The organism is Streptomyces sp. NPDC059989 (assembly GCF_042736975.1).
GTDB lineage: Bacteria > Actinomycetota > Actinomycetes > Streptomycetales > Streptomycetaceae > Streptomyces.
Map to the genome: position 1 here is coordinate 1 of NZ_JBHWUO010000032.1, position 91,928 is coordinate 91,928.

Here is a 91,928-nt window from a genome sequence, read left to right on the forward strand (position 1 = left end):
GCCCCCCCGGCGCCCCCGGGGCCCCCGCCCCGCGGGGGGCCGCCCCGCCGCTGGGCCCCCCCCCCAGACCCCGCGCCTCAAACGCCGGCGAGGCTGAAGTTGCCGCGCCCCCACCGGGAGTGAAGGGCTAGGCCTCGGCAGCGGCCGGGAGGGGGGTGGGCGCCGGGGTGGCGGCCGGGGCGGTCTCCGGGGCCCGGTCCGCGGCCGGGGCGGCCTTCGGGGCCCGGTCCGGGCCCGGGACCTCGGGCTCGCCCTCCGGGAGGTTCCGCATCAGGAGCCAGTAGCCGACCCCCGCGACCGTGCCCAGGAGGGCAGTCGTGCCCCACAGCCAGCCCGCGCCGAACCGGTCGATCACCGCGCCCGCCAGCAGCGGGGCCACCAAGGAGGCCACCGCCCACGACATCGTGTACATGCCCTGGTAGCGGCCGCGCCCGTGCAGCGGGGAGAGGCGGGCGACCAGGCCCATCTGGGTCGGCGAGTTGATGATCTCGGCCAGGGTCCAGACGCAGACGGTCAGGGCGAGCACCCCGATCGAGCCGCCGAAGGCCGTGAGCCCGAACCCGTACCCGGCCAGCAGCGCCGAGATCACCAGCAGCTTCTGCGGGTCGCGGTGCTCGATGAACCGGGTGACCGGGATCTGGAGCAGCACGATCAGGACCCCGTTCACCGCGATGACCAGGCCGTAGTCGCCGGTGGAGAAGCCCGCCGTGCCCATCGCCAGCGGGAGCCCGAACGACCCCTGCATGAAGATCAGCGAGATCAGGAACGACAGCCCGACCACACCCATGTACCGCCCGTCGCGCAGCACCGTGCCCAGGCTGACCTCCGCCTCGGCGGCCCGCTGCGCCGCGTCGCCCTTCTCGGGCCGGGACTCGGGCAGCTTCATGTACACGAGCACCGCGCAGACCAGCGTCAGCGCGGCCTCGCCCAGGAAGCCGGCCAGGTAGCTGTACTCGGCCACGAACCCGGCGACCGTCGCCGAGATGGCGAAGCCGAGGTTGATCGCCCAGTAGTTGAGCGCGAAGGCCCGGACCCGGTCCTCGGGGCGGACGATGTCCGCCATCATCGCCTGCACCGCGGGCCGCGAGGCGTTGGAGGTCATGCCGACCAGCAGCGCGACCGCCGCGATCGCCGCCGGGTGCTCCATGAAGCCCAGCAGCGCGACGGAGAAGGCGGTCGAGGCCTGCGCGGCCATCAGCGTGGGCCGGCGCCCGAGCCGGTCGGTCATCACCCCGGCGATCAGCGAGGAGATCACTCCGCCGAGCCCGTGGAGGGCGACCACAAGTCCCGCGAAGGAGGCCGAGTAGCCCCGGTCCACCGTCAGGTACAAGGTCATGAATGTGGCGACGAAGGCCCCGAGCCGGTTGACGAGCGTGCTCGTCCACAGCCACCAGAACTCGCGCGGCAGCCCCGACACGCTCTCCCGGGCGGCCCGTCTCAGACTGGCAACGGACATAAGGAATCCCCCCGGGAGCGTAAGTGTCTCTCTGGCTTCCCGCACATTACGAGCGACGGCCTTCCAGCGCCACTGAATTGACGTGCGCCGTCAATCGGCCGGGGTGTACACCGCGCGCGAGCGGTCCGGAGCGTCCATTAGGCTCGTACGCATGGCCGACGCACCGTACAAGCTGATCCTCCTCCGTCACGGCGAGAGCGAGTGGAACGCGAAGAACCTGTTCACCGGCTGGGTGGACGTCAACCTCAACGAGAAGGGCGAGAAGGAGGCGGTCCGCGGCGGTGAGCTGCTCAAGGACGCCGGCCTGCTCCCCGACGTCGTGCACACCTCGCTCCAGAAGCGCGCGATCCGCACCGCGCAGATGGCGCTCGAGGCCGCCGACCGCCACTGGATCCCGGTCCACCGCTCCTGGCGCCTGAACGAGCGCCACTACGGCGCCCTCCAGGGCAAGGACAAGGCCCAGACCCTCGCCGAGTTCGGCGAGGAGCAGTTCATGCTGTGGCGCCGCTCGTACGACACCCCGCCGCCGGCCCTCGAGGACGGTACGGAGTTCTCGCAGTCCGAGGACCCGCGCTACGCGTCGATCCCGCCGGAGCTGCGCCCGCGCACGGAGTGCCTCAAGGACGTCGTCGTCCGCATGCTCCCGTACTGGTACGACTCGATCGTCCCGGACCTCCTCGACGGCCACACCGTCCTGGTCGCCGCGCACGGCAACAGCCTCCGCGCCCTGGTCAAGCACCTGGACGGCATCTCCGACGCCGACATCGCGGGCCTGAACATCCCGACCGGCATCCCGCTCTCCTACGAGCTGGACGCCGACTTCAAGCCGCTCAACCCGGGCGGCACCTACCTCGACCCGGACGCCGCCGCGGCCGCCATCGAGGCCGTCAAGAACCAGGGCAAGAAGAAGTAACACCCCTGTACGAAGCAGCCCCCTACCTGCGGTTTCCCCGCCGGGTAGGGGGCTTTTTCCTGTCGGGGGCCCCGTCAAGTCACGTGTTTCCGTGGCCTGACGGGGAGGTCGTCTTCCCGCGTACTTGAGGGCCAGACAGACACAGGTCCGGCGGTGTCCGCCGTCGGGCCGCACACCTTCAAGGAGCAGTCATGACCCACGACCTTCACACCCCGGCCCCCTCCCGGTCCAAGCGGCGCGCCCTGCGCGTAGGGATGGCCCTCACCTCGGCCGCCTTCATCTCCGGGGCCATCGCGTTGCCGGCGTCCGCGGCGGCCACGACTCCCCACCATTCCCGGGTCACGAGCAGCAGCGCCGACGACCCCAACCGCCAGCCCGGGAGCAACCTGTGCAAGTCGGGCTACGTCTGGCGCGACAGCTACGAGGGCGACGGCCTGTGCGTCACGCCGGCGGAGCGCGACAAGGCGCATGCCGAGAACCCGAATCGCCAGCCGGGCAGCAACCACTGCAAGCCGGGCTACGTCTGGCGTGACGGTTTCGAGGGCGACGGCGTGTGTGTCACGACGGCGGAACGCGATGAGGCGCAAGCCGTGAACCCGCATCGCCTGCCGGGCAGCAACCACTGCAAGCCGGGCTACGTCTGGCGTGACATGTGGGATGGCGACGGCTACTGCGTCACGCCGGAGGAGCGGCAGTCCTGGAAGACACCGTGAACCCCGACCGCCGGCCGGGCCGCAACCAGTGCAAGCCGGGCTGAGCCCGGCGGGACGGCCTCGACGGCGACGCCCCTGTCAAGCCACGTCTTTCAGTGGCATGACGGGGGCGTCGCCCTCCTCCGTACTGGAGGTGTCAGACAGGCACAGGTCCGGCGGTGTCCGCCGTCGGGCCGCACACCTTCAAGGAGCAGTCATGACCCACGACCTTCACACCCCGGCCCCCTCCCGGTCCAAGCGGCGCGTCCTGCGCGTCGGGATGGCCCTCACCTCGGCGGCCTTCATCTCCGGGGCCATCGCGTTGCCGGCGTCCGCGGCGACCGCGAGTCCCCACCATTCCGCGGTCACGGGCTTCGGCTCCAAGGACCCCCATCGCCAGCGCGGCGGCGGGGTCTACGGGCTGCTGACGTGCAAGCCGGGCTACGTCTGGCGTGACAGCTACGAGGGGGACAGCCTGTGCGTCACGCCGGGAGAGCACGACAGGGTCAAGGCCCAGAACCCCAACCGCCAGCCCGGCGGCGGCGCCTATGGGCCGCTCACGTGCATGCCGGGCTATGTCTGGCGCGACAGCTTCGACGGCGACGGCCTGTGCGTCACGCCGGAAGAGCGCGCTGCGGCCAAGTACAAGAGCCAGAGCCAGGGCAAGAGCAACGGCAACAGCCAGGGCCGTCTGATCGACAACGGCCCTCACCTCAAGGGCATACCGGGGCTGTGATCCTTGCCCGAAGTGGCCCCCTACCTGCGGTTCCCCTGCCGGTAGGGGGCTTTGTCGTGCTGCGTCAAGTCACGTCTTCCGGTGGCATGACGGGGATGCCGCCGTCACGCCTACTGGTGACAGGAAATCGGCGGCCCCTTCCGTCGGCCGCACACCCAGAAGGAGAGCACTCATGTCCTACGACGTTCACGCCCGGTCCAAGCGGCGGATCCTGCGCCTCGGGATGGCCCTCACCTCGGCCGCGTTCGTCTCCGGAGCCGTCGCGCTCCCGGCCTCCGCGGCGACCGGGCCCCCGCCCCGGTCCCCGGTCGCGAGCGTCCGCGCCGACGATTCCAACCACGAGCCCGGGAGCAACACGTGCAAGCCGGGCTACGTCTGGCGTGACAGTTTCGAGGGCGACGACGCGTGCGTTTCGGTGGCGGAGCGTGATCTGGAGGCAGAACTGAACCCCAACCGCGCGCCCGGGACCAACCGGTGCAAGCCGGGCTTCGTCTGGCGTGACTCCTTCGAGGGGGATGCTCTGTGCGTCTACCCCGATCAGCGTGAAGCCGAGGGTCGCCAGGGCCCCAACCGCCAGCCCGGCGGCGGTGCCTGGGGGCCGCTCACGTGCAAGCCGGGTTACGTCTGGCGGGACAGCTACGTCGGCGACGCCCTGTGCGTCATACCGGAAGAGCGCGATCTGCTCAAGAGTTGGAAGAAGAAGTAGACCGCGGGAACGCGAAGGCCCCGGTCCGGGATGGGATGTCCCGGGCCGGGGCCCTTGCGCGCGTGCGTCGAGCCGGTGCGGGCGGGGTCAGCCGCCGCACTGGCAGGGGGCGCCGGACTGGCAGCCGCAGCCGCAGCCCGAGCCGCAGCCGCAGGCTGCGAGCAGCGGGAGGCGGAGGGGCTCCGGCCTCGGCGGCTGCTCCTGCTCCGGGGTGATGGGGACGGGGGAATCGGGCATGGTTCCTCCTCGCAGGCGGCGTACAGGGAGTCGTACTTGCCTTCGCCTCATTCATGCCCAGTGGCACCGGCGCGTCAACGGCGCATTGGGGCTCGGACCCGCAGGGGTCAGACGCCCTCGACCTGGGTCGGCTGCTGGAGCTCGTCCGCGTGCTCGCCCGTCACCAGGTAGACCACGCGCTTGGCGACCGACACCGCGTGGTCCGCGAAGCGCTCGTAGTAGCGGCCCAGCAGCGTCACGTCGACCGCCGTCTCGATGCCGTGCTTCCAGCGGTCGTCCATCAGGTGCTGGAACAGCGTGCGGTGCAGCTGGTCCATCTCGTCGTCGTCCTGCTCCAGCTGGAGCGCCAGGTCGACGTCCTTGGTGATGATGACCTCGGCGGCCTTCGCCATCAGGCGCTGCGCCAGCTGCCCCATCTCCAGGATCGTGGCGTGCAGGTCCCGCGGGACCGCCGTGTCCGGGAAGCGCAGCCGGGCGAGCTTCGCCACGTGCTGGGCCAGGTCGCCGCTGCGCTCCAGGTCGGCGCTCATGCGCAGCGAGGTGACCACGATGCGCAGGTCGGTGGCGACCGGCTGCTGGCGGGCCAGCAGGGCGATGGCGCGGGCCTCCAGGTCGTGCTGGAGGTCGTCGACCTTCTGGTCGGCGGCGATGACGCTCTCGGCGAGCTTCAGGTCGGCGTCGAGCATGGACGTGGTGGCCCGCCCGATCGCGGAACCGACGAGCCGGGCCATCTCGACCAGGCCTTCTCCGATCGAGTCCAGTTCCTCGTGGTACGCGTCGCGCATGTCTCGTGTCCCTCTCTCGACCTACTACTGCGGTACTGCCCGGGGGCGGGCCGGGGCGGCCATCGGCCCCACGTTGACACGGTGAGCCGCAAACGCGTCCGACTTCGACACCACAAGTGAATCAACCCCGTCGCCAGAGTGAACTCTGGGCGACGACTGTTCGAGGTGCCACCCGAACGGCTGTGGAAGTGTCGTCGGGCCTGCTTAACCTGGATGCATGGACGTGAACGCGGCGGTCGCCGCAGCTGCAGCGATTGCCGGTCTTTGCACCGGTGTAATCGCCATGCTGGCGTTCCGCTGGAGCGAGCGCGACCAAGCCCGCCCCACCCGGAGCTCCATGCGCCCCGACATCAATGCGGTGCTCCCGCCCGGCGTGGACACCGTCCTCTCCGTGCTCCGCTCCTCCGCGGTGGTGCTGGACGAAGGCGACGCGGTCGTCAAGGCCAGCTCCGCCGCCTACGCCCTCGGGCTCGTCCGCGGCGGCAAGCTCGCCGTGGAGCCCATGCTCCACATGGCCCGCGACACCCGCCGCGACGGGGAGATACGCCAGGTCGAGCTGGACCTGCCCCGGCGCGGCACGGGCCGCGGCGAGGCCCTCGCCGTCTCGGCGCGCGTGGCCCCGCTCGGCTCCCGCCTGGTGCTCCTCCTGGTCGAGGACCTCACCGAGGCCCGCCGCATCGAGGCCGTACGCCGCGACTTCGTGGCCAACGTGTCCCACGAGCTGAAGACCCCGGTCGGCGCGATCTCCCTGCTGTCCGAGGCCGTCATGGACGCCTCGGACGACCCCGAGGCGGTCAGCCGCTTCGCGGGCCGCATGCAGATCGAGTCCACCCGGCTCATCAACCTCGTGCAGGAGCTCATCGACCTCTCCCGGGTCCAGAACGACGACCCGCTGGAGGACGCCGAGCCCGTCCGCGTGGACACGCTGGTCGCGGAGGCCATAGACCGCTGCCGCCACACGGCGTCCTCCAAGCAGATCACCATGGCCGCGGGCGGCACCGCCGACCTGCGGGTATGGGGCAATCGCGGGCAGCTCGCCGCAGCCCTCGGAAATCTGGTCGAGAACGCCGTCAACTACAGCCCCGCCCGCACCCGCGTCGGCATAGCCGGGCGCAGGGTGGCGGCACCTGGGGGAGACTTGATCGAGATCGCCGTGACCGACCAGGGCATCGGCATCCCGGAAAAGGACCGCGAGCGCATCTTCGAGCGCTTCTACCGCGTGGACCCGGCCCGCTCCCGCGCCACGGGAGGCACCGGCCTGGGCCTTGCGATCGTGAAGCACGTGGCGGCCTCGCACGGCGGGGAGGTATCGGTATGGAGCTCCGAGGGTCAGGGCTCCACATTCACCCTGCGCCTCCCCGAAGCAGCCGCGCCGGCTCCGGCGACGGCCCCCGCACCCGCCGTAACCCAACCTGAAACTGCACCAGCCATTCCTGCCCCGGAGGTCCTTCCGTGACCCGAGTGCTCGTCGTCGAGGATGAGGAATCATTCAGCGACGCCCTGTCCTACATGCTCCGCAAGGAGGGCTTCGAAGTCGCCATCGCCGCGACGGGGCCCGACGGACTGGACGAGTTCGAGCGCAACGGCGCCGACCTCGTCCTCCTCGACCTGATGCTCCCCGGCCTGCCCGGCACGGAGGTCTGCCGGCAGCTGCGCGGCCGCTCCAACGTCCCCGTGATCATGGTGACCGCCAAGGACAGCGAGATCGACAAGGTCGTCGGGCTGGAGATAGGAGCCGATGACTACGTCACCAAGCCCTTCTCCTCGCGGGAGCTGGTCGCCCGCATCCGCGCGGTCCTGCGCCGCCGCGGCGAGCCGGAGGAGGTCACCCCGGCCGCCCTGGAGGCGGGCCCCGTACGGATGGACGTCGACCGCCACGTGGTCACCGTCGCCGGAGGGAAGGTGGACCTCCCGCTGAAGGAGTTCGACCTGCTGGAGATGCTGCTGCGCAACGCGGGCCGCGTGCTGACCCGTATGCAGCTCATCGACCGGGTCTGGGGCGCCGACTACGTCGGCGACACCAAGACCCTCGACGTCCACGTCAAGCGCCTGCGCGCCAAGATCGAGCCCGACCCGGGTGCGCCGCGCTACCTGGTCACGGTCCGGGGCCTCGGCTACAAGTTCGAGCCGTAGGCCTGCGGCCCGCCTGCGGTCCCACGGCCGGTCGGAGGCCGGCGCAGCGTCCCGAAGCCGGTGAGGCCCCCCGGGGCCTCGCCGTGCGAGGGGCGCACGCGGGAGGGGCCCGAGCCGTAAACCGCGATCGCTTCGCAGGTTCGTCGAAACGGGAAGGGCCCCGGCCGCTGGTGCGGCCGGGGCCCTTCCCGTTTGCGTACGTGCGTCAGTGGCCCGCGGCGTGCGAGGCGCTGCCCGACGGGCTTCCGGACGGGGTGCCCGAGGCCGCGCCGGTGGCGGCGCCCGACGGGGTGCCGGAGGGGGAGCCGGACGGGCTGCCCGACGGGGTCGCCGCGGGGCTGCCGGAGGCGGTGGCGCCGGCGGCCGGGGCCGCGGTCGGGCCGTAGCCCGCGTACATGCCGGTGGCCGGGACCACGAAGGCCTGCAGCGCGACGTCGCCCGTGCTGCTCAGCTGGAAGACGACGTCCTGCACGTCGCCGTCCTTGGCGGCCTCGGCGCCGCCCTCGACCACGGCGGAGGCGTTGCCCTTGCCGCCCAGCACGACGGAGCCGCCGGCCGGCACGGTGATCTTGCCCGCGCCCTCGGCCGCCTTCAGGGTGACCTTGGCCTTGCCGCCACCGAGGGTGATGCCGTCGAGGGTCTGCGCCTTGGTGCCGGAGTTGAAGACGGTCGCCGAGACGGCGGCCGGGCCCTTCTTCTCCTTGCCGCCCTGGGTGATCACCAGCGCGTTCTGGATCTTGATCTCGCCCTTGGTGACGGCGGCGTTGTCCGGCTTGATCTGGAGGGTCTGCGCGTCGTTGCCCGCACCGCATGCGGCCAGCGAGGCGATCGAGAACACGACGGCAGTGGCGGCGAGGGCGCCGCGTCGAAGGCTGCGGCTCACGGCGGCGGCAACTCCTTGGACGTACGGAACGGGCGGGGGGCACTCGGAACGGCCGAGGTAAAGCCGCTCTAAGGGTGTGTCAGCGCGCTTAGGTTACCGAGCCGCCGCCCTGCCCCCGCACCCGACCCTCCGCAGCGCGGCGGCCGCCCTCGGGGCCATCCCGCGATCTTGCATTCCGCGCGCCGTTCGCCGCGCCGATCATGCGGCGCTCGCATTCCGTCCGCCGCGCCTCCGGTGATCAATTTCCGGATTCCCCCGAACGCCGCTCCGTGATCAATTCCCGATTGGGCCGGAACCTGATCCGTACGGACGCCCGCCAGTCGAACGGAGTAGTTCGGTTTCCCGGCGCCGAACCCGGCAAAACGGGACGTACGTCACACTGTCGGGGGTGCCGGGCAGGTGTAGCGTGGCCCTTTCGCCTGGTCCGTACAGCGCCCCCGACCTGCGAATACCCCCTTCCGCAAGGCCTTCGCAGCACGTTCCCGTTGCTGTTGTCAAGCCCTGAGATGTGCTCTGACCTGCGAAAACGCCATTCATAACAGTCAGTTCTCGTGTTACCCTGGATAGCCACGGAAGGGGTACCTGTCACATGACGTTCAAGGTTGGCGACACCGTGGTCTATCCCCATCACGGGGCCGCGCTGATCGAGGCCATTGAGACTCGTCAGATCAAAGGCGTGGACAAGACCTACTTGGTGCTCAAGGTCGCTCAGGGCGACCTGACGGTTCGTGTGCCTGCGGACAATGCGGAGTTCGTCGGTGTTCGCGACGTAGTCGGCCAGGACGGGCTGGACCGGGTCTTCGAGGTGCTTCGTGCACCGTATGCCGAAGAGCCGACGAACTGGTCCCGGCGCTACAAGGCAAATCTGGAGAAGCTCGCTTCTGGCGATGTCATCAAGGTCGCCGAAGTGGTGCGTGACCTGTGGCGTCGTGAGCGTGAGCGCGGGCTTTCCGCGGGCGAGAAGCGCATGCTCGCGAAGGCGCGTCAGATCCTGGTGAGCGAGCTCGCGCTCGCCGAGAACACGAACGAGGACAAGGCCGAGGCCCTCCTCGACGAGGTGCTCGCGTCCTGACGCGAGTCTCCGTTCGGTTCGCGGGGTCCGGGGCGAAGCCCCGGAAAGGCACCGTACCGAAGTTCAGCAAAACAGTGTGTACACAGTTGTGCCGCGGTGCCCGATGACAAGGTCTCTCCTCCACGAGAGGCCTGTTGCCGGGCGCTGCGGCATGTCTGTTTTCCTCCATGCATCCCACTGGCGTGCCGGGTCCGGGCAGCCTGCTCGACCGGTCGTCACGGAAGGGGCGAGGGCGTCGCACCCGGCACCCTTCAGGCCATACCCATGTCGGCCGAAGTCACAAACCTGGCTCGGAGCTACTGATGTCTGACGAAACGCGCCCCCACCGGACCGCCGCGGTGATCCCGGCCGCCGGCCGCGGGGTACGCCTCGGCCCCGGCGCCCCCAAGGCCCTGCGGGCCATCGGCGGCACCCCCATGCTCATCCACGCCGTCCGCGCGATGGCCCGCTCCCGCGCGGTCTCCCTCGTGGTGGTCGTCGCGCCCTCCGACGGAGCCGCCGAGGTGCGCCTGCTCCTGAACGAGCACGCGCTGCCCGACCGCACCGAGATCCTGGTCGTCCCCGGCGGGGAGACCCGCCAGGAGTCCGTACGCGCCGGGCTGCAGGCCCTCCCCGCGGACGTCACCTCCGTACTCATCCACGACGCGGCCCGCCCCCTCGTCCCCGTGGACACCGTGGACTCCGTCGTCGAGGCCGTCCGCCGCGGCGCGCCCGCCGTGGTGCCCGCCCTGCCGCTGGCCGACACCGTCAAGGAGGTCGAGCCCGGCAGGCCCGGCGAGCCCGAGCCGGTCGTCGCCACCCCCGAGCGGGCCCGGCTGCGCGCCGTCCAGACCCCCCAGGGCTTCGACCTCGACACCCTCCTGCGCGCCCACGCGGAGATCGCCGTGGCCGGCGAGGGCGCCACCGACGACGCCGGCATGGTGGAGCGGCTCGGCGTCACCGTCGTGGTCGTCCCCGGCCACGAAGAGGCCTTCAAGGTCACCCGCCCCCTCGACCTGGTCCTCGCCGAGGCCGTACTTGCCCGCAGGAGGGCCACCGATGTCTACTAGCCGACCCGTGATCCCGCTCGTCGGCATCGGCACCGATGTGCACGCCTTCGAGACCGGCCGCGAGCTGTGGTGCGCCGGGCTGCTGTGGGAGGGGGAGGACGGCCTCGCCGGTCACTCGGACGGGGACGTCGCCGCGCACGCCGCCTGTGACGCGCTCTTCTCCGCCGCCGGCGTCGGCGACCTCGGCGCGCACTTCGGCACCTCCCGCCCCGAGTGGTCCGGCGCCGCCGGTGTCACCCTCCTGGCGGAGGCCGCCCGTATCGTCCGCGCCGAGGGCTTCGAGATCGGCAACATCGCCATCCAGGTGATCGGCGTACGCCCGAAGATCGGCAAGCGGCGCGAAGAGGCGCAGAAGGCGCTCGCCGCCGCCGCGGGCGCCCCCGTCTCCGTCTCCGGCACCACCACCGACGGCCTGGGCCTCACCGGCCGCGCCGAAGGGCTCGCCGCCATCGCCACGGCCCTCGTCTACCGGACGAATCCCGCGTAGGGAGACGTACGGAGACACTTCTTCCGCAACAAACAGTGCCCCGGGTCCCCAAAGGGTCGCGGGGCACTGCTACGGGCGCACTACCCTGGATGCCGTGACTATTCGCCTGTACGACACCAGCGCCCGGCAGATCCGCGACTTCACCCCGCTCACCGCGGGCTGTGTCTCGATCTACCTCTGTGGCGCCACGGTGCAGGCCGCCCCGCACATCGGGCACATCCGGTCGGGCCTCAACTTCGACATGATGCGCCGCTGGTTCGAGTACCGGGGCTACGAGGTCACCTTCATCCGCAACGTCACGGACATCGACGACAAGATCATCGCGAAGTCCGCCGAGCAGCGCCGCCCCTGGTGGTCCATCGGCTACGAGAACGAGCGCGCCTTCAACGACGGCTACAGCGCGCTCGGCTGCCTCCCGCCCACCTACGAGCCCCGCGCCACCGGCCACGTCACCGAGATGGTCGAGATGATGCGCGGGCTCATCGAGCGCGGCCACGCCTACGAGTCCGAGGGCAACGTCTACTTCGACGTGAAGTCGTACCCCGGCTACCTCGCGCTGTCCCGCCAGGAGCTCGACAACATCCGCCAGCCGGAGTCCACCGGCGAGACCGGCAAGCGCGACGCCCGCGACTTCGCCATGTGGAAGTCCGTCAAGCCCGGCGAGCCCTCCTGGGAGACCCCGTGGGGCCGCGGCCGTCCCGGCTGGCACCTGGAGTGCTCCGCGATGGCGCACAAGTACCTCGGCGAGGCCTTCGACATCCACGGCGGCGGGCTCGACCTGATCTTCCCGCACCACGAGAACGAGATCGCCCAGGCCAAGGCCTTCGGCGACGAGTTCGCGAACTACTGGGTCCACAACGCCTGGGTCACCATGTCCGGCGAGAAGATGTCGAAGTCCCTCGGGAACTCGGTCCTCGTCTCCGAGATGGTCAAGCAGTGGCGCCCGATCGTCCTGCGCTACTACCTCGGCACCCCGCACTACCGGTCGATGATCGAGTACAGCGAGGAGGCCCTGCGCGAGGCGGAGTCCGCCTTCGCCCGTATCGAGGGCTTCTACCAGCGCGTCATCGAGAAGGCCGGCGGGCCGGTCGAGCCCGCCGCCGAGGTGCCGCCGGCCTTCGCCGAGGCCATGGACGACGACCTCGGGGTCCCGCAGGCGCTCGCCATCGTCCACACCACCGTCCGCCAGGGCAACAGCGCGCTCGCCGCCGACGACAAGGACGCGGCCATCGCGCGCCTCTCCGAGGTGCGGGCCATGCTCGCCGTCCTCGGCCTGGACCCGCTCGACCCCCACTGGGCCGGCGAAGCGGACCGCGGCGAGGACCTCCACGGCGCCGTGGACACCCTCGTCCGCCTCGTCCTGGACCAGCGCGAGTCCGCCCGGGCCCGCAAGGACTGGGCGACCGCCGACGCCATCCGCGACCAGCTCCAGCAGTCCGGGCTGGTCATCGAGGACAGCCCGACCGGACCGCGCTGGACGCTCGGCCCCCGCTGAGCCCGGGCAGCTGAGCTTGGTGTGCTCCCCGGCGCTCCGGGCCGCACACTCTTCATACGTACATATCGCAGCATCAACGAAAACAGGTAGAAGTCATGGCCGGGAACAGCCAGCGCAGGAACCGCCGCACGTCCAACAAGAAGGGCGCGACGGTCGGCAGCGGTGGCCAGCGGCGCAAGGGCCTGGAGGGCAAGGGCCCCACGCCCAAGGCCGAGGACCGCAAGAAGCACAAGGCGAACCGCATCAGCAACGCCATGGCGCGCCAGGCCGCCAAGCGCCGCCCGGCCCCCCGCCGCGGCGGCCCCAAGGGCACCAGCGAGATGGTCGTCGGCCGCAACCCGGTCTTCGAGGCGCTGCGTGACGGAGTTCCGGCCACCACGCTCTACGTCCAGCAGTTCATCGACAACGACGAGCGGGTCCGCGAGGCCCTCAAGCTCGCCGCCGACCGCGGCAACATCAACCTGATGGAAGCCCCGCGCCCCGAGCTCGACCGCATGACCAACGGGCTCAACCACCAGGGCTTGGTCCTCCAGGTCCCGCCGTACGAGTACGCGCACCCCGAGGACCTCACCGCCGAGGCCTACGACAACGGCGACGACCCGCTGATCGTGGCCCTCGACGGCGTCACCGACCCGCGCAACCTCGGTGCCATCGTCCGCTCCGTCTCCGCCTTCGGCGGCCACGGCGTGGTCATCCCCGAGCGCCGCGCCGCCGGCATGACCGCCGGTGCCTGGAAGACCTCGGCCGGCACCGCCGCCCGCACCCCGGTCTCCCGCGTCACCAACCTGACCCGCGCCCTCCAGGACTACAAGAAGGCCGGCATCGCCATCGTCGGCCTCGCCGCCGAGGGCACGCACGAGGTGCAGGACCTGGAGGCGCTCGGCGGCCCGGTCGTCATCGTCGTCGGCTCCGAGGGCAAGGGCCTCGGCCGTCTCGTCGGCGAGAACTGCGACTACCTCGTCCGCATCCCGATGCCGGGCGGCGCCGAGTCCCTCAACGCCGGTGTGGCCGCCGGCGTCGTGCTCTACGAGGCGGCCCGCCGCCGCGCCGAGCGCGGCCGCATCTGATCCACGGGTCGGATCCGGTCCGCTCCACGGGATCGGCTTGATCCACTTGGCTCACGGAAAGTGACCCGTGAGCGTGTCACCCCGCCCGTTATGGGCGGGGTGGCTTGATCTTGACGGGTCTCGGACAGATCCCTGATGTCAAGGCAGTGTCCTAAACACTGATCACTCGGTTAGATGAGTGTGGACACCAGAACGTCAGGGTTCGACGACCAGCCCGCGCTGAGCATGGTCAAGGTGCCGTGCGATCCCGCACAGGTCATCGTCAACCACGCCAGCTTCCGCGTGCGGCTCGCACCGAGCCCGAGCGCGCGTTCCAAGCCCGCGAACGCCCCCGGGAGAGCCCCCGTCCTCGGCGGCGCCGTGGTCGCCGCCGCGGGCGCCACCCGGCGCCGCGCCCCGGTCGTCTGGAGCGGCAAGTCCGACGCCGGCGACGCCGCGGCCATGGGCGGACTGCTCCAGGCCGTACGGGAGGCCGGGCGCGGGCACGAGGAGTACGACGGCGGCGCCACCCAGGTCATCCCGCGCATCGACCTCGCCCACGACCTCGCCGACGACACCCTCGCCACGCCGACCGTCATCGGCCAGCGCAGCTACGGGGGCTACGCGGGCCACGGGGACCAGGACGAGACGCGCCCGCTGGCCGCCGTACGGGACCTGCCGTACGAGCAGCCGCCCGGCGCCGGGCCCGGCGGACCCGACTCCCGCCGCGCCGGGTCCGACTCGCGCGCACAGGCCTCCTACTACCCCGGCCGCCGGATGAACCTCGGCGTCGTGCTGCTCCCGCTGCGCGTCTTCCTCGGCTTCATCTCCATCTACGCCGGCATGGGCAAGCTGTGCGACCCCGTCTACTTCGACGGCGGCGAGCGCGGCTCCATGGTCACCTGGCTGCACACCCTCAACCCCTGGGCGCTGGCCGAGCCGCTGCGCGACTTCGCGCTCGCCCACCCGGTCGGGGCCGGCCTCAGCGTGGCCTTCCTCCAGGTCATCGTGGGCGTGCTGACGGTGTTCGGGCTGTGGCAGCGGTTCGCCGCCTGCTTTGGGGCCCTGCTGTCCGCCGCGCTGCTGATGACGGTGAGCTGGCGGACCGTCCCGGCCTACGACGCGCCCGACATCATCTACCTCGCCGCCTGGAGCCCGCTGATCATCGCGGGCGCCCCGGTGTACTCGCTGGACGGACGCCTCGCCGGCGAGGCCTGGCGGACCCTCGGGCCGCGCGCCGAGCTGTGGCGGCTGCGGCGGCGCGTCCTGCGCCGCGGGGCCGTCATGGCGACCGTCGTGTGCGGGCTCACCCTGCTCATCGGCTCCCTCCTCGGCGGGGCCGTCCGCTCCTCCACCGTCGTCACCGTCCCCGGACCGGGACAGGCCCCCAGCAACTACCTGCCGGGCCGGCCGCTCCCGCAGACCCCCGCCGGGCAGCAGCCCTCGCAGCAGCGCCAGCAGCCGTCCAAGGCGCCGCAGCCCTCCGCCACCGCCACCGAACCGGCCGCCAAGTCCGGCAAGGGCGCGAGCGGCGGCCCGACCCGCGGTACCGCCGGCACCGGCTCGGAGTCGCCCACCGCGACCAAGGGCACCACCGGCAGCCAGCAGACCCCGCGCAGTACGCCGCGGCAGTCCACCCCGCAGAAGCCGCCGACCTCCTCCTCCGGAGCCGGCAGCGGTGGCGGCACCACCCCGAGCAAGCAGCCCGGCCTGGTCGGGGGGCTCCTCGGCTGAGCCGGCCGAACGGCATCGAGGGAACCGAGGGGCCCGGCGCGCACGGCGTGCCGGGCCCCTCCTCGCGTGCCGGGCGCGCGAAGCACCGTACGAGAAGGAGCGGAGGGGGGAGGGCGCTGAGGACTCGCAGGGTTTGCAGGGCTCAGGGGGCCGTCTGGGCCGCCAACTCCCTTGCGGCCTCGGTCAGATCCTTCGCCGTGTCGATGGCCCGCCAGTAGGCCCCCTGGGGCAGCGGGAAGCCCGCCAGCCGCCGCTCGCGCGCCAGCCGGGGGAAGGTGGTGCGCTCGTGGTCCCCCAAGTCCGGGAGCAGCGCGGCGAATTCGGGCCCGAAGACGTACACGCCGGCATTGACCGGATACGGCGACGGCGGGGCCTCGATGAAGTCCAGCACCTGCCCGAACTCGTTGGTCTCCACGACCCCCCACGGGATCCGCGGGCGCGCCAGGGCGAGCGTGGCGACCGCACCGCGCTCGGTGTGGAAGGCGGCCATCTCGCGCAGCGAGAAGCGGGTCCAGATGTCGCCGTTCGTCGCGTACCAGGCGCGGTCGGGGTGCGGGAGGTGCCGCGCGGCGTACTTGAGGCCGCCGCCGCGCCCCAGGGGCTCCTCCTCGACCACGGTGGTCACGCGGAGCGGCAGCCGGGCCCCGGCCAGCCATTCCTGGAGCACGTCCGCGAGGTGGCCGCAGGAGACCACCGCGTCGGTGACCCCCTCGGAGGCCAGCCAGGCCAGCTGGTGCCCGATGATCGGCATCCCCGTCCCCGGGATCTCGACCATCGGCTTCGGACGGTCGTCCGTGTACGGCCGCAGCCGCGAACCCTGGCCGCCCGCCAGGACGACCGCCTGGGTGGGCGTGGTGGGGAACGCGGCTGCGGGAGGGGCGGATCGGGGGGTGTCCTTCATGGAGGCAGCGTAGGGACGCGGCGCGGGTCAGCCCATGGAGGCGACGCCGGTCGCGTACGAGGTGTCGCACACGGGGCGGGCGAAGGACTGGGCCTTCGTGGGGCCGTACGCGGTCACGGCGGCACGCCCCAGCGCCCGGGCGATGCCCACGCAGTGCTCGGCGAGCGACGGCCGCTTGTCCACCTCCTGCTGGAGGTGGGTGAGGACGTCACCCGGCTCCTCGCCCTGCTGGATCTCGCTCAGCAGCTTGTCGCGCAGCACGTCGTGCGCGGCGCGCGGCTTCGCGGGGAGGGAGACGTCCTCGGCGGAGGCGGTCAGGATCTGGGAGGAGGAAGTGTCCGCCCAGGGAACCATGGTGACCGCGAGGGTCCCGGACAGGACGAGGACGACGGGCAGGACCAGGGCGAGGGAACGGCCGATACGGCGGGCAGTGTGGGTCACGAGGGCGAGAGTAGCGCTCGGTGAAGATTTGGCGACATTTAGTCACCCTGTCGGGGGATGGTTCGACGTGGCTTTTCGAATTATGGGTTGACGGGTTGGGTCTGAATCGACCGGTCTGCCGGGGTTCGCGGAGACGGCGAAGGGGCGCCTCCGGCGGAGGCGCCCCTTCTCGTGCGTGCGGTGCGACTACGCGGACAGCCGCGCGCCGGAGGAGGTCGAGAACACGTGGATCTCGCCGGCCCGCGGCACCACGTGCAGGCTCGAACCCTTCTCGGGCACCTGGCGGCCGCCCACGCGGACGACGAGGTCCTGCGCGCCGTCGGCCTTGTCGGTGGAGCCGTAGACGTAGCCGTCGGCGCCGAGTTCCTCGACGACGTTCACGACGATGGTCAGGCCGCCGCTCTCCGCGATGTCGAAGTGCTCGGGGCGCACGCCGACCGTGACGGTGCGGTCGCCCGCGTCGGCCGCCGCGGACAGCGCCTCGCGCGAGACCGGGACGACGCTGTCGCCGAACTTCACACCGCCGTCGGTGATCGGGACCTCGACGAGGTTCATGGCGGGGGAGCCGATGAAGCCGGCGACGAAGAGGTTCGCCGGGCGGTCGTACATGTTGCGCGGGGTGTCGACCTGCTGGAGCAGACCGTCCTTGAGGACGGCCACGCGGTCGCCCATGGTCATGGCCTCGACCTGGTCGTGGGTGACGTAGACGGTCGTGATGCCCAGGTCGCGCTGGAGCGCCGCGATCTGCGTACGGGTGGAGACGCGGAGCTTGGCGTCGAGGTTCGACAGCGGCTCGTCCATGAGGAACACCTGCGGCTTGCGCACGATGGCGCGGCCCATGGCGACGCGCTGGCGCTGGCCGCCGGAGAGGGCCTTCGGCTTGCGGTCCAGGTACTGGGTCAGGTCCAGCATCTTGGCCGCGTCCTCCACCTTCTTGCGGATGGTGGCCTTGTCCTCGCCGGCGATCTTGAGCGCGAAGCCCATGTTGTCGGCGACGGACATGTGCGGGTAGAGCGCGTAGTTCTGGAACACCATCGCGATGTCCCGGTCCTTGGGCGGCAGGTGCGTGACGTCGCGGTCGCCGATGCGGATGGCGCCGCCGTTGACGTCCTCCAGGCCGGCGAGCATGCGCAGCGAGGTGGACTTGCCGCAGCCGGAGGGGCCGACGAGGACGAGGAACTCGCCGTCCTCGATCTCCAGCTCCAGCTGGTCGACGGCGGGCTTGTCGCCGCCCGGGTAGAGCCGCGTCGCCTTGTCGAAAGTGACAGAAGCCATGATGGTGAATCCCTTCTACCGGCAGGAACGTGCCGGACGATCCGAGTGGAAGGTCTAGTCCAGTTGACCGGACTTCGCTCGACGCTACCTGCCCGGACGGCTCCTGTCAGCACCCCGGGGGCCTCGGGCCGTCAACACCGTACGGGTGACGGCCGTTCGCATGGACTTCCGGAGGGTCCGAACCCGGGTGCGAGACCGCGTCGTGCTGAGGCGATACCTCTGGTGCGTCCTGGGGGCGCCTCCCGTGCGGTGGCGCCGGCCCGGCTTGGCACCGAGAGGGAGAAGCGAATGAAGAATCGTCTCGTAGTCATCGGATCTGCTGTTGCGGCCAGCGTCGGCCTGTGCATGGCGGTCGCACCGGCCGCCATGGCTCAGCCGCTGAAGGTGACAGTGGCCTGCGGTGACGTCGCGGCGCTCCTCACCGCGGTCGGCGACGCGAATGGCAACGCCGAAGGCGGCACGATCACGCTGGCCAAGGACTGCGCCTACCGCTTCGCGGACGACTTCGACGACTCGGGCACGGCCCTGCCGGCCATCACCGGGAAGGTCAAGATCATCGGGCACAACTCGACGCTGATCCGATCCGTCACCGAGGGCGTGTCGTACTTCCGGATCATTTCGGTGAACGAGGGCGGTGAACTCCTCCTGAAGGGGACCACCGTGACCGGCGGCCGCACCGACGGGTACGGCGGCGGCATCGGCAACGCGGGCACCCTGCGCCTGGAGGACAGCAAGGTCGCCGGCAACCTGGCGACCGGACAGGGCGGGGGCATCCACAACACGGGCGGCACCGTGACGCTCGTCGACAGCGACGTCCTGACCAATGTGGTCACCAACGCGAACGACACCGACGGGGACGGAGGCGGCATCAGCAACGACGCGGAGGGCACCCTCACGCTCAAGAAGAGCACCGTCGCCGGCAACGCGGCCGACGGGGACGGCGGCGGCATCGCGAACGCGGGCACGCTGAACGTCGAGCACGGCCTCGTCGTCAACAACGAGGCCCGCGACGGCAGCGGCGGGGGCATCTACAACCTCGGCACCGCGAAGCTCAAGTACACCAAGGTCGTCGAGAACTGGGCCGGTGTGGACGGCGGCGGCGTCCACAACGGCGAGGAGGCGACGCTGGATGTCCACGAGTCGGCCATCGCCGACAACCGGACGGGCAACGACGGCGGCGGCCTCAACAACGCGGGCACCGCGACGCTGAAGAAGACCAAGGTCGAGTCGAACCAGGCCGGCCACGACGGCGGCGGCATCAACAACGTGGCGGAGACGGCGGGTGGTGTCACGGAGCTGACGCTGGACCGCTCGACGGTCGCGGAGAACCGCGCCGCGGGCGTGGGCGGCGGCATCAACAACGGGGAGGGCGCCGTCGTGACCCTCACCAACAGCAAGATCGTCAAGAACCTGCCGACGAACTGCGCCGGTACGGTGCCCGGCTGCGCCTGACAGGTCCGCGGCGGTGCCCGCGGCCAATGTGATGGCTTGGGGAAGAGGGGCCTGTGTAGAGTGATGGCGGCCCTGCCTCCTTAGCTCAGCTGGCCAGAGCACCGCTCTTGTAAAGCGGGGGTCGTCGGTTCGAACCCGACAGGGGGCTCTGCTGGCGAAGGCCCCGGACCGCTCAGGTCCGGGGCCTTCCGCATGGCCTTTTCCTGCTCCTGCTAGGTCAGTGGCGGCCCGAGATGCGGTCGGCGAGGCGGGCCAGGGGCGCGGTCGTCGGGCGGTGGCCGGCGGCTTCGCGGCGGTCCGCCTCGCGGTAGGCGGCGTAGAGCGCCTGGACGCCCAGCCAGCGGAAGGGCTCCGGCTCCCAGCGGCGCACCCGGTGGCCCACCCAGGGGAGGTCGGTCAGCTCGGTGGAGTCGCCGAGGACCAGGTCGCGCAGGGTGCGGGCGGCGAGGTTGGCGGTGGCGACGCCCGAGCCGACGTAGCCGCCCGCCCAGCCGAGGCCCGTGGCGCGGTCCAGGGTGACGGTGGCGCACCAGTCGCGCGGGACGCCGAGGACGCCGGACCAGGCGTGGGTGATCTCCGTACCGGTGAGGGCGGGGAAGAAGGAGAACAGCAGCTCCCGCAGCGAGTCGATGGTGGCGGGCTGGGTGCGGCCGTCGTTGTCCGTGCGCGAGCCGAAGCGGTACGGCACCCCGCGGCCGCCGATCGCGATGCGGTCGTCGGCGGTGCGCTGGGCGTACATGTAGGCGTGGGCCATGTCGCCGAGGACCGCCGAGTCGGACCAGCCCAGTCGGTCCCAGGCCGAGGCGGGGAGCGGGGCCGTGACGATCATCGAGGAGTTCATGGGGAGCCACGCGCGCTTCTGGCCCTTGAGGGCGGCGGTGAACCCCTCGGTGCAGCGCAGGACGTGGGGGGCGCGGACCGTGCCGTAGGGGGTGACGGCCTTCCCGGCGGCGATCTCCGTGGCCGGGGTGGACTCGTGGATGACGACGCCGAGGCGTTCGCAGGCCGCGGCCAGGCCCTTGACCAGCTTCAGGGGGTGGATGCGGGCGCCGTGGGGGCTCCAGCTGGAGCCGACGGCGTCGGCGATGTCGATACGGGCGCGGGTGGCGGCGGCGTCGTGGAGCTCGCGGTCGCTCTCGCCGAAGGCGAGTTCGGCGGCGTGGAAGGCCTTGAGACGGGTGAGTTGGGCGGGGGTCCTGGCCACTTCGAGGACGCCGCCGCGGTGGATGTCGGCGTCGATGCCCTCCTTGGCGGCCGTGTCGATGACCTCGGTGACGGTGTCGTTCATGGCCCGCTGGAGGCGGCGGGCGGCCTCGGGGCCGTGGAGGCGGGCGTAGCGGTCGCGGCCGGCGATGCCGTTGTAGAGCCAGCCGCCGTTGCGGCCGGAGGCCCCGTAGCCGCAGAACTTCTGCTCCAGGACGGTGACGCGGAGGTCGGGGGCCGCCCGCTTGAGGTAGTAGGCGGTCCACAGGCCGGTGTAGCCGCCGCCCACGATGACGACATCGGCCGTGGCGTGGGCGGTGAGGGGTGCGCGCGGTGGCGTGGCCGGGGCGGAGCGGTCGGTCGCGTACCAGAAGGAAATGCCGCCGTTGATCGTCATGGGGGAGTTGGTACACCCGCTTCCGGAGGGGTGTCCAGGTGCGGGATGCCGGGTTTCGGGGTGCGAATCAAGGCCTTTTGGCTGATGCGGCGGGGGTGGGCGGTTCCTAGGGTGGGGCGGGGAATTTTGTTCTGGTTTCAGGTGAGAGGTGCGGATTCGTGGTGCGTGGGCGCAGGGCAGGGCGTGTGGTGGCGGCGGTTGCGGCGGCCGCGCTGCTGGGCGGGGCGGTGGCCGGCTGCGGCGGCGGCGACCAGGGGAGCGCGGCCGCCTCCGGCGCGGTGCGGACGAGCCCGATCGCGGACGTGCCGGCGAAGCTGCCCGCGAAGGTGGAGGGCGCGAAGGTCGTCGTCGGCAGTCCGGACGCGCCGCGCACCGCGCAGGTGCTGGTGGATCCGCGGTGCGGCTACTGCGCGCGGTTCGAGGAGACGGGCGGCGAGGCGCTGCTGAAGCTGGCGGCGGACGGGAAGGTGAAGGTCGAGTACCTGCTGGCCTCCTTCCTGGACCAGGGCGGGGCCAGCGGTTCGGTGAAGGCGGTGAACGCGCTGCGGGCCTCGGTGGACGCGGGGAGGTTCGCCGAGTACCAGGCGGCGGTCTTCGCCAGTCAGCCGAAGGGGAAGTTCACGGACGAGCTGCTGCTCGGGATCGCGGACAAGGTGCCGGGGCTGCGGGGGCCGGCCTTCGACGGGGCGGTCGCGGAGACGGCGTACAAGGGGTGGGTCGGCGACGCGGAGAAGGCCTTCGAGGCGACGGGGCAGCAGGGGACGCCCGCGGTGCTGGTGGACGGGCGGCCGGTGGGGGCCGAGGACGGGTCGCTGTTCGACGCGAAGGCCTTCACGGCGGCCCTGGCGGGGCTGGGGATCGGTACGGCGTAGTGCCGTGACCGGAAGGCGCAGGCCCTAGGGTCGGGCCATGGTCGACATCTCGGAGATCCCGGACGGGCTGGTGCGGGCGCAGCTCAGGTGGAACGGCGACGCGGGGCGGGAGTTCATCGCGGGGCTGCCCGCGCTGGCCGGGCGGTTCCTGGCGGAGTGGGAACTGCGGCGCACGGGGCCCGGGATGCACGGGGTGACGGCGCTGGTGCTGCCGGTGGAGCGGGCCGACGGGACCGCGGCCGTACTGAAACTGGCGCTGCCGGACGAGGAGAGCGCGGGGGAGCCGCTCGCGCTGCGCGCCTGGGACGGGGTGGGCAGCGTACGGCTGTTGGAGCACGACGCGGACACCGGCTCGCTGCTGCTGGAACGGCTGGACGAGGGGCGGCCCCTGTCGGCGCTCGCGGAGCGGGACGCGCGGCGGGCGGTCGGGGTGGTCGCGCGGCTGCTGGCGCGGCTGACGGCGGTGGCCGCGCCGGCCGGGCTGCGCGGGCTCGGGGAGATAGCCGCGGGGATGCTGGAGGACGTACCGGGGGCGGCGGGGCGGCTCGCCGACGCGGGGGAGCGGCGGCTGCTGCGGGACTGCGCGGGGGCGGTGGCGGAGGTCGCGGGGGAGCCGGGGGACCGGCTGCTGCACTGGGACCTGCACTACGACAACGTGCTGGCGGGCGGCCGGGAGCCGTGGCTGGCGATCGACCCGAAGCCGCTGGCCGGTGATCCGGGATTCGATCTGCTGCCGGCGATCGTGAACAACTTCCGGGCGCAGGACGTGCGGTGGCGCTTCGACCTGATGACGGAGGTGATGGGGCTGGACCGGGAGCGGGCGCGGGCCTGGTCGTTGGGGCGGGTGCTGCAGAACTGCCTGTGGGACGTGGCGGACGGGGAGGAGCGGCTGGACGAGGAGCAGGTGGCGGTCGCGGAGCTGCTGCTAGGGCGCTGACGGTGGTGTCGCCGGGGGCGTTTAGGGTGCCGGGATGATCCGTAGTGCTGAAATTGCCGATGTCCCCGTCATCCACGCGATGATCCGCGAGCTCGCGGAGTACGAGAAGGTGCCGCACGAGGCGCGCGCGACCGAACAGCAGCTGAGGGAAGCGCTGTTCGGGGAGCGGCCGGCGGTGTTCGCGCACATCGCGGAGACGGCGGACGGCGAGGTGGTCGGCTTCTCGGTGTGGTTCCTCTCCTTCTCGACGTGGCGCGGGGTGCACGGGATCTACCTGGAGGACCTGTACGTACGGCCCGGCGTGCGCGGGGGCGGCTACGGGAAGGCGCTGCTGGCGGAGCTGGCGCGGACGTGCGTGGAGCGGGGCTACGAGCGGCTGGAGTGGGCGGTGCTGAAGTGGAACGCGCCGACTATCGCGTTCTACGAGGCCTTGGGCGCGCGGCCGCAGGACGAGTGGTCGGTGTACCGGCTGACGGACGGGGCGCTGGCGCGGCTGGGGGCTTCTTAGGGTTCGAGGACGACCTTGCCCGTGGTGGCGCGGGATTCCAGGGCGTGGTGGGCCGCGGCCGCTTCGGACAGGGGGTAGCGCTGGACGGCTGGGCGGAGGCGGCCGGCGGCGGCTTCGGCCAGGGCGCGGGTCTCCAGGACGCGGAGGGGGTCGGGGGCGCCGACGCGCCGGAACATGGCGGGGCCGAGGACGCCCTCGGTGGTGATGCCGCGGGCGGTGAGCTCGGCGCGTTCGGTGTCGGTGAGCGTGAGGGGGCCGCCGGACCAGCCGAAGACGAGGTGGCGAGCGCCGGGGGCGAGCAGGCCGAGGGCGGTGCGGGCGGTGTCGCCGCCGACGGAGTCGAAGAGGACGGTGGCGCCGTCGGGGTAGCGGGCGCGTACGGCGTCGGCCCAGTCGGGGGCGGTGTAGTCGAGGGCCAGGTGGGCCCCGTTGGCGGCGGCCCGGGCGGTTTTGGCGGGGCCGCCGGCGAGCGCGATGACGGTGGCGCCGGCGTTGCGGGCGTACTGGACGAGCAGCGTGCCGATGCCGCCGGCGGCGGCGGGGACCAGGGCGACGGAATCCGGGCCGAGGTCGGCGAACTGGAGGATCCCGAGGGTGGTGCGGCCGGTGCCGATCATGGCGACGGCCTCGGCGGGATCGAGGCCGTCGGGGACCGGGTGCAGGCGGTCGGCGTCGGCGACGGCGTACTCGGCGTAGCCGCCGGGGGCGAAGCCGAGGTGGACGGTGACGCGGCGGCCGAGCCAGGCGGGGTCGGTGCCCGTGCCGAGGGCGTCGACGGTGCCGGCGACCTCGCGGCCCGGGACGGTCGGGAGCTCGGGGAGGGCGGGGGCGGGGCCCTGGATGCCCTCGCGTAGGGCGGTGTCGAGGAGGTGGACGCCGGCGGCGGCGACGGCGATGCGGACCTGGCCGGGGGCCGGTACGGGGATGGGGGCGCTCTCGTACGAGAGGTTCTCGGCGGGGCCGAAGGCGTGGAGGCGGATGGCGCGCATGGTGGTGGGCATGGTGGTGGGCATGGGGCCAGCGTGTGACCTCAAGCGGGGTTGAGGTCAAGGGTGCGGGGCGGGTGTGGTGGGAAGCGGCGCTGTCAGTGGGGTCGGTCACGATGGGTGCATGGCGCGCAAAGGGCAGCAGGAGCAGCAGGAGCAGCAGCGGAAGGTGAAGGCGGCGCGGCGGCCGGAGGTGCGGCTGCCGGAGCTGGTGGTGTGGCCGGGGGGCGAGCTGGAGCCGGACGGGGACTACGACGGGCTGGAGTTCGCGGACCTGGACTGGGCGGGGCAGGAGGGGGTCGGGGCCCGGTTCATGGACTGCGCGGTGCGGCGGTGCGTGCTGGACGAGACGGCGCTGGCGAAGGCGCGGTTCGTGGACTCGGTCCTGGACGGGGTCCGGGGGGTCGGGACGAACCTGTCGGGGACCCTGTTCCGGGACGTGGAGGTGGTGGACGCGCGGCTGGGCGGGGTCCAGTTGCACGGGGCCGTGCTGGAGCGGGTGGTGGTGCGGGGCGGCAAGATCGACTACCTGAACCTGCGGCAGGCGCGGCTCAAGGACGTGGTCTTCGAGGGGTGCGTGCTGGTGGAGCCGGACTTCGGGGGTGCGGTGCTGGAGCGGGTGGAGTTCCGGGACTGCGCGGTGCGGGGGGTGGACTTCAGCGGGGCGCGGATGACGGATGTGGATCTACGGGCGGCGGATGTGCTGGAGATCGCGCGGGGGGTGGATGCGTTGGCCGGGGCGGTGATCAGTCCGGCGCAGCTGTTCGATCTGGCGCCGGCCCTTGCCGGGCAGCTGGGGCTGAGGGTGATTCCGTAGCGGGCCGGTCCCCCTTCTGCGGGCCGCCTTCCGGGGCTCCGCCCCGCGCCCCGCGCCTCAATCGCCGGCGGGGCTGGAGATGGCCCCGGCCGAGTGCGCAGGTGCCGGTTCAAGATCGGGGCTCCGCCCCGTACCCCGCTCCTCAAACGCCGGAGGGGCTGGATTTCCGCGGTGCCGACCCGGACGCGGCGGCTACGCCGGGACGCGGGGGAAGCGGGACTGGAGCATCCAGATGGCCGGGTTGTCGGCGAGGCCGTCGTGCATGTCGACGAGGTCCGCGATGAGGTCGTGCAGGAAGTCGCGGGCCTCGCGGCGCAGGAGGCGGTGGCTGAAGGTCAGCGGGGCCTCCTCGGCCGGCATCCAGTCGGCCTCGACGTCGACCCAGCCGAAGCGGCGCTCGAAGAGCATCCGGTCCGTGGACTCGGTGAAGTCGAGCTCCGCGTACTGCCGGTTGGCGGAGCGGCTGCCGCGCGGGTCCTTGTCGAGCTGCTCGACGATGTCGCACAGGGCCCAGGCGAAGTCCAGTACGGGCACCCATCCCCAGGCTGTGGACACCTCGCGGTCGGCGTTGGTGTCGGCGAGGTAGACGTCCCCGCAGAAGAGGTCGTGGCGCAGGGTGTGGACGTCCGCCGAGCGGTAGTCGGTCTGCGGGGGGTCGGGGAAGCGCCGGGAGAGGGAGTAGCCGATGTCGAGCACGTACCCGATGGTGTCACGGGTGCGGGCCGGCGCCGACCCCGGTGGGAGCCGGCTGTGCTCGGGCTGCTGGGCTTCCGCCCCGGACCGCTCATCCGCCGGGCCATGAGCGTCGGTGCGGCGGCGCGAAGCCGGTGAGGCCCGCGTTATGAGGGCAGCAGCCGCTGTTCCTTGGCCACCGAGACCGCTCCCGCGCGGGTGTCGACGCCGAGTTTGTCGTAGATGCGGCCCAGGTGTGTCTTGACGGTGGCCTCGCTGATGAACAGCGCGCGGGCGATGTCGCGGTTGCCGAGGCCGCGGGCCAGCTGGCCGAGGATGTCCAGTTCGCGGTCGGTCAGGGTGGGGCGGGTGCCGCGCATGTGGGCCATGACGCGGCTGGCCACCGGCGGGGAGAGGGTCGTGCGGCCCTGGGCGGCGGAGTGGATCGCGGCGAAGAGCTCCTCGGGGCGTTCCGCCTTCAGGAGGTAGCCGGTGGCGCCCGCGCCGATGGCCCGCGTGATGTCCGCGTCCGTGTCGTACGTGGTGAGGACCAGGACGTGCGGGGGCCGGGGGAGGGCCGTGATGCGGCGGGTGGCTTCGACGCCGTCGATGCCCTCGCCCAGCTGGAGGTCCATCAGGACCACGTCGGGGTGGAGTTTGGCGGCGAGGGCCACCGCCTCCTCACCGCTGCCCGCCTCGCCGAGCACCTCGATGTCCGGCTCGCTGCCCAGCAGCGCGAGGAGGCCGGCGCGGACCACCACGTGGTCGTCGCAGAGCAGGATCGTCGTCATGGGGCCGGCTCCAAGGGGATGGCCGCGGAGAGGACCGTGCCCTCGCCCGGCGTGGATTCGATCGTCAGGGTGCCGCCCAGCTGGCGGATGCGGGCGCGCATCGCGGGCAGGCCGTGTCCGCGTTCCGCGGTGGCGGCGCGGGGCTCGGTGAAGCCGTGGCCGTCGTCGGCGATGTCCAGGACCACCTGGTCTCCCAGGAAGCTCAGGGTGAGTGCGGCCGTACGGGCGCCGGAGTGTTCGCGGATGTTGGCCAGCGCGCCCTGGGCTATGCGCAGCAGGGCGGACTGGACGCGGTCCGGGAGCGCGGCCGGGCTGCCTTCGAGGTGGAAGCGGACCTCGATGTCCGGGCCGGCGTCCAGGGTGCGCAGGGCGTCGGCGAGGCCGGCGCCGTCGGCGAGTTCGGCCGGGGCCAGGTCGTGGACGAGCCGGCGGGCCTCGGCGAGGCCGCGGGCGGCGATGCCGGTGGCGGTACGGACGTGCGCGCGGGCGGTGGCCGGGTCGGTGTCCCAGGTGCGGTCCGCCGCCTGGAGCAGCATCTGCTGGCTGGACAGGTTCTGCGCGAGGGTGTCGTGGATCTCCATGGACAGCCGCTGGCGCTCGGCGAGGGTGCCTTCGCGGCGTTCGGTGGCGGCCAGCTCGCGGCGGGTGCGGATCAGGTCGTCGATCAGCGCGCGCTGGGCCTGGGCCTGGCGCTCCATGTGGACGAAGACGGCGGTGGCGAGGGCGGCGACGGCGGGCGGGGCCAGGAGGAGGTTGGGGTCGAAGGAGGTGGCGAGCCGGAGCTGGGCGATGACGACGAAGACGGTGAGGAGGGCGACGAGGACGATCGCGGCGCGGGGGCGCAGCGTGCGCAGGGCGGTGAAGAAGAGCGGGACGGCGCACCAGGCGAAGCTGGGGGCCAGGACGACGAGGACCACCCAGGTGGCGACGACCAGGCCGAGCCAGACGAGGCGGCCGGGGGGTGGTGGGGTGGTGGCGGTCCTCGTGGCGGTCCCCGTGCCGGTCCCTGTGCCGGGGTGCTGGGTGGTGCCGGGTTGCTGGGTGGCGCCGACCGCGGGGCCGAGCACGTAGAGCAGGGCCAGGGCGATGCTGAGGGCGATGACCCAGGGGGTGCGGGGTTCGCCGGGGTGGCGCAGGAGGAAGCGGGCCACCGAGGCGCCGAGGAGGAGGAAGAACGCCGTGTGCATGACGGTGGCCAGGGTGCGGGTGTTCGGGTTCCGCGGCGGGGGTGGCTGCGGGGCGGGGCTCACGGGGTGCTCCTGGGGTGGGCGGCGTACGTCCATACTGCCGGTTGCCGGTTTGCCTGCGGCGCTCGGTGGGTTCGGGTGCGGCGCCGTTTCCTGGGGCTCCGCCCCGGACCCCGCGCCTCAAACGCCGGCTGGGCTGGATATGGCCCGGCCGAGTGCGCGGGTGCGGGTACGAGATCGGGGCTCCGCCCCGGACCCCGCGCCTCAAACGCCGGCGGGGCTGGATGTGGCTTGGCTGGATGTGGCCGGGCTGGATGTGGGCGGGAGGTAGGGGGGGGTGACCAGCAAATATGCCCGGAGGCGCGGCCCGCATCGGCCGATCGGATGACCCCCGGGTCAACCGGTGTGGTCGGTGGGTGGAGCCGGTACGGGGACGGGGTGGCGGGGGGATGCGGGACAGGCTTGGAGCAGTGAAGGAGCCGGGCCGGTCAGCGCCGCCGGCACCGGCACCGGACACCACCGCTCGTCCCCGTACTCGCACCGTCCCGCGTCGTCCTCAGGAGCAGAGATGAACACCCGCACCCGCGTTCTCACCGGTACCGCCCTCGCCCTCGCGCTCGGCGCCGGGACCTTCGGCGCCGTCAGCGCCAGCGCCAGCGCCGCCCCGGCCGCCGCGCCGGCCGCCGCCTCCGCCAAGAAGGACGGCGACAAGAACGACAAGAACTTCACCACCACGACCCACCTCACCATCGACGCCGCCTCCCGCGCCGCCCAGGCCGCGCTCGAGGCCGCGCAGAAGGAGAACCAGAAGGTGACGGTCGCGGTCGTGGACCGCAACGGCAACACCATCGTCACCCTGCGCGGCGACGGCGCGGGCCCGCAGTCCTACGAGTCGGCGCAGCGCAAGGCCTTCACCGCCGTGTCCTGGAACGCCCCGACCTCGGTGCTCGCGGGCCGCCTCGCCCAGGCCCCGAACCTGAAGGACATCCCCGGCACCCTTTTCCTCGGCGGTGCCGTCCCGGTGCAGGCCGACGGCGCCCCGGTCGCCGGCATCGGCGTGGCCGGCGCCCCGAGCGGCGACCTGGACGAGAAGTTCGCCAAGGCGGGCGCCGACGCGCTCGCCAAGTAGTCCCCGAGCCCGGTCCGCATAGGATCGGGCGCGTGGAACAACGCGCGTTCTCCCGCCTGGCCGTCTCTGCCACCGCCGCCCTGCTCGCCTTCACCACGGCGTGTACGGGCGGCACCGTGCAGGGGCGGCCCGGTGCGTCGGGGCTGCGCGATCCGTACTTCCCCAAGGCCGGCAACGGCGGTTACCAGGTCGACCATTACGCGCTGGACCTCGACTACGACCCCGCCGACGGGCAGCTGCACGGCACGGCCGTCATCACCGCCCGCGCCGAACAGGAGCTCAGCTCCTTCAACCTCGACCTCAGCGGCCTGAAGGTCGAGGGCGTGACCGTGCAGGGCGCCGGGGCCCGGTACAACCGGACCGGCAACGAGCTGACGGTGCGTCCGCCCGAGGACCTGGAGAAGGGCGAGGTCTTCACCGCGGAGATCGACTACTCCGGCCGGCCGAAGGCCCTCACGGACGCCGACGGCTCCAAGGAGGGCTGGATCACCACCGGGGACGGCGCGGTCGGCGTCGGCGAGCCGGTGGGTTCGATGACCTGGTTCCCCGGCAACCACCACCCCAGCGACAAGGCCTCGTACGACATCACGATCACCGTGCCCAAGGGGTACGAGGCCGTGTCCAACGGCGAGTTGCGTGCGCGGAGCGACGTCGAGGGCGGGCGGACGGAGTTCGCCTGGCGCAGCCCGGAGCCGATGGCGAGCTACCTGGCGACGGCCGCCATCGGGAAGTACAAGGTGACGACGGGGCGCACCCCGTCCGGGGTGCCCTGGTACACCGCGGTGTCGCCCGGGGAGGCGGCGGCGAGCGCGGCCCCGCTCGCGCGGCTGCCGGAGATGGTGGACTGGGGCAGCGGCCGCTTCGGCCCGTACCCCTTCGGTACGGCGGGTGCGATCGTGCTGCCCGCCGGGACCCTCGAATACGCGCTGGAGACGCAGACCAAACCCGTCTTCTCCGGGGCGCCGGGCGAGGAGGAGCTGGTCCTGCACGAGCTCGCCCACCAGTGGTTCGGCGACTCGGTGTCGCCGAAGTCCTGGAAGGACATGTGGCTCAACGAGGGCTTCGCCGTCTACGCCGAGTGGCTGTGGGCCGAGGACCACGGCGGCCCCACCGCCCAGCAGCACTTCGACGCCTTCCTGGCCGGCGACACCGAGGTGGACGACGCGGCCGACTCCGACTGGGACGCCTTCCCGCCGGCCGACCCGCCCGGCCCCGAGGACATCTCCGGGAATCCGGTGTACTACCGCGGCGCGATGGTGCTGCACCGCATCCGCCAGGAGGTCGGCGACGAGAAGTTCTTCGCCCTGCTGCGGGGCTGGGTCGCCGACCACCGGCACGGGAACGCGAGTACGGCCGACTTCACCGCCTACGCGCAGGAGAAGACCGGGCACGACCTGAAGAAGGTCTGGGACGTCTGGCTGTACGGCAAGGACCGGCCGCCCCGGCCGTAGCGCGACCCCGTGGCCCGGTCGTACCTCGGCCTCAGTCCAGCGGCTTGCGCAGCACCGTGCAGTCGCGGCCCAGTTCGCGGTCCTTGGCCTGGCGCAGCGGGGCGTAGCCCTGGGACTGCCAGAAGGCCAGGGCCTTGGGATTGTTGTCGAGTACGGCGATCCGCACCCCGGCGCGTCCGGCGGCCCTGAAGCGGTCCTCGACCAGGGCGGCCACGGCGCGGCCGTAGCCCTCTCGGTGTGCGGTGGCGTCGATGAGCAGCAGGCCGATCCACGGGTCCGGGTCCTCGGTGGCCGGGTCCGGATGACGGGCGAGGGTGGCGGCCATGCCGACGAGGCGGCCTGCGGAGCGGGCGAGGAGGACCTCGGCGCCGTCGTGGGCGAGTTCGTCGGCGAGGGAGGCCGCGACCTGTTCGACCGTGATGCGGCCCGGGTCGGGGAAGTCGCCGCTGAGTTCGAAGAACGCGTGGTTCGTCGCGTACAGGGCGGCGATCTCGGTCAGGACCGGGCCGGGCAGGGCTCCGTCCACGGGGACGAGCGGTTGGAGAATCACCTGCCGAACGGTAGCGAAGCCCCCTCTCAGGACGGTGAGAGGGGGCTTCACCCGCGGAATTTTCAGCCGCGGACGTCTCGGACGGCTCAGACGTTGACGCCGAAGTCCTGCGCGATGCCGGTGAGGCCGGAGGCGTAGCCCTGGCCGACCGCGCGGAACTTCCACTCGGCGCCGTTGCGGTAGAGCTCGCCGAAGACCATCGCGGTCTCGGTCGCCGCGTCCTCGGAGAGGTCGTAGCGGGCGATCTCGGCGCCGCCGGCCTGGTTCACGACGCGGATGTACGCGTTGCGGACCTGGCCGAAGTTCTGGCTGCGGGACTCGGCGTCGTAGATCGAGACCGGGAAGACGATCTTGTCCACGTCGGCCGGCAGGCCGGCGAGGTTGACGTTGATGGCCTCGTCGTCGCCGGCGCCCTCGCCGGTGCGGTTGTCACCGGTGTGGACGATGGTCTGGTCCGGGGTGGACTTGTTGTTGAAGAAGACGAAGTGGCCGTCGGAGACGACCTTGCCCGTCGGGTTCACGGCGATGGCCGAGGCGTCGAGGTCGAAGTCGACGCCGGTCGTCGTCCGGACGTCCCAGCCGAGGCCGACCGTGACGGCAGCGAGGCCCGGGGCCTCCTTCGTGAGCGAGACGTTGCCGCCCTTGGACAGGCTGACAGCCATGGGAATGTCCCTTTCCTCATCCAACATGCACGTACAGGCGGTCAAACTACCGCTGATCCCTATAACGCGACGAGGGGGCGGTCGGGTTCCCGTGGGCGAAATGCGGGTGACGGGGCGGGGTGCGGGGACGGATCATAGGGGGCATGCCTGGTCCCTATGTCATCCGCGGTTCTGTCGTGCTCCCCGAGGGCGAGCTCGCCTGGCGCTTTTCGCGGTCCTCGGGGCCGGGCGGGCAGCACGTGAACACCTCGGATTCGCGCGTGGAGCTTTTGTTCGACCTGGGGGCGACCAAGGCGCTGCCCGAGGTGTGGAAGGAGCGGGCGCTGGAGCGGTTGGCGTCCCGCCTGGTGGACGGGGTGGTGACGGTACGGGCCTCCGAGCACCGGTCGCAGTTCCGCAATCGGGAGATGGCGCTGGTCCGGCTGGCCTCGCTGCTGGCGGAGGCGACGGCTCCGCCGCCGAAGCCGCGCCGGGCGACGAAGATTCCGCGCGGGATCAATGAGCGGCGGCTGCGGGAGAAGAAGGCTCGGGCCGAGACCAAGCGGGGGCGCTCCGCGCGGGACTGGTAGGCACCGGGGGCTACGCCCCCAAGTGGCGGTAGCGGCCGCGGTAGTACGTCAGGGGTTGGGCGTCCGGGTGGGGTTGGGCGGCGGTCAGGACGCGGCCGATGACCAGGGTGTGGTCGCCCGCCTCGACGCGGTTCTCCGTACGGCACTCCAGGGTGGCCAGGGCGCCGGTCAGGAGGGGGGCTCCCGAGGCCTCGCCGCGTTCGTACGCGACGTCCGCGAAGAGCAGCCGGTCGCTGATCCGGCCCTTCATCGCGAAGCGGCCCGCGATCTGGAGCTGGTGTTCGGAGAGGACCGAGACCGCCCACAGCGGCTGCTCGGCCAGCAGGTCGTCCATCCGGGAGCCCTCGCGCAGGCTCACCAGGACCAGGGGCGGGTCCAGGGAGACGGACATGAAGGCGGTCGCCGTCATGCCGACGTCCTCGCCGCGCGGGCCGCCCGCCGTCAGCGGGGTCTCGTGTGCCGTGATCAGGCACACGCCCGCCGCCAGCCGGGACATGGCGGCCCTGAACTCGTCGTTGCTCACTCCCTCAGCATGGGGGTTCGGGTGGGGCGGGGTGGGTACGGGGGTCGTCTTCAGCACGTCGAAACGCTAATCTCGCCCTCCCGCGCGGCACATCGGGCCCTGGTCCGAGTCGCGTCCCCGCCCCTTGGCCTAGGCCCGGGCGTATCGTTTGCTGTCGGGAATGAGGGGGAGCGCTCCCAGTCGTCACCCGCCCCGTTGGACCCCGTTATTCATCTCATGTGACTTGAGTCACAGAGAGCAAGATTTGTTGACCCTGTGTACCTGCCGCACAGCTCACTGTGATTCAGTGGACGGGACACCGCAACGAAACGCCGATGACAAACCTGGAGTTGCTGTCGAGGTCTCGGGGAGAGCGAGCAATGGAGACCGAGTCGGAGCCGTACGTCCGTCTTGCGACCCTGCGGCAGCTGCACCGGGTGGTGGCCGAGCTCAACACGGCCAGGAGCCTGGCGGACACTCTGCAGACCGTCGTGGACGGCATCGTCGTGGGCCTCGGCTACGAACTCGCCTGTGTCAACCTCGTACGCCCGGACGGTGATCTCGTCGTCGCCGCCTTCGCCGGCGACCCCGCCGCCGAGGCCCTCATCACCGGCCGGGTCGGCTCCCGCACCTCCTGGGAACGCCGCCTGACGATGGGTGAGAACTGGGACGGGCTCCGCTTCATCCCGCACACCGAGGGCTGGGTCCTCATGGAGGACGACGTCCCCCAGTGGCACACCGAGGGCCCCGAACCGCGGTTCGAGGACGAGTGGCATCCCGAGGACCGGCTCTACGCGCCCATGTACGCGTCCGGCGGGGAACTTCTGGGTGTCATTTCGGTGGACAGACCCCGCAACGGGCGCCGGCCCGGCGCCTGGGGACGCGAGGCGCTCCAGATGTACGCCTTCCAGGCGGCGATTGCGATCAGCAACGCCAGGCTGCGCGCGAACATGCAGCGGGCCCTGGTCCGGCTGGAGCGCGAGCAGCAGGCGCTGCGTGCCAGTGAAGAGTCGTTCCGGCAGGCCTTCGAGTACGCGCCCAGCGGCATGGCCATCGCCGAGATGGGCGGGGACCAGCACGGACGGCTGCTGCGGACCAACGACGCGCTGTGCCGGCTGCTGGGCCGCCCGGCCTCCGTACTGCGCCGCTACTCCTTCTCCGACCTCGTCCACCCCGAGGACATCGGCACCCTGCTGCGCACCTCCGCCGAGGGCGGCCGCGCCGAGCTGCGCCTCGGCCGCCGCGACGGCACGTATGTATGGGTCTCGCTGCGCAACTCCGTGGTCGCCGACGCGGCCGACGGCCCCCGCTTCCTCCTCACGCACGTGGAGGACATCGAGGAGCGCAAGCGGCACGAGCTCCAGCTCGCCCACCGCGCCAGCCACGACTCGCTGACCGGCCTGCCCAACAGCGCCGAGCTGCGCTCGCGGCTCGGGGCGCGGCTGTGCCGCAGACCGCAGTCCGTGCGGGCCACCGCGGTGGAGGCCCTGGACGCGGCCTACGAGGGGCGTGAGGGCCACGTGGTCTACGACGGGTACGAGGTGCGGGTCGGGGCGGGTGGTGCCGGCGAGCACGGCTTTCAGCCCGACGGCCCCGACCGGCAGGCCGGGGCCGTACCGGGGGCCGGGGCCGTGCCCGGGTCCGACCCCTTCACCTTCCCCGGGGCGCAGACGGCCCGCACGGACGGCCCGTACGACCACCACGTGCACACCGTGGCGCCCGCGACCGACATCGACGACGGGACGAAGGGGCTCGCGGTCCTCTTCTGCGACCTCGACGGCTTCAAGTCGATCAACGACCGGTTCGGGCACCACACGGGCGACGCGGTCCTGATCGAGGTGGCCCGGCGGCTGACGACGGGCGTCAGGGACGGTGACACCGTCGCTCGGCTGGGTGGTGACGAGTTCGTCGTCCTTGCCGACGGACTGGGCGCCGCGGACGCCGCCGACCTCGCCGTCCGGCTGCGCAACGCGATCATCCCGCCGATCCGCGTGGACGGCCGTGCGGTCCGTGTCGGGGCCAGTTTCGGCATCGGCTGGGCCAGCTGCGGCATGTCGGCGGATGAGGTCCTGCGCTCCGCCGACCAGCGGATGTACATCGAGAAGAGATCCCGTTCCAAGGCGCACCGCCGGGCCGGCTGAGGCGATCGGCCGCTCGTGGGCGCACGTGTTCGGGGTAGGCTCCCGGGGGTCGAAAGGAGTGACCTGCGATGACGACGCCCGCGAACAACGGCCCGCACGGTGGGGCGAACAAGCCCGAGGACGACGATCCGTTCGGCTATCTCTACGCGGACGGCCAGGCGGCCGGTGCCGCCCCGCCCGCATCGGGCGGTGGATACGGCTACCCGGGCCCCGCGGCCGGTGGTCATCCCGGCACGCAGCCCGGTGTTCCGCGCACCTCCCACCACCAGGTGCGCACGGTCGGTGAGCGGACGTACGGCGGCCAGCGCGGTCAGGTGCCCGCGCAGCAGCCGCCCTACCAGGCCCAGTACCAGGCCCCCGAGGCGCTCCAGACGGGCGGCTACGGCGTTCCGCCGCAGCAGCCGTCCCCCTCGGCCCACACCCAGCAGATCGCCTCGCACGGCGGCGGCAGCGGCGGCGGGTCCAGCCGCAAGGGTCTGCTCATCGCGGCCGTCGCGGTGGTCGGCGCGGTCGTGATCGGCATCGGCGCCGCCGTGGCCTTCGGCAACAAGGACGACGACAAGGGCAAGAACGACGCGAACGGCAACCAGCCGTCGGCGGCCCCGCAGAACCCCTCGTCCCCGCCCCCGAGCGGCTCTCCCAAGCCCTCCCAGGCCCCGCTGCCCAAGGGCGAGGCGGCCGGTGCGGGCATGGTGCTGAGCGGTGGCTCACAGCTGCAGAGCACGGTGCCGGGTTCGAAGAGCTCGGGCGGCCAGTACGTCGGCGGCTTCAATCAGCCCGGTGCGGCGCTCACCTGGACCGTGGAGGTGCCGGAGGCGGGCGACTACACGCTGTTCGTCAACTACGGCGTGCCCGGCAAGGACGGCAAGGCGACCCTCACGGTCAACGGCCAGAGCCCGAACCAGTCGCTGAACCTGGCCAACTTCGCCAAGGCGGCGGACGGGGCCTGGGACAAGGGATGGACGCGCACCTACGCGTGGATCACCCTCAAGAAGGGCTCGAACGCGCTGAAGATCTCGTGCGAGGCCGGCAACCAGTGCGACGTGATCTTCGATCAGCTGGAGCTGGCGTCGGGTCACACCAAGCGCTGACCGGCCGACGGCGGAGTGGGGCATCCGCCCGTCGCCACGAAATCGGGGTCCGGCCCCACCGCATTCGCGGCGGAGCCGGACCCCGGCTTCACATCTGCGTCTAGCCGCAGTGGACCCAGCCGCTGTTGCCGGTGTGCTTCACCTCGTCGTAGGGAGTGCCCGTCCAGTAGCCCGTGATGTCGCCGCGCACCCGGACGCAGCTGCCGGGGGCCTTCACGTAGACGGGGCCCGCGTACTGGGTGTACGCGCGCTGGCCGTCGACGTCGCTGTTGCCGCCGCCCTCCAGGATGACGGCCATGCCGTCGGTGACGGAGAACTGAGAGTCGCGGCGCAGGATCGCGCAGTTCGTGCCCGTGGACTTGTTGTAGTACAGGAACAGCACGCCGGCGCCGGTGGCACCACCCCAGTCGGTGCCGAGCGGGTAGGCGTCCTGCTGGTAGTAGCCCGCGCCGCACGAGCCGCCCGAGATCGTCTGGGCCTGCGCGGGGACTGCGGCGAGCGCGGAGATGGCCACCACCGTGGTGGTGGTGGCAAGGAGGTTGCGGAAGAAGCGGTTCACTGGGGTCGGCCTCGTAAGTTCGAAGATCAATTGAACTTGTTGATCTTAGATCGTCTTTATTCGGGGCTCGCATACCCGACGGTTCGTCAGCAGTGGCGGCCTTGCCGGACAGTGACGGACGTTCAGCTTCCGCTTCCGTCGGTGACGGAGACGGCGAGCCTCAGCTCCTCGTAGGTGCGGGGGTCGAACTCTCCCGCCGCCGGGGCGAGCACCGTGGCCGCCGAGAGGGCCACCGCGCGGGTCAGCCGCTCGGGCCAGTCCAGGCCCTCCGCCAGCGCCGACAGGAGCCCGGCCACCGCGGAGTCGCCGGCCCCGGTGGGGTTGCCGGACAGCGCCCGGGGCGGGGCCGCCTGCCAGGTGCCCTCGGGGGTGGCGGCCAGCAGGCCGTCCGGGCCGAGCGAGGTGACCACCGCGTGCGCGCCCCGGCGGCGGGCGTCGCGGGTGGCGGGGAGCGGCTCGCGGGATCCGGTCAGCTCGGCCAGCTCGGCGGCGTTCGGCTTGATCATCTCGGGGCGGGCGGCGACCCCGCGGCGCAGGGCCTCGCCGCTGGTGTCCAGGAGGACGGGCACCCCGGCCGCGCGGGCGGCCCGTACGAGCACCGCGTACGCGCCCACCGGCACGCCCGGCGGGAGGCTGCCGCACAGGGCCACCGCTGCCGCGCCGGCCAGCAGGTCCTCGTACCGGGTGAGGAACCGCGACCACTCCGCGGGAGCGATCAGCGGGCCCGGCTCGTTGAACTGGGTGGTGTCGCCGGAGGCCCCGTCGACCACCGCCAGCGTGCGCCGCGTGGAGCCCGCGCAGGGCACCAGGGCGTCCACGACCCCCGGGGACCGCTCCGCCAGCAGCTCCCGTACGAGGGCGCCGGCCGGTCCGCCCGCGAAGCCGGTCGCGGTCACCTCGTGGCCGAGCGCGGCCAGCACGCGGGCCACGTTGATCCCCTTGCCGCCGGGCCGCTCGGCGGCGTCGGAGACCCGGTGCGAGGCGTGCGGGAGCAGCCTCGGTACGCGGTAGGTGACGTCGAGCGCGGTGTTGAGCGTCACGGTCAGGATCATGAAAGGGCACCCCCGGGGTTGTTGCTGCCGGGATCATGCCAAACAGAAGGCGGTCGGCCCAGTCCTCCCTGCCGACCGCCCCCGTCCGTACAGCCGCTTGGCCGTCAGGAACCGGACCGCGCGCCGGGGCTGACGATCCATTCGCCGCGCCGCATGACGCCCTTGAGGTCGAACTCGGCGTCCAGGAGGACGAGGTCCGCGTACTTGCCGGGCTCCAGGGAGCCGATCTCGTCGTACAGGCCGATCAGCTTGGCCGGGTTGGCGGAGATCGCCTGGACCACGGACTCCACCGGCAGCTTGTCGACCGTCACCGACCGCTTGAAGGCGGTGTCCAGGGTCAGCGTCGAGCCGGCGATGGAGCCGCCCTCCACGAGCCGGGCCACGCCCTCCTTGACCTCGACCTCCAGCGGGCCGAGGTGGTAGGTCCCGTCGCCGAAGCCGGCCGCGTCCATCGCGTCGGTGATCAGCGCCACGCGGTGCGCGCCCGCGTGGTGGAAGGCCAGCTCCAGGGCGGCCGGGTGCAGGTGGGTCCCGTCGTTGATGAGCTCGACGGTGATCCGCTCGTCCTCCAGCAGGGCCGCGATCGGGCCGGGCTCGCGGTGGGCCAGGCCCGGCATCGCGTTGAAGAGGTGGGTGGCCACGGTCGCGCCCGCGTCGATGGCCGCGCGCGTCTGCTCGTACGTCGCGTCCGTGTGGCCGATCGCGGCGATGACCCCGTGCTCGGCCAGCAGCCGTACGGAGTCCAGGCCGCCCGGGAGCTCGGTGGCGAGGGTGAACATGCGGGCGGCGCCGTGGGCGGCGTCGATGAGCTTGCGGACCTCGGCCGGGTCGGGGTCGCGGAGCAGGTCCTCCTTGTGCGCGCCCTTGCGGCAGGCGTTGATGAACGGCCCCTCGAAGTGGATGCCCGCGATCTCGCCCTGCTGCGTCAGCTCGGCGAGCAGCGCGGCCCGCCGGGCCAGCTCGTCCAGGTCCCCGGTGACGGTGGAGGCGACGAGGGTGGTGGTCCCGTGCTCGCGGTGGGTCCGTACGCCCTTGAGGACCTCCTCGGCGGTGCCGGAGGTGAAGGAGGCGCCGCCGCCGCCGTGGTTGTGCATGTCCACGAAGCCGGGGACGACCCAGTGCCCGGACAGGTCGAGGACCTGCGCGCCCTCCCGGGCGCTGCCGGCGATCCGGTCGCCGTCGACGATGACCCGGCCGTTCGCGACGGTTCCGGTGGGCAGCACCACCCTGGCGCCGGAGAGAACAGTGCTGTGCGCGCTTCCGGACATCAGGCAGGTACCTCCGTGGCGAGTAGGTCCCAGGCGAGCAGCCCTGCGCCCAGGCATCCGGCGGTGTCCCCGAGGGCCGCCGGAACGATGTGGGGGAGCCGCTGGAACGTCACGCGCTCCTCCACGGCCGTCCGTAGTGGTGTGAACAAGGTTTCCCCCGCCTCGGCGAGGCCGCCACCGATGATCAGCGTGCGCGGGTCCAGCAGGGTGATCGCGGTGACGAGGCCGTCGGCGAGCGCGCCGACGGCGGCCAGCCACACCTCGCGGGCGCGGGGATCGCCGGACGCTACGGCCTTGGCGCAGTCGGCGGCGTCGGCGTCGGGGTCGCCGGAGGCGGCCGCCCAGGCCCGGCTGACGGCGGAGGCGGAGGCGAGGGTCTCCAGGCAGCCGCGCTGGCCGCAGCCGCAGGCGGGGCCGCCGGGGCGGACCACGATGTGGCCGATCTCGCCCGCGTAGCCGTGGGCCCCGGCCTCGATCCGGCCGGCGATGCCGATGGCTCCGGCGATGCCGGTGCCGAGCGGGACGAAGAGGAAGCGGTCGGCGTCCCGGCCGGCGCCGATGCGGCCTTCGGCGAGTCCGCCCGTGCGCACGTCGTGGCCGAGGGCCACCGGGATCCCGCCGAGGCGTTTGCTGAGCAGCTCGCGCATCGGTACGTCGCGCCAGCCCAGGTTCGCCGCGTAGACGGCGATCCCGTTCTCGGCGTCGACGATGCCGGGCACGGCGACCCCGGCGGCCGAGGCGGCCCGCCCGAAGCGCTCACGGCCGGTGTCGCGCAGCTCGGCGGCGAAGTCCAGGATCGTCTCGACGACGGCGTCGGCGCCCCGCTCGCGGCCGGTGGCGCGGCGCGCTTCGTGGAGCAGGGTGCCGTCGGAGGCGACCAGGGCGGCCTTCATCCCGGTGCCGCCCACATCGAGGGCGATGACGTGTTTCACGGGTTTCACAGGGGACAGTCTCGCGTGCTCGGCGGGGAAAGGTCTAGTCCATTGAGAGGGATTGTTGAGCGGCCATACAAATCCGGGACCCCGCTGGGGATCCGGATGTGGAGCAGCCGCCAAAGTGGTGTAGACCTTACGTGGATCGTACGTACAACAAGGGGTGGAACGAGAACTGTGGAGCGCCGTTACCTGCCGGGCCTGGCCGCGTCCTGCGCCGCGCTGAGCCTGACCGCGACGCTGACGGGCTGCGGAGCCCTCGGCGGACTCACCGGGGACAACGAGGTGACCCTGCGGGTCGTGGCGGCCGACTACGGGGACAATCCGCAGAACTCCTCGGAGAAGTACTGGAAGGCCCTCGCCGACGGCTTCGAGAAGGACAACCCCGGCGTGAACGTCGAGGTCAGCGTCTACTCCTGGTCGGAGGTCGACGCCAAGGTCGCCCAGATGGTCAAGGCCGGCAAGGCCCCCGACATCGCGCAGATCGGCGCCTACGCCGACTACGCGGAGGCGGGCAAGCTGTACACGGCGGACGAGCTGCTCTCCGTCAAGACCGAGGCCGACTTCCTGGGGCCGCTCGCCGATGCGGGCAAGGTCAAGCGCGTCCAGTACGGGCTGCCCTTCGTGGCCAGCACCCGGCTGCTCTTCTACAACGAGAAGCTGCTGACCGACGCCGGGGTCATCCCGAAGGACTCCAAGACCGGCTGGCAGCCCAAGAGCTGGGCGGAGCTGGAGGCGGCCGCCAAGAAGCTCAAGGGCGCCGGCGTCCCGACCCCCTTCGCGCTGCCGCTGGGCCGCGAGGAGGCGCAGGCCGAGACGATGATGTGGATGCTCTCGGGCGGTGGCGGCTACACCGACAACGAGGAGGAGTACGCCATCGACTCCGCCGAGAACGTCAAGACGCTGGAGTTCCTGCGCGACAAGATGGTCGGGCAGGGGCTGACGGGGCCCGTCGAGCCGGCGAAGCTCGACCGGCAGGCCGCCTTCGACGCCTTCACCCGGGGCGAGGTCGGCATGCTCAACGGCCACCCGACGCTGCTCAAGCAGGCGGCCGGGAAGGGCGTGAAGTTCGGCATGGTGACCATGCCGACCGCCGACGGCACCGAGCACTCGGCGATGGGCGTCGCGGACTGGGTGATGGCCTTCAAGAACGGCCACCGGAAGGAGTCCGGGAAGTTCCTGGACCGCCTGTACGAGACGAAGAACGTGACCGCCTTCACGAACACGTACGACCTGCTGCCCGCGACGACGTCCGGCTACCGGGCGATGGCGAACGGCACGACGGGCTCCGCGCCGCAGCTGAAGACCTTCCTGGACGCGCTGCCGACCTCGAAGCTGTACCCGGTGGGCAAGAAGTCCTGGGCGGGCGTCAGCGAGGACGTCAAGCAGAACATCGGCAAGAGCGTGCAGCCGGGCGGGCAGCCGGCGAAGGTGCTGGAGGACATCGCGACGGCGGCGCGGGCGGCGGAGCCGCGGTAGCCCTGCGGTGGTCCCGCGGTGGTCCCGTGGGGGCTGTCAGCGGGCGGCGTTAATCTGGCGGTATGACGGACGAGGGGCAGCTGACGGCCACGGAGGCCGCGGTGCTCGCGTACGAGGCACGCACCTGGCCGGGGCCCGGGGCCAAGGAGCGGGCGATACGGGAAGGGCTGGGGATGACCCCGGTCCGCTACTACCAGCTGCTCAACGTGCTGATGGACGACCCGCGCGCGCTCGCCCACGCACCGGGCACGGTGAACCGGCTGCGGCGCATCCGCGAAGCCCAGCGCGCCAGGCGGTAGCCGCGGGCCCACCGGCTTCGAGTCCCTCGCGTCCGGCACCGTAGCCGTCCTCGGACGGGGCCGTTAGGGTCGTTCACATGGGGAGCCATCCGCACGACCGCGACCTGCCGATGCCCGTCACCGCAGCCGGACGCGAGGGACTCGAAGCCCTGCTCCGCGCACCCCGCCGATCCGTGATCGCCCTGGACTTCGACGGCACCCTCGCCGAGATCGTCCCGGACCCGGACCAGGCCCGAGCCCACCCCGGGGCCGTCCCGGCCCTTTCCGCGCTCGCCCCCGAGGTGGCGTCGGTGGCGGTGATCACCGGCCGGCCGGCGGGGGTCGCCGTCCGCTACGGGGGCTTCGCCGGGGTCCCCGGACTGGAACACCTGGTGGTCCTCGGCCACTACGGCGCCGAGCGGTGGGACGCCGTCACCGGGATCGTCCACGCCCCGGCCGAGCATCCGGGAGTCGCGGCGGTACGGGCCGAGCTCCCGGGCTTCCTGGAGTCGATCGGGGCCTGGCGCGGCACGTGGATCGAGGAGAAGGGCCGGGCCCTGGCCGTCCACACCCGCCGGGCGGCCGACCCGGCGGCGGCCTTCGCCGCCCTGCGGGAACCCCTGGCCGAGCTCGCCGCCCGGCACGGCCTGATGGTCGAACCGGGCCGGGCGGTCCTGGAACTGCGCCCTCCGGGCATGGACAAGGGCGTCGCCCTGACGGAATTCCTGGCGGAGACGGACGCGGAGGCGGTCCTGTACGCGGGTGACGACCTGGGCGACCTCGCCGCGTACTCGGCGGTCGAAAAACGCCGGGCCGACGGCCTCCCGGGCCTCTTGCTGTGCAGCGGCTCGGCGGAAGTCCCGGAACTCGCCGCCCGCGCCGACCTGGTCCTCCCGGGCCCGGCCGCCATCGCGACCTTCCTGTCGGCCCTGGCCACCGCCATCCGCGCCTGACCGCCGTTTCCGGGCGCGGAGCCCCAGGTCCCGGCGGAGCCGGGCTCCCCGCCCCGCTCCCGCGTCACGCGGGCTACGCGCGCAGGTCGGCCAGTTGGGCCGCGAACCAGGCCGCCGGGGGAAGGGCGGTGGCGGCCACGGCCAGGCGTTTCGTGCGTTCCGCCCGCTCGGCGGCCGGCATGGACAGCGCCGCGTGCAACGCCTCCGCCGTCGCCGTCACGTCGTACGGGTTCACCGTCAGCGCGTCCTCGCGGAGCTCCCCGTACGCCCCCGCCCCCGTCGACAGCACCAGCGCGCACCCCGCCTCCGACACCACCGGGATCTCCTTCGCCACCAGGTTCATCCCGTCCCGCACCGGGTTCACCAGCGCCACGTCCGCCATCCGGTACGCCGCCAGCGAGCGCGCGAAGTCGTCCTGCACCGACACGTGCACCGGCTGCCAGTCCGCCGTGCCGAACTCCGCGTTGATCTCCGCCGCCAGCTCCCGCACCGACTCCGTGTACGCCCGGTACACCGCCAGGTCCTGCCGCGACGGGTACGCGGACGCCAGGTGCACCACCCGGCCGCGCCATTCGGGGTGCGTGCCCAGCAGCTCCCGGTACGCCAGCAGGCCCCGCAGGATGTTCTTCGACAGCTCCGTGCGGTCCACGCGGACGATCGTCTTCAGGCCGCCGACCTCCGCCCGCAGGCCCGCCAGCTTGTCGTCCACCTCCGGCCGGTGCGCCAGCGCCCGCAGCTCGTCCGCGTCCACGCCCAGCGGGTACACGGCCACGTCCGTCCTCTTGTGCCGCACCGGGCCCCACGGGGTCTTGCGGACGTACCGCTCCCCGCCCGACCCCGCCGGCATCGCCGGCTCGGCGATGCCCCGCTCGTCGTCCAGCTGAGCCGCGCCCATGAAGGTCTGCGCCCACGCCCAGGTGTGGAAGCCCACCACGTCCGCCCCGAGCATCCCCCACATCAGCTCCGACCGGATGTCGTCCGGCAGCATCCGCAGGAACTCGTACGACGCCCACGGCGTGTGCGTGAAGTGCCCGATCCGCAGGTCCGGCCGCAGCTCCCGCAGCTGCCCCGGGACCAGCGCCAGGTGGTAGTCCTGCACCAGGACGCAGGCACCCTCCGCCGCCTCCTCGGCCAGCGCCTGCGCGAAAGCCCGGTTGTACGCCACGTACGAGGCCCACCGGCGCCGGAACTCCGCGTCGAAGACCGGCTCGCGCGGGATGTCGTACAGGTGGTGGTGGGTGAACCAGAGCACCGAGTTCGCGATGCCGTTGTACGCGTCGTCGTACACCGTGGGATCGATGTCCAGCATCCGGACACCGGGCTCGGCGACGCCCCGGTGGACCGCCTCCCGGTCCGCGTCCGAGAGGGCCGCGCAGATCCACAGCGCCTCCGGCTGTTCCGCGAGGGCGGCGGAGAGTCCGGAGACGAGACCGCCCCCGCCGCGACGGGCACTGAGCGTGCCGTCGGCGGCGAGGGCGTACGAGAGCGGGCCGCGGTTCGCTGCAACGAGTACCTGAGAAGCCATGCGGCCAACCTAGCCCGGCCCGCTCCCGCTCAAACCATGCGAAAGCTCACGCCACGCGACGCAGCGCGTACTCCTTGATCCCCAGCATCGGCGGCCGCTCCTCGGTGTCCACCGGGTACGTCCGCGGCACGAACCCCTCGGGCCCCCGTTCGAACTGCGTCAGCTCCGGCCGTACGAGGTGCCCGCGCGAGAGCCGCACCTGGGCGGTCCGGTAGATCGCCGCGGCCATCCGGCCCAGCGCCTGCCCGTCCTGATGGCGGTGGACCCGTACGCCCACGTCCACCTGGGCCAGCGCGTCCAGCCCGACCGTGTGCAGCGCGTCGACCAGCAGGCCCAGCTCCACGCCGTACCCGACGGGGAACGGCAGCCGCTCCAGCAGGGAGCGGCGTACGGCGTACTCGCCGCCCAGCGGCTGGACGAAACCGGCGAGCTGCGGCCAATGGAGGTTGAGGAGGGGGCGCGCCACCAGCTCCGTCACCCGGCCGCCCTGGCCGGGGGCGTCGCCCAGCGGGCGGTCGTACATCGCCTTGACGAACTGCACCTCCGGGTCGGTCAGCAGCGGCCCCACGATCCCGGAGACGAAGGAGGACGAGAAGTCCCGCAGGTCGGCGTCGACGAAGCAGACGATCTCCCCGGTGGCCGCCAGCAGGGAGCGCCACAGCACCTCGCCCTTGCCGGGCAGCGCCGGGATGCGCGGCAGGATCTCGTCGCGGTGCACCACGCGGGCGCCGGCCTTCGCCGCCACCTCCGCCGTCCGGTCGGCCGAACCGGAGTCGATGACTATCAGCTCGTCCACCAGGGGGACCGGCAGTCCCTCCATCAGCTCGCGCCGGATGACCTCGACGATCCCGCCGACGGTCGCCTCCTCGTCGAGCGCGGGCAGCACCACGCTGACCGTGGTCCCAGCCGCCCGTTTCCGGTCCAGCAGCTGGTCGAGCGGTCGGTCGGCGGCGGCCCAGGAGCGGTCGGCCAGCCAGCGCTCCACCTCTTCCAGCACTCTCGGACTCCTTGCACCTTGGTTGGCCTGCCGCGCGGTCGGTTTGACCGAAAAGTGATCCATCTCGCGGTTCGGACGGCTGTCTCAACCGCCCGGCCCTTCGGTTACAGTCTTGAACAACGCGAAGGACCACCGCATGCCGGGGGTCCTCGCGAACAAACGCACCGGCGCGCCATAGAGCGCGTGTGCCGGTGCCATACCGCTCATCCAGAGGGGCAGAGGGACACGGCCCGTTGAAGCCCCGGCAACCCTCCAGTCGGTTCTCGCGATCGCACGTCAGCGACGTCAGCGAGGTCCCCGGCTAGGGAAGGTGCCAATTCCGTCTCATGGCGAAGTGCGCCATGGGGAAGATGAGGAGAAAGGGCCTCGCCATCATGGCTGCACAGACTGTCGCCACCTCTGTTGATCTCGGACCTGCCACCGGCCTTTCCTGTCGCGAGTGCGGTACCCGCTTCGAGCTCGGCCCCATCTTCGCGTGCGCCGAATGTTTCGGACCGCTGGAAGTCGCCTACGACCTCCCCCTCGGAGACCCCGAGGCGCTGCGCGCCGCGATCGAGGCCGGCCCCAACAACATCTGGCGCTACGCGCCGCTGCTGCCCGTCCCCGCGGACGTGGCCTCCAAGCCGAGCCTGAACCCCGGCTTCACCAAGCTCGTGGACGCGGAGAACCTGGCCAAGGAGCTCGGGGTCACCGGCAAGCTCTACGTCAAGGACGACTCCGGCAACCCGACGCACTCCTTCAAGGACCGCGTCGTGGCCATCGCCGTCGAGGCCGCCCGCGCCTTCGGCTTCACCACCCTGTCCTGCTCCTCCACCGGCAACCTGGCCGGCGCCGTCGGCGCCGCGGCCGCCCGCGCCGGTTTCCGCTCCTGCGTGTTCATCCCGCACGACCTGGAGCAGGGCAAGGTCGTCATGGCCGGTGTCTACGGTGGCGACCTCGTCGGCATCGAAGGCAACTACGACGACGTCAACCGCTTCTGCTCGGAGCTCATCGGCGACCCGCTGGGCGAGGGCTGGGGCTTCGTCAACGTCAACCTGCGCCCGTACTACGGCGAGGGCTCCAAGACCCTGGCCTACGAGATCTGCGAGCAGCTCGGCTGGCAGCTGCCCGACCAGATCGTCATCCCGATCGCGTCCGGCTCCCAGCTGACGAAGATCGACAAGGGTCTGCAGGAGCTGATCAAGCTCGGCCTCGTCGAGGACAAGCCCTACAAGATCTTCGGCGCCCAGGCCGAGGGCTGCTCCCCGGTGTCCACCGCCTTCAAGGCCGGCCACGACGTGGTCCGCCCGCAGAAGCCGAACACCATCGCCAAGTCCCTCGCCATCGGCAACCCGGCGGACGGCCCGTACGTCCTGGACATCGCGCGCCGCACCGGCGGCTACGTCGAGGACGTCACCGACGAGCAGGTCGTCGAGGCCATCAAGATCCTCGCGCAGGCCGAGGGCATCTTCGCCGAGACCGCGGGCGGCGTGACCGTCGGCGTCACGAAGAAGCTCATCGAGAACGGGCAGCTCGACCCGACGCTGACCACCGTCGTCCTGAACACCGGCGACGGCCTGAAGACCCTGGAGGCGGTGGCCGCGGACAGCGGCCAGACCGCCACGATCCGCCCGAGCCTGGACGCGTTCCGCGCCGCCGGCCTGGCCTGACCAACCCCTGACACCCGGAAAGGCAGTAGCGCCATGAGCGTCAACGTCCGCATCCCCACCATCCTGCGCACCTACACCGGCGGCCAGGCCGAGGTTCCCGCCGAGGGCGCGACCCTGGCCGAGGTCATCGAGTCGCTGGAGAAGAGCCACCCCGGCATCGCCGCGCGCGTCCTGGACGACCAGGGCAAGCTGCGCCGCTTCGTCAACGTGTACGTCAACGACGACGACGTGCGCTTTGAAGGCGGTCTCGAGGCGGCGACGCCGGACGGCGCCGGCGTTTCGATCATCCCGGCCGTCGCGGGCGGCTGCTGATCACCTTCCGGGTGCGGCGCACAAAACCGTAATTGCCCCCTCCGCTAAAAGCGGAGGGGGCAATTCTGCTTGATTGGGCGCGGTAGAGTTGGGGAAGTCCCCTCCGCTGTTCTTGCCCGCCGCATATGAACGGGCCGCGTGAGGGTCGACATCGAGTCAATGTGCAAGTGCGGTATGAGGCTTTGGCGCGATATGCCGGGCCCGAGTTGCCCTGGACTATGCCAAATTTTCACTCTATTTCAATGTATCTAGGTGTCCAGATTTCTCGTCGGATTGACCTGTTGCAGACAGCATCGGCGCAGATACATTCAGCCTCGGTCGACGCGTTCCGACGCAAGTTCTGACCCGGGACCGCGAAGTGCGTTCCTGCGCAAGGGCCAGTAATAGGGGAGTTAGGCATGGCTCAGGGCACCGTCAAGTGGTTCAACGCGGAGAAGGGCTACGGCTTCATCGCGGTCGACGGTGGTGCGGATGTGTTCGTCCACTACAGCGCCATCCAGATGGACGGGTACCGCACCCTTGAAGAGGGTCAGCGGGTCGAGTTCGAGATCTCGCAGGGCCAGAAGGGTCCGCAGGCGGACATGGTCAAGCTCGCCATCGGCTAGTCCTGGCGCGATCGACCGCCGACGCGTACGTACGAGGGGCCCACATCCTGGACACGGGATGTGGGCCCCTCGCGCGTCGCCGGTGTGTTCACGGGGGTGTTCACCCAAGCCGCTTGCACTCGCGGGGGTCGAGTGCTAATCATTGGCGTTAGCACTCTCCTGGTGAGAGTGCTACTGAACGAGGACCGGGTCGGTGAGGCCCGCAGGGTCCGGCGGGAAGGAACCGCCGGGCACGCAGGCCGTCCGTCGCGGGCGCGGGCGCGGTCCTGGGAGCAATCCACCGCTGTCCGGGAGGACCACTTCAGATGGCCAAGATCATTGCGTTCGACGAGGAGGCCCGTCGCGGTCTCGAGCGAGGCATGAACCAGCTCGCCGACGCCGTCAAGGTCACCCTTGGCCCCAAGGGTCGCAACGTCGTCCTTGAGAAGAAGTGGGGCGCCCCCACGATCACCAACGATGGTGTCTCCATCGCCAAGGAGATCGAGCTCGAGGACCCGTACGAGAAGATCGGCGCCGAGCTGGTCAAGGAAGTCGCCAAGAAGACGGACGACGTCGCGGGCGACGGTACGACCACCGCCACCGTGCTCGCCCAGGCGCTCGTCCGCGAGGGCCTGCGCAACGTGGCCGCCGGCGCCAACCCGATGGCCCTCAAGCGCGGCATCGAGAAGGCCGTCGAGGCCGTCTCCGGCGCCCTGCTGGAGCAGGCGAAGGATGTCGAGACCAAGGAGCAGATCGCTTCCACGGCCTCCATCTCCGCCGCCGACACCCAGATCGGCGAGCTCATCGCCGAGGCCATGGACAAGGTCGGCAAGGAAGGCGTCATCACCGTCGAGGAGTCCCAGACCTTCGGTCTGGAGCTCGAGCTCACCGAGGGCATGCGCTTCGACAAGGGCTACATCTCGGCGTACTTCGCCACCGACATGGAGCGCATGGAGTCGTCCCTCGACGACCCGTACATCCTGATCGTCAACTCCAAGATCGGCTCGGTCAAGGACCTGCTGCCGCTCCTGGAGAAGGTCATGCAGTCCGGCAAGCCGCTGCTGATCATCGCCGAGGACGTCGAGGGCGAGGCCCTGTCGACCCTGGTCGTCAACAAGATCCGCGGCACCTTCAAGTCCGTCGCCGTCAAGGCCCCGGGCTTCGGCGACCGCCGCAAGGCCATGCTCGGCGACATCGCCATCCTCACCGGTGGCACGGTCATCTCCGAGGAGGTCGGCCTCAAGCTGGAGAACGCCGGTCTCGACCTGCTGGGCCGCGCCCGCAAGGTCGTCATCACCAAGGACGAGACCACCATCGTCGACGGTGCCGGTGACAGCGACCAGGTCGCCGGTCGCGTGAACCAGATCCGCGCCGAGATCGAGAACTCCGACTCGGACTACGACCGCGAGAAGCTCCAGGAGCGCCTCGCGAAGCTGGCCGGCGGCGTGGCCGTCATCAAGGCCGGCGCCGCGACCGAGGTCGAGCTCAAGGAGCGCAAGCACCGCATCGAGGACGCCGTTCGCAACGCGAAGGCGGCCGTCGAGGAGGGCATCGTCGCCGGTGGCGGCGTGGCCCTGCTGCAGGCCTCCGCGGTCTTCGAGAAGCTCGAGCTCACGGGTGACGAGGCGACCGGCGCCAACGCCGTGCGTCTGGCCCTGGAGGCCCCGCTCAAGCAGATCGCCGTCAACGGTGGTCTCGAGGGTGGCGTCGTCGTCGAGAAGGTGCGCAACCTGCAGATCGGTTGGGGCCTGAACGCCGCGACCGGCGAGTACGTCGACATGATCGCCGAGGGCATCATCGACCCGGCGAAGGTCACGCGCTCCGCGCTGCAGAACGCCGCGTCGATCGCCGCGCTGTTCCTGACGACCGAGGCCGTCATCGCCGACAAGCCCGAGAAGGCCGGCGCCGGCGCCCCGGGCGGCATGCCGGGCGGTGACATGGACTTCTGATCGGCCCCTGGCTGATCGGCTGTTCTCGAACGAGGGCGGCACCCCCCGCGATCCTGCGGGGGGTGCCGCCCTCGGGCGTTTCAGGCGGCGGAGCGCGCGACGAAGCCGACCTCTTCGTGGTCCTCGCCCAAGGCGATGTTCAGGGACGCGTCCAGAGCATGCGCGAGGCGGCGCAGCAGGGGCAGAGTGGGTACGGCATCGGCTCCCTCCACCCGGGAGATCTTCGCCTGCGTCAGTCCGGCGCGCTCGGCCAGCTCGGCCTGAGACAGCCCCAGGTCCTTGCGCCGGTCGTACACGGCCTTGGCGAACGCCATCGCCAGCCGGATCTCCGCCCGCTCGGCCGCGACCTCGGCCGATTCGACCTGTTCTCCCGCGGCCTTCTTCTCCCGGGCCAGCTTCCAGCGGGTGTGGTTCATGATGCGTCCCCTTCCTCGCTGCGGCCGTACGTCGTGTGGGCTGGGCCGTGCTCCCTTTCGCACACGAGCTGCTTGCCCGGCAGCAGCTCCAGCCAGGCTCGCACTTCAGGCTCCAGCTCGATCACGTGCAGATCGTCCATGTGCCGCAGCGTATTATGTCGTAAACGACATAATACGTTGCGGCGGTCGGCGGCATCCCATCGGATGGATGGGCCCCTCACCGTTGACGCGGTGGGTGGTTGACTTCGGGTATGACTGACGTGTTCATCAAGATCTGCGGGCTCAAGACCGCGCAGGACGTCGAGGTGGCCGTGGCGGCCGGCGCCGATGCCGTCGGGTTCGTCTTCGCGCCCGGCAGCCCGCGTACCGTCGACGCCGCCACCGCTCGGGCCCTGGCCGGGCTGGTGCCGGACGGGGTGCTCACCGTCGGGGTGTTCCGCGGGCAGCCGGTCGAGGAGGTGCGCCGGTTCGCCGGGGAGAGCGGCGTACGGGGCGTGCAGCTGCACGGCGAGGAGGGCCCCGAGGACTTCGCGGCGCTGCGCGCCGAGGGCCGGACGCTGCTGCGGGCGACCGCCGAACACGTGAAGCGCTGCGGGGAGTACGGCGAGGACCTGCTGCTGATCGACGCGCCCGACCCCGGCTCCGGCAAGCCGTGGAACTGGGGATCGGCGGACTTCGCCGCGCCCGAGGGGCGGTGGCTGCTGGCCGGCGGGCTGACCCCGGCGAACGTGCGGGAGGCCGTCAAGGTCACCGGGGCCTGGGGCGTGGACGTGTCCAGCGGGGTGGAGCGCGAGCGCGGGGTGAAGTCTCCGGAGCTGATCCGGGCCTTCATCGAGGCGGCGCGGACGACCGGCACCGCGCGCTGAGAGTGTTCGTAGGATTACTCTCAGCGAGAACTCGCGTGTGGGCGGGCCCGGCGCGGGCAGAGGAACGGCATGGTCATCGACACGCTGGGCCGGCTGTTCGCGCCGCGCCGGGCCCCCGTCTTCACCGCCGACTTCACCTCTCCCACCCAGTGGATCGCCGGCCGCTCGTGGGCCTATCCCGACGGCGGCCCGGTCAACCCGGGTGACAACAAGCTGGACCACCTCGTCGCCGACCCCGCCTACAGCCGCGGCGGCGTCTTCCGCGCGACGCTGCGCCCCGACGGCGACTGGGACACCGGACTGCTCACCACCGAGGGCAGCGACGAGGGCTTCATGGTGCGCACCGGCGATGTGCTGGAGGCCCGGGTGAAGCTGCCCGAGGCGCTCGGGGCGTGGCCCGCGATCTGGACCTGGCGGGACGGCGGCCAGGAGATCGACGTCTTCGAGTACCACCCCGACAACCCGGATCTGCTGGAGCTGTCGAACCACGTCCGTGAGGCGCAGCGCTACCACCGTGACTCGGGGGTCCGGCCCGGCGCGTGGGTCGACCTGAAGACCGAGTTCGGCCGCAGGTCGGTCATCTGGTGGGTCAACGGGATCCGCGTCTTCTCCGACGGCCGGGGGGTGGGGCGCGGCTGGCGCGCGTACCTCATCGTCAACCTGTCGGTGTGCGCCGGGAGGTACCACCCCGCGCCGGGTCCCGAGCTGACGGAGATGTCGTACGAGGTGTCCCGGCTGCAGGTGTACCGGGCCTGAATCCGGGGTCTTCGGGCCCGGTGCAAGCGGACCAAGGTCCCTGTCCGGGGGCCTTCCGCCCCCGGAAGACTTCGGTTCATGGACGCCCTGGACACCCTGGACTCGCTGATCGTCGACGTGAACGATCACCTCTGGACCTACCTGCTGATTCCGCTGGTGGTCGGCGCCGGCCTGTACTTCACGGTCCGGTCCCGGGGTGTGCAGCTGCGCCTCCTGCCCGAGATGTTCCGGGTGGTGAAGGAGAAGACCCCGCCGCGCGCGGACGGCCGCAAGCAGGTCTCGTCCTTCGGCGCCTTCACCATCTCCGCCGCCGCGCGGGTCGGCACCGGCAACATCGCCGGCGTGGCCACCGCCATCACCCTGGGCGGCGCGGGCGCCGTCTTCTGGATGTGGATGATGGCGCTCGTCGGCGCGGCCTCCGCCTTCGTGGAGTCGGCGCTCGCCCAGCTGTACAAGGTGCGGAACTCGACCGGCGCGTACCGGGGCGGTCCGGCGTACTACATGCAGCGCGCGCTCGGAAAACGCTGGCTCGGTGTGCTCTTCGCCGTGACGATCACCGTCACCTTCGGCTTCGTCTTCAACGCCGTGCAGGCCAACACCATCACGGCGGTGGCGACGGGCTCGCTGCCGGAGACGGACACGGCATGGTTCGGGCCGGCGCTGGGCGTGCTGCTCGCGGCCCTCCTCGGCCTGGCGGTCTTCGGCGGCGTCAAGCGGATCGCGTCGGTGACCACCGTCCTCGTCCCGGTGATGGCGGTGGTCTACCTGCTGCTGGGCGCGGCGGTCGTGCTGCTGAACGCGTCGGAGTTCCCGCGGGTCGTCGCCGACATCGTGGGCGGCGCCTTCGGCTTCCGCGAGCTGGCGGCCGGCGGTATCGGCGCGGCGATCCAGCAGGGCATCCGGCGCGGCATGTTCTCCAACGAGGCGGGCCTCGGCTCCGCCCCGAACGCGGGCGCGGCCGCCGAGGTCTCGCACCCGGTCAAGCAGGGCCTCGTACAGTCCCTCGGCGTCTTCTTCGACACGCTCCTCGTCTGCACGATGACGGCCTTCATCGTCCTGGTCACCAACCCCGAACCCGCCGGCCGGCAGGGCGCGGACCTCACGCAGACCGCGCTGAGCGACACGCTGGGCGGCTGGGCCGGGCACGTCCTGACGGTCGTCGTCTTCATGCTGGCCTTCAGCAGCATGGTCGGGAACTACTACTACGGCGAGACGAACATCCGGTTCGTCACCCGCAAGCGGTGGGTCCTGCCCGGCTACCGCTCGCTGGTCCTGTCGGCGGTGGTCCTCGGCTCGCTGGGCTCGGTGTCGGTCGTCTGGAACCTGGCGGACGTCTTCATGGGGCTCATGGCGCTGGTCAACCTGCTGGCGATCCTCCCGCTGTCGGCGATCGCCTTCCGCCTGCTCGACGACTACCTCGCGCAGCGCCGGGCGGGCCTGGACCCGGTCTTCACGCGCGACCGGATGCCGGACCTGAAGGGCGTCCAGTGCTGGGACCCGGTCCGCGGGGTGGTGCCCGCGGCGGCCGGACGCGCCTAGCCGGACGTCTGCGGCCGGGTGCGGCGAGGACGGCCCGTACGGGGCCCGGCCGCCGGCCGGCCGGGCCTCTCCGTCAGCGGTGGGGGATGGCGTAGGGGTTGGGGGACTTGATGGTGCCCGTGTTGACGTTGCTGAAGTTCTGCGAGATGAGCCCGCTGAGGTTGATGCCGAGGAGGGATACTCCGTCGCCTCCGCCGCCCCCATTGCCGCCTCCGCCACCGCCTCCTCCGCCGCCACAGGTGCCACCCGTGATGACGGTGTAGTCGGTCTCACCCTGAGTGGCGACTTGGTCTGATTCAAGGAAGACGGTGTTGATCACCGAGCACACGTTGGTGCCCACGTTGACCGTGAGGGTGATGGTCGGGAAACTCTGCTGCGCAGGCAGGGGGTCCGTTCGGTAGCAGAGCATGGCCTCCAGATTGCACTGCCATCCGTCTCCGCTGAGCCCCGTTGCGGTGAGTCCATCCGGCAGCTGTTCGAGAACCCTGATCTGTCCTGAGGTGGCAGTGTCCCCGGTGTTGCTCACCACGATGGAGTAGGTGGCACCGGACTGTCCTTGGACGAAGTCCCCCACGTGGGACTTGTTGATCACCGGCCGGGCGTCTGCATGGGCGGGGCTGGCGATGCCGAAAGTCGACAGAGCCACACCCATGGCGACGGCAGCGACTTCCCACCTGCGCCGCCCGGACGTGCGGTTGACCTGAAGCACGAGTCTCTCTCCCCTTGTCGGGTGACTGACTGTCACGGCCTTCGGCGACTACTAGAGGGGAAGAGCCCTGTGGAAATCGAGGTCCTCACAGCGTGGGCCGTCCGAATCACCCGTAAGGGCGGGCCCTTAGGCGTAGTGGCTGAGGACGAGCAGCAGCGCGGTGGTGTGTGCCGTGGCCTGGAGGCCGAGCGTCCAGGCCCGTGCCCCGGCGAACGGCAGGTGCCGGGTCGGCCAGGACACCGTGAGGAGGCCCGCCACGAGGGTGATGGCGACGGCCCAGAGCACCCACGTGCCCGGAGCTCCGTGGGCGCACCCCTCCCCATAGGCGATGCAGCGGCCCGCGCCCGGAGAGGCCAGTACGGCGACGAAGGCGGCGATCAGGGAGGGAACCAGCAGGCCGAGGCCGATGCCGGCGATCACGCGCAGGCGGCGGTCTCGTCTGCGCGGCTCCCGGTCCTCCTGGAGCTGCGGGGTTACGTGAACCGGACCGGCGACGGATGTGGTCATGACCCCATTGGATCGCGTGGGGATCCGCGGGTGATCAGCCGGCGTACTCAGGCGGGGTAGGTAGCCGGGCTCAACCGTCCGTGCGCAGGCGGGCGTGGAGGTGTTCGTCGTGCCAGCCGTCCGCGTGGAGGAGGGCGCCGCGCATGGTGCCCTCCAGGGGGAAGCCGGCCCGCGTCGCGATGCGGCAGGAGGCCGGGTTGGCCACGGAGTGGGTGATGCGCAGCCGGTGCAGGCCGAGGTCCTCGAAGGCCCAGCGGGTGACGCGTTCCGTGGCCGGCACCATGACACCGCTGCCGCGTCCGGCGGGCAGGAGCCAGTAGAGGAACTCGCCGCTGCCACCGCGCAGATCGAGGTCGGCCAGGCCGATCAGGCCGACGGCGCGGCCCCCGGCGGCGGGGGCGATCGCCCAGATCGCGGCCTCCTCGGCCGTCCAGCGCGCTCCCCAGCGGGCGATGCGGTCCTCGGCCTCGGCGGGGCTGAGCCGGCCCGGGCGGTTCCAGTGCCGGATCTCCGGGTCGAGGCAGGACTCGACCAGCACGGGGGCGTCGTACGGAGTCCAGGGCCGCAGCAGCATCCCGCCGGGGAGCGGGAGTTCGGGCTGCGGGGCGGCGCTCATCCGCCCGGCCGGGACCACATCGGGTATCGCGTCGATCATCCCTCCATCATTGCCGCGTCCGCGCCCCATTCGGCTGTGCGGCGCGAACAAACGTGAACCGGGCCTGCCGCTTCGGCAAGCCGGTCGAGTACACGAAGTACCAGGGCGCGACGCACCAGACGATCCCCAACGTCGCGGAGTCGGAGTACCTGGGCTGGATCGCGGACCGCTTCGCGGGCAAGCCGGCGCCGTCCAACTGCGCCTGACACGGGGCGGCGTACGTACGGGCTCCCGGCCGGTGAACCACACCGGCCGGGAGCCTTCGTACGGTCCGGGTCAGCGGCCGGCCGCGACCGGGGCGGGGCTCGCGGGCCCGGTCGCCGGCTCCGCGGACGGGGTGTGCGGGGAGGTGTCCGCCTCCGGGTCGGTGTTGAGCTCGGCCAGCATCTGCCGGGTGAAGCCGAAGAGGTAGGTGGCCGCGAAGCCGACCGTGTAGCCGACCGCCAGGCCGCCCGCGTAGATGGCGATGGTGGCGCCCATGCCCGACGTGCCGTCCAGCAGCGGGAACAGCGCCCAGCCCGAGGGGCCGATCGCGGTGGAGCCGAAGGCCACGCCGAGCTGGTTGAAGAGGCCGACGAAGGCGCCGCCGGCCGCGCCGCCCACGCAGGCGGTGACGAAGGGGCGGCCCAGGGGCAGGGAGACGCCGTAGATCAGCGGTTCGCCCACGCCCAGGAACCCGGCCGGGAGCGCCGACTTGATGGTGGCGCGCAGGGAGCCGTTGCGCGGGAGCCGGTAGTAGACGGCGATGGCCGCGCCGACCTGGCCCGCGCCCGCCATGGCGAGGATGGGGAGGAGGACGGTGTAGCCGGACTGCTCGATGAGGGTGGTGTGGAGGGGGATGAGGGCCTGGTGCAGGCCCAGCATGACGAGGGGGAGGAAGAGCCCGCCCAGGACCAGGCCCGCGAAGGCGCCGCCGGTGGCGAGCAGCCAGTTGGCGAAGCTGCCGATGGCGGTGGACGCCTCGCCCGCGAGGAACATGAGGCCGAAGATGGTGACCAGGCCCGGGACCAGGACCGTGAGGGTGGGCGTGACCAGCACGTCCAGGGCCTCCGGGACCCAGCGCCGGCACCACTTCTCCACGTACACGGCGAGGAGCGCGGCCGCGAGCGCGCCCAGGACGCCGCCCTGGCCGGGGGAGAGGTGCTGGCCGAAGGCGTCGATCTTGGCGATGCCCGGGAAGACGATGATCGCGGCGACCGCGCCGCCCAGCACGGGCGTGCCGCCGAACTCCTTGGCGGTGTTGTGGCCGACGAAGACCGCGATCAGCGACATGAAGCCGGAGGCCATGGCGGCCAGCGCTGGGACCACGGCGGGCAGCCAGCCCATGTTGGTGAGGATGCCGTTGATGCCCGCGATGATCCCGCAGCCGATCAGCGCCGGGATCAGCGGGACGAAGATGTTCGCGACGCGGCGCAGGAACCGTTTGAACGGGGTGGAGTTGCGGGCCTTCCGGGCTTCCTTGAGCGCCGCGCCCTGGGCGGCCAGGTCGTCCGCCGTGATGCCGTGGGGCTGGGGCTGGGGCTGGGGCGCCGGCGTGCGGCCCTCCTCGACGAGGGCCTCGAACTCCGGGGTGACGCGGGCGACGGTGCCCGGGCCCAGCACGATCTGGTACGTGTCGTCCTCGACCACGCCCATGACCGCCGGGAGGGCCTTGAGGGCCTCGTCCTGGACGAGCGAGCGGTCGCGGAGCGCGATGCGCAGACGGGTCATGCAGTGTGCGATCGAGGTGATGTTGTCCGGGCCGCCGACCAGAGGAAGGATCGCGGCGGCTGTGGCGCGGTTCTTGTCAGTGGACATGTGGTGGTCGCCTTGCGTGGGGGGATGCGGGCGGTGAGGGGCGCGTCGGAAGACCGGCGGGGCTGTGGACCGGTGGATCGGCGGGTTGGCGGGTCCGCCGGTCGGCGGGTCAGCGGGTCTCGGCGAGGGCTTCGCGGAGGTGGCCCCGGGCGGAGGCCAGCAGGGCGGCGGCCGCCGGGGCGTCGACGGCGCCGAGGATGACGAGGATGGCGTTCTTGACCTCGCCGCCGGTGGCGGTCAGCGCGGCCTCGATCTCCTCGTCGGGCGCACCGGTGGCCAGCGCCACGATGCGGCGGGCGCGGGCGCGCAGCTTCTCGTTCGAGGAGCGCATGTCGACCATGAGGTTCCCGTAGGTCTTGCCGAGCCGGATCATGGTGATCGTCGAGATGAGGTTGAGGACGAGCTTCTGCGCGGTGCCGGCCTTCAGGCGGGTGGAGCCTGTGAGTAGTTCGGGGCCGACGACGACCTCGATGCCGTGTTCCGCGGCCGCGGCGAGCGCGGAGCCGGCGTTGCAGGAGAGCCCGACGGTGAGCGCGCCGCGCGTACGGGCGAACTCGACGGCGCCGATCGCGTACGGGGTGCGGCCGGACGCCGAGATGCCGATGACGGTGTCGTCGGGGGTGAGGTGCAGTGCGGTGAGGTCTGCCGCCGCCAGCTCCTTGGAGTCCTCGGCGCCTTCGACGGCCTTGACCATGGCGGAGGGGCCGCCCGCGATCAGGCCGATCACCTCGGCCGGGTCGGTGTTGAAGGTGGGCGGGCACTCGCTGGCGTCCAGTACGCCCATCCGCCCGGCCGTGCCGGCGCCCGCGTAGACCAGCCGCCCGCCGCGTGCCATCCGTACGGCGATCGCGTCGATCGCGGCGGCGATGAGCGGCAGCCGCCCGGCGACGGCGGCCGCGACGGTGGCGTCCTCGGCGTTCATCGCACGGGCGATGTCGAGGGTGGACAGCCGGTCGATCTCCGCGAGCTCGGGGCGGAAGGCCTCGGTGGTCAAGGTCTCCAGCTGGGCGCGGAGTTGGGCGTGGGCGGTGGTCATCGACGGGGCCTCCTAGCGGCTATGGGGTGCAGGAGAGGAACAGTCCCGGAGTTGACGGACCGTCGCCAGTGCGCGTGGTCGGTCACTCGTTCGTGTGGGGTGCCGGGGACTTCCGGCATGGCAGCGGACTACGGCTCTTACGTTGGCGCCATGGTGGCATTGACGAAGCCCGGGGAGGCCGGGCGCGCCCGGTACGTCTTCCGACTTCGTGTGTCGTCCACTGCGTTGGCGGGTCTGCTGGCGGAATGGGATCGCTGCAGGTGGGTGTGGAATCAGTGCGTCGCCGAGTCCCGGGCAGCGCGCAAGGCCGGGGAGGACTGCGGTCCGGCCCGGCTGGACAGGATGCTGACCCGCTGGCGCGGCGCGTATGGGTGGCTGGGTGAGGGCGCTTCCGTTCCGCAGCAGCAGGCGATCCGGGACTTTGCCAAGGCTCGTGCCACGGCGTTGAAGGGCATCACGGCGGGCCTGCCGGTACGACAGCGGGCGGGGATGCCGCGGTTCAAGAGGAAGCGTCTGGCGGATCCGACGCTCAACTACACACGGACCGCCTTTCGGTTGAAAGACGGTCGGCTGCACCTCGCCAGGGGCATCGCCCTGACAGTGGTGTGGTCGCGTGACCTGCCCGCCGAACCGTCCAGCGTGCGTGTCTACCGGGACAGTCTCGGGCACTGGTACGCCTCCTTCGTGGTCCCCGCCGGCGTACGGCCGCTGCCTGCGACCGGCGCGGCCATCGGTATCGACTGGGGCGTGACGGAGACCGCGACCACCACCAGCGACGATCACGACCTCCCCCACCCCCGGCACGGCAGCCGCGAGGCCGGCAAGCTGGCCGGATACCAGCGGATGATGGCCCGGCGTAAACCGAAGCCGGGCCAGGCCGCGTCGAAGGGGTACTGGAAGGCGAAGCGGCAGGCGGCGAAGGTGCATAAGAAGATCGCCCGCCAGCGCCAGGACACTGCCCGCAAGTGGGCCAAGCGTGTCGTGACGGACTTCGATCACCTTGCGGTGGAGGACTTCCGGCCGCGGTTCCTCGCCAAGTCCACCATGGCCCGCAAAGCAGCTGACGCGGCGCTGTCCGCCACCAAGCGCGAGCTGATCAACATGGCGCTCAAGCACGGCCGGGACCTGCGGCTTGTGCACCCGGCGCACACCACCATGGACTGCGGACGGTGCGGAGCGAGAGCCAAGCACGCACTGCCGCTGTCGGAGCGTACATACACCTGCACTGTGTGTGGAGCGGTCTCCTCCAGGGACAAGAACTCCGCCCACGTCATGCTCGTCCGGGCTGGTCTCAACCCGGCCGGCGCAGATCGCGTAAGACCAGACGGACCGTCGGTCCGCCGGGCAGCGTGAGCCGGGCATCCCCTCCCTTTCTGGGCGCGGAGGAGTCAAAATGACCCCATGGACCACGCAACCCCCCTGGAGCAGGCGCTGCACGTCGCACGTGCACTTGTTCTCGCCGATCTCGCCGCCGGCGAGGTCGCCGATGCCGATGTCGTCTCCCTCGTCGAGGACTCGGTCACGCACCGCCGGTGGTGGGTGGAGCAGTGGCCGGAGGGGGTCGACTACCTTGCCGGACTCGTCGCCCAGGACGTGCAGGACGCGCTGCTGGAGAAGTACGGGCGCTGGCCGCTGTGCCCCGTCTGCGGGCACGGCGATCCGCACGCGCTGGACGTGGAGCCGGAATTGGGACCCGACCCGCACTGGGTGTGCTCGGAGGCAGGTGTGCGGGTGGCGGCCGTGGGCGCCCTCGGCCCCGTCTTCCACCCGGGCCGGTGAGCCGCCGGTGACGGTGTACATCGACCCGCCGACCTGGCCGGGCCACGGCCGCCTGTGGTCGCACCTGGTCAGCGATGTCTCGTACGAGGAGCTGCACGCCTTCGCGGCGGGCATCGGCTGCCCGCCGCGCGCCTTCGAGCGGGACCACTACGACGTCCCGTCGCACCGCTATGCCGACGCGGTCGGCGCGGGCGCGGTCGAGATCGGCAGCAAGGAACTGGTCCGCCGCCTCACCGAGGCCGGCCTGCGCCGCCCCAAGGGCCGCCCGGCCGCCTAGGGGGTGGCAGGCGTTACGCGGGGACGCCCTGCTCCGCGGCGTCGGCGGCCGGCATGGCCGGCATGGCCGGCGTGGCTGTCGAGGAGGTCGAGGAGGTCACCACGCGGGTCGCGCGGGCCGGGGTGCGGCGGTCCAGGCGGAGGGCGACGACGGTCAGGGCGATCGCGGTGACCGTCATGGCGGCGCCCGCCCAGGCGGTGGCGGAGAAGCCGAGGCCCGCGTCGATGACCGTGCCGCCCAGCCAGGGACCGCCGGTGTTGCCGAGGTTGAAGGCCGCCGTGGTGGTGGCGCCGGCCAGGGTCGGGGCGGCGCCGGCCACGTTGAACATGCGGGCGTTGAGCGCCGGAGCCGTGAAGAAGGCCGAGAAGCCGATCAGGAAGGCCAGGGCGATCGCCGCGACCTGGAACGACGCCAGCAGGGCGAGCGCGGTCAGGAAGGCGGTCGAGGCGGTGATGCCCCAGATCATCACGCCGAACAGGTGCGCGTCGGCGACCCGGCCGCCCACGGTGGTGCCGACCAGAGCGCCGATCCCAAACAGCGCGAGGATCCACGGCACCCAGCCCGAATCCAGCCCGGCCACGTCCGTCAGCAGCGGTGACAGGTAGCTGAAGGCGCAGAAGACGCCGCCCGCGGCCAGGGCGGTGATGCCGATGGCGAGCCACACCTGGCGGTCGCGGTAGATGCGCAGCTCGCGCCCGAGCGAGGGCTTCTCGGCGGGCAGCGGGATCTTCGGGATCAGCGCCAGGATGCCGACGAGGGCGATCGCGGAGGCCGCGCCGACCGACCAGAACGCGGAGCGCCAGCCCAGGTGCTCGCCGAGGAAGGCGCCGGCGGGCACGCCGAGGACGTTGGCGATGGACAGGCCGCCGATCATGACGGCCATCGCGCGGGCCCGCTGGTCCTTGTCGACCATGGCGATGGCCACGGCCGCGCCGACGGCCCAGAAGCCGGCGCAGGCGAGGGCCGAGATCACGCGGGAGGCGAAGAGGAGCTCGTACGAGGGGGCCAGCGCGCCCGCGACCTGCCCGAGGCCGAAGAGGCTGATGAGGGAGATCAGGGTGGTGCGGCGCGGCAGCCGCAGCGTGGCCACGGCCAGCAGCGGCGCCCCGACGACCATGCCGATCGCGAAGGCGGATATGAGCAGGCCCGCCTGCGGGATGGTGACGTCCATGTCCGCGGCGATGGGTGGCAGCAGGCCCGAGAGCATGAACTCGCTGGTCCCGAGTGCGAAGACGGAGAGGCCGAGGACGTAGACGGCTACGGGCATGCGGGGGCGTGCGGCGGCTGCGGGCATGCCTCTCACCAACCATCGCGAACGGGATCAAATTCCCCGGGAGTGTGTCAGGCGTGTGACATCAGGAGGGCTCTGCGCGTTCGGTGCGCTTGGTGAGTTCGGCGAGTTCGGCGAGTTCGGCGGCGAGGTTCGCGCGGGCCGGGGCCTCCCAGTGGGCGGTGCCGTAGGGGGTGCGGAAGAGCCGGGGCAGGTCGAGCAGCTGGCGCAGGACGGCCGCGCGCCCGGTGCGGAAGGCGTCGTCCGGGACGAAGCCGTACTCGGCGCGGACGGCGGCGACGTAGGCGCCGTACGCCGCCGAGTCCCCGGCCAGCACCGCCAGGTCCGCGTCGCAGAGCGCCTCGCCGTTGGTGTCGCCGGGGGCGGGGTCGTGCGTGACGGTCAGCCGGACCAGCCGGGCCACCTCGGCGGTGCGGGCGGGGTCGATGCCCAGCTCGGGGAGGGCGCGCTCGGCGAGGGCGGCGCTGCGCTCCTCGTTCTCGGAGCGGTCGGGGCGGTAGACGGCGTCGTGGAACCAGGCGGCGAGGCGCACGGCGGCGGGGTCGGCGGCGTGCGGCGCCAGTATGTCGATCCGCGCGAGTACGTCGGCCAGGTGCGCGGTGGTGTGGTACCGGCGCTGCGGCTCCGCCCAGGCGGTGAGGAGGCGGTCCGCGTAGGGGTCCGGATCGCGGTCGGCGGGGGCGCCGGCGGCGGCCGTGGCCCCCCGCCAGCGGGCACGGAGGGCGGTCGTGTCGGTGTGCGGGGTCCCTGTGTCCATGAGCACATTGTGGGGGTGGCGTGATTGTGCTGGTGGAGCGGTGGCGGGGGCCCGTACCCTGGATATTGGACTAGACCTATTTTCCCTATGGGCCATACGGTTCATACGCGCAGTTTTCCGAAGGATGGGATCGAATGAGCAACCGTGCGCTCCTGGAGGTGATCGCCCTCGACGTGGAGGACGCGGTCGCGGCCCAGGCCGGTGGGGCGGACCGGCTCGAGCTGGTCACCGACATGGCCGCCGACGGGCTCACTCCGCCGCGCGAGACCTTCGCGGCGATCAGGGCGGCCGTCGACATCCCGCTGCGCGTGATGCTCCGCAAGACGGACGGTTTCGCGGCGGGCGACGTCTCCGTACTGGTCGAGGCGGCGCGGGAGCTGCGGGCGGAGGGGGCGGAGGAGTTCGTCCTCGGCTTCCTGAACCCGGACGGCACCCCCGACCTGACCGCCGTCGAGGCCCTCGCCGCGGAGCTCGGCGGCTGCCGCTGGACCTTCCACCGGGCGATCGACCGGGCGGCGGACCGGGACGGCCTGCGCAAGGCGCTGGCGGATCTGCCCGGCCTGGACACCTACCTGACGGCGGGCTCGGCGGCCGGGGTCGACGAGGGCCTGCCGGTGCTCCTGGCGGAGGCGGCGCGGCGGGGCGAGCCGGGGTACGGGGCGCGGATCCTGGTCGGCGGCGGCCTGGCGCTGTCCCACTTGCCGGTGCTGCGCGGGGCGGGCATCGACGCCTTCCACATCGGCGGCGCGGCCCGTCCCTCCGGGTGGGGCCACCCGGTCTCGGCCGCCGCCGTCGCGGACTGGCGCGCGGCCCTGTCCTGACCGGCGGTCCACCACCGGGGCTCCGCCCCCGCGCCCCAATCGCCCGTGGGGCTGAACAGGCCGGGTGCGGCGCCGTTGTCGGGGGCCAGCCCCCGAACCCCCGCGCCTCAAACGCCGGCGAGGCTGGAATTGCCCTGCGGGCAATCCAGCCCGCCTGGGCGCAAGGTTGCGCTACGCGCACGTGCAGGCTGAGGCCGGCCACATCCAGCCCCGCCGGCGTTTGAGGCGCCGCCGGAGGCACATTCAGCCTCGCCGGCGTTTGAGGCGTGGGGGTCCCCCCGGACGGAGTCTGGGGGAGGGCCTGGGGCGGAGCCCCAGCAGCGGGCCCGCAGGTCAGGACAGGGCGGGGGGCAGCGGGGCCGAGTGGAGGGCCGTGAGGCCCGAGACGGCACGGGTGAGGCAGACGTACAGCCGTCGCAGCCCGGTCCGTTCGTCCGGCTCGCCGTCCACGATCGCCGCCGGCTCGTCCAGGACCACGTAGTCGTACTCCAGGCCCTTGGCCAAGGAGGCCGGGACCAGCGTCAGGCGGGCCTCCGCCGTCGTCTCCTCGCCCGGCGACAGGTACGGCAGGCCCGCCGCCCGCAGGGCCTCCGCCAGTACCGGGATCCGCGCGTCCGCCGCGATCAGGCCGATCGAGCCCTCGTGGGACAGGGAGTCCCGGCAGGCCTCGACCACCGCCGCCGTGAGGTCCTCGGCCTCGGCCTCGGCGATCCGCAGCGAGCCCGGGGTCTCGCGGACCGAGGAGACCGGGGCCAGGCCAGGCGAGATCGACGGCAGCAGCCGCGACGCGTACGCGATCACCTCGCGCGGCACGCGGAAGCCCGCCGTCAGCTCCTCCAGCACCGCCTGCGGCTTGCCCAGGTGGGCGAGGGCCTCGTCCCAGCTGCGCGTGGCCCACGGGGTCGTGCCCTGCGCGAGGTCGCCCAGCACCGTCGCCGAGCCGGTCGTGCAGCGCCGCCCCACCGCCCGGTACTGCATCGGCGACAGGTCCTGCGCTTCGTCGAGGACCACGTGGCCGAGGGAATGCGTCCGCTCCACCAGGTCGGCCGCCTCGTCGATCAGGACCAGGTCCGCCGCCGACCACTTCGCCGCCTTCACGCTCCTGAACGGCTTCGGCCACAGCAGCAGCTTCTGCTCGTCCGCCGTGAGGACGCCCTCCGCGTGCACCGCCAGGAACTCGGGATCGGACAGCAGGCGGAGCACCAGCTTCGACGGGGCGACCGGCGGCCAGATCTCCTTGACCGCCGCCTTGACCGCCGCGTTGCGGGCCACCGCGTCCTGCACGCGGTCGTCCGGCGCCTCGCCCGCCTGCTCCATCCGTACGAGGACCGCGTGCGCGATGCGCTGCGGCAGCGCGTCGCGGGCGGCGCCGTAGCGGATGTCGCGGTTCTGCAGCTCCTCGACCATCTCCGCCAGCTCGTACGCGGGCACGCGCCAGCGGCGTGAACCGCGGACCACCATCAGCGCCTCGGTGGGCGCCGTGACGTGCGAGCGGACCGCGCGGCCCAGCACCTCCGCCATCCGGGCGTCGCCCTTGACCACGGCGGTTTCGGCCGCGTCCGTACCGCGTACCTCCAGGCCGTCGCGCGCGACCAGGTCGTCGACGGTGGCCTGCTTGACCTCCAGCTCGCCGAGGGCGGGGAGGACCTGCTCGATGTAGTGCAGGAAGGAACGGTTCGGCCCGATGACCAGCGTGCCGGTGCGGGCGAGGCGGTCACGGTGCGCGTAGAGGAGGTAGGCGACACGGTGCAGGCCGACGGCGGTCTTCCCGGTGCCGGGGCCGCCCTGCACGCAGACGGAGCCGGACAGGCCGGAGCGGACGATCTCGTCCTGCTCGGGCTGGATCGTCGCGACGATGTCCCGCATGGGGCCGACGCGCGGCCGCTCGATCTCCTGCTGCAGCAGCTTGCTGACCGCGGCCGCCTCGGCCGGGTCGGAGAGGTGCTCGTCCTCGTAGGCGGTCAACTCGCCGCCCGTGTAGCCGAAGCGCCGGCGCAGCGCGATGTCTTGCGGGTCGGTCTTGGAGGCCCGGTAGAACGGCTGGGAGACGGGGGCGCGCCAGTCGATGACCATCGGGTCGCCGCCGGAGTCGTGGACGTGGCGGCGGCCGATGTAGAACTGCTCGCCCTCCGCGCCCTCGGCGAGCTCCGCGCCCGGGGCGTGCAGGTAGTTCAGGCGCCCGAAGAAGAGGGGCGTGTGGGCGAGGTCGGCGAGCGCCTTGATGCGGTCGTCGATCTGGGCCTGGAGGACGATCGCGTTGACCCAGTTCGCGGTGACGTCGCGGATGTCGAGGGCCTCGACGTCCTCGCGCATGGCGCGCAGCGCGGCGCGGGAGTCGGTGAGGTGCGCGCGTTCGCGGGCGAGCGGATCGGATTCGGGGGCGTGCGCGGGCACGGGTCTGCCTCCAGCTGCTGATGTAGGAACAGATGCCCGCCGGTACCGGCCGGCGGGCGGCTCTCCCCGATGGGACTGCGGGAGGCGGCAAGAGCGGAGATTCTAGCCATTGGGGTGGGGCGGCGCGAATGGATTAAGGGGGCCGAAAGTCCCCTCCGGGCGGGACCTCCGTCCGGGTGTCATACCAGGGAGTGTCAGACCTTGGGCAGAGCCACTAGGGGGCGGCATGGGCCGAGAGGAGGACGCGGGAGGCCTTGGGGTTCCGCCCCCAGGGCGATGTGGCGGGGCGGTCGAAAACGCACCATGGATACATGAGCACCGCAACCTTTACCCCTCTTCAGGGCGGCCGCCCTGGGGGCACCTCCCGGCCGAAGGCTGGGGGAGGCGCCACCGCCACCTCCGATTCCCGTCCGCGCCATGGCCTCGGCAGCGTGCTGCGGGCCGCCAAGGTCTTCGCGGCGACCGCCGTGAGCGTCGTCGTCCTGGGTGAATACGCCGAGGACGCGGGCGTCATACGCCGCTGAGCGGCCTGGCCTGCCTGAACCGCCTGGCCGGTCTGGGCCGCCCGGCCCGACGCCCGGCCCGACGCCCGGCCCGACGCCCGGCCCGACGCCCGGCCCGACGCCCGGGCCGACGCCCGGATTCCGCTGAGCCGCGCAGCGTACCGGCAGACGCGCACTGATCCACTAGGGTCACGCCCGTGACCCGCAGTCCCCTTTCCGGTCCCTCGCCGTCGCCGTTCGCCGGTGGGCTGGTCGCGGGGTCGTTGCTCGTGCTGGGGGTGCTCTGCATCGCCCTGCGCGTACCGATGGCCGACGCCCTCGTCCACGGCTTCTCCGCCGCCGAGTGGCAGCCGCCCGCCGCGTACCCGCCGTTCGCGGCCATCCTCTTCACGCCCGCCGCCTGGCTGCCGGCGGGTCTGCTCAAGGCCGTGCTCGTCCTCGGCAACGCCGGCCTGCTCGCCCTGCTGATCCTGCTGTCCTGCCGCCTCGCGGGGCTACGGGCCAGGCCGGGGCCCGTCCTCGCCGCCACCATCGGCGGGCTGTGGCTGGAGCCGTTCTTCCAGGCCCCGTTGCCCGGGCAGGTCAACCTGGCCCTCGCCTGCCTGGCCGTCTGGGACCTGGGCCGGCCGGCTGCCGCGCTCGGCAAGGGCTTCGCGCTGGGCACCGCCGCCGGGATCACCCTGGCCCCGGCGCTCTTCGTCCCGTACCTGCTGCTCACCGGCCGGGTCCGGGCCGGGCTGACGGCCCTCGCCGCCTTCGCCGGCACCGCCCTGCTCGGCCTGCTGGTCCTCCCGCAGGCCTCCGCCGACTTCTGGGCCCGGCACTTCCCCGACACCGGCCGGGCCCTGCTCCTGCACTGGCCGCACCTGTGGGTCTGGTGCGTCCCGCTGCTCGCCCTCCTCAGTCGCTCGCCAGCAGCTCGTCGGCGTCCATGATCCGGTAGGCGTATCCCTGTTCGGCGAGGAAGCGCTGGCGGTGCGCCGCGAAGTCCTGGTCGATGGTGTCGCGCGCGACCACCGAGTAGAACCGCGCCTCGTGCCCGTCCGCCTTCGGCCGCAGCACGCGGCCGAGCCGCTGCGCCTCCTCCTGCCGGGAGCCGAAGGTGCCCGACACCTGGATGGCGACCGTGGCCTCCGGCAGGTCGATGGAGAAGTTCGCGACCTTCGACACGACCAGCACGCTGATCTCGCCCTCGCGGAAGGCGTTGAAGAGCTTCTCGCGCTGCGCGTTGGAGGTCTCGCCCTTGATGACGGGAGCGTCCAGGTGCTCGCCCAGCTCGTCGAGCTGGTCGATGTACTGCCCGATGACCAGCGTCTGCTCGCCCTGGTGCTTGCGGACCAGCGCCTCCGTCACCTTCCGCTTCGTCGCCGTCGTCGCGCAGAAGCGGTACTTCTCCTCCGTCTCGGCGGTCGCGTACGCGAGGCGCTCGGTCTCCGTCAGGTTGACCCGGACCTCCACGCAGTCCGCCGGCGCGATGTAGCCCTGCGCCTCGATCTCCTTCCACGGAGCGTCGAACCGCTTCGGCCCGATGAGCGAGAAGACGTCCGACTCGCGCCCGTCCTCCCGTACGAGGGTGGCCGTCAGGCCGAGGCGGCGCCGCGCCTGCAGGTCGGCGGTGAACTTGAAGACCGGCGCGGGCAGCAGGTGCACCTCGTCGTAGACGATCAGGCCCCAGTCCCGGGAGTCGAACAGCTCCAGGTGCGGGTAGACGCCCTTCCGCTTCGTCGTCAGGACCTGGTACGTGGCGATCGTGACGGGCCGGATCTCCTTGCGGGTGCCGGAGTACTCGCCGATCTCCTCCTCCGTCAGCGAGGTCCGCTTGACCAGCTCGTGCTTCCACTGGCGGGCCGAGACCGTGTTCGTGACCAGGATCAGCGTCGTCGCCTTGGCCTTCGCCATCGCCCCGGCGCCGACCAGCGTCTTGCCGGCGCCGCAGGGCAGCACGACCACCCCGGAGCCGCCGTGCCAGAAGCCCTCGACGGCCTGCTGCTGGTACGGGCGCAGCGCCCAGCCGTTTTCGGCCAGGTCGATCGGGTGGGCCTCGCCGTCGACGTACCCGGCGAGGTCCTCGGCCGGCCAGCCCAGCTTGAGCAGCGTCTGCTTGATCTGCCCGCGCTCGGAGGGGTGCACGGCGACGGTGTCGGCGTCGAGCCGTGCCCCGACCAGCGGGGTGATCCGCTTGGACCGCAGGATCTCCTCCAGCACGGGCCGGTCGGTGCTGGTCAGGACCAGCCCGTGCACGGGGTGCTTGGAGAGGGTGAGGCGGCCGTAGCGGGCCATGGTCTCGGCGACGTCGACGAGCAGCGCGTGCGGGACGGGGTAGCGGGAGTACTCGACGAGCGCGTCCACGACCTGCTCGGCGTCGTGCCCGGCCGCCCGGGCGTTCCACAGCCCGAGCGGGGTGATCCGGTAGGTGTGGATGTGCTCGGGAGCCCGCTCCAGCTCGGCGAAGGGGGCGATGGCGCGCCGAGCCGCTCCGGAGAGCTCGTGGTCGATCTCGAGAAGGAGGGTTTTGTCGCTCTGGACGATGAGAGGCCCGTTCACGCACGTCCCTTTCCGCGGTGAGACGGCCGCCCGGGCGCGGGCGGCCAAACCTCCAGTCTGCCGCATCGCTCCGCGGGCGGGGTGGTTCTCGGTGCGCTGTCGACGGGGAGGGGATCGACTGCGCGCCCGGGTGAGCCGAACGGGTCGAACCTGCGGGGCGGCGTTGTTGCGGCCGGGCCGTTGCGGACGGGCGTCTTAGGGTGGCCGTCGCCGACCAGCGACGGAGGAACGGGCGTTCATGACACAAGAACGACAGGACCGGGACATCTTCCGCGCCACCGCGCTTCCCGCCACCACCGCCACGACCGCCACGACCGCCACCCATGACACCGGCCTGCTCCTGCTCCGGCTCGTCGTCGGGCTCAGCATGGTCGGCCACGGCACGATGAAGCTCTTCGGCTGGTTCGGCGGCCCGGGCCTCACCGCGACCGGCAAGGGCTTCTCGATGGCCGGCTATCCCGCCGGGGACGCCATGGCCGTCATCGCCAGTCTTTCCGAGACCCTGGGCGGCCTGGGCCTCGCCCTCGGCCTGCTCACCCCGCTCGCCGGTGCCGCCCTGACCGGCACCTTCATCAACGTCCTCGACGTCCGGGGCCTGAGCGCCTACTTCCCGCCCAAGGGCGTGGAACTCGAAGTGGTGCTGTTCGCCGCGATCATCGCCCTCACCCTCACCGGGCCGGGCCGCTTCTCGGCCGACCACCACCTCCCGGTGCTGCGCGAGTCGCGGCCCCGCTCCTCCTGGCTCGCGCTGCTGCTGGGAGCCGTGGCGGGGTTCGTGGTCCTGTTCCTCCGGGACTGAGAGCGACCGGTTCGGCTACGCGCCGAGGTGGGGCAGCGGCCCCGACGGGTACGGGGTCTCGACCGGGAGGAGGGCGCGCGCCGCGTCCTCCTCGCCGGCCCGCAGCAGCCCGCGGATCTCCCGGGCCAGCGGGGTCACGTCGCGGATGGAGACCGTCCACTCGTCGGCGTACGCGCGCGAGGCCGGCCCGGACAGGCCGAGCTGGAGCGAGCGGTACGGCAGCGGGTTCAGGTGGAGGTCCCGCTCGGGGTCCCACTGGACGCGGGCCGACGTCTCGCGCAGCGAGCGCTGCCAGGCGTCGCGGTCCTCGTGCGTGCGGGGTTCGTAGTGGGACAGGCAGGCGCCGCGCAGGGCCTCGTCGAAGCCGTCGCGGGTGATCTCGATGGCCAGCACCGTCTCCTGGTCGGCCTTCGTGCCCCAGCCGCAGCGGTACATCATCCACAGGAACGACGGCTTGATCCACGTCATCCGCTCCCGCTTCCAGGCGGGCGGGAAGCGGCCGTCGCGGGCTGCCGGGTCCCCTAGGCGGGGGGCGTAGGCCTGGTAGACGGTGAGGGTGGTGTCGGTGTGCGATGCGCGGATCTGGCGGTTCGGTACGTCTGGCATGCGCTCAGGGTGCGGGGTCGCGGGCGCGGCTCGCGAGCCGATTTCCCTGCGGGTGCGGCGCCGTTGCCGGGGCTCCGCCCCGGACCCCGCGCCTCAAACGCCGGCGGGGCTGAAAGATCGGGGCTCCGCCCCGGACCCCGCGCCTCAAACGCCGGCGGGGCTGGATGTGCCGGGGCTGGGGCTGGATGTGCCGCCACTGGGGCTGGATGGGACGGGGCTGGTCGGCCGGCAGGGCTTAGAGGTGGTCCTCCGCCAGTTCTGCCACGCCCGTGATGCGGTGGAGGGCGTACGTGCGGACCTCGTCGGCGGTGTGGTCGTAGCCCGTCACGAAGCCGCCCTCCACCCGGACCGGGGCGATGACCCGCTGGCTGGCCGCGCCGTCCGCGTTCACGTAGCCGATCCACACCGCAGAGCCGGTCAGCGCGGCCGCCTGGACCGTCGCCAGGGTCTCCGCCGCGCTCGTGCGCGGGAGTTCGCCGGGGACGACGGCCGACGACGACGCGGGTTCCTTGCGGACCGCCGTAGCCGCCAGGTCGCCCGCGCGGATCGCCCGTACGGCCGCCCCCAGCAGCGTCTCGTCCGGCAGCGGCGGACCGTCCGGCACCGGTACGGGCGCCGAGCGCGCCGGGGTGCGGTGGGCGTCGGCCCGGGCCACCAGGACGTCGCCGGTACGGGATTCCGCGGCCGGCGCGTAGCCCATCGCCCGCAACCCGTCGAGGAGGGCGGTGGGTTCGGCCTGGGCGGCCAGGACGGTCGGGGCCAGGCGGCGCAGGCCCAGCCCCGCCGAGCGCTTGTCGGCCAGGATCTCGCCCAGCATCGCGTCGTCGTCGCAGCGGAGGTACGAGGAGGCCGCGCCGACGCGCAGGTGGCCGTGGCGGCGGGCCACGTCGTCGATCAAGTAGGCCAGCGGCTGCGGGACCGGCGTGCGGCTGTGCTCCTTGAGGAAGGCGTGGAGGTCGGGGGCGGCGTGCCCGGCGTCCAGGGCCCGGCGCACCGACCCGGGCGTGAACCGGTACACCGTCGCCCCGCCCTTGGACTCCACGTCGGCCAGCACGGCCAGGGTGTCGCCGAGCGGGCGGCGCAGCGGGCCGGGGGCCACCGCCGTCAGGTCGGCCTGGAGCAGGACGTGGTCCACGGGCTCGGGCAGGAGGGGCGCCAGCAGTGGCGCCGGGTCGCGGTGCTCCAGCAGGGCGCGGCCGAAGGCGCTCAGCGCACCCCGGCCGGTGACGCCGAGGACCTCCGCCTCGGTCAGCGTCCAGTGCGCGAGGCGGGCCCGCAGATCGCTCGCGCTCCGTACGGGACGCTCCCACGCGAGCCGGTCCAGCAGGGCGTCCGGGTCGGGGGAGGCCCCTTCGGGCAGGTCCGCGAGGAGTTCCAGGACCCGGCGGCGGACCTCGGGCGCGGCGGAGCGGTCGAGCTCGGGGCCGAGCACCGAGAGGGTGCGGCCCTTGGCGTCCTGCTCGCCGGCCAGCCCGGAGGTCCGGGTGGCCGGCAGCCAGGCCGCCGCGAGCACCGACCACCGCTCGGCGGGCGGCAGTTCGCACCAGTCGTCGAAGGCGGGGGTGGGCGCGTACCGCTCGTCCGCTTCCCCGTCGGTGGCCAGCAGCCCGGCCGCGTAGGCCAGTTCGATCCAGAACGCGGCCGACGCCTCGGTGCTGTCCAGGGTGGCCGCGGCCCGCTTCAGGTCCCGTACCGAGAGCCCGCCCGCGCGCAGCACCGGCGGACCGGTGTGCTCCCAGGACTTCACGAGCTCCTCGGCGGTGGACAGTGCGGCCAGCGCCTGCCCGGCGGCGTTCGCGTCCACAAGCTGTGGACGGTGCTCGCGGTGGGCCGGGACCGGCGGGGCCACGGGCGCGGTGTCCCGGTGCGCGAGGCCGCCGCGCAGGTGCAGGGCCACCTCGCGGGGCAGTACGACGGTCCGCGCGGAGGCCGGCAGCAGCAGCCCGTGGTCGCGCAGCCAGCGCACCGGCGCGGTCGGGTTCGGCGTCACCTCCCCGTACGGCGGCCCCCATACGAGCCGCCCGAGCACCTGGTGGGCCTCCGCCGGGGCCTCGTCGAGCAGGGCGGACATCCGGTCCGGGTCGGTGAACAGGCCGGTCAGCGCGTTCACCGCGGACACCGGGTCGTGGGTGCCGGGCAGCCCGGCGGCCGCGACGATCTCCTGGATCCGGGTCGGCGACATCCCGGCCGTGGCCTCGGCGACCGTCGGCCCCAGACCGGTCGGGGAGGGCCGCTGGGCGGACGGCGCGAGCAGTTCGCGGGCGGTGCGCACCAGCCGCAGCCGGTCCTCGCCGCCCCACACCAGGGCCTGGTCGCGCAGGGTGCCCAGGGCCCGGGGGAGCGCGGCGCGGGCCCCGTTGTCCTCGCCGGTGGTGCCCTCCTCGCCGGTCAGCAGGGACTCCAGCACCTCGTACGGGCACGGGTCCGGGGCGACGGCCAGGGCCTCGGCGGTCTGCAGCGCGAACCGGTCCAGGCGTTCCAGGGCGCGCACCACGGAGGCGCGGGTTCCGGCGCGGGTGGCCAGCTGGGTGACGTCGCCGGGCACCGGGTTGAGCAGGTCGGGGCGGGCGCGGAGCAGGGCGGCGAGTGCCGCGTCGTCGCGGGCGCGCAGCGCCTCGGCGAGGGAGCGCGGGGCTCCGCTTCCGCCGGATCCCCCCGCAGTGCTTGCCTCGGGCACAGTCGCCTCCTGGTCGCGTCGGCCGGTCAGTCGGCCGGTTCCCATCCGGCCAACGGTATCCGCTGCGCCCGCGGCCGCTCCACGGGCGCACGCGCTACCTTTCCCGGAGGCTGAACGGGAGGAGCCGGGGCATGGGGATCGAAAGCGACCATCTGGTCTACGAATATCTGAGCCGCGTAGGGGACTTGGCGCAGCGGCGGCAGCTGTCCTCCGGCGATCGCATGCGGCTGGTGGCGGGGCTGCGGGACGAGATCGACCGTCGGCGCGCCAAGTACGACCCCGAGACCCCGGCCGCCGTCCGCCGCATCCTGGAGCGGATCGGCACGCCGGAGGAGGTGCTGGACACGCTCGGCGCCCGGTCGGCGTCGGCGCCCGCCGCGTCCCCCGAACCGGCTGAGGCCCCGTCGGTACCCGCCCAGCGGGGTCCCGGCCTGCTCCGCCGCAAGCAGGTGCCCCCGCCGCGCCCGGCGGCGGAGCCGCGGAACGTGCCGCCGCACCTGGCCGGGCTCGACGAACTCGGCCCCTCCGGCGGGGAGGAGCCCGACTGGTGGCGCGTCACCCCGGGCACGTACGGGTCGGGCCCGCAGGTCGAGGGCTTCGCGGGCGGCATCGAGATCCCGGACCTGTTCAAGGAGGGCCCGGAGGAGGAGGCCGCCGAGCCGGCGGTGCCGCCGCCCGGGCCGCCGGAATCGCGCGCGCGGACCCTCGTACGGTTCCTGCGGGAGCGGCGGCGCGCGAAGGCGGAGGCGGCGGCCCCCGAGCCGGAGGCCGCGGCCCCCGCGGCCCGCCCCCGGCCGAACGCCTTCCTGCTGCTGGCCGCGGCCGTCCTGGTGGTGGGCGTGGTCACCGGCTACTGGCTGCTGCTCGTCATCGGCTGGCTCCTCCCGTACGCCTCCCGCGTGCTGCGGCCCGCCGAGCGCAAGTGGGCCGTCTTCGGCCCGCCCGGCGCGGTCCTCGCGGGGGCGGTGGTGTGGCTGTGGGGCCGGATGAACGGCAAGTGGGGCGAGTCCCTGGCCGAGGACCAGCTGAGCGGGGTCCTGCACGGGATGTGGCCGTGGCTCCTGCGCGGCGCGGCGCTGGCCTCCGTGCTGTACCTGGTCTGGCGAGCCCGCCGGCGGTAGGGGGCCTGGGGGCATGCCCGAATTCACCGCGATTCGGGACCTGTACGGATCCACGCGCGTGCGGGACTTTCACCCCCTCGGGCCCCGCCCCCGCGCCTCAGATCCCGGCCGGTGCGTCCCACGGGGCGCCCGGGACGACCAGGGGGGAGCCCGTCACCGGGTCCGGGATGACGATCGAGTCGAGGCCGAAGACCTCGCGGACCAGGTCTGCGGTGACCACCGATGACGGCGGGCCCTCCGCGACCACGCGGCCCGCCTTCATCGCCACGAGGTGGTCGGCGTAGCGGGCGGCCTGGTTCAGGTCGTGCAGGACCGCCACCACCGTGCGGCCCCGGTCGCGGTTGAGCCGCCGGACCAGGTCCAGGACCTCCACCTGGTGGGCGATGTCCAGGAAGGTGGTCGGCTCGTCCAGGAGGAGCAGGTCCGTGTCCTGGGCGAGGGCCATCGCGATCCAGACGCGCTGGCGCTGCCCGCCCGACAGGGCGTCGACGGGCCGGTCGGCCAACTCCGCCACCGACGTGCGGGACATCGCCTCCGACACCGCCCGCTCGTCCGCCTCCGACCACTGCTGCCACCAGTGCTGGTGCGGCTGCCGCCCCCGTGCCACCAGGTCCGCGACCGTGATCGCCTCCGGGGCCACCGGGGACTGCGGGAGCAGCCCGATCGTCTGGGCGATCTTCCGGGTGGGGAGGGAGGACAGGGCCGCGCCGTCCAGCAGGACCGCGCCCGAGCGGGGGCGGAGCAGCCGGCCGAGGGCCCGTAGCGTCGTCGACTTCCCGCACGCGTTCGGGCCGACGATCACCGTCACCTTCCCGTCGGGCACGGCGAGGTCCAGGTCCTCCACCACCACGCGGTCCTCGTACGCGAGCGTCAGCCCGTGAGTGGAGAGACGGGACATCTACTTGCCTCCAGTACGGCTGCGGACGATCAGCCAGATCAGGTACGGGGCCCCGACGGCGGCGGTCAGCACGCCCACCGGAAGCTCGGTCGGGGAGAACAGACGGCGGGCGAGGAGGTCGCCGAGGACGACGATCACCGCGCCCGCCAACGCCGAGCACAGCAGCGGGATCTGCGCGGTCCGCGTCATGCGCCGCGCGATCTGCGGCGCGAGCAGCGCCACGAAGTCCACCGGGCCGGCCGCGCCCGTCGCCACCGAGGCGAGCACCACGCCCAGCGCGATCAGCCCGAGCCGGACCCGGCCCAGCCGCACCCCGAGCGCCGTGGCCGTGTCGTCGTCGAGGGAGACGGAGCGCTGCGCGCGCGCCGCCCACAGCACGCCCGGCAGCAGCGCCAGGAGCACCCACGCCAGCGGGGCCCCGACGTCCCAGCCGCGGCCGTTCAGCGAGCCCGTCATCCAGATCTGCGCCTGCTGGGCGACGAGGTAGTCGCCCTTGGTCATCAGCAGGGTCGTCACCGACCGCAGGGCGATGGCGAAGCCGATGCCGATGAGGACGAAGCGGGTCGCGTGCAGACCGCCCCGCCACGCGAAGACGTAGACGAGGACGGCCGCGATGACACCGCCGAGCACCGAGAGGTAGGGGAGCACCGCGTACGAGGTCAGGCCGAAGGTCAGCGCCGCCACCGTGACCGCGCTCGCGCCCTGGCTGATGCCGATGATGTCGGGGGAGGCCAGCGGGTTGCGGGCCACGGTCTGGATCAGCGCGCCCGCGATCCCGAAGGCCAGGCCGACGAGCAGACCGACCGTCATCCGGGGCAGCCGCAGGGTGCCGACGACCAGTTCGTCCGGGGAGGGCTGCCCGAGCAGCACCTTGACGACCTCGCCCGGCGCCACGAAGGACTCCCCGACCGACAGGTACACGACGCAGACGGCGGCCAGCAGGACGCAGAGGCCCAGCGCCACGGCCGCCGCCCGGCGGTGCAGCAGGAAGGACCCGCGCCCGGCCCGGACCAGGGTGTAGCCGTACGGGACCGCGCTCATGCCGCCACCGCCTTGCGGCGTACGAGGGTGACCAGGAACGGCACCCCGATGAGCGCCGTCATCACCCCGGCCGGCACCTCGCCCGGCGGCACCACGACACGCCCGAGCACATCCGCGACGAGCAGCATCACCGGCCCGATCAGCGCGGCCATCGGCAGCGCCCAGCGGTGGCCGCCGCCCACGAGGGCCCGCGCGATGTGCGGGACGGCCAGCCCGATGAAGGCGATCGGCCCGGCGGCCGCGACCCCGGCGCCGGTCAGCACGGTGGCCCCGAGGCCGCCGACGATCCGTACGGCCGCCACGTTCTGCCCGAGCCCCCTGGCCACGTCCTCGCCGAGCGCCAGCGCGTCGAGCCCGCGCGCCACCGAGACCACCAGTACGGCGCCCACCAGCAGGAACGGCCAGATCTGGTGGACGACCTGGGCGTCGCGCCCGGCCACCGAGCCGACCTGCCAGAAGCGGAACTCGTCGAGGGCCGAGGCCTTCGTCGTCAGCACCCCCGTGGTCACCGACACCAGCAGCGCGTTGATCGCGGCCCCGCCCAGCGCCAGCTTCACCGGGGTCGCGCCGCCGCGCCCGCGCGAGGCGATCGCGTAGACGGCGACCGAGGCGGCGGCCGCCCCCGCGAAGGCGAACCACACGTAGCCGCTCAGCGTGTGCACCCCCGCGAAGGCGATGCCGCAGACGACCGCGACCCCGGCACCCTGGCTGATGCCCAGGATGCCGGGGTCGGCGATCGGATTGCGGGTGATGCCCTGGAGCGCGGTGCCTGCGAGGGCCAGGGCCGCGCCGACCATCACGGCGATCAGGGTGCGCGGGACGCGCAGGGTGCGCACCACCTCGGCGTCCGGGCCGCTCGCCCCGTGGACCAGGGCGTCCCACACGGTGGCGGGCGGGACGGGGCGGGCGCCCACGGCGAGGGAGAGGACGACCGCGCATATCAGCGCGGCGAAGGCCGCTGCCGTCCACCCGATACGACGGGTCGTCAGGGCGCGTCGGGGAACGGGGGCAGACATGTCACCTATTTCATGATCTGGTAAGGCGACCCTAAGTGTACGTTCCCCTGCCGTTGGCCCGACCGGCGGTCCGCCGGGCCGCCCGCCTCGGCACAATGGCCGGTATGAACCTCACCGTCGGCTTCGACCTCGACATGACCCTCATCGATTCCCGGCCGGGCATCAAGGCCGCCTACCAGGCCCTGTCGGCCGAAACGGGTACGTTCATCGACGCCGACGCGGCGATCACGCGGCTCGGGCCGCCGCTGGACGAGGAGCTCGCGTACTGGTTCCCGGAGGCCGAGATCCCGGCCGTGGCGGACCGCTACCGGGAGATCTATCCCACATACGCCATCGAGCCGACCCCCGCGATGCCGGGCGCGCGCGAGGCGGTCGAGGCCGTCCGGGCGCTCGGCGGCCGCGCGATCGTCGTCACCGCCAAGCACGAGCCCAACGCGCGCCTGCACCTGGAGCACCTGGGCATCGAGCCGGACGCGGTCATCGGCTGGCTCTGGGCGGAGGCCAAGGCCGGCGCACTGCGCGAGTACGGGGCCCAGGTCTACGTCGGCGACCACGTCGGCGACATCCGCGGGGCCCGCAAGGCGGGCGCGCTGTCGGTGGTGGTGCCGACGGGTCCGTGCCCCGAGCCGGAACTGCGGGAGGCGGGCGCCGACGTGGTGCTCGCGGACCTCACCGAACTGCCGCAGTGGCTCGCGGCGTACGTGGCGGCCCAGCCGGCCTGAGGCCCGGGCACCCGCCCGGCCCGCCCGCGGTCCGGCCCGCCCGTGTGGCGCGGGCCGCACCCCCGGCTCAGGCCGCCTGCGGCTCAGTCCGCCCCCGGCTCAGGCCGCCTGCGAGGCCCGGGCGGCCCTGCGCTGGGCCGCGGCCGACCGCAGCACGCCCGCCGCCGAGATCGCGAAGCCGACGCCCATGAGCATGCACACGGCCCACGCGTACGACGGGAACGGGTCGATGTCGAGGAACAGCGGGGCCATCGTCACGAGCGTGGCCACGGCGCCCGCGATGAACACGATGCCGCCGGCCTTGACCAGTGCGTCGCCGGGCCGCGCTTCGTCGGCGCGAGAAGTGTCAGTCACCGCACCAGGGTAGTTCCCGGCGGGACACCGGCCGGAGCCGCTGCCGGCGGGGCTACTTCCCCGCCGGCTGGTCGGAGGCCGTGCGCATCGTGGCGAGGGACCTGTTCAGGTGGCGCTTCATGAGGCCGCTGACCGGCCGTTCCACGAGCCGGTGGATCAGCCAGGCGGTGAACAGCGCCGCGACCAGGGAGAGGCCGAGTGCCGCGCCCGTCCCGAGGCCCAGGGTGCGCAGCCAGTGGATCAGGGTCCAGCCGGCTTCCTGGTGGATGAGGTAGAGCGGGTAGGTCAGGGCCCCGGCGACCGTCAGCCACTTCCACTGGATCCGGTCGAAGAAGCCCAGGGCCACCGCGATGATCACCACGTAGCAGAGGGTGATGACGAGGGCGATGACCGCCCAGGAGAGCGGCCGCCCGGCGGCCTGGTCGTAGATCACCTTGACCTGGTGGATGCGGCTGAGCGCGACGACCCAGGTGAATCCGACGATCCCCCACAGCAGCAGGTTCGGCCCGAAGCGGTACATCAGGAACATGGCCACGCCCGCGATGAAGTACGGGGCCTCCTGGGGCATCGCGAAGGTCTTCAGGAGCGGGATGTTCGTCTCCGGGGCGAACAGCGAGGCCGCGGCCCAGATCCCGCAGAAGGCGACGACCCTGCGGTAGGTCAGGCCCATCGTCACGACGATCGCGAAGAGCAGGTAGAACTGCAGCTCCGCCACGAGCGTCCAGTAGACGCCGTCGATCTTCCTCATCCCCAGCTGGCCCTGGAACATGGTCAGGTTCGCCAGCACGGTCTTGATGTCCAGGCCCTCCCGGGCGCCGGCCCGGCCCAGATGGGGCACGAACACGAGCACGCTCGTCGTCAGGAGGACGGCCGCCCAGTAGCCGGGATAGATCCGGATGACCCGCGAGACGAAGAAGTCGCCCGGCCTGCGCCCCCAGCAGCTCATGCAGATCACGAAGCCGCTGATGATGAAGAACAGCTGCACGCCGAGCCAGCCGTACGAACTGACCGAGGAGATCCCCGGCATGAACTGGTCCGGGACCTTGCCGCCGTACGTCTCCCGGGAGTCCGTGCTCGCCGTCCAGTGGAACGAGAGGACGCAGAGGGCGGCGACCAGGCGCAGCCCGTCCAGGGCGAACAGGCGGGGCGCGGACCTGCGGCTGCCCGCGGCCGGAGCGGACGCCTGCGGCTGCGGGTCCTGTGCGGGCCGCACGAGCGGTATGTGGTCGTCTGCTGGCTTCACGGAGGAGGGCGGCATAGTCGGTCTCGCTCGGTTGGAGGGTCTTTGCGCTGTGACCCACCGCGTGGGTACGACAGAAGTGCGACGGGGAGACGATACCCGCGCGGCGGCCGCCGGGGCCCGTGGCCTCCATGGACGAGATCCGGGCAGAGGCCCTTCGGCCATGCTTGACGCAGTGGTTGGAAGGGGAGACTCTTCACTGCGTTAGCAAGCGGTCACGGCTCTGGGACATGGATACCCTGACCTGCTGAGACATGTTGGTTCGGTTCCGGGTATGTGAGACGGGGTGCGTGCTTTGCCCACCGGCAAGGTCAAGTGGTTCAACAGTGAGAAGGGCTTCGGCTTCCTCTCCCGCGACGACGGCGGCGACGTCTTCGTCCACTCGTCGGTGCTCCCCGCCGGGGTCGACGCCCTCAAGCCCGGCCAGCGCGTCGAGTTCGGTGTCGTCGCTGGCCAGCGCGGTGACCAGGCACTTTCCGTGACGGTCCTGGACCCGGCGCCGTCCGTGGCGGCGGCGCAGCGCCGCAAGCCCGACGAGCTCGCCTCGATCGTGCAGGACCTCACGACGCTGCTCGAAAACATCACTCCGATGCTGGAGCGCGGCCGGTACCCCGACAAGGTGCACGGCACGAAGATCGCCGGACTGCTGCGCGCGGTGGCCGACCAGCTCGACGTCTGAGCCCCCGGTCCCCGCGCGAACCCTGTGCCCCGCCACTCGAACGAGCGGCGGGGCACAGCTGTCCGACGGCTACGGGAAGCTCAGCGCGCCCGACGGGATCGCCGGTACCAGCCCCTCGGCCGCGGCCCGCGTCAGCAGCCCGCGGACGGCCGCGTACCCGGCCTCGCCGAGGTCCGCGGTGAACTCGTTGACGTAGAGCCCGATGTGCTGGTCGGCTACGGCCGGGTCCAGCTCCTGCGCGTGGGCGCGTACGTACGGGCGCGAGACCTCGGGGTCCTCCCAGGCCATCAGGACCGACGCGCGGGCGGACTCGGCGAGCGCGCGCAGCCGCTCCTCGCCCAGCGAGCGCTTGGCGATGATCGCGCCGAGCGGGATCGGCAGCCCGGTCGTGGACTCCCAGTGCTCGCCCATGTCGGCCAGGCAGTGCAGCCCGTAGTCCTGATAGGTGAACCGGGCCTCGTGGATGACCAGTCCGGCGTCCACCCGGCCGTCGCGGACCGCCGGCATGATCTCGTTGAACGGCAGTACGACCACCTTGCCGACGCCCTCGGGCAGCACGTCCGCCGCCCACAGCCGGAACAGCAGGTAGGCAGTCGAGCGCTCGCTCGGCACGGCGACCGTCTTGCCCGCCAGGTCCACACCCGGCTCGCGCGTGAGCACGAGAGGACCGCAGCCGCGCCCCAGCGCCCCGCCGCAGGGGAGGAGCGCGTACTCCTCCAACACCCAGGGCAGGACCGCGTACGACACCTTCAGCACGTCCAGCTCGCCGCGCTCGGCCATGCCGTTGGTGATGTCGATGTCGGCGAAGGTGACGTCGAGGGCGGGCGCGCCGGGGACGCGGCCGTGCGCCCAGGCGTCGAAGACGAAGGTGTCGTTGGGGCAGGGCGAGTAGGCGATTTGCACGGCGTTACCGGTCATGGCGTTCTCCCCAGTTCGCGAGTACGGGCCCCAGCGCGCGGAAGCCGTCGGCGAGGGCGGCGAGCGCGTCCCCGATCCGCCAGGCGGCACGGTCACGCGGGCCCACGGCGTTGGACACGGCGCGGATCTCCAGTACGGGCAGCCCGTGCGCGGCGGCCGCCTCGGCGACCCCGAAGCCCTCCATGGCCTCGGCCCCGGCCAGCGGGTGCCGGGCGGCGAGGCCGGCGGCGCGGGCGGCGGTCCCGGTGACGGTGGAGACGGTCAGCACGGGCGCGAGCAGCGCACCCGTCGCCTCGGCGGCGCGGGCGGCCAGCTCGGCGGGCGGCAGGTGCACGCTGTGCCCGAAGCCGAGCGCAGTCACGTCGAGGAAGCCGTCGGGGGTCTCGGCCCCCAGGTCGGCGGCGACGATCGCGTCCGCGACGACGAGCGAGCCGAGCGGGGCGGCGGGCTGGAACCCGCCGCCGATGCCCGCGGAGACGACGAGGTCGTACGGGGCCAGGGCCAGGGCGGTCGCGGCCCCGGCGGCCGCGGCGGCGGGCCCGACGCCCCCGACGACCACGTCGAAGGCGATGCCGGGGAGGTCCCGCCGGGCGACCCGATAACCCCCGGGCAGGGTGCGCGGCTCAGGACCGTGGGCGTCCGGATGAGGGGTGAGACCGGTAACGACGGAGTCTGCCTCCGCCGCCACCGCGGTCACGACGAGCGCGCGCACCGGTGCCGTCCGGTTACTTGAGCTTGAGGTTGAAGGTCCAGACGGAGAGCGGCTTGCCGTCCTCGGCGACCTGGACGAAGGCCAGCTTCTTGGAGGCGGGGGCCTCGCCCTGGCCGCCGGTCGCGAAGACGTCGGCGCCGGGGAAGCTGCGGTAGGTGTTCTCGGACGGCTCGGTGATGGGCTGGCCGTCCAGGACCGCCTGCCACTTCTTGCCGTCCTCGACGACCTCGGGCTCGACCCCGAGGCGCAGGGTGTCGCCGCGGGCGTACTCGACGGTCTTGGCGTCCTTGAGGTCGGTGAGGCACTCCTGGACCTTGTCCATGGAGAGCGGCTCCTTGCCGTCGTGGCAGGCGGCTTCGGCGGACACCGAGGAGGTGCCGACCGTCACGGTCGCCAGCGGTGTCGGCTTGTCGCAGGCGGAGAGGAGGAGGAGCCCGGCGGACACGGCTCCGAGGGCCGCGACGCTGCGGCGGGCCCTACCCGAGAAAAGCGGTGCGGTCATGAGCCGAAGGCTATCGGGCCCCTGGGCTGCGCCGCTGCATGGGGTCCGGGTGCGCCGCCGACCGCGCCGATGCCCCGCGCATTCGAGTGCGCCGCCGCTGCGGGGGGCTCCGCCCCCGAGCCCCGCGCCTCAAACGCCGGCGAGGCTGGTTTTGCCTCCGGCGGCGCCTCAATCGCCGGCGGGGCTGGATGTGGCTGCGGCCGTCTGTCCCGCAGGGCGCATCCTGCCGGAGGCTCAGAGGCCCGCACCGGCGTGACGGCGGGGGCAAATCCAGCCTCGCCGGCGTTTGAGGCGCGGGGTCTGGGGCGGAGCCCCAGCAGCGGCGCCGCACGGCCGTCCCCCGGAGGGGCTCGGCTATGCCACCCGCGGCCGCGAACTCGTGCCCTGGTGGTGGTGGCGCGGGGCCAGGAGGAGGCCGCGGACGGCCATCGTGGTGCCGAGCGCGACCATGGCCGCGGCCACCGACATGCCCAGCACCCCGTTCAGCGGCAGCGCGATGCCGATCGCACCCCCCAGCACCCACGCCACCTGCAGCAGCGTCTCCGAACGGGCGAACGCCGACGTCCGGACCGCCTCCGGGATGTCCCGCTGGATCATCGCGTCCAGCGACAGCTTGGCGAGGGCCTGGCAGAAGCCCGCCGTGGCACCCAGCACCGCCATCAGCACCCCGCTGAAGAAGAGCGCCGCGAGCACCGCCGCCGTCAGCGTCAGGCACAGCACCGCCGCGATGATCCCCTCCGGCGCCCGCGCCCGCAGCCACGCCCCCACCGCCGTCCCGCACGCGTTCCCCACGCCCGCCGAGACCGCCACGATGCCCAGCGACACGGCCGCGCTCTGCCCCGACAGGGGATGCTCCCGCAGCAGGAACGCCAGGAAGAAGATCAGGAACCCGGACAGCCCGCGCATCGAGGCGTTCGCCAGCAGCCCGCACAGCACCGACGGCGTCACCGTACGCAGCCCCGGCCGCCGCGAGTGCGCCTCGTGCGTCGACAGCCGGGCCCGCCGCTCGCCCTTCGCCTCGTCCACCTTGTGCGGCAGCGAGAACGCCGCGAAGGTCCCCCAGATGAAGATCGCGCAGGCCCCGTACAGCGGCCACGGCGGGCCGATCGCGTGCAGTCCCGCCCCCACCGGCGCCGCCGCGCCCGTGGCCAGCAGGCCGGCCAGCGTGACCCGGGAGTTCGCCTTGACGAGTGAGAACTTCGGCGGCAGCAACCGCGGCACCACCGCGCTGCGCACGACCCCGTACGCCTTCGAGGCGACCAGCACGCCCAGCGCCGCCGGATACAGTTCAAGACCGCCCGTGGCCACCGCGCCCGACATCAGCAGCGCCAGCAGCGCCCGGGTCAGCATCGCGGCCGCCATCGCCGCGCGCCGCCCGTGCGGCATCCGGTCCAGCAGCGGCCCGATCACCGGGGCCAGCAGGACGAAGGGCGCCATCGTGATCGCCAGGTACAGCGCCACCCGGCCGCGCGCCTCGTCCGTGGGGACGGAGAAGAACACCGTCGAGGCCAGCGCCACCGTGATCATCACATCGCCGGCGCCGTTGATGGCGTGCAGCTCGATCAGCTTGCCGAGACCCGACTCACCGGCCCCGTGCGCGTGCGTGGCGCGCCGGATCCCGCGCGCCGTGCCGGTGAAGGGCAGGTGCAGGGCACGCCCCAGGGCCCGGCCGGCCCGCCTGGCCGGTCCCGAGCCGTCGGCGGACGACCGTACGGGTGCCACACTCGCCATAGTGCCCCACCGGGCCCTCCCGGACCCCTTCCGGCGCGTCGCGGCCCGCCCGCTTGTCCGCGAATCGGACCTTGCATGTGGGCCCAAGGCGTCGGAGGAGGTAGCGTGCGTAGCGCGCCACCGGCGGTTGCTCTTGGCCGCGCGCCTCTCCGCGATCCCGCAGAATGGATGGCAGTAGGTGCGCCCGGAGTCCGATCGGGTGCGGACGTCGACGCGGCCCTCTGGTCCGCTCCGCCCGCGCTTCGTACGGACAGCACCGCCGGGTCGTTGTGGACGACAGTACGGACGGCGCACTCGTGAGACGGCGTAGGAGAGAACGAGACCAGTGAGTGCTGCGACGACGCGAAGCCGTACCCCGCGTACCCCCGCCCCCGACCGCCTGTGCGTCGAGGCGGTAGAGCTCGCCCGCGCGGCGGCCGAGGAGGCCGCCTTCCCCGGTGTGGTGGGCGCGCACGTCTCCGCCGTGGCGGAGGGCGACCGGGTCGTCACCCACTTCTTCGAGTCCAAGGAACCGGGCTACCGGGGCTGGCGCTGGGCCGTCACCGTGACCCGCGCCTCCCGCGCGAAGAACGTCACCCTCGACGAAACGGTGCTGCTGCCCGGCGAGGACGCCCTCCTGGCCCCCGAGTGGGTGCCGTGGAGCGAGCGGCTGCGCCCCGGCGACATGGGCCCCGGCGACCTGCTGCCCACCGACGCCGACGACCTTCGCCTTGAGCCGGGCTGGTCGGACGAGGACGCGCCGCCGCCGAACTCGGTGGTCTCCGAGGAGATGGCCGAACTGGTCGAGGCGGAGGACGCCGACGTCACCGACCGCGTGGTCGTGCCGGCGCGCGGCTCCATCACCTCGGTCGCCGAGGAACTGGGCATGCGGCGCAGGCGGGTGCTTTCGCGCTACGGGCTGCACAGCGCGGCCGACCGCTGGGACGATTCCTTCGGTTCGAAGACCCCGATGGCGCAGGCCGCGCCGGCGTCGTGCCTGTCGTGCGGCTTCCTGGTCAAGATCGGCGGGTCGCTGGGTCAGGCGTTCGGCGTCTGCGCGAACGAGTTCGGCCCCGCCGACGGCCGGCTGGTCTCCCTGTCGTACGGGTGCGGGGGCCACTCGGAGGCGGCGGTCATGCCGAAGCCGCTGCGGCCGGCGCCGCCCGTCCTCGACTCCATGGCCTCGGACGAGTTCCTCCTCCGCCCGGCGCCCGACACCGGCTCGGTCCCCCCGGCGGACCTCCAGTCCGAGGACCTGGGCCACTCCTGATCACGCGGTAAGGCGATCCCGGCCGCCGGCCTCCCCGCCCGGAACCGTGTCCGGGCGCCCGGAGGTGCCGCTCAGACGCGGACCGGGCAAGCGGCGGCCCACAGCTCGGCGACCGCGTCGCGCAGGCTCCGGGCCGGCTTCCAGTCCAGCGCCCGCTCGGTCGCGGTCATGTCGAGCTGGTGCCACTCGGTTTCCGGCTTGCCGCCGTCCGGGGCGGGCACCTCCGTGACCGTGGTCGGTACGCCGCTCTCCTCGATCAGCAGCTCGACCAGCTCGCGGGCCGAGGTCGCCCGGCCGAGCCCGAGGTTGAGGACCGGCGGGCAGGGGCCCGCCGGGGCGAGGGCGGCCACGATCGCGTCGACGCCGTCCCGCAGGTGCAGGAACTCGCGCCGGGCGGTGAGCGGCATCAGCGACAGCTCCGCGCCGCCGGCGGCATCGCCCTCGGCGAGCTTGCCCGCCATGACACCGAGCAGGCTGTGCGCGGGCTGGCCCGCGCCGACGACGTTGCCCAGGCGCAGCACGACGGCGTCCAGGCGCCGGTCGCGGACGGCCGCGGCGATCAGCTCGGTGGCCTGGAGCTTCAGCTGCCCGTAGAGCGTCGACGGGCGCGCGGGGGAGCCCTCGGTGTAGGTCTCGCCGATCGGGAAGAGGCCGTACTCGTGCACGGAGCCGATCTGCACCAGCCGCGGCGGCGCCGCCATGGCCTCGAACGCCTCCAGCAGGCGGGTGACCATGCCGAGGTTGGCCGGGACCATCTGCTCGTCGGTCAGGCCCCAACTGCCGCCGGCCGCGTTGACGACGACGTCGATCCGGTGCTCGGTGAGGAGCGCCGCCAGCTCGGCCGGCGGGTCGACGGTGAGGTCGAAGGAGGCGAAGGCGCCGGGCAGCATGACCGCCGGCTCCTTGCGGGCGATGGCGAGCAGGCCGTGGCCGCGCTCGTCGAGCGTGGCGCACAGCGTTCGGCCGATGAAGCCGGTGGCTCCGAGGACGGCTATGCGGGGCAGGGACGGACTGGCGAGGGACATGGGGATGGGCTCCGGACGGTCGGGAGTGTGGTGGCGGTCGGCGGCGCCGCTAGCGGTGGTCGGCGCCGGTGACGTGCCGCAGCAGGGTGCGGGCGCCCTCGCTCTGCTTGTTCTTCAGCGCCCCGGGCAGCATGGTCAGCGCGTGGATCCGGGAGGACAGGTGCAGCCGGGAGGCCTTGGCGGCCTTCGTCCAGCCCTGGCCGTCCAGCCGGTCCGCGACCTCCATGAAGAAGCGGTTGGCCTCTTCGAAACGGGCACCGGTGAAGGCCTGCTGGGAGGAGATGCTGACGGCGTGCCGGCGGTACTGGAAGCAGATGGTGTCCGACACCAGCATGCGCTCGCCGTCCTGGATCATGTCGATGAGGAGGGCGAGGTCCTGCGTGACCTCCAGGTTGTCCCGGAAACCCGCCTTGCGGACCGCCGCGGTGCGCCAGCATATGGACGGGAAGAACAGCCAGTTCCCGCGCAGCAGGTTCGTGGCGAGCGGCTCGCCGGACATCAGCAGCTCACCCTGGAACCGGGGCTTGTACAGCCGCCGCTTGGACTGGTCGACGAGTCCCTCGGTGGGATTGCCGTCGCCGTCGATGACCTGGACGCCGGGCTGGATCATGCCCACGCCCGGGTGGTCCTTGAGCACGCGGCGCACCGTGGCCACGTATTCGGGCAGCATGATGTCGTCGGTGCCCATCATGACGAAGTGCTCTTCGCGGACCAGCCCCAGGCACTTGCGGTAGTTGCCGGTGACGCCGAGGTTCCGCTCGTTGCGCTGGTACGACACGCGCGGGTCGTCGATCTCAGCGAACCAGCCGGGGACGGACGGCTCCTTGCCGTCGTCCACCACCGTGAGCCGCCAGTTCGGGTCGCTCTGGGCCAGCACGCTCCGCACCGCGGCCTGCATCAGGGCCACGTTGCCGTAGTAGGGCAGCATGATGTCGAGAGTGGTCATGAGGGCAGCACCGGGGCTTTCGAGGAAGACGGGAAGGGGTCGTTGGCCTGGCCGGGCGGGATGTCGGGGCAGTGGACACCCCACAAGACGGCGGAGAGCGCGCGGCGGTTCATCGTCCGCTTTCCTCGTCGAGCAGAGCCAGCAGGTAGTCGCCGTAGCCGCTCTTCAGCAGGGGCTGGGCCAGCTCGCGCATCCGGTCGTCGGAGATGAAGCCGGCCCGCCAGGCCGCCTCCTCGACGCAGCCGATCTTGGAGCCCTGGCGTTCTTCGATGACGCGCACGAACTCCGACGCCTGGACCATGGACACGAAGGTCCCGGTGTCCAGCCAGGCGGTACCGCGGTCCAGGGTGGTGACCTGCAGGGCGCCGTCCCGGAGGTAGGCGTCGTTGACGGCGGTGATCTCCAGCTCGCCGCGTGCGCTCGGGGTGATCGTGCGGGCGATCTCCACGACGCGGTTGTCGTAGAAGTACAGGCCGGGCACCGCGTACCGGGACTTCGGCTTCTCGGGCTTCTCCTCGATGGAGAGGGCCCGGCCGTCCGCGTCGAACTCCACCACGCCGTACGCGGTCGGATCGGCGACCGGGTAGGCGAACACCATGCCGCCCTTGGGGTCGGTGCGCTCGGCCAGGCGCGTGCCGAGGCCGCTGCCATGGAAGATGTTGTCGCCGAGGATCAGCGCGACCGGCTCGTCGCCTATGAAGTCGGCGCCGAGGACGAACGCCTGGGCTATGCCCTCGGGGCGCTCCTGGACCGCGTACCGGAGGTCCAGGCCGCACTGCGAGCCGTCCCCGAGGAGGCGCTGGAACTGCTCCTGGTCCTGCGGGGTCGTGATGATCAGGATCTCGCGGATTCCCGCCATGACCAGCGTGGAAAGCGGGTAATAGATCATGGGCTTGTCGAAGACGGGGAGTAGTTGCTTCGACACGGCTCGGGTCAGGGGCCAGAGACGGGAGCCGGTGCCGCCCGCAAGGAGGATTCCACGCATGCGCGCCACTTTACGTTGCGCCCCTTCGGGGCCGTTAACCGACGAGCTGCGGCGGGCCGGCGGCCGGGTCCCCCCGCGGGGTGCCGAAGGCTGCCCACCCGTATGGCCCAGTAGAGTGAAAACACTATGCGCATTCTCGTGACCGGTGGCGCCGGTTTCATCGGCTCGCAATTCGTCCGTTCCCTCCTGTCGGCGAATCCTGCCGCCAAGATCACGGTCTTCGACAAGCTGACCTACTCGGGAGTCGAGGAAAACCTCGCCCCCGTCGCAGGTCACCCGGGCTACGTCTTCGTCCGCGGCGACATCTGCGACGTGGACGCCGTCGACCAGGTCATGCCCGGTCACGACGCGGTGGTGCACTTCGCCGCCGAGTCCCACGTGGACCGCTCCATCGCCGGCGCGGGCCCCTTCGTGATGACCAACGTGGTCGGCACCCAGGTGCTGCTGGACTCCGCGCGCAAGCACGGCGTCGGCCGCTTCGTCCACGTCTCGACCGACGAGGTGTACGGCTCGATCAGCGAGGGCTCCTGGACGGAGGAGTGGCCGCTCGCGCCGAACTCCCCGTACTCCTCCTCCAAGGCCGGCTCCGACCTGCTGGCGCTGGCCTACCACCGCACCCACGGCATGGACGTCGTGGTGACGCGCTGCTCCAACAACTACGGGCCGTACCAGTTCCCCGAGAAGGTCATCCCGCTCTTCACCACCAACCTGATCGACGGCAAGAAGGTCCCGCTCTACGGCACGGGCGGCAACATCCGCGACTGGCTGCACGTCTCGGACCACTGCCGCGGCATCGAGCTGGCGCTGCACAAGGGCCGCGCCGGCCACGTCTACAACATCGGCGGCGGCGTCGAGCTCACCAACAAGGAGCTCACCGGCCTGCTGCTGGACGCCGCCGGCGCCGGCTGGGACATGGTCGAGCCGGTCGAGGACCGCAAGGGCCACGACCTGCGCTACTCCCTCGACATCACCAAGATCAGCGAGGAGCTCGGCTACGCGCCGCAGGTCACCTTCGAAGAGGGCCTGGCCTCGACGATCGCCTGGTACCGCGAGAACCGTGCCTGGTGGGAGCCGCTCAAGGTGAAGGCCGCGCAGCAGTCGTGAACACACCGGACGCCGCGGCGACCGCGCCCGTGAAGCGGTCGCCGCTGGCCAGGATCGCCGGCAGCCTGCCGCCGGGCACCACCCTGGTGATCAGCGGCACGGTCGTCCTCGGGGCCGCCTCGTACGTCCACCTGATGGCGGCGGGGCACAGCCTCGACACCGACGGCATGGCCGCCCTCTCGGTGCTGTGGACGATCCTCATGTCCGTGGGCATCGGCCTGTTCTTCCCGGTCGAGCAGGAACTCACCCGGATCGTCGCCGCACACCGCGTCTCCGGCACGGGCGTCTCCGGCATCCTGCGCCAGATCGCCGGACTCACCTTCGGCATGATCGTCCTGCTGGCGGCCGGGCTGGCGCTGGCGACCCCGGTCCTCGCCGACACCTTCTTCTACGGCCACCGCGAGATGGTCGGCGCGCTCGGCCTGGCCTTCGCCGCGATGGCCCTCAGCAACATCTGCCGCGGGGTCCTGGCCGGCCTCGGCCGCTTCGGACCGTTCGGCTGGCAGCTGGGCATCGACGGCGTCCTGCGCATCGGCCTCGCCGTGGGCTTCGCCCTCGCCGGCGTCCGCTCCCCGCTGGCCTTCGCGCTGATCCTCACGGTGGCGCCGCTCGTCGCCGCCCTGGTCACCGCCGGACCCGTCGTCCGCGGGCTCGGCAAGGGACCGCTCGACCGCTGGAGCTCGCTGCTCGGCGGCCTCGGTCCGCTCCTCGTCTCCACCCTGCTCTCCCAGGTCGTCGTCAACGCCGCCGTGGTCAGCACCAAGCTCCTGGCGCCCGCGGAGGGCGCGCTCGTCGCCGGTCTGCTGAACGCGATCGTGCTGGCCCGCGTACCGCTCTTCGTCTTCGGATCCCTCCAGGCCTCGCTGCTCTCCGGACTGTCCGCCGCGGCCGCCGCCGGCGACCGGGCGGGCTTCTCCCGACTGCTCGGCCGGACCTCCCTGGTCGTCACCGCGCTCGGCCTGGCCGGGGGCATCCCGGCGACCCTGCTCGGCCCGTGGCTCATCCAGGCGCTCTTCAAGGCCGAGGAAGGGCTCGGCCGAGGCGTGTTCTTCTGGATCTCCGCCGGCACGCTCTTCTACATGCTGGCCATGGTGCTCGGCCAGGCCCTGCTGGTCCTGCACAAGCACCGCATGCAACTGCTCGGCTGGACCGTGGCCACCGGGGTCCTGATCGCGGTGACCCTGCTGCCCGGCGAGGTCTCCACCCGCGTCTGCCTCGCCTACACCCTCGCTTCGCTCACGGCGGTCCTCGCCATGGCGGCGGCCCTGTGGCTGACCATCCTGCGCCGGCCCGCCGCTCCCGCGCCGGCCACGTCCCGCGAAGCCCTCGCGTCCGCCGTGGCGGACCAGGCCTGAACGGACACCCCCGAACCCCCGGGCAGCCGCGTACGCTCGGGCCATGGGGGACGACACGGAGATGGTGGGAATGACCGGCCGGGTGACCGGGACGGTCGGGCCGGGGCTGGTGGGCGAGGTCATCGTCCGGATCCGGGGCGGGGCCGAGCACTTCCTCGCGCACCCCGTCGCGGGGACCGGGCGGCTGGCCGTCGGGACGGTGGTGACGGTGGTCGAGTACCTGCCGCCGCGCACGGTGTACGTGATGGCCGCCTACGACAACTGAGGCCGCCCGCCGGGCCGCCCGCCGGGGCGTCCGTATCAAGATGGCGACAAGAATGATCCGGCCACTTCTCTGAAGGAACGGTACGGCGCACACTCGCCCTCACCGGTGTCGAACGGCACCGCGATAAGGGGGCGTTGCCGGTGGCTATCGGCGTCGTGGCGGGAATCGTTCTCGCCGCAATCGTGGTTTTGATCGGCCTGTTCAAGCTCATGTGGCGGGTGGCCGAGCCCAATGAGGCACTCGTCATCTCCGGCTCCGCGCACAAGACCGAGGGCATCGGCGAGGGCATGGGGTTCCGGATCGTCACCGGGCGCGGAACGCTCGTACTGCCGGGCGTGCAGGCGGTGCGGAAACTGTCCCTGGACCTCAACGAGACCCAGCTGTCGGTGGACTGCGTCACCCACCAGGGCATCCCGCTGCGGGTCAAGGGCGTGGTGATCTTCAAGGTCGGCGACGACCTCGTCTCCATCGCCAACGCGGCGCGCCGCTTCCTGGACCAGCAGAAGATGATGCCCGAGCGGGTGCACATCGTCTTCGCCGGCCATCTGCGGTCGATCGTGGGCGGGTTGACGGTCGAGGACATGATCCGCGACCGGGAGAAGCTGACCGGGCAGACCCGGATGGCGTGCGGTACGGAGATGGAGAAGCTCGGCCTGATCGTCGACTCGCTCCAGATCCACGAGATCGAGGACCCGACCGGCTACATCAAGAACCTGGCGATGCCGCACGCGGCCGCCGTGCAGCGGGACGCGCGGATCGCGCAGGCGGAGGCCAACCGGCTGGCGACGGAGGCCGAGCAGGCCGCGTCGGCGCGGATGGCGGAGGCCACGCGCGACAGCGAGATCCTCCAGGCCGGCTACCAGGCGGAACGGGACAAGGCGGCCGCGACCGCCCGCCAGGCGGGCCCGCTCTCCGAGGCCGCTGCCCGCCAGGAGGTCGTGGTCCAGGAGACCCGGGTCGCGGAGCTGGAGGCGCACCGGCGCGAGCAGCAGCTCCAGGCGGACGTACGCAAGCCGGCGGACGCGGCGGCCTACGAGACCCGGACCCGGGCGGAGGCGGAGCGCGACGCCCGCATCTCGGCGGCGCAGGCCAAGGCGAAGGAGACGGAGCTGGCGGCCGCCGCCGAGGCGACGCGGGTGACGACGGCGGCTGCGGCCGACGCCAAGGCCACGGAGGCCCGGGGCCTGGCGGCGGCGACCGCCACCCGGGCGACGGGCGAGGCGGAGGCGGCGGCGACACAGGCCAAGGGCCTGGCGGCGGCCGCGTCGGCGAAGGCGAAGGGTCTCGCGGAGGCGGAAGCGATCAAGGCCCGGGCGGCGGCCCTCGCGGAGAACCAGGAGGCGGTGGTCGCGCAGCAGCTGGCCGAGAACTGGCCGGCGATCGTGGAGGCGGGCGCGGGCGCGTTCGGAAACGTGGAGCACATGGTCCTCCTGAACGGGGCGGAGGGCATGTCGGAGATGTTCGCGAAGGCGCTGACGATGGGCGGCACGGGGCTGGGACTGGCGCGGCAGCTGCTGTCGTCGATGTCCCAGAACGGCGCCGGCTCCGCCGGTTCGGCGGACCCCTCGGCCCCCGCCGCCGGCGCGGTCAACGGCCGCATCCCGATCCGAGAGGAGTAGCCGGGCGCGGCGCCGCTTCCGGGGGCCGGCCCCCGGACCCCCGCGCCTCAAACGCCGGCGGGGCTGGATGTGCCCGGTGCGGCGCCGTTGCGGGGGCGCTGCCCCCGAGCCCCCGCGCCTCAAACGCCGGCGAGGCTGGAGGCGGCGGGCGGCAGGGGCCATATCCAGCCCCTCCGGCGTTTGAGGAGCGGGGTGCGGGGCGGAGCCCCGGATCTTTTAGCC

The 91,928-nt window shown here is 72.4% G+C and carries 94 protein-coding genes, 1 tRNA gene and 1 riboswitch; of the genes, 49 read left to right on the forward strand and 46 right to left on the reverse strand.

The window, feature by feature from the left end:
• Positions 1–127 precede the first annotated feature (127 nt).
• Positions 128–1,456 (reverse strand): MDR family MFS transporter, encoded by a 1,329-nt coding sequence (locus ACFWBN_RS26045; protein WP_385179534.1) that lies wholly within the window; start codon positions 1,454–1,456, stop codon positions 128–130.
• Between the two features lie 151 nt (positions 1,457–1,607).
• On the opposite strand from ACFWBN_RS26045, the gene ACFWBN_RS26050 reads away from it, so the two are divergent.
• The 4 genes from ACFWBN_RS26050 to ACFWBN_RS26065 all read left to right on the forward strand — a co-directional run bounded on the left by ACFWBN_RS26050 (position 1,608) and on the right by ACFWBN_RS26065 (position 4,503).
• A complete protein-coding gene (locus ACFWBN_RS26050) occupies positions 1,608–2,369 on the forward strand; it encodes a phosphoglyceromutase (protein WP_356508365.1) in 762 nt (253 codons plus the stop codon).
• A 191-nt stretch (positions 2,370–2,560) separates the two neighbouring features.
• A complete protein-coding gene (locus tag ACFWBN_RS26055; RefSeq protein ID WP_385179536.1) occupies positions 2,561–3,082 on the forward strand; it encodes a hypothetical protein in 522 nt (173 codons plus the stop codon).
• Positions 3,083–3,278: 196 nt separating this feature from the next.
• Positions 3,279–3,797: a hypothetical protein gene (locus tag ACFWBN_RS26060; protein ID WP_385179538.1), complete on the forward strand. Its 519-nt coding sequence runs from the start codon at positions 3,279–3,281 to the stop codon at positions 3,795–3,797.
• Positions 3,798–3,969: 172 nt separating this feature from the next.
• A complete protein-coding gene (locus tag ACFWBN_RS26065; protein WP_385179540.1) occupies positions 3,970–4,503 on the forward strand; it encodes a hypothetical protein in 534 nt (177 codons plus the stop codon).
• Positions 4,504–4,590: 87 nt separating this feature from the next.
• On the opposite strand, the gene ACFWBN_RS26070 is transcribed toward ACFWBN_RS26065, so the two are convergent.
• Together ACFWBN_RS26070 and phoU are read right to left on the reverse strand one after the other, a co-directional pair.
• Positions 4,591–4,740: a hypothetical protein gene (locus ACFWBN_RS26070; protein ID WP_167344738.1), complete on the reverse strand. Its 150-nt coding sequence runs from the start codon at positions 4,738–4,740 to the stop codon at positions 4,591–4,593.
• A gap of 107 nt (positions 4,741–4,847) precedes the next feature.
• Positions 4,848–5,525, reverse strand: coding sequence for a phosphate signaling complex protein PhoU (phoU, locus tag ACFWBN_RS26075; protein WP_385179542.1), 678 nt, complete (start codon positions 5,523–5,525; stop codon positions 4,848–4,850).
• A gap of 217 nt (positions 5,526–5,742) precedes the next feature.
• On the opposite strand from phoU, the gene ACFWBN_RS26080 reads away from it, so the two are divergent.
• The gene (locus ACFWBN_RS26080) at positions 5,743–6,981 is read left to right on the forward strand and encodes a sensor histidine kinase (protein ID WP_385179544.1); all 1,239 of its coding nucleotides are present in this window, start codon (positions 5,743–5,745) and stop codon (positions 6,979–6,981) included.
• Positions 6,978–7,658 (forward strand): response regulator transcription factor, encoded by a 681-nt coding sequence (locus ACFWBN_RS26085; RefSeq protein ID WP_030387286.1) that lies wholly within the window; start codon positions 6,978–6,980, stop codon positions 7,656–7,658. Before ACFWBN_RS26080 ends, ACFWBN_RS26085 begins: the two co-directional genes overlap by 4 nt.
• Before the next feature lie 205 nt (positions 7,659–7,863).
• Here the strand turns inward: ACFWBN_RS26085 and ACFWBN_RS26090 are convergent, their stop codons facing one another.
• The gene (locus tag ACFWBN_RS26090; protein ID WP_385179546.1) at positions 7,864–8,541 is read right to left on the reverse strand and encodes a DUF461 domain-containing protein; all 678 of its coding nucleotides are present in this window, start codon (positions 8,539–8,541) and stop codon (positions 7,864–7,866) included.
• A gap of 589 nt (positions 8,542–9,130) precedes the next feature.
• Between ACFWBN_RS26090 and ACFWBN_RS26095 the strand changes: the two genes are divergently transcribed.
• From ACFWBN_RS26095 to ACFWBN_RS26120, 6 genes are all read left to right on the forward strand, one after another.
• On the forward strand, positions 9,131–9,613 hold the full coding sequence (locus ACFWBN_RS26095) for a CarD family transcriptional regulator (RefSeq protein ID WP_003953493.1): 483 nt from the start codon (positions 9,131–9,133) through the stop codon (positions 9,611–9,613).
• Between the two features lie 302 nt (positions 9,614–9,915).
• Positions 9,916–10,662 (forward strand): 2-C-methyl-D-erythritol 4-phosphate cytidylyltransferase, encoded by a 747-nt coding sequence (gene ispD, locus ACFWBN_RS26100; RefSeq protein ID WP_385179548.1) that lies wholly within the window; start codon positions 9,916–9,918, stop codon positions 10,660–10,662.
• Positions 10,652–11,149 (forward strand): 2-C-methyl-D-erythritol 2,4-cyclodiphosphate synthase, encoded by a 498-nt coding sequence (gene ispF / locus ACFWBN_RS26105; protein ID WP_385179550.1) that lies wholly within the window; start codon positions 10,652–10,654, stop codon positions 11,147–11,149. Before ispD ends, ispF begins: the two co-directional genes overlap by 11 nt.
• Positions 11,150–11,243: 94 nt before the next feature.
• The gene (gene cysS / locus ACFWBN_RS26110; protein ID WP_385179552.1) at positions 11,244–12,644 is read left to right on the forward strand and encodes a cysteine--tRNA ligase; all 1,401 of its coding nucleotides are present in this window, start codon (positions 11,244–11,246) and stop codon (positions 12,642–12,644) included.
• 95 nt (positions 12,645–12,739) lie between these two features.
• Positions 12,740–13,711 carry a 23S rRNA (guanosine(2251)-2'-O)-methyltransferase RlmB gene (rlmB, locus tag ACFWBN_RS26115; RefSeq protein WP_385179554.1) on the forward strand — a complete coding sequence of 324 codons (972 nt, stop codon included), beginning with the start codon at positions 12,740–12,742 and terminating at the stop codon, positions 13,709–13,711.
• Between the two features lie 174 nt (positions 13,712–13,885).
• The gene (locus ACFWBN_RS26120; RefSeq protein ID WP_385179556.1) at positions 13,886–15,424 is read left to right on the forward strand and encodes a DoxX family membrane protein; all 1,539 of its coding nucleotides are present in this window, start codon (positions 13,886–13,888) and stop codon (positions 15,422–15,424) included.
• A 142-nt stretch (positions 15,425–15,566) separates the two neighbouring features.
• Here the strand turns inward: ACFWBN_RS26120 and ACFWBN_RS26125 are convergent, their stop codons facing one another.
• The 3 genes from ACFWBN_RS26125 to ACFWBN_RS26135 all read right to left on the reverse strand — a co-directional run bounded on the left by ACFWBN_RS26125 (position 15,567) and on the right by ACFWBN_RS26135 (position 18,041).
• Positions 15,567–16,325 (reverse strand): NDP-sugar synthase, encoded by a 759-nt coding sequence (locus ACFWBN_RS26125; RefSeq protein ID WP_385179558.1) that lies wholly within the window; start codon positions 16,323–16,325, stop codon positions 15,567–15,569.
• A 27-nt stretch (positions 16,326–16,352) separates the two neighbouring features.
• Positions 16,353–16,766, reverse strand: coding sequence for a hypothetical protein (locus ACFWBN_RS26130; protein ID WP_385179560.1), 414 nt, complete (start codon positions 16,764–16,766; stop codon positions 16,353–16,355).
• 186 nt (positions 16,767–16,952) lie between these two features.
• The gene (locus ACFWBN_RS26135) at positions 16,953–18,041 is read right to left on the reverse strand and encodes an ABC transporter ATP-binding protein (protein ID WP_385179563.1); all 1,089 of its coding nucleotides are present in this window, start codon (positions 18,039–18,041) and stop codon (positions 16,953–16,955) included.
• Positions 18,042–18,329: 288 nt separating this feature from the next.
• Between ACFWBN_RS26135 and ACFWBN_RS26140 the strand changes: the two genes are divergently transcribed.
• Together ACFWBN_RS26140 and ACFWBN_RS26145 are read left to right on the forward strand one after the other, a co-directional pair.
• The gene (locus tag ACFWBN_RS26140) at positions 18,330–19,493 is read left to right on the forward strand and encodes a hypothetical protein (RefSeq protein ID WP_385179564.1); all 1,164 of its coding nucleotides are present in this window, start codon (positions 18,330–18,332) and stop codon (positions 19,491–19,493) included.
• 74 nt (positions 19,494–19,567) lie between these two features.
• Positions 19,568–19,641 (forward strand) — tRNA-Thr (locus ACFWBN_RS26145).
• Positions 19,642–19,710: 69 nt separating this feature from the next.
• On the opposite strand, the gene ACFWBN_RS26150 is transcribed toward ACFWBN_RS26145, so the two are convergent.
• A complete protein-coding gene (locus ACFWBN_RS26150; protein WP_385179566.1) occupies positions 19,711–21,093 on the reverse strand; it encodes an NAD(P)/FAD-dependent oxidoreductase in 1,383 nt (460 codons plus the stop codon).
• 185 nt (positions 21,094–21,278) lie between these two features.
• Between ACFWBN_RS26150 and ACFWBN_RS26155 the strand changes: the two genes are divergently transcribed.
• The 3 genes from ACFWBN_RS26155 to ACFWBN_RS26165 are packed head-to-tail and all read left to right on the forward strand — an operon-like array spanning position 21,279 to position 23,410.
• Positions 21,279–21,965, forward strand: coding sequence for a DsbA family protein (locus tag ACFWBN_RS26155; protein ID WP_385179568.1), 687 nt, complete (start codon positions 21,279–21,281; stop codon positions 21,963–21,965).
• A 37-nt stretch (positions 21,966–22,002) separates the two neighbouring features.
• Entirely contained in the window at positions 22,003–22,902 is a 900-nt protein-coding gene (locus ACFWBN_RS26160; protein ID WP_385179569.1) for an aminoglycoside phosphotransferase family protein, read from the forward strand.
• A 34-nt stretch (positions 22,903–22,936) separates the two neighbouring features.
• On the forward strand, positions 22,937–23,410 hold the full coding sequence (locus tag ACFWBN_RS26165) for a GNAT family N-acetyltransferase (protein ID WP_385179571.1): 474 nt from the start codon (positions 22,937–22,939) through the stop codon (positions 23,408–23,410).
• On the opposite strand, the gene ACFWBN_RS26170 is transcribed toward ACFWBN_RS26165, so the two are convergent.
• Complete coding sequence (locus ACFWBN_RS26170) at positions 23,407–24,399, reverse strand: zinc-binding dehydrogenase (RefSeq protein ID WP_385179726.1); 993 nt, start codon at positions 24,397–24,399, stop codon at positions 23,407–23,409. The two genes, ACFWBN_RS26165 and ACFWBN_RS26170, sit on opposite strands and share 4 nt — an antisense overlap.
• Before the next feature lie 121 nt (positions 24,400–24,520).
• Here ACFWBN_RS26170 and ACFWBN_RS26175 point away from each other — a divergent pair, with 121 nt between their 5' ends.
• Positions 24,521–25,213 carry a pentapeptide repeat-containing protein gene (locus tag ACFWBN_RS26175; RefSeq protein WP_385179573.1) on the forward strand — a complete coding sequence of 231 codons (693 nt, stop codon included), beginning with the start codon at positions 24,521–24,523 and terminating at the stop codon, positions 25,211–25,213.
• Positions 25,214–25,405: 192 nt separating this feature from the next.
• Here the strand turns inward: ACFWBN_RS26175 and ACFWBN_RS26180 are convergent, their stop codons facing one another.
• The 3 genes from ACFWBN_RS26180 to ACFWBN_RS26190 all read right to left on the reverse strand — a co-directional run bounded on the left by ACFWBN_RS26180 (position 25,406) and on the right by ACFWBN_RS26190 (position 27,959).
• Positions 25,406–25,909, reverse strand: a complete 504-nt coding sequence (locus tag ACFWBN_RS26180) for a hypothetical protein (RefSeq protein ID WP_385179575.1) — start codon at positions 25,907–25,909, stop codon at positions 25,406–25,408.
• A gap of 143 nt (positions 25,910–26,052) precedes the next feature.
• Positions 26,053–26,676 (reverse strand): response regulator, encoded by a 624-nt coding sequence (locus ACFWBN_RS26185; protein WP_385179577.1) that lies wholly within the window; start codon positions 26,674–26,676, stop codon positions 26,053–26,055.
• Positions 26,673–27,959: a sensor histidine kinase gene (locus ACFWBN_RS26190; RefSeq protein WP_385179578.1), complete on the reverse strand. Its 1,287-nt coding sequence runs from the start codon at positions 27,957–27,959 to the stop codon at positions 26,673–26,675. Before ACFWBN_RS26190 ends, ACFWBN_RS26185 begins: the two co-directional genes overlap by 4 nt.
• A 472-nt stretch (positions 27,960–28,431) precedes the next feature.
• Here ACFWBN_RS26190 and ACFWBN_RS26195 point away from each other — a divergent pair, with 472 nt between their 5' ends.
• Together ACFWBN_RS26195 and ACFWBN_RS26200 are read left to right on the forward strand one after the other, a co-directional pair.
• Entirely contained in the window at positions 28,432–28,992 is a 561-nt protein-coding gene (locus ACFWBN_RS26195; protein ID WP_385179579.1) for a heme-binding protein, read from the forward strand.
• Between the two features lie 32 nt (positions 28,993–29,024).
• Positions 29,025–30,443: a M1 family metallopeptidase gene (locus ACFWBN_RS26200; protein WP_385179581.1), complete on the forward strand. Its 1,419-nt coding sequence runs from the start codon at positions 29,025–29,027 to the stop codon at positions 30,441–30,443.
• A gap of 31 nt (positions 30,444–30,474) precedes the next feature.
• Here the strand turns inward: ACFWBN_RS26200 and ACFWBN_RS26205 are convergent, their stop codons facing one another.
• Both ACFWBN_RS26205 and ACFWBN_RS26210 read right to left on the reverse strand, forming a co-directional pair.
• Complete coding sequence (locus ACFWBN_RS26205; RefSeq protein ID WP_385179583.1) at positions 30,475–30,993, reverse strand: GNAT family N-acetyltransferase; 519 nt, start codon at positions 30,991–30,993, stop codon at positions 30,475–30,477.
• Positions 30,994–31,079: 86 nt separating this feature from the next.
• On the reverse strand, positions 31,080–31,655 hold the full coding sequence (locus tag ACFWBN_RS26210; protein WP_136229206.1) for a TerD family protein: 576 nt from the start codon (positions 31,653–31,655) through the stop codon (positions 31,080–31,082).
• A 134-nt stretch (positions 31,656–31,789) separates the two neighbouring features.
• On the opposite strand from ACFWBN_RS26210, the gene arfB reads away from it, so the two are divergent.
• Positions 31,790–32,224 (forward strand): alternative ribosome rescue aminoacyl-tRNA hydrolase ArfB, encoded by a 435-nt coding sequence (arfB, locus tag ACFWBN_RS26215; protein ID WP_385179729.1) that lies wholly within the window; start codon positions 31,790–31,792, stop codon positions 32,222–32,224.
• Between the two features lie 10 nt (positions 32,225–32,234).
• On the opposite strand, the gene ACFWBN_RS26220 is transcribed toward arfB, so the two are convergent.
• Complete coding sequence (locus ACFWBN_RS26220) at positions 32,235–32,804, reverse strand: flavin reductase family protein (protein WP_385179585.1); 570 nt, start codon at positions 32,802–32,804, stop codon at positions 32,235–32,237.
• Positions 32,805–33,106: 302 nt separating this feature from the next.
• On the opposite strand from ACFWBN_RS26220, the gene cdgB reads away from it, so the two are divergent.
• Together cdgB and ACFWBN_RS26230 are read left to right on the forward strand one after the other, a co-directional pair.
• Positions 33,107–34,867 carry a diguanylate cyclase CdgB gene (gene cdgB / locus ACFWBN_RS26225; RefSeq protein WP_385179587.1) on the forward strand — a complete coding sequence of 587 codons (1,761 nt, stop codon included), beginning with the start codon at positions 33,107–33,109 and terminating at the stop codon, positions 34,865–34,867.
• Positions 34,868–34,935: 68 nt separating this feature from the next.
• Positions 34,936–35,958: a CBM35 domain-containing protein gene (locus ACFWBN_RS26230; protein ID WP_385179589.1), complete on the forward strand. Its 1,023-nt coding sequence runs from the start codon at positions 34,936–34,938 to the stop codon at positions 35,956–35,958.
• A gap of 100 nt (positions 35,959–36,058) precedes the next feature.
• Here the strand turns inward: ACFWBN_RS26230 and ACFWBN_RS26235 are convergent, their stop codons facing one another.
• The 4 genes from ACFWBN_RS26235 to ACFWBN_RS26250 form a co-directional block, all read right to left on the reverse strand.
• Positions 36,059–36,517 (reverse strand): hypothetical protein, encoded by a 459-nt coding sequence (locus ACFWBN_RS26235; RefSeq protein ID WP_385179591.1) that lies wholly within the window; start codon positions 36,515–36,517, stop codon positions 36,059–36,061.
• Positions 36,518–36,639: 122 nt separating this feature from the next.
• Positions 36,640–37,569 (reverse strand): 1-phosphofructokinase family hexose kinase, encoded by a 930-nt coding sequence (locus ACFWBN_RS26240; protein ID WP_385179593.1) that lies wholly within the window; start codon positions 37,567–37,569, stop codon positions 36,640–36,642.
• A 104-nt stretch (positions 37,570–37,673) separates the two neighbouring features.
• A complete protein-coding gene (gene nagA, locus ACFWBN_RS26245) occupies positions 37,674–38,837 on the reverse strand; it encodes an N-acetylglucosamine-6-phosphate deacetylase (protein WP_385179595.1) in 1,164 nt (387 codons plus the stop codon).
• Positions 38,837–39,769, reverse strand: a complete 933-nt coding sequence (locus ACFWBN_RS26250; protein WP_385179732.1) for an ROK family protein — start codon at positions 39,767–39,769, stop codon at positions 38,837–38,839. Before ACFWBN_RS26250 ends, nagA begins: the two co-directional genes overlap by 1 nt.
• A gap of 177 nt (positions 39,770–39,946) precedes the next feature.
• Between ACFWBN_RS26250 and ACFWBN_RS26255 the strand changes: the two genes are divergently transcribed.
• From ACFWBN_RS26255 to otsB, 3 genes are all read left to right on the forward strand, one after another.
• Positions 39,947–41,248, forward strand: coding sequence for an extracellular solute-binding protein (locus ACFWBN_RS26255; protein WP_385179598.1), 1,302 nt, complete (start codon positions 39,947–39,949; stop codon positions 41,246–41,248).
• A gap of 62 nt (positions 41,249–41,310) precedes the next feature.
• A complete protein-coding gene (locus ACFWBN_RS26260) occupies positions 41,311–41,547 on the forward strand; it encodes a DUF3263 domain-containing protein (protein ID WP_382644321.1) in 237 nt (78 codons plus the stop codon).
• A 77-nt stretch (positions 41,548–41,624) separates the two neighbouring features.
• Positions 41,625–42,479 (forward strand): trehalose-phosphatase, encoded by an 855-nt coding sequence (gene otsB / locus ACFWBN_RS26265; protein ID WP_385179600.1) that lies wholly within the window; start codon positions 41,625–41,627, stop codon positions 42,477–42,479.
• A 73-nt stretch (positions 42,480–42,552) separates the two neighbouring features.
• Here otsB and ACFWBN_RS26270 read toward each other — a convergent pair whose 3' ends face one another.
• Both ACFWBN_RS26270 and ACFWBN_RS26275 read right to left on the reverse strand, forming a co-directional pair.
• Complete coding sequence (locus ACFWBN_RS26270) at positions 42,553–44,004, reverse strand: trehalose-6-phosphate synthase (protein WP_385179602.1); 1,452 nt, start codon at positions 44,002–44,004, stop codon at positions 42,553–42,555.
• Between the two features lie 46 nt (positions 44,005–44,050).
• Positions 44,051–45,001, reverse strand: a complete 951-nt coding sequence (locus ACFWBN_RS26275) for a glucosyl-3-phosphoglycerate synthase (RefSeq protein WP_385179604.1) — start codon at positions 44,999–45,001, stop codon at positions 44,051–44,053.
• 200 nt (positions 45,002–45,201) lie between these two features.
• A riboswitch (SAM riboswitch) is annotated at positions 45,202–45,358 on the forward strand.
• Between ACFWBN_RS26275 and thrC the strand changes: the two genes are divergently transcribed.
• The 4 genes from thrC (at position 45,352) to groL (ending at position 49,495) form a co-directional block, all read left to right on the forward strand.
• Positions 45,352–46,650 (forward strand): threonine synthase, encoded by a 1,299-nt coding sequence (gene thrC, locus ACFWBN_RS26280; RefSeq protein WP_385179606.1) that lies wholly within the window; start codon positions 45,352–45,354, stop codon positions 46,648–46,650. Its footprint overlaps the riboswitch before it by 7 nt.
• Positions 46,651–46,683: 33 nt before the next feature.
• Positions 46,684–46,962: a MoaD/ThiS family protein gene (locus ACFWBN_RS26285; protein ID WP_362395763.1), complete on the forward strand. Its 279-nt coding sequence runs from the start codon at positions 46,684–46,686 to the stop codon at positions 46,960–46,962.
• Between the two features lie 398 nt (positions 46,963–47,360).
• Entirely contained in the window at positions 47,361–47,567 is a 207-nt protein-coding gene (locus ACFWBN_RS26290) for a cold-shock protein (RefSeq protein WP_189949539.1), read from the forward strand.
• Positions 47,568–47,872: 305 nt separating this feature from the next.
• Positions 47,873–49,495, forward strand: a complete 1,623-nt coding sequence (gene groL / locus ACFWBN_RS26295) for a chaperonin GroEL (RefSeq protein ID WP_385179609.1) — start codon at positions 47,873–47,875, stop codon at positions 49,493–49,495.
• Positions 49,496–49,575: 80 nt separating this feature from the next.
• On the opposite strand, the gene ACFWBN_RS26300 is transcribed toward groL, so the two are convergent.
• The gene (locus tag ACFWBN_RS26300) at positions 49,576–49,911 is read right to left on the reverse strand and encodes a helix-turn-helix domain-containing protein (RefSeq protein ID WP_385179611.1); all 336 of its coding nucleotides are present in this window, start codon (positions 49,909–49,911) and stop codon (positions 49,576–49,578) included.
• On the reverse strand, positions 49,908–50,051 hold the full coding sequence (locus ACFWBN_RS26305) for a hypothetical protein (protein WP_385179613.1): 144 nt from the start codon (positions 50,049–50,051) through the stop codon (positions 49,908–49,910). The genes ACFWBN_RS26300 and ACFWBN_RS26305 overlap by 4 nt, the downstream gene beginning before the upstream one ends.
• A 111-nt stretch (positions 50,052–50,162) precedes the next feature.
• Here ACFWBN_RS26305 and ACFWBN_RS26310 point away from each other — a divergent pair, with 111 nt between their 5' ends.
• From ACFWBN_RS26310 to ACFWBN_RS26320, 3 genes are all read left to right on the forward strand, one after another.
• Positions 50,163–50,777, forward strand: coding sequence for a phosphoribosylanthranilate isomerase (locus ACFWBN_RS26310; RefSeq protein WP_385179615.1), 615 nt, complete (start codon positions 50,163–50,165; stop codon positions 50,775–50,777).
• A gap of 69 nt (positions 50,778–50,846) precedes the next feature.
• Complete coding sequence (locus ACFWBN_RS26315; RefSeq protein WP_385179617.1) at positions 50,847–51,533, forward strand: beta-glucanase; 687 nt, start codon at positions 50,847–50,849, stop codon at positions 51,531–51,533.
• A 78-nt stretch (positions 51,534–51,611) separates the two neighbouring features.
• A complete protein-coding gene (locus ACFWBN_RS26320) occupies positions 51,612–53,072 on the forward strand; it encodes an alanine/glycine:cation symporter family protein (RefSeq protein WP_385179619.1) in 1,461 nt (486 codons plus the stop codon).
• 73 nt (positions 53,073–53,145) lie between these two features.
• Here ACFWBN_RS26320 and ACFWBN_RS26325 read toward each other — a convergent pair whose 3' ends face one another.
• The 3 genes from ACFWBN_RS26325 to ACFWBN_RS26335 all read right to left on the reverse strand — a co-directional run bounded on the left by ACFWBN_RS26325 (position 53,146) and on the right by ACFWBN_RS26335 (position 54,943).
• Entirely contained in the window at positions 53,146–53,781 is a 636-nt protein-coding gene (locus ACFWBN_RS26325; protein WP_385179622.1) for a hypothetical protein, read from the reverse strand.
• Between the two features lie 126 nt (positions 53,782–53,907).
• Positions 53,908–54,288 (reverse strand): hypothetical protein, encoded by a 381-nt coding sequence (locus tag ACFWBN_RS26330; RefSeq protein WP_385179624.1) that lies wholly within the window; start codon positions 54,286–54,288, stop codon positions 53,908–53,910.
• A gap of 70 nt (positions 54,289–54,358) precedes the next feature.
• Positions 54,359–54,943, reverse strand: a complete 585-nt coding sequence (locus ACFWBN_RS26335; RefSeq protein WP_385179626.1) for a GNAT family N-acetyltransferase — start codon at positions 54,941–54,943, stop codon at positions 54,359–54,361.
• 53 nt (positions 54,944–54,996) lie between these two features.
• On the opposite strand from ACFWBN_RS26335, the gene ACFWBN_RS26340 reads away from it, so the two are divergent.
• Positions 54,997–55,149, forward strand: a complete 153-nt coding sequence (locus ACFWBN_RS26340; RefSeq protein WP_385179628.1) for a hypothetical protein — start codon at positions 54,997–54,999, stop codon at positions 55,147–55,149.
• Between the two features lie 70 nt (positions 55,150–55,219).
• Here ACFWBN_RS26340 and ACFWBN_RS26345 read toward each other — a convergent pair whose 3' ends face one another.
• Entirely contained in the window at positions 55,220–56,740 is a 1,521-nt protein-coding gene (locus tag ACFWBN_RS26345; protein ID WP_385179630.1) for a PTS transporter subunit EIIC, read from the reverse strand.
• A 109-nt stretch (positions 56,741–56,849) separates the two neighbouring features.
• Entirely contained in the window at positions 56,850–57,776 is a 927-nt protein-coding gene (murQ, locus tag ACFWBN_RS26350) for an N-acetylmuramic acid 6-phosphate etherase (protein WP_385179632.1), read from the reverse strand.
• 150 nt (positions 57,777–57,926) lie between these two features.
• On the opposite strand from murQ, the gene ACFWBN_RS26355 reads away from it, so the two are divergent.
• From ACFWBN_RS26355 to ACFWBN_RS26365, 3 genes are read left to right on the forward strand one after another with little or no spacing between them, the layout of a single operon-like run.
• Positions 57,927–59,129 carry an RNA-guided endonuclease InsQ/TnpB family protein gene (locus tag ACFWBN_RS26355; RefSeq protein WP_385179634.1) on the forward strand — a complete coding sequence of 401 codons (1,203 nt, stop codon included), beginning with the start codon at positions 57,927–57,929 and terminating at the stop codon, positions 59,127–59,129.
• A 48-nt stretch (positions 59,130–59,177) separates the two neighbouring features.
• Complete coding sequence (locus ACFWBN_RS26360) at positions 59,178–59,555, forward strand: hypothetical protein (protein ID WP_365172710.1); 378 nt, start codon at positions 59,178–59,180, stop codon at positions 59,553–59,555.
• Between the two features lie 7 nt (positions 59,556–59,562).
• A complete protein-coding gene (locus tag ACFWBN_RS26365) occupies positions 59,563–59,832 on the forward strand; it encodes a DUF4031 domain-containing protein (RefSeq protein ID WP_385179636.1) in 270 nt (89 codons plus the stop codon).
• Positions 59,833–59,845: 13 nt separating this feature from the next.
• Here the strand turns inward: ACFWBN_RS26365 and ACFWBN_RS26370 are convergent, their stop codons facing one another.
• Both ACFWBN_RS26370 and ACFWBN_RS26375 read right to left on the reverse strand, forming a co-directional pair.
• Complete coding sequence (locus ACFWBN_RS26370; protein WP_385179735.1) at positions 59,846–61,099, reverse strand: Cmx/CmrA family chloramphenicol efflux MFS transporter; 1,254 nt, start codon at positions 61,097–61,099, stop codon at positions 59,846–59,848.
• Between the two features lie 88 nt (positions 61,100–61,187).
• A complete protein-coding gene (locus ACFWBN_RS26375) occupies positions 61,188–61,880 on the reverse strand; it encodes a hypothetical protein (RefSeq protein WP_385179639.1) in 693 nt (230 codons plus the stop codon).
• A gap of 134 nt (positions 61,881–62,014) precedes the next feature.
• Between ACFWBN_RS26375 and ACFWBN_RS26380 the strand changes: the two genes are divergently transcribed.
• Positions 62,015–62,701: a copper homeostasis protein CutC gene (locus tag ACFWBN_RS26380; protein ID WP_385179642.1), complete on the forward strand. Its 687-nt coding sequence runs from the start codon at positions 62,015–62,017 to the stop codon at positions 62,699–62,701.
• 333 nt (positions 62,702–63,034) lie between these two features.
• Here ACFWBN_RS26380 and ACFWBN_RS26385 read toward each other — a convergent pair whose 3' ends face one another.
• A complete protein-coding gene (locus tag ACFWBN_RS26385; RefSeq protein ID WP_385179644.1) occupies positions 63,035–65,095 on the reverse strand; it encodes a HelD family protein in 2,061 nt (686 codons plus the stop codon).
• 311 nt (positions 65,096–65,406) lie between these two features.
• Here ACFWBN_RS26385 and ACFWBN_RS26390 point away from each other — a divergent pair, with 311 nt between their 5' ends.
• Positions 65,407–65,619, forward strand: coding sequence for a hypothetical protein (locus ACFWBN_RS26390; RefSeq protein ID WP_385179648.1), 213 nt, complete (start codon positions 65,407–65,409; stop codon positions 65,617–65,619).
• 176 nt (positions 65,620–65,795) lie between these two features.
• Positions 65,796–66,533: a glycosyltransferase family 87 protein gene (locus ACFWBN_RS26395; RefSeq protein ID WP_385179651.1), complete on the forward strand. Its 738-nt coding sequence runs from the start codon at positions 65,796–65,798 to the stop codon at positions 66,531–66,533.
• Here the strand turns inward: ACFWBN_RS26395 and ACFWBN_RS26400 are convergent.
• Positions 66,499–68,142, reverse strand: coding sequence for a DNA repair helicase XPB (locus ACFWBN_RS26400; RefSeq protein ID WP_385179654.1), 1,644 nt, complete (start codon positions 68,140–68,142; stop codon positions 66,499–66,501). The two genes, ACFWBN_RS26395 and ACFWBN_RS26400, sit on opposite strands and share 35 nt — an antisense overlap.
• Before the next feature lie 238 nt (positions 68,143–68,380).
• Here ACFWBN_RS26400 and ACFWBN_RS26405 point away from each other — a divergent pair, with 238 nt between their 5' ends.
• Entirely contained in the window at positions 68,381–68,941 is a 561-nt protein-coding gene (locus tag ACFWBN_RS26405; protein ID WP_385179658.1) for a DoxX family membrane protein, read from the forward strand.
• A gap of 15 nt (positions 68,942–68,956) precedes the next feature.
• Here ACFWBN_RS26405 and ACFWBN_RS26410 read toward each other — a convergent pair whose 3' ends face one another.
• Together ACFWBN_RS26410 and ACFWBN_RS26415 are read right to left on the reverse strand one after the other, a co-directional pair.
• A complete protein-coding gene (locus ACFWBN_RS26410; protein WP_385179662.1) occupies positions 68,957–69,547 on the reverse strand; it encodes a DUF4291 domain-containing protein in 591 nt (196 codons plus the stop codon).
• 235 nt (positions 69,548–69,782) lie between these two features.
• A complete protein-coding gene (locus ACFWBN_RS26415) occupies positions 69,783–72,269 on the reverse strand; it encodes a helicase-associated domain-containing protein (protein WP_385179665.1) in 2,487 nt (828 codons plus the stop codon).
• Between the two features lie 86 nt (positions 72,270–72,355).
• On the opposite strand from ACFWBN_RS26415, the gene ACFWBN_RS26420 reads away from it, so the two are divergent.
• On the forward strand, positions 72,356–73,345 hold the full coding sequence (locus tag ACFWBN_RS26420; RefSeq protein WP_385179668.1) for a hypothetical protein: 990 nt from the start codon (positions 72,356–72,358) through the stop codon (positions 73,343–73,345).
• 97 nt (positions 73,346–73,442) lie between these two features.
• Here ACFWBN_RS26420 and ACFWBN_RS26425 read toward each other — a convergent pair whose 3' ends face one another.
• The 3 genes from ACFWBN_RS26425 to ACFWBN_RS26435 are packed head-to-tail and all read right to left on the reverse strand — an operon-like array spanning position 73,443 to position 76,300.
• Positions 73,443–74,243, reverse strand: a complete 801-nt coding sequence (locus tag ACFWBN_RS26425) for an ABC transporter ATP-binding protein (protein ID WP_385179671.1) — start codon at positions 74,241–74,243, stop codon at positions 73,443–73,445.
• Positions 74,244–75,284 carry a FecCD family ABC transporter permease gene (locus ACFWBN_RS26430; RefSeq protein WP_385179673.1) on the reverse strand — a complete coding sequence of 347 codons (1,041 nt, stop codon included), beginning with the start codon at positions 75,282–75,284 and terminating at the stop codon, positions 74,244–74,246. It abuts the gene before it with no gap.
• Entirely contained in the window at positions 75,281–76,300 is a 1,020-nt protein-coding gene (locus ACFWBN_RS26435) for a FecCD family ABC transporter permease (RefSeq protein WP_385179676.1), read from the reverse strand. Before ACFWBN_RS26435 ends, ACFWBN_RS26430 begins: the two co-directional genes overlap by 4 nt.
• Before the next feature lie 95 nt (positions 76,301–76,395).
• Between ACFWBN_RS26435 and ACFWBN_RS26440 the strand changes: the two genes are divergently transcribed.
• Positions 76,396–77,022, forward strand: coding sequence for an HAD family hydrolase (locus ACFWBN_RS26440; RefSeq protein WP_385179679.1), 627 nt, complete (start codon positions 76,396–76,398; stop codon positions 77,020–77,022).
• Positions 77,023–77,121: 99 nt separating this feature from the next.
• On the opposite strand, the gene ACFWBN_RS26445 is transcribed toward ACFWBN_RS26440, so the two are convergent.
• Both ACFWBN_RS26445 and ACFWBN_RS26450 read right to left on the reverse strand, forming a co-directional pair.
• Positions 77,122–77,376: a hypothetical protein gene (locus ACFWBN_RS26445; RefSeq protein ID WP_385179682.1), complete on the reverse strand. Its 255-nt coding sequence runs from the start codon at positions 77,374–77,376 to the stop codon at positions 77,122–77,124.
• 52 nt (positions 77,377–77,428) lie between these two features.
• On the reverse strand, positions 77,429–78,619 hold the full coding sequence (locus ACFWBN_RS26450) for an acyltransferase family protein (RefSeq protein ID WP_385179684.1): 1,191 nt from the start codon (positions 78,617–78,619) through the stop codon (positions 77,429–77,431).
• A gap of 292 nt (positions 78,620–78,911) precedes the next feature.
• Between ACFWBN_RS26450 and ACFWBN_RS26455 the strand changes: the two genes are divergently transcribed.
• Complete coding sequence (locus ACFWBN_RS26455; RefSeq protein WP_030012939.1) at positions 78,912–79,295, forward strand: cold-shock protein; 384 nt, start codon at positions 78,912–78,914, stop codon at positions 79,293–79,295.
• Between the two features lie 69 nt (positions 79,296–79,364).
• On the opposite strand, the gene ACFWBN_RS26460 is transcribed toward ACFWBN_RS26455, so the two are convergent.
• From ACFWBN_RS26460 to ACFWBN_RS26475, 4 genes are all read right to left on the reverse strand, one after another.
• Positions 79,365–80,213 (reverse strand): 1,4-dihydroxy-6-naphthoate synthase, encoded by an 849-nt coding sequence (locus tag ACFWBN_RS26460; RefSeq protein WP_385179688.1) that lies wholly within the window; start codon positions 80,211–80,213, stop codon positions 79,365–79,367.
• Positions 80,203–80,925, reverse strand: coding sequence for a futalosine hydrolase (locus ACFWBN_RS26465; protein ID WP_385179691.1), 723 nt, complete (start codon positions 80,923–80,925; stop codon positions 80,203–80,205). Before ACFWBN_RS26465 ends, ACFWBN_RS26460 begins: the two co-directional genes overlap by 11 nt.
• A gap of 13 nt (positions 80,926–80,938) precedes the next feature.
• Complete coding sequence (locus tag ACFWBN_RS26470) at positions 80,939–81,427, reverse strand: DUF2771 domain-containing protein (RefSeq protein ID WP_385179694.1); 489 nt, start codon at positions 81,425–81,427, stop codon at positions 80,939–80,941.
• 354 nt (positions 81,428–81,781) lie between these two features.
• Entirely contained in the window at positions 81,782–83,158 is a 1,377-nt protein-coding gene (locus ACFWBN_RS26475; protein WP_385179697.1) for an MFS transporter, read from the reverse strand.
• A gap of 325 nt (positions 83,159–83,483) precedes the next feature.
• Here ACFWBN_RS26475 and ACFWBN_RS26480 point away from each other — a divergent pair, with 325 nt between their 5' ends.
• On the forward strand, positions 83,484–84,407 hold the full coding sequence (locus ACFWBN_RS26480; RefSeq protein ID WP_385179700.1) for a DUF3027 domain-containing protein: 924 nt from the start codon (positions 83,484–83,486) through the stop codon (positions 84,405–84,407).
• 71 nt (positions 84,408–84,478) lie between these two features.
• On the opposite strand, the gene ACFWBN_RS26485 is transcribed toward ACFWBN_RS26480, so the two are convergent.
• From ACFWBN_RS26485 to rfbA, 3 genes are all read right to left on the reverse strand, one after another.
• Positions 84,479–85,432 (reverse strand): NAD-dependent epimerase/dehydratase family protein, encoded by a 954-nt coding sequence (locus ACFWBN_RS26485; protein WP_385179703.1) that lies wholly within the window; start codon positions 85,430–85,432, stop codon positions 84,479–84,481.
• Positions 85,433–85,481: 49 nt separating this feature from the next.
• The gene (locus ACFWBN_RS26490) at positions 85,482–86,378 is read right to left on the reverse strand and encodes a glycosyltransferase family 2 protein (RefSeq protein ID WP_385179707.1); all 897 of its coding nucleotides are present in this window, start codon (positions 86,376–86,378) and stop codon (positions 85,482–85,484) included.
• A gap of 109 nt (positions 86,379–86,487) precedes the next feature.
• A complete protein-coding gene (rfbA, locus tag ACFWBN_RS26495) occupies positions 86,488–87,363 on the reverse strand; it encodes a glucose-1-phosphate thymidylyltransferase RfbA (RefSeq protein ID WP_385179710.1) in 876 nt (291 codons plus the stop codon).
• Positions 87,364–87,489: 126 nt separating this feature from the next.
• On the opposite strand from rfbA, the gene rfbB reads away from it, so the two are divergent.
• From rfbB to ACFWBN_RS26515, 4 genes are all read left to right on the forward strand, one after another.
• Positions 87,490–88,467, forward strand: a complete 978-nt coding sequence (gene rfbB, locus ACFWBN_RS26500; protein WP_385179713.1) for a dTDP-glucose 4,6-dehydratase — start codon at positions 87,490–87,492, stop codon at positions 88,465–88,467.
• Positions 88,464–89,822, forward strand: coding sequence for a lipopolysaccharide biosynthesis protein (locus ACFWBN_RS26505; RefSeq protein WP_385179716.1), 1,359 nt, complete (start codon positions 88,464–88,466; stop codon positions 89,820–89,822). Before rfbB ends, ACFWBN_RS26505 begins: the two co-directional genes overlap by 4 nt.
• A 43-nt stretch (positions 89,823–89,865) precedes the next feature.
• On the forward strand, positions 89,866–90,087 hold the full coding sequence (locus ACFWBN_RS26510; protein WP_385179719.1) for a hypothetical protein: 222 nt from the start codon (positions 89,866–89,868) through the stop codon (positions 90,085–90,087).
• Between the two features lie 134 nt (positions 90,088–90,221).
• Positions 90,222–91,706 carry a flotillin family protein gene (locus ACFWBN_RS26515; RefSeq protein ID WP_385179723.1) on the forward strand — a complete coding sequence of 495 codons (1,485 nt, stop codon included), beginning with the start codon at positions 90,222–90,224 and terminating at the stop codon, positions 91,704–91,706.
• The last annotated feature ends 222 nt before the right edge of the window (positions 91,707–91,928 follow it).

Excerpts from the sequence above, each read along its gene's own strand:
- ACFWBN_RS26045 (WP_385179534.1), bottom strand. The coding sequence starts at position 1,456 with ATGTCCGTTGCCAGTCTGAGACGGGCCGCCCGGGAGAGCGTGTCGGGG.
- ACFWBN_RS26050 (WP_356508365.1), top strand. The coding sequence starts at position 1,608 with ATGGCCGACGCACCGTACAAGCTGATCCTCCTCCGTCACGGCGAGAGC.
- ACFWBN_RS26055 (WP_385179536.1), top strand. The coding sequence starts at position 2,561 with ATGACCCACGACCTTCACACCCCGGCCCCCTCCCGGTCCAAGCGGCGC.
- ACFWBN_RS26060 (WP_385179538.1), top strand. The coding sequence starts at position 3,279 with ATGACCCACGACCTTCACACCCCGGCCCCCTCCCGGTCCAAGCGGCGC.
- ACFWBN_RS26065 (WP_385179540.1), top strand. The coding sequence starts at position 3,970 with ATGTCCTACGACGTTCACGCCCGGTCCAAGCGGCGGATCCTGCGCCTC.
- ACFWBN_RS26070 (WP_167344738.1), bottom strand. The coding sequence starts at position 4,740 with ATGCCCGATTCCCCCGTCCCCATCACCCCGGAGCAGGAGCAGCCGCCG.
- phoU (WP_385179542.1), bottom strand. The coding sequence starts at position 5,525 with ATGCGCGACGCGTACCACGAGGAACTGGACTCGATCGGAGAAGGCCTG.
- ACFWBN_RS26080 (WP_385179544.1), top strand. The coding sequence starts at position 5,743 with ATGGACGTGAACGCGGCGGTCGCCGCAGCTGCAGCGATTGCCGGTCTT.
- ACFWBN_RS26095 (WP_003953493.1), top strand. The coding sequence starts at position 9,131 with ATGACGTTCAAGGTTGGCGACACCGTGGTCTATCCCCATCACGGGGCC.
- ispD (WP_385179548.1), top strand. The coding sequence starts at position 9,916 with ATGTCTGACGAAACGCGCCCCCACCGGACCGCCGCGGTGATCCCGGCC.
- ispF (WP_385179550.1), top strand. The coding sequence starts at position 10,652 with ATGTCTACTAGCCGACCCGTGATCCCGCTCGTCGGCATCGGCACCGAT.
- rlmB (WP_385179554.1), top strand. The coding sequence starts at position 12,740 with ATGGCCGGGAACAGCCAGCGCAGGAACCGCCGCACGTCCAACAAGAAG.
- ACFWBN_RS26120 (WP_385179556.1), top strand. The coding sequence starts at position 13,886 with ATGAGTGTGGACACCAGAACGTCAGGGTTCGACGACCAGCCCGCGCTG.
- ACFWBN_RS26125 (WP_385179558.1), bottom strand. The coding sequence starts at position 16,325 with ATGAAGGACACCCCCCGATCCGCCCCTCCCGCAGCCGCGTTCCCCACC.
- ACFWBN_RS26135 (WP_385179563.1), bottom strand. The coding sequence starts at position 18,041 with ATGGCTTCTGTCACTTTCGACAAGGCGACGCGGCTCTACCCGGGCGGC.
- ACFWBN_RS26140 (WP_385179564.1), top strand. The coding sequence starts at position 18,330 with ATGAAGAATCGTCTCGTAGTCATCGGATCTGCTGTTGCGGCCAGCGTC.
- ACFWBN_RS26150 (WP_385179566.1), bottom strand. The coding sequence starts at position 21,093 with ATGACGATCAACGGCGGCATTTCCTTCTGGTACGCGACCGACCGCTCC.
- ACFWBN_RS26160 (WP_385179569.1), top strand. The coding sequence starts at position 22,003 with ATGGTCGACATCTCGGAGATCCCGGACGGGCTGGTGCGGGCGCAGCTC.
- ACFWBN_RS26165 (WP_385179571.1), top strand. The coding sequence starts at position 22,937 with ATGATCCGTAGTGCTGAAATTGCCGATGTCCCCGTCATCCACGCGATG.
- ACFWBN_RS26170 (WP_385179726.1), bottom strand. The coding sequence starts at position 24,399 with ATGCGCGCCATCCGCCTCCACGCCTTCGGCCCCGCCGAGAACCTCTCG.
- ACFWBN_RS26175 (WP_385179573.1), top strand. The coding sequence starts at position 24,521 with ATGGCGCGCAAAGGGCAGCAGGAGCAGCAGGAGCAGCAGCGGAAGGTG.
- ACFWBN_RS26185 (WP_385179577.1), bottom strand. The coding sequence starts at position 26,676 with ATGACGACGATCCTGCTCTGCGACGACCACGTGGTGGTCCGCGCCGGC.
- ACFWBN_RS26190 (WP_385179578.1), bottom strand. The coding sequence starts at position 27,959 with ATGGACGTACGCCGCCCACCCCAGGAGCACCCCGTGAGCCCCGCCCCG.
- ACFWBN_RS26195 (WP_385179579.1), top strand. The coding sequence starts at position 28,432 with ATGAACACCCGCACCCGCGTTCTCACCGGTACCGCCCTCGCCCTCGCG.
- ACFWBN_RS26210 (WP_136229206.1), bottom strand. The coding sequence starts at position 31,655 with ATGGCTGTCAGCCTGTCCAAGGGCGGCAACGTCTCGCTCACGAAGGAG.
- cdgB (WP_385179587.1), top strand. The coding sequence starts at position 33,107 with ATGGAGACCGAGTCGGAGCCGTACGTCCGTCTTGCGACCCTGCGGCAG.
- ACFWBN_RS26230 (WP_385179589.1), top strand. The coding sequence starts at position 34,936 with ATGACGACGCCCGCGAACAACGGCCCGCACGGTGGGGCGAACAAGCCC.
- ACFWBN_RS26240 (WP_385179593.1), bottom strand. The coding sequence starts at position 37,569 with ATGATCCTGACCGTGACGCTCAACACCGCGCTCGACGTCACCTACCGC.
- nagA (WP_385179595.1), bottom strand. The coding sequence starts at position 38,837 with ATGTCCGGAAGCGCGCACAGCACTGTTCTCTCCGGCGCCAGGGTGGTG.
- ACFWBN_RS26260 (WP_382644321.1), top strand. The coding sequence starts at position 41,311 with ATGACGGACGAGGGGCAGCTGACGGCCACGGAGGCCGCGGTGCTCGCG.
- otsB (WP_385179600.1), top strand. The coding sequence starts at position 41,625 with ATGGGGAGCCATCCGCACGACCGCGACCTGCCGATGCCCGTCACCGCA.
- ACFWBN_RS26270 (WP_385179602.1), bottom strand. The coding sequence starts at position 44,004 with ATGGCTTCTCAGGTACTCGTTGCAGCGAACCGCGGCCCGCTCTCGTAC.
- thrC (WP_385179606.1), top strand. The coding sequence starts at position 45,352 with ATGAGGAGAAAGGGCCTCGCCATCATGGCTGCACAGACTGTCGCCACC.
- ACFWBN_RS26285 (WP_362395763.1), top strand. The coding sequence starts at position 46,684 with ATGAGCGTCAACGTCCGCATCCCCACCATCCTGCGCACCTACACCGGC.
- ACFWBN_RS26290 (WP_189949539.1), top strand. The coding sequence starts at position 47,361 with ATGGCTCAGGGCACCGTCAAGTGGTTCAACGCGGAGAAGGGCTACGGC.
- groL (WP_385179609.1), top strand. The coding sequence starts at position 47,873 with ATGGCCAAGATCATTGCGTTCGACGAGGAGGCCCGTCGCGGTCTCGAG.
- ACFWBN_RS26300 (WP_385179611.1), bottom strand. The coding sequence starts at position 49,911 with ATGAACCACACCCGCTGGAAGCTGGCCCGGGAGAAGAAGGCCGCGGGA.
- ACFWBN_RS26305 (WP_385179613.1), bottom strand. The coding sequence starts at position 50,051 with ATGGACGATCTGCACGTGATCGAGCTGGAGCCTGAAGTGCGAGCCTGG.
- ACFWBN_RS26310 (WP_385179615.1), top strand. The coding sequence starts at position 50,163 with ATGACTGACGTGTTCATCAAGATCTGCGGGCTCAAGACCGCGCAGGAC.
- ACFWBN_RS26315 (WP_385179617.1), top strand. The coding sequence starts at position 50,847 with ATGGTCATCGACACGCTGGGCCGGCTGTTCGCGCCGCGCCGGGCCCCC.
- ACFWBN_RS26320 (WP_385179619.1), top strand. The coding sequence starts at position 51,612 with ATGGACGCCCTGGACACCCTGGACTCGCTGATCGTCGACGTGAACGAT.
- ACFWBN_RS26330 (WP_385179624.1), bottom strand. The coding sequence starts at position 54,288 with ATGACCACATCCGTCGCCGGTCCGGTTCACGTAACCCCGCAGCTCCAG.
- ACFWBN_RS26335 (WP_385179626.1), bottom strand. The coding sequence starts at position 54,943 with ATGATCGACGCGATACCCGATGTGGTCCCGGCCGGGCGGATGAGCGCC.
- ACFWBN_RS26345 (WP_385179630.1), bottom strand. The coding sequence starts at position 56,740 with ATGTCCACTGACAAGAACCGCGCCACAGCCGCCGCGATCCTTCCTCTG.
- murQ (WP_385179632.1), bottom strand. The coding sequence starts at position 57,776 with ATGACCACCGCCCACGCCCAACTCCGCGCCCAGCTGGAGACCTTGACC.
- ACFWBN_RS26355 (WP_385179634.1), top strand. The coding sequence starts at position 57,927 with ATGGTGGCATTGACGAAGCCCGGGGAGGCCGGGCGCGCCCGGTACGTC.
- ACFWBN_RS26360 (WP_365172710.1), top strand. The coding sequence starts at position 59,178 with ATGGACCACGCAACCCCCCTGGAGCAGGCGCTGCACGTCGCACGTGCA.
- ACFWBN_RS26370 (WP_385179735.1), bottom strand. The coding sequence starts at position 61,099 with ATGCCCGTAGCCGTCTACGTCCTCGGCCTCTCCGTCTTCGCACTCGGG.
- ACFWBN_RS26375 (WP_385179639.1), bottom strand. The coding sequence starts at position 61,880 with ATGGACACAGGGACCCCGCACACCGACACGACCGCCCTCCGTGCCCGC.
- ACFWBN_RS26380 (WP_385179642.1), top strand. The coding sequence starts at position 62,015 with ATGAGCAACCGTGCGCTCCTGGAGGTGATCGCCCTCGACGTGGAGGAC.
- ACFWBN_RS26390 (WP_385179648.1), top strand. The coding sequence starts at position 65,407 with ATGAGCACCGCAACCTTTACCCCTCTTCAGGGCGGCCGCCCTGGGGGC.
- ACFWBN_RS26405 (WP_385179658.1), top strand. The coding sequence starts at position 68,381 with ATGACACAAGAACGACAGGACCGGGACATCTTCCGCGCCACCGCGCTT.
- ACFWBN_RS26410 (WP_385179662.1), bottom strand. The coding sequence starts at position 69,547 with ATGCCAGACGTACCGAACCGCCAGATCCGCGCATCGCACACCGACACC.
- ACFWBN_RS26415 (WP_385179665.1), bottom strand. The coding sequence starts at position 72,269 with ATGGGAACCGGCCGACTGACCGGCCGACGCGACCAGGAGGCGACTGTG.
- ACFWBN_RS26420 (WP_385179668.1), top strand. The coding sequence starts at position 72,356 with ATGGGGATCGAAAGCGACCATCTGGTCTACGAATATCTGAGCCGCGTA.
- ACFWBN_RS26425 (WP_385179671.1), bottom strand. The coding sequence starts at position 74,243 with ATGTCCCGTCTCTCCACTCACGGGCTGACGCTCGCGTACGAGGACCGC.
- ACFWBN_RS26430 (WP_385179673.1), bottom strand. The coding sequence starts at position 75,284 with ATGAGCGCGGTCCCGTACGGCTACACCCTGGTCCGGGCCGGGCGCGGG.
- ACFWBN_RS26435 (WP_385179676.1), bottom strand. The coding sequence starts at position 76,300 with ATGTCTGCCCCCGTTCCCCGACGCGCCCTGACGACCCGTCGTATCGGG.
- ACFWBN_RS26440 (WP_385179679.1), top strand. The coding sequence starts at position 76,396 with ATGGCCGGTATGAACCTCACCGTCGGCTTCGACCTCGACATGACCCTC.
- ACFWBN_RS26460 (WP_385179688.1), bottom strand. The coding sequence starts at position 80,213 with ATGACCGGTAACGCCGTGCAAATCGCCTACTCGCCCTGCCCCAACGAC.
- ACFWBN_RS26470 (WP_385179694.1), bottom strand. The coding sequence starts at position 81,427 with ATGACCGCACCGCTTTTCTCGGGTAGGGCCCGCCGCAGCGTCGCGGCC.
- ACFWBN_RS26475 (WP_385179697.1), bottom strand. The coding sequence starts at position 83,158 with ATGGCGAGTGTGGCACCCGTACGGTCGTCCGCCGACGGCTCGGGACCG.
- ACFWBN_RS26485 (WP_385179703.1), bottom strand. The coding sequence starts at position 85,432 with ATGTCCCTCGCCAGTCCGTCCCTGCCCCGCATAGCCGTCCTCGGAGCC.
- ACFWBN_RS26490 (WP_385179707.1), bottom strand. The coding sequence starts at position 86,378 with ATGACCACTCTCGACATCATGCTGCCCTACTACGGCAACGTGGCCCTG.
- rfbA (WP_385179710.1), bottom strand. The coding sequence starts at position 87,363 with ATGCGTGGAATCCTCCTTGCGGGCGGCACCGGCTCCCGTCTCTGGCCC.
- rfbB (WP_385179713.1), top strand. The coding sequence starts at position 87,490 with ATGCGCATTCTCGTGACCGGTGGCGCCGGTTTCATCGGCTCGCAATTC.
- ACFWBN_RS26510 (WP_385179719.1), top strand. The coding sequence starts at position 89,866 with ATGGGGGACGACACGGAGATGGTGGGAATGACCGGCCGGGTGACCGGG.